This is a genomic window from Mumia quercus (genome assembly GCF_025506335.1).
Classification (GTDB): Bacteria; Actinomycetota; Actinomycetes; order Propionibacteriales; family Nocardioidaceae; genus Mumia; species Mumia quercus.
The window spans coordinates 112,604-218,063 of the sequence record NZ_JANZYO010000001.1 but is presented as its reverse complement, the minus strand read 5'-3'; the positions used below and the strand labels follow the sequence as shown (position 1 = coordinate 218,063).

The following is a 105,460-nucleotide window of genomic DNA, read 5'->3' as shown; positions in this document are numbered from 1 at the left end:
CCAACATCATCAACAGGGGCCGGCCTCCCCCCCCCAAACCCCCCCCCCCCCCCCCCCGGGGGGGGGGGGGGCCCCCCCCGGGACTGTTTGTCGGGTCAGGCGTCAGTTCGTGCCGTTGCCCTTGCCGTGCTTGTACTCAGGCTGCATCTGCGGGTTGAACTCGTCGTACTTGTAGCCCTGAGCTCCGGCCAGACGACGGTCCTTGACCTGCAGGACGTCGAAGCCCTGCTGGATGTCGCTGGAGTAGATGAAGCCGTTGTAGTAGTACGCCGACCACGAGCCACCGAGCACCAGGCGCTCCGCGCTGAGCGGACCGCGGTCGAACCACGCCAGCTCCTTCGGGTTGGCCGAGTCGGTGAAGTCCCACACCGAGATGCCGCCCTGGTACCAGGCCTGGACCATGATGTCCTTGCCCTTGATCGGGATCAGCGACCCGTTGTGCGCGACGCAGTTCTCCGTGTTGGCCTGCGTCCGCGGGATCTTGTAGTAGCTCTTGAAGGTGAGCTTGTTGCCCTTGGTGATGTCGTAGACCGCGTTCGCGCCCTTCTCGTCACCGACGGTCGGGTTGCAGGTCGCGCCGCCGCCGCCGCCGAGCTCGTCGGTGAAGACGACCTTGGTGCCGGCGTTGTTGAACGTCGCAGAGTGCCAGAACGCGAAGTTCTCGGTGTCACGCACCTGCTCGATGACCTTCGGGTTCTCGCGGTCCTTGATGTCGAGCAGGATGCCGTCGCCCATGCAGGCGCCCGCGGCGATGTCCTTCGACGGGTACGCCGTGATGTCGTGGCAGCCCGAGGTCGTCGAGGAGTAGTTGCCGGGCGGGTTGCCGCCTCCGTGCGTCTCGTCGGGGCCGGGGAACAGCACCGGCTCCGCGACGACCGCGGCTGCGGCCGGGTTCTTGACCGGGATCTTCACCACGCTGATCAGGTCGTGCGGTCGCTGGCAGTCAGGGTAGGCCTCGTTCGGCGAGTACGACGAGACGTACGCGTAGAGGTTCTTCTTGTCCTTCGACGGCGCGAGCGTGTGCGTGTGCGAGCCGCACTTGGTCTCCACCGACGCGACGTACTTCGGCTCCGTGGGCTTGCTGATGTCGAAGACCTTCAGGCCCTCCCACGACTCCTTCACCGACGCCGGCTGGCTGACGTTGTCGCAGGAGTCGTTGCTGCGGCTGGAGTCCGTGCTGAGGACCAGCAGGTTGCCGCTGACCGAGATGTCGTTCTGGGAGCCGGGGCACACCACCTGTGCGACCTGCTTGGGGCGGTCGGCCTTCTTGATGTCGTAGACGGTGAAGCCGTTGTAGTTGCCCGCGAAGGCGTAGTCGCCCTGGAACGCCAGGTCGGTCTGGTACGCAGACTCGCTGGCGAAGGCGCCGTTCTTCGGGATGTTGGCGAGGAGCTTCATGTTCGGGCTCGACGCGACCTCGCCGACGCCGAGCTCGGCGTCGCTGTCGTCGAGGGCGGCCAGACGCTGGGCGGCCACCGGCGCCGGCGACTCGCTCCCGTCGTCGGGGACGCCGACGGACGGCGCTGCTCCTGCGAGGGTGCTGACAACGAGCGCACCGGCGCCGGCGGTCACGGCGAGGGCGCGGGGTAGTCGATCACGACGCGTGGGTCTCATGCGAGGACCTTCCTGGTAACGATGTTGCCCCGAAGCATTGCGCCAAATGATGAACTCCGCAACGCTTCTGCACGTCGTAGTTTCTCGTCGAGAGGAATTCCTCCGTGGTTGAACGCGTGCGCCGACCGGTCGTCTGGAGGCTTGCTGCCGTCGCCCTCGGAGCGACGCTCCTCGCCTCGTGCTCCGGCGACGACGAGGGTGGAGCAGACGCGACCGAGCCACCACCGGCGCAGAGCACCGTCCTCCAGCCGGGCAGGCCCGGCGAGTCCAACCAGACGCTCGCGCCGGGCGAGTACCCCGACGACGACTCGTACAACGAGGTCGACGTGGAGTTCGTGAACGGCATGATCGCGCACCACCTGCAGGCGATCGAGATGACGGAGCTGGCCAAGACCCGCGCCGAGAACGCGTCGGTCAAGGGCCTCGCCGGGCGGATCGCGGCGGCCCAGGGTCCCGAGATCCACGCGATGGCGGGGTGGCTGGAGGCGCGCAAGCTGCCCGTGCCGGAGGGCGCATCGGGCCACGGCGGGCATGGCGGGCACGGCGGCGCGACGGCCGAGCACGACGAGATGTACGGGATGCTGACCGAGGAGCAGATGAAGGAGCTGGCGGCGGCCGACGGCGCAGCGTTCGACGACCTCTTCCTCCGCGGGATGATCCAGCACCACCAGGGGGCGCTCGCGATGTCCGAGAAGGCCCAGGCCGAGGGCTCCGACCTGATGGCGAACGAGATGGCGACCGACATCGCCGCCGATCAGGGCGCGGAGATCGCCCGGATGATGACGATCCTCGACCAGCTCACGTGACCGCGAGGGCGGTCAGCGCCCCACCCGCAGCCAGGCCGTGACCTCGCGTCGCCAGACGAGCATGACGCAGGCGGCCTGCGCGAGGAGCCAGATGAGGCCGAGCGGCGCGAGGACCACCGACACGGCCATGCCGATCCCGGCGACGACGGTGAAGACGATCCGCGCGGCGGGCTTGCGGACCAGCAGGCTCAGGGCCGACGCAGCGCCGGCGACCGCGAGGAGGCCGAGCGCGAGCGACAGCAGGAATATGCCGCGCGCGTAGCCCTCCGGGTCGTCCCCGATCAGCTGGCGCACGTCGGCGTCGGAGAACATCGGCGGGTTCGACAGCATCTCGACGTACTGCGACGGCGAGACGAGGTAGATCAGCGCGTTGAGGCCGAAGACGGCGGCGACGATGCCCGACAGCACCGTCGCCGTGACGACGGCGGTGATCAGCGGGCGCGGGCGCGGCGGCTGGCCGGGGCGCGCGTACGGGGCCTGCTGATGCGGCACGGGGCCGGGGAACGGGTGCTGGTACGAGCCCGGGGCGGCTGCGTACGGCCGCGGCGCCGGCGGCGGCTGCGACTCCGAGCCCGGCTGCGGTGGGCGTACGGGAGGGGTGGCCGTCGTGTGGACAGGGCGCGCCGCGGGGACGCTCTGCTGGGGCGGGCGCTGCGCGGGCTGGAGCTCGCGTCCGGCGAACCAGGCCCGTGACTCCGCGCTCCACAGGAAGACGACGACCACCACGCCGAGCATCGCGGGGATGATCCCTGCGGCGCCCGTGGCGGCGAAGGAGACCGTCGACAGGACGGAGACGACCGTGAGGCCGATCCGCGCACCCTTGTGTCGCTTCGCGGTCCAGACAGCGAGCACGAGGGATGCCGTGGCGAGGGCGGCGGCGGCCATGAGGAGCACGCGCAGCCAGCGCAGGGCGGCGTCGACGCTGAGCGTGCTGGTGACCGGCGAGGCGTCGAGGGTGCGCTCGACCTGCTCGCGGACCTCAAGCGACCCCCATCCCGACAAGGTCGTCATGACGCTGATCAGGACCAGCACCGACGCCACGCCCGCCGTGAGGCAGGCCATCGTCACCTTCTGCGGACGGGCGGTCGTCGGTGTCGCCATGGGGTCATCCCATCACGGGAGCGGTCGCGGGCGGTGAGCCTGGTCCCACCTCGCGACGGAACGTGGGACCTGACTCACCGCCCTCCCGGGTCAGGCGGCGCGGACGGTGAGGCCTTCGGCGGCCGGATCAAGATCGACGACGACCTCGTCCCCGTCGCGGACGTCACCGGCGAGCAGCTCGCGCGCCAGCTGGTCGCCGATCGCCTGCTGGATGAGCCGGCGGAGCGGACGGGCACCGTACGTCGGGTCGAACCCGGTCGTGGCGAGCCACGTCTTGGCCTCGTCGGTGACCCGCAGGCGGATCCGGCGCGACTCCAGCCGACGCGACAGCGCGTCGATCTGCAGGTCGACGATCCGCGTCAGGTCCTCGACCGAGAGCGCGTCGAACATGACGACCTCGTCGAGGCGGTTGAGGAACTCCGGCCGGAACGACGCCCGTACGACCTCCATGACCTTCTCGCGCTTCTGTGCCTCCTCGAGCGCGGGGTCAGCCAGGTAGACCGAGCCAAGGTTCGAGGTGAGGATCAGGATCACGTTGCGGAAGTCGACCGTACGGCCCTGCCCGTCCGTCAGGCGCCCGTCGTCGAGCACCTGGAGCAGGATGTCGAAGACCTCCGGGTGAGCCTTCTCGACCTCGTCGAGGAGCACGACGCTGTACGGGCGCCGGCGCACCGCCTCGGTGAGCTGACCGCCCTCGTCGTAGCCGACGTACCCCGGAGGGGCACCGACGAGCCGCGAGACCGAGTGCTTCTCGGAGTACTCGCTCATGTCGATGCGGACCATCGCCCGCTCGTCGTCGAACAGGAACTCCGCGAGCGCCTTGGCCAGCTCGGTCTTGCCGACACCCGTCGGACCGAGGAACAGGAACGAGCCCGTCGGACGGTTGGGGTCGGCGATGCCCGCACGCGAACGACGCACGGCGTCCGACACCGCCTTGACCGCCTCGGACTGGCCGATGAGCCGGTGACCCAGCTCGTCCTCCATCCGCAGGAGCTTGCCCGTCTCGCCCTCGAGCAGACGGCCGGTGGGGATGCCGGTCCAGGCCGCGATCACCTCGGCGATCTCGTCGGGACCGACCTCGTCGTTGACCATCTTCTCTTCGGGCTCGGCCTCTTCGTCGGCCTCCGCCTTCTCGAGCTGCTTCTCCAGCGCGGGGATCTCCGCATAGTTCAGCCGTGCCGCGGTCTCGAGGTCGCCGGCGTTCTGCGCCCGCTCGGCCTCGCGCCGCTTCTCGTCGATCTGCTGCTTGATCTCGCCGACCTCGTTGAGCCCGGTGCGCTCACGCTCCCAGCGTGCCTCGAGCCCACGCAGCTGCTCCTCGGCGTCGGCGAGCTCGGCACGCAGCTTCTCGAGCCGCTCGCGGCTGCCTTCGTCGGTCTCCTTCGCGAGGTGGAGCTCCTCCATCTTCATCCGGTCGACCGAACGCCGAAGCGTGTCGATCTCGACCGGGTTGGAGTCGATCTCCATGCGCAGGCGGCTGCTGGCCTCGTCGACGAGGTCGATGGCCTTGTCGGGCAGCTGGCGGCCGGAGATGTAGCGGTCCGACAGCGCGGCGGCCGCGACGAGCGCGGCATCGGAGATCTCGACCTTGTGGTGCGCCTCGTAGGTCTCCTTGAGGCCACGCAGGATCGCGATCGTGTCCTCGACGCTCGGCTCGTCGACGAGCACCTGCTGGAACCGACGCTCGAGCGCGGGGTCCTTCTCGATGTTCTCGCGGTACTCGTCGAGGGTCGTCGCCCCGACCATCCGCAGCTCGCCGCGCGCCAGCATCGGCTTGAGCATGTTGCCGGCGTCCATCGCGGAGTCACCGGTCGCACCGGCACCGACGACCGTGTGCAGCTCGTCGATGAAGGTGATGATCTGCCCGTCGGAGTCCTTGATCTCCTGCAGGACGGCCTTGAGCCGCTCCTCGAACTCGCCGCGGTACTTCGCACCCGCGACCATCGCGCCGAGGTCGAGCGCGATGAGACGCCGCCCCTGCAGCGACGAGGGCACGTCACCGGCGATGATGCGCTGCGCGAGGCCCTCGACGACGGCGGTCTTGCCGACGCCGGGCTCGCCGATGAGCACCGGGTTGTTCTTGGTGCGCCGCGTCAGCACCTGAACCGTGCGGCGGATCTCGGCATCGCGACCGATCACCGGGTCGAGCTTGCCCTCGCGGGCGGCCGCGGTGAGGTCGATCCCGTACTTCTCCAGCGCCTGGTAGGTGTCCTCCGCGTCCTGGCTCGTGACCTTGGCCGAACCACGCACCGCCTGGAACGCACCGCGGAGCGCCTCGGCGTTCGCGCCGACAGAGTCGAGCACCTCTCGCGCCTTGGACTGCACGGTCGCCAGGCCCACCATGAGGTGCTCGGTCGACACGTACTCGTCACCAAGCTCACTCGCGAGGTCCTGTGCACGCTGGAGCACCTCGAGCGTCGCGCGGGCGTACGAAGGCGTCGCGACGCTCTGGCCGGCCGCGGACGGCAGGCTGGCGAGCGCTTCCTTCGTACGGGTACGCGTGACGGCCGGGTCGGCGCCTGCGGCCTGCAGGAGCGGGACGGCTGTGCCGCCGTCGGCGTCGAGCAGCGCATCGAGAAGATGCAGCGGATCGACTGCCGGGTTGCCAGCGGCGGCGGCGGACTGGATCGCTGCCGCGATCGCCTGCTGGCTACGGGTGGTGAGCTTGGAAGCATCCATCGAGTCTCCCTGGGTGCTGATGTCAGACAGTTACCAGATTCAACACACAAAAACTTGAGTCGATTCCGCTCAACCTTACCTCCGTCGGAAACGGTCGGCTCAGCAGTCCCCCAGCGCGCGGACGAGCACCCGCGCGTACAGACGCGCCCCCTTGGCATTGGGGTGGACGCGGTCCGTCGTGAGCACGTGCTGCGCCCGCGAGGCTGCGCGTCGCCAGTCGGCCAGCGTCGCGTTGTCGTGGTCGGCAGCCACCGCTCGTACGGCCGCGAGCGAGGAGCGCTGCCACCCGCGGCCCGGGACGTACGGCGCCACCAGCACCACCCGCCGGTCGGCGAGCGTACGCCCGACGAGCCGATCGAGGTCGTCGCGGTCGACCGGTCCGTTCGTGCCCGTGCCGAGGACGACGACCTGCCCGAGCCGGTCCCTCGCCGCGGCCCGCCGGACCGCCCGCGCGACGTCGCCGTACTGCCAGCCGACCTCCGCGGTCGCGTCGAGACGCGGCAGAGCCTCCACGAGCGCGGGGCCCGCGGCGATGAGGACGGAGTCGCCGAACGCGCTGACCCGTACGGTCCGGGGGGCCTTGCGACAGGTGGCGCGAGGCTTCGCCGACGGAGCAGGCGCCGGCTGGTGGTCCGCCGCGCGCTCGAGAGCCTCCTCGCCGCGCAGCAGGCTCGTCTCGAGCGAGCTGCGCTCGGGGGCGGTCGCCACCGCCACCCCCGCGCCGACCACGACGGCGCACACCGCACCGGCCACCAGGACCCAGCCGCGCCGCGGCCTGCGCCGCTCGACGACGAGCCGGTCCACCGGCGCGAGCCACCTGCGCAGCGTCAACACGATGCCGTCCTGGCGCATCGGCATCTCGACGTACCGGTACGACAGCTCCGCGACCACCCCGGCGACCACGACCGCGACGACGCCTGCCGCGACCGCGTGCTCGGGGGCGGCGAGCCGCGTGGCGAGGACGATGAGCGGCCAGTGCCAGAGGTACAGCCCGTACGAGCGCGAGCCCATCCACCGCAACGGCGGGACCGCGAGCAGGACGGCCAGCGGGGTCGGGTTCGCCGCCGCCAGCACGAGCGCGAGCGCGGCGACGCTCATCAAGAGCAGCCCGCCCCGGTAGGTCACGCCGCTCGACCACGGCACCACCGCGGCGAACCAGGCGAGCACCACCAGCGCGATCGTCCCGAGCACGGTGATCAACGCCAACGTCGCGAGCCTCGGTGGCGTGCGGTCCGTCCGGAGGAGGTGCGGCGCCCGGCTCAGCGCGAGCGAGGCCCCGAGCAGGAGCCCGAACACGTGGGCGTCGGTGCCCACGTACGCGCGGGTCGGGTCGGCCGGGTCGTACAGCACCACCATCAGCGCGGCGGAGACGAGGGCGAGCGCCGCGGCCGCACCCGCGAGGCGGCGACGGGGGAGCACGAGGACGGCGACCGCGAGCGACAGCGGCCACAGCAGGTAGAACTGCTCCTCGATCGCCAGCGACCACAGGTGCGTGAGGACGGACGGCACGTTCTGCTCGGCGTACGACGACCCGTCGGCGACCTGTACCCAGTTGGCCGTCCAGGTGAGGCCGCCGAAGACCTGGGGACGGAGTCCCGCATTCGTGTCGCGGCCGACCGTGAGCGTGAGCGCGGCGACCACGACGATCATCAGCGTGGCCGCGGGGACCAGGCGGCGCGCACGCCGGACCCAGAAGGCGGGCAGGTCGAAGCGCAGCTCCCGCGTGGCGTCCTCGAGGAGGACCGCCGTGATGAGGAACCCGCTGAGGACGAAGAACATGTCCACACCCAGATAGCCGCCCGGCATCTCCCTCGGCGCCACGTGGTACGCGATCACGAGCAGGACGGCGAGGGCCCGTACGCCGTCGAGACCGGGCGCGGTCACGCGACGCGGCGCCCGACGCGACCTCCGCCGGCGAGAGACCTCCGGGTCGGTCGCGAGAGGGTTTGGCGCGCGGTCGCGCACGAGGGTCGCCGACCCTCCTGCCCCTTCGCGCGGCCGCACCTGGCCTCAGCTCAGCCGCACCAGCTGGACACGGCACGCCGGGGCCGCCCCGGGGTTGGCCGGGAGCTTCTCCACCGTGAACGGCGTGTCCACTCCGGTCGGCACCTTCGGGATGACCAGGCGACGTGCCTTCGCCTGGGTCGCGCCCGGCGAGGCGACGAGCACGGTGACGCGGTAGTCGGACTTGCGCGCACCGTTGTTGATGACGCCCTGCGCGGACCAGGTCTTGCCGTCGGCGCTGCGGCGGCACGCGAACGACAGGAGGTCCTCCGGCGCGGGGGTGGCCGCAGGAGCGGCTGTCGCGGCGGCGGGCGTCGTCGCAACCGACGGGGTCGGGTCGGCGGCAGCCTTGGGGTCGTCCCCTCCCGCACACCCCGCGAGGCCACAGGCGAGTGCAGCGGTGACGGCGATCACGGGGAGGGGCAGGCGGCGCATACGGTCATGAGACCACGGAAGCGTCGCACTTCCGGGGAGGCGACGCCGCAGCGTTGCCGACCACGACCCACGCGGAGGCGAGAATGGCGCGGTGACGCACCACGACCTCGACGAGACGCCCCACCACCTCTGGACCACCACGCACGAGCCACGCCTCGAGATCGCCTCCGGCGACACGGTCTCGTTCGCCGTGGAAGACGCGGTGAACGGCCGGTACGACGACGTCCCGACCGGCGGCGCGATGCCGCTGTCCGACCCGGCGCGCCCGGCGTACCCGCTCGCCGGGCCGATCCTCGTCGCCGGCGCGCAGCCAGGAGACGTCCTCGAGGTGGAGATCCTCGAGGCGGCCGGAACGAAGGGGTTCGGCTGGACCTCCATGGTCCCCGGCGAGGGACTCCTCGGTGATGACTTCGCCGAGCCGTACCTCTACCGCTGGGAGATCGACGGCGACCACACGGACATGGGCGACGTCGCCCGGGTGCCCATACGCCCGTTCTTCGGCGTCGTGGGGGTGTGCCCCGACACGGTCGACCCGTTGCCGGTGATGCCGCCCGGCCACTTCGGCGGCAACCTCGACTGCCGCGACCTCGTGGTCGGCTCGTCGGTGTTCCTCCCCGTCCAGGTCGACGGCGCCCGGCTCGCGCTCGGGGACCCGCACGCCGCGCAGGGCGACGGCGAGGTCTGCGTGAGCGCGATCGAGTGGGCCGCACGAGGGACCGTACGGGTCAGGCTCCACCAGGGCCGCCGCATCCCGGGCCCGCGGTTCCGGACGCCCGGGCCGTTGCGGGCGGGGATCGAGGACGCCGGCTACTACGCGACGACCGGCATCGCTCCGTCGCTCATGGACGCCGCGAAGGACGCGGTCCGCGCGATGATCGACCACCTCGGCCACACGTACGGGCTGGAGCCGCGCGATGCCTACGTGCTGTGCAGCGTCGCGGTCGACCTGAAGATCTCGGAGGTCGTGGACGCGCCGAACTGGGTCGTCAGCGCCTATCTCCCGCTCAGCGTCATGCGCTGAGCGCGCTGCGCTTGACCTCAAGCGCACTTGAGGGCCGAGCATCTCTCGGGTGACCTCCTCCACTCTGCGTACGCCTGCGCCTGAGCGGCTCCGTGACGCCCGGCACCTCCCGTTCGTCGTCGGCGCCCTCGCCCTCGTCACCCTCGGCGCGTTCGAGAACCGCGCGACCACGGCCGTCCTGCCGACCGTCGCCGAGCGCCTCGACGGGCTCGACCTGTTCGGCGCGGCGGCCGCGGCACCGCTGGTGTCCTCGGTGATCGCCATGGTCGTCGCCGGTCGGTGGTGCGACCGGCGCGGACCGGCGCCTGCCCTCCTCACCGGCATGGGCGTCTTCGCTGCCGCCCAGCTGGCGATGGCGGCCGCTCCGTCGATCGGCGTCTTCGTCGCGGGGCGGGTAGCGGCGGGGGTGGCCGAAGCCCTCCTCGACATCGCCCTCACCGTCATGGTCGCCCGGCTGCTCCCGGCCGCGCTGCGCCCCGCGATGTTCGGCGCGCTCGCGACGGCCTGGGTGCTGCCGTCGCTCCTGGGTCCGCCGGTCGCCGGCCTCATCGCCGAGCACCTGGGCTGGCGGACCGTGTTCGCGGCAGCGCTCGTCCTCATGGTCCCCGCCATCGCGTGCCTCGTCCCCTCGCTGCGACGCCTCGGTCCACCCGTACACGACTCTGCCGGCGAGGGTGACGACGCGACCGGCGGGCGGGCAGCGGTGGCGTCCGCCGTCCTGGTCACCGTGGGCCTGGCCGCGCTCGCGCTCGGCGGGCCGGCAGCGACCGGCACCACGGCCAGGTCCGCGGGCGCGCTCGCCGTCGTCGCGGGCGTCGCCCTCATCGCCCTCGGCGCCCGTCGTGTGCTGCCGCGAGGCACGCTCCGTCTGCAGGCTGGTCTGCCGGCGACGGTCGCGCTGCGTGGCGCCCAGGCGGCGGCGTTCGCCGGTGCGGGCGCGTTCATCCCGCTCATGCTGACCCAGATCCACGGCCTCGGGCCGTCCGTCGCCGGCGCCAGCCTCACCATCACCGGCGTGTTCTGGGCGGCGGGCTCACAGCTCAACGGGACACGGCTCGTGCAGGAGCGGACCACGACCGTCGGACGCATGCGGGTGTCGTTCGCGCTGATCGCCGCGGGAATCGTCGGTCCCGTGCTGGTCGCGCTCGACGTCCTTCCGGTATGGCTCGGCCTGACCGTCTGGGCGCTCGCCGGGACGGGCATGGGCATCGGCTCGCCGACGCTGGCCAACCACGTGCTGACGCTCGCCCCGCCGGACGCGCAGGGTCGGCTGTCGGGGGCGGCGATGCTCTCGGCGACCGTCGCGCAGGCGGTCTACGTCGCCCTGGCCGGCGCGGCGCTGGCGGTCGGCACCGCTGCGTCCCTGACCTTGGCAGCGATCCTCGCCGTTCCCGCGGGGATCGCGATGGGTGGAGCAGCGCTCGTCGGCCGGCTCGACCCGGCCGTCAGTCCGGCCGTCAGTCCGGCCGGTCGATGAGGGCGCGGGCGGCCACGTACGCGTACACGCCGTCGTCGGTCTGTGTGCCCGCCTCGCCGATCTCCAGCGGACGGAACGTGTCGACCATGACGGCGGTCTCGTCGAACTCCTGCACCCCGAGCGACGCCTCGACCGCGCCCGGCTGCGGCCCGTGGGCCATGCCGCCGGGATGGAGCGTGATCGAGCCGAGCCCGATGCCCGACCCCTTGCGCGACTCGTAGTCGCCGGCGACGTAGAACATCACCTCGTCGGAGTCGACGTTGGAGTGGTAGTACGGCACAGGGATCGACAGCGGGTGGTAGTCGACCTTGCGCGGCAGGAAGTTGCAGACCACGAAGTTGTAGCCCTCGAAGACCTGGTGCACCGGCGGCGGCTGGTGGACCTTGCCGGTGATGGGCATGTAGTCCTCGATGTTGAACGTGTACGGGTAGAGGCAGCCGTCCCAGCCCACCACGTCGAACGGGTGCGTGGCGTACGTCAGCCGGCTGCCGACGATCCCCGACGGGCCGGGACCGCGGTGCTTCACGAGGACCTCGACGTCGACGCCGTCGACGACGAAGGGCTCGTCGGGCCCGTGGAGGTCACGCTCGCAGTACGGCGCATGCTCGAGCAACTGCCCGAAGCGCGAGAGGTAGCGCTTCGGCGGGGAGATGTGGCTGTTGGCCTCGATCGCGTACAGGCGGCTCAGCTCGGCGGGGACCCATCGGTGGGTGGTGGCGCGCGGGACGATCACGTAGTCGCCCGCACGGTAGGGAACGACTCCGAAGACGGTCTCGACCGTGCCGGTGCCCTCCTCGACGAAGACGCACTCGTCGCCGGTGCTGTTGCGGTAGTACGGCGAGGGTGCGCCCGCCACCACGTACGAGATCCGCACGTCACCGTTGCCCAGGACGAGGCGACGGCTGGTCACGGGGTCAAGGGCCTTGGCCTCGGCGTCGTCGAAGAGCGCGTGCAGGCTCAGGTGCACCGGACGCAGGGGGTGGTTGGCGGTGGTCGCGAGGTCGGGCAGCTCCCACGGCTCGCTGGCCGTGATCGCCGTGGGGACGCCGCGGTGGTAGAGCAGCGAGGAGTCCGAGGAGAACCCCTCCTCGCCCATGAGCTCCTCGTAACGCAGGGCCCCGGCGGAGTCGCGGAGCTGGGTGTGCCGCTGACGCGGGACCTCACCGATCTTGCGGTAGTACGCCATCTCGGGCTCCTCGTTCGATAATCGGTCACAGATGTTCCCTAAAAGAACATCGTGGGTTTAGGGTGCCGCTATGTCAACCGTCCAGCCGACCTGGGTCGACGGAGCCGCCGGCTCCGGATTCGACATCGACCACCTGCCGTACGGCGTGTTCACGCGCGATGACGACCGCCGCCGCGTCGGCGTACGCATCGGCGACCTCGTCCTGGACGTCGCAGCGGCGTCGCCCCCGACGGCGCTCGCCGCGTGCCTCGCGGCGCCGACGCTCGACGCGCTGATGGCACGCGGGCCGAAGACCTGGCAGGCGGTGCGCGCCTGGGCGACCGATCTGCTGACCGACCCGGGCCGGGCCGAGGAGGTGCGCCCGCACCTGCACCCCGTCGACGAGGTCTCGCTCCACCTGCCGTTCACGGTGGCCGACTACGTCGACTTCTACGCCTCGCTCGACCACGCGAGCAACGTCGGCCGCATCTTCCGGCCCGACGCCGAGCCTCTCCTCCCCAACTGGCGCCACCTCCCGGTCGCCTACCACGGGCGCGCCGGCACGGTGGTCGTGTCGGGCACCGACGTCCCCCGGCCGTACGGGCAGCTCAAGTTGGCCCCGGACCAGCCCCCCGTCTTCGGGCCGAGCGCCAGGCTCGACATCGAGGCGGAGGTCGGCTTCGTGGTCGGCGTCGGGTCGCGCCTGGGTGATCCCGTGCCGACGAGCGCGTTCGCCGACCACGTCTTCGGCGTGGTCCTGCTCAACGACTGGTCGGCACGCGACGTGCAGGCCTGGGAGTACGTGCCGCTCGGCCCGTTCCTGGGCAAGTCGTTCGCCACGTCCGTCTCGGCGTGGGTGACGCCGCTCGCCGCGCTCGAGCGCGTACGAGTGCCGCTCCCCACGCAGGACCCGGAGCCCCTGCCGTACCTGCACGTGGACGAGCCCGCCGGCTACGACCTCGCGATGGAGGTCGAGGTGAACGGCGAGGTGGTGACGCGGCCCCCGTACCGGACGCAGTACTGGGGACCCGCGCAGATGCTCGCCCACCTGACGGCCAACGGAGCCTCGCTGCGGACAGGCGACCTGTTCGCGTCCGGCACCGTCTCCGGGCCGGCGCGCGACGAGCGAGGGTCGTTCCTCGAGCTGAGCTGGGGCGGCCGCGAGCCGTGGATCCTCGACGGCGACCAGCGGACGTTCCTGGAGGACGGCGACGAGGTCGTCCTGCGTGCGCGCGCGGGGGACCTCACGTTGGGCGAGGTCCGCGGTCGGGTGACGGCGCGGCGATGAGCGCCCAGACGCTCGAACGCGGGCTGGCGGTGCTCGAGACGATCGGCGCCGCGGAAGGCGGGCTCACGACGTCCGAGATCACGGTGCAGACGGGTCTGCACCGCTCGATCGTCCACCGCCTGCTCGTCAGCCTGGAGCGCACCGGGTACGCGTCGCGCGACGCCGGCGGAAGGTACGCGCTCGGGCCGGCGCTGGTGGCGCTTGCCGCACGGGCGCGACCCGGGCTCCACGACGTGGCAGCGCCCGTCCTCCACGCGCTGGCGGCCGAGCTCGATGCGACCGCGAGCCTCGTCGAGGCGATCGGCGACACCGCCGTGACGGCGTTGGTCGCAGAGCCTCCGACGGACGGCCCGCGGTTCTCCTATCGGCTCGGCAACCGCGACCCCCTCGATCGGGGCGCGGGCGGCCTGGCCGTGCTGGCGTCGGGCCCCGCCGTACCGGGCGAACCCGACCGCGTCGCCTCCGTACGTGCCGACGGCGTCGTCACGACGCACGGCGAGCTCAACCCCGGCGCGTACGGCGTCGCGGCGCCGATCCCGGGGCTGCAGGGCGTACGGGCGGCCGTCACGGTCATCACGAGCCGCGAGGACATCGCCGTCCGCGCCGAGCCCGTCGTCGCCGCCGCTGCCGCGGAGATCGCGCGCGGTCTCGGGTGGTCGCCCGAGGAGGGCTGAGGGGCCCCGCTAGCGACTCGTTTGTGGAGGGGGCGGGCGGGTACCGCGCCTTCATGTCCCTTCCCACGACGGATCCCGAGGACCCTGACACGATCGAGCCGGACGTCGTCCCCAGCCTCGATCCCGAACCCGGCGACGTGCCCACGCACGACGAGCCACCGGAGACCGAGCCCCGCATCCCGGAGTGAGCCACGCCCCGACGCCTCGGCGGTGAGCTTGGTCCCACCCGAAGCGGCTTCGTGGGACCAGGCTCACCGCCGGGGCCGGCGGAGGCGCTAGCTGTACGTGTAGAAGCCGCGACCGGACTTGCGCCCGAGGAGCCCCGCGTCGACCATCCGCGCCAGCAGCGGCGGCGGAGCGTAGAGCGGCTCCTTGAACTCCTCGTACAGCGACTCGGCCACGGCCTTGGTCGTGTCGAGCCCGATGAGGTCGGCCAGCGCCAGCGGACCCTGCGGGTGCGCGGCGCCCCGGACCAGGCCCTCGTCGATGTCCTCGGCCGTCGCGAAGCCCGACTCCAGCATCCGGATCGCCGACAGGACGAACGGGATCAGCAGGGCGTTGACGACGAATCCGGCGCGGTCCTGGCTGAGGATCGCGTGCTTGCCGAGGGCGCCCTCGACGAAGCTGCGCGCCTCGAGCGTCGTCTTCTCGCTGGTCAGCAGGCTCGGCACCAGCTCGACGAGCGACAGCACCGGGACCGGGTTGAAGAAGTGGATGCCGAGCACCTTGTCGGGCCGGCTCGTGACGACGGCGAGCTTCATGATCGGGATCGACGACGTGTTGGAGGCCAAGATGGCGTCTGGCGACTCGACGAGCTCGTCGAGCTGCTTGAACAGCGCGACCTTGGTGGCCTCGTCCTCGACGATGGCCTCGATGACCAGCTGGCGGTCGCGCAGCGCGTTGATGTCGTCGACGACCTCGATGCGCTCGAGCACCGCGGCGGCGCTCTCGATCCGCCCGCGCGACTCGGCACGCTCGAGCGACTTCGTGATCCGGGCGAGCCCGGCCTCGACGCGCTCCGGCGACGACTCCACTGCGATGACGTGCGCCCCGGACCGGGCGCACACCTCAGCGATGCCCGCACCCATCAGGCCGCAACCGACCACACCGATCTTGTCCATGGTTCTCCTCATGCCGAAGGACGCGCACCTCGCGCGCCCCACCGTCGACCGTACGGAGTACCTGCGGGTAACCCCAAGTCCGTTCCGGACAACGGAAGGCCGATCCATCCTGCGACCACGTGCCGTGACACCCCCGGACGTGCCAGGATGTGAAGCGCCATTCACATCGCGCGCGGTCCGGCGGACCACGCCCGCCTCCCGGAGGTCGACCGATGACCGTGACTTCGCCATCCGTACGACAGCGCTGGGACGAGCTGCGTGCCCACGAGGGGCCCGTCGATCCTGTGGCGCTCGACGAGATCTGGACCCAGCTCGAGACCGTCGACGCCGGCGAGATCCTCGGGAGCTGGAAGGGCTTCGCGTTCGCGACAGGCCATCCTCTCCAGCGCAGGCTCGACAAGACCCGCTGGCACGGCAAGCGCTTCTCCTCCGTCCACGCCGCCCAGCCGCTGATCTGCGCCGACGAGCACGGCGAGCTGTTCTCCGACGTGAAGTCCGGGAACGGCGAGGCGAGCCTCTGGAACGTCGAGTTCCGCGGCGAGGTCACCGCGACGATGGTGTACGACGGCATGCCGGTCTTCGACCATTTCAAGCGCCTCGACGCCGACACGTTGATGGGCATCATGAACGGCAAGCCGGAGCTGGTGCTCGCCGACGGCAGGCACTTCTACTTCGGCCTGGAGCGGGAGTGAGGACGACCGTCCTCCTGCACCGCGGCCAGGACGCGCCGTCGCTCGTCGACGCACAGCTCGACGAGCCGCGGCCGGACGAGGTCCTCGTACGGGTCGAGGCGACGGGCCTGTGCCACACCGACCTCGTGACGCTGGCCGGGCTCCGCGGCGCTCCCGCCGTGCTCGGCCACGAGGGGTGCGGGACGGTCGAGCGGGTCGGCGACGCGGTCACCGACCTCGCACCGGGTGACCGCGTCGTCATGTCCTTCCGCTCCTGCGGACAGTGCGACCAGTGCGCCGACGGCCACCCCGCGTACTGCCTGCGGGCGAGCCGTCTCAACAGCTCTGGCCGGCGCCCCGACGGCACGGCGACGCTCACCATCGACGGCGAACCTGTCTTCGCGTCGTTCTTCGGCCAGTCGTCGTTCGCGACCCACGCGCTCGCCGCCGCGTCGGCCTGCGTGCTGATCCCCGCAGACCTGCCTGCCCACGTCGCCGCGCCTCTGGGCTGCGGGTTCCTGACCGGGGCGGGAGCGGTGCTCCACACGCTCGCTCCCGAGCGCGGTGACCGCCTGCTGGTCGTCGGCGCGGGCGGCGTCGGAGCCGCCGCCGCGGTCACCGCGCTGGCGCTCGGCGTCGAGGTCGTCGTGGTGGATCCGTTGGAGCCTCGTCGTACGCTCGCGCACGACCTCGGCGCCACCGCGTTCGCGCACCTCGAGGACCCGCTCCCGCCCGTTACCCACGCCCTCGACACCACGGGGCGGGCCGACGTGATCGCGGCCGCGCTGAAGACGCTCCGCCCGCGCGGGATCTTGGCGCTGGTCGGGCTCGGCAGTGCGCTCGGGGAGATCGACCTGCGCGACGTGATGATGCGCGGCCTCCAGGTGCGAGGCTGCGTCGAGGGTGACGCGTCGCCCCGCGCGCTCATCCCGCAGCTGGTCGCCATGCACCGCGCCGGTCTCCTTCCGTGGGAGCGCCTGGTCACCACGTTCGACCTCGACGCGTTCGATGCCGCGGTCAAGGCGCAGCGCGACGGCGTGGCAGTCAAGGTCGTCCTGGTGCCCTCGGGGGCCCGCAACGACGGTTGAGCGAGTCTCCTCAGCCGATCAGGCGAGAGAGCTGGTGAGCCTCGCTCAGCAGGAGGTGCCCCAGCTCCGACTGGCGGTCCGGACCAAACCGGCTCTCCACACCGGTCAACGTCAGCGCCCAGCGCGGCGAGCCAGCGGCGTCGAAGACCGCGGCCGCCATCCCCCAGCTGCCCTCCACGACAAGACCTGGGTTCACCGCCCATCCCCGCTCGCGCGTGAGACCGATCCGGTCGCGGATCGCGGCGTCGCTGTGAGCGTCGCCCCAGGCAGCGGCGAGGTCGGTCCGTGCGAGGTAGTCGTCGATCTCGCGGTCGTCGAGGTACGCCAGGACCACGATCCCGGCTGAGACGACGCCGAGCGGGAAGCGCGCTCCCTCGTACAGGACGAACGAGCGGATCGGGAACGCCCCGTCCTGCCGCAGGAGGACGACGGTCTCGTCACCACGCCGTACGGAGAAGAACGCACTCTCCCCCGTGGCCTCGGCGAGCCGGCGCACGGCAGCCACCGCCTCGTCGGTCACCGCGAACCGCGAGGCTGCGCGAGCGCCGAGGACGAACAGTTCGGGGCCGAGGAACCATCGTCCGCTGCGCCCGTCGCGGTCGACCATCCCCTCCTGGGCGAGCGACTCGAGAAGCCGGTGGACCGTGGGCCGCGGGAGCCCGGTGGCGCGACCGACCTCCGTCGTGGTCAGGCCGTCGTCGCTCTCGGTCGCGGCAAGGGCACGCAGCAGTGCGCTCACGCGCCCGACCATCTGCGTCGACTCCGCCACCCCGCCATCCTAGCGACGCGTCCACTCAGTGAACACCGGTGTCCGGTCACCGTCCGCCGAGCGGGAGAACATCGCGCGCTGCGCTGCGCTGGTTGACGGCGCGCGTGTGACGCCGTTCACTCGGAGGCGACCAACCAGTGAACACAGGAGTTCCGCAACTCATGCGCAAGCTCAGAAACGACGCGTCCGAAGCGCTCGACGGTGTCCTCGAGGACGGCATGACCATCGCCGTCGGCGGCTTCGGCTTGAGCGGCAATCCGTTCGACCTCATCGAGGCGGTACGAGACTCGGGCGTGACCGGCCTGACCATCGTCTCCAACAACATGGGCGTGGACGGTGCCGGCCTCGGCATCTTGCTCGAGAACAACCAGGTCGCGAAGGTGATCGCCTCCTACGTCGGCGAGAACAAGCTCTTCGCCCAGCAGTTCCTCGACGGTGTCCTCGAGGTCGAGTTCACGCCGCAGGGCACCCTCGCCGAGCGGATGCGGGCCGGAGGCGCCGGGATCGCCGCGTTCTACACCCGTACGGGTGTCGGTACGCAGGTCGCCGAAGGCAAGCCGACCGCCGAGTTCGACGGCGAGACGTACGTGCAGGAGCGGGGCATCGTCGCCGACCTCGCGCTCGTCCACGCCCACACGGCAGACCCGGCGGGCAACCTGCGCTACCGGCTCACGTCGCGCAACTTCAACCCCATCGTCGCGACGTGCGGCAAGGTCACGGTCGCCGAGGCCGAGCACATCGTCGACGGCTACCTCGACCCCGACGAGGTGGCGACCCCCGGGATCTACGTCAACCGGCTCGTGCAGGCGCTCCCCCGGGAGAAGCCCATCGAGCAGCGGACGACCCGACCGAACCCCGCGAAGGAGGCCTGACATGGCGTGGACACGTGACGAGATGGCGGCCCTGGCTGCCCAGGAGCTGCGCGACGGCGACTACGTCAACCTCGGCATCGGCATCCCGACCCTCGTGGCCAACCACATCCCGGACGGGGTCTCGGTGGTGCTGCAGAGCGAGAACGGCATCCTCGGCATGGGCCCGTTCCCGTACGAGGGCGAGGAGGACGCCGACCTCATCAACGCGGGCAAGCAGACCGTGACGACGCTCGACGGCGCGAGCATCTTCGACTCCGCGACGTCGTTCGCGATGATCCGCGGCGGCCACGTCGACATCGCCATCCTCGGCGCCCTGCAGGTCGCGGCCAACGGCGACCTCGCCAACTGGACGATCCCCGGCAAGCTCGTCAAGGGCATGGGCGGCGCGATGGACCTCGTCGCCGGCACACGACGCATCGTCGTGCTCACCGAGCACGTCGCCCGCGACGGCGCCCCGAAGATCGTCGAGTCCTGCGAGCTCCCCCTCACCGGCGTCGGAGTGGTCGACCGGATCGTCACCGACCTCGCCGTGCTCGACGTGACCAAGGACGGGCTCGAGGTCGTGCAGATGGCTCCCGGCGTCACCTTCGAGGAGCTCGAGGAGAAGACCGGCGCACCTCTGCGGCAGGCCAGCGCGGTCTCCTAGCCAGCGCCCGTCCGCGTGGGTGTCTCAGTGGTCACCGCCATGAGCCACGTGACCACTGAGGCACCAACGCACGGCTCCGCGCAGGTCGACGGCCCTCGAATCTCGGCCACCCAGCCTTTTGCCGCGGTCGACAACGTCCTGGCCTGGTTGGAGGCCGAGAATCTGACGCTCACTGCGTCGTTCTCAAGGCAGATTGACGGTGGGCGACCTGATAGCTGCGCAGCGTGTCAGGGCCACTCGAGGAACGCCGCCCTGACGTGGGTCATGCTCGCGTACCGCGTTCCGCGCGAGCCGTCGTCGCCACGCATCGCGATCTGGCGGAGGCTCAAACGTCTCGGCGTCGGTGTGGTCTGCCTGGCCGCTCGAGCGCGCCGCCGAAGCGGGTTTGATCCCGGAGATGCGGAAGGCGCGCGCAGCCGAGTACGCGGAGCGTGGCGACGTCCGAAAGGGGGCACAGCTGGGCCGCGCAGGCGTCGGACCAGGCGAACTGGCGGTGGGGTCATGAGGTGGGCGACCCGAGCGTGCGCCTCGGTGAGTTCGTACTCGAGTGCCCGGCTTCGCTCGTCGCGGAAGCCCTCGGTTACATGCCTTCCTCCATTCGGGCAAGGCGGCAGAACCCTGGGCTCGCTACGCGGACTGCCGGATCAAGCAGCCTATTCAGGTCCCCTACGGCCGTGGCTCGGTGGCGCGGTGGTAACGGCCAGCGAGTGAACGCACGTGTGCAACAAGTTCGGCGGGCTCGGTCACGGTGAAGTCGACACCGAGCAGGCCAAGGTGAACGGCGAGCGCTTCGATGCTGTCCGCGCCGGTGTCCAGCAGACAGCGGGTGTCGTCGACCGCCGTGATGGTCCCGATGGCGGCGTTGATCCGCTCAGCGAGCTGTTCGGCCGGTGCGTGCACGACGACCTGAGCCCGGTAGCGCCAGGCGGCTGACGACGCGCCCCGGCGCACCTGGTCGACGGCTGCCTCCGGGAGATCGCGGGGGGTGAATCTGGGACCTGTTGGGGTGCGCAGGTGGAGCCGGTCCACCCGGAACGTCCGCCAGTCGCTCCGCCCGACGTCGTACGCGACGAGGTACCAGCGGCGTCCCCAGTTGACCAGCCGGTACGGCTCGACGTCGCGCCGGGTCTCGGAGCCGTCGTGCCTGCGGTAGTCGAACCGCAGGCGCTGGCGGTCGCGGCAGGAGTCGGCGATCGTGTTCAGGATGTCGGCGTCCACCCGCGGGCCGGGGTCGTCGCGCGGCACCGTTTCGGCGTACTTCTTGAGCACGTCGACCCGACGGCGGAGTCGGGCCGGTAGCACCTGCTCCAGCTTGGCCAGAGCGCGCAGCGAGGTCTCTTCGACACCGGTGATGGTGCCCCCGGCGGCGGTGCGGAGCCCGATCGCCACTGCGACCGCCTCCTCGTCGTCGAGCAGAAGGGGCGGCAGCGCGGCGCCGGCACCGAGTCGGTAGCCGCCTGCGGAGCCACGGGTGCCGTGCACCGGGTAGCCGAGGTTGCGCAGGCGGTCCACGTCGTTGCGGATGGTCCGGGCGCTGACGTGCAGTCGCTCGGCCAACTCGGCCCCGGTCCACTCGCGGGGTGTCTGGAGCAGCGAGAGCAGGCGCAGCAATCGCGCCGAGGTTTCCAACATTCTTCGACCCTGCCAGACCATCAGGAATGGACTTTGCCTAAACGCTTCCTAGCGTGATGATCATGACGAACAACAGCACGATCGTCCCGTTCCGGATCGAGATCCCCCAGGCCGACCTCGACGATCTCCAGGAGCGGCTGGCGCGCACTCGATGGGCGGAGGAACTGCCCGCGCCCGAGGCCGCGCCGGCCGGCCCTGTGCCGCCCGGCTGGGAGTACGGCGTCCCGGTGGGGTACGTCAAGCAGCTGGTCGAGCGGTGGCGCACCACGTACGACTGGCGGGCCTGGGAGGCGAAGCTGAACGCCTACCCGCAGTTCACCACCAAGATCGACGGCCAGCACGTCCACTTCCTTCACGTACGGTCGCCCGAGCCGGACGCGACGCCGCTGATCCTCACCCACGGCTGGCCGACCACGGTGGTCGAGTGGCTCGACGTGATCGGCCCGCTCACCGACCCGCGGGCCTACGGCGGCAACCCGGCGGACGCGTTCCACCTCGTCATCCCGTCGGTGCCGGGCTTCGGCTTCTCCGGGCCGACCCGCGAACGCGGGTGGGACCGCTACCGGGTGGCCCGGGCCTGGGCCGAGCTGATGCGTCGGCTCGGGTACGACCGGTATGGCGCGGTCGGCAACGACGGTGGGGCGCTGATCTCGCCCGAGGTGGGCCGCGTCGCTCCCGAGCACGTCTGCGGCGTGCACGTGACGCAGGTGTTCTCGTTCCCGTCGGGCGATCCCGCCGAGCTGACCAATCTCTCCGAGGAGGAGCGCGGCAAGCTCGCGTTCGCCGAGTGGTTCACCCAGAACCGGGGCGCCTACGACAAGCTCCAGTCCACCGAGCCGCAGAACCTGGCGCACGCCCTCGCCGACTCTCCGGCCGGTCTGCTGGGCTGGCACTCGCAACTGCTCGGCGGTTCGCTCGACCCGGACTTCGTGCTCACCAACGTGGCGATCTACTGGCTGACCAACACGGCCGCCTCCGCCGCCCGGTTCTACTACGAGGATGCGGCGGCGGCCCCCGTGCAACAGAAGTCGAACGGCCGGGGCACCACCGTGGCCGAGCCGACCACGGTGCCCCTCGCCCTGGCGAACTTCGCCTGGGACTTCCAGTCCATCCGGACGTTCGCCGACCGCGACCACGCCAACATCCGCTCCTGGAACGTCTACGACCGAGGCAGCCACTTCGCCGCCCACGACGCCCCCGACCTGCTCGTCGACGACATCCGGAGGTTCTTCGGCGATGTGCGCTGATCAGTCGCCGGTCGACGGCGGAACCCCGCAGACCCCTAGCAGTCCCACGAAAGGAAATCGGATGTACCTCGTCATCGGTGCCACAGCCCACTTCGGACGTCAGGCAGTAGAGGAGATGGTCGCGGCCGGTGTCTCCGTGCGCGCGCTGACCCGCACCCCGGAGCAGGCCGCACTCCCCCCGGAGGTCGAGGTCGTCCAGGCCGATCTGACCAAGCCCGAGACGCTGCCGGCGGCGTTGGTCGACGTCGAAGGCGTCTTCCTGGTTCTGCAGTACGGCATGGACGTCGCACCGCTGCTGGCGGCCGCGGGCCAGGCAGGCGTACGGCGCCTCGTGTTCCTCTCATCCGGGGCGGTCGTCCCGGGCGCCGAGCAGCAGCCCGACGTGATCGCCCAGTACCACCGCGACGTCGAGTCGGCCGTCGAGGCGTCCGGATTCGAGTGGACGTTCCTTCGACTGCTGTTCCCCGCCATCAACTCGTTGACGTTCGCGATGCAGCTCCAGGGCGGCGACGTCATTCGCGCGCCATACACCGAAGCTGCCTTCAGTGCGGTGCACGAGCGGGACGTCGCCGAGGTGGCCGCGCGCATCCTGACCGGCGGTGGGCACGCGGGGCGGGCCTACGACCTGACCGGTCCCGAGTCGCTGACCCAGGCACAGCAGGTCCGCATCCTCGGCGAGGGGCTGGGGCGCCCGCTCACCGTCGAGGACCTCGCCCCGGAGCCTGTGCTGGAGCAGATGAGCCAGTTCATGGACCACGAGTTCCTGGCCGCGCTGTTCGCTCTCATGGCGCAGGCGGTCGGCAAGCCCGCGCCGGTCAACGACGTCATCGAGCAGATCACCGGGCACCCCGCGCGGACGTACTCCCAGTGGGCGGCGGACCACCGGGCCGACTTCGACGGCTGACCAACGAGGCAGGGGCGGCATCCGCCGCCCCTGCCGTGTGGACGGAGTGGACGCCACGGTGGCATAGATGCTGCGGCGACGGGAGTTGGGGAGAGCCCGGCTGCCCGTCAGTGGCTGCTGGAGCGAGCCGACGCCGAAGAGGCGGTCACTTGGATGGTCGACACCTCGACACTGCGAACGAGATGGGTGGCGCCGCGAGGAACGGCTCGACGACGTCGAACGCTTCGTCGAACTCGTCGCGCGCAACCTGCTGAGCGTCGAGGACCGAGGCGTCCCCCTCTGGAAACGAGCAAAGGCGGTCCGAAGACCGCCTTTGACCTGCGAGAACTGCTGGAGCCGCTTGTCGGAATCGAACCGACGACCTTCTCATTACGAGTGAGACGCTCTGCCGACTGAGCTAAAGCGGCGACGGCCTCGCGAGGATCGCCCGCTGGCCGAAGACGAGTGTAGCCGAGACGGTTCTGGCGGCCCAAGACGGGGCCCGTAGACTCCTGTCGCGTGAGCGAACCCTTCGACCCGACCGCAGAACCGGCCGACCGCCCGGCGCCGGACCCGGCGGCGATCGCCGAGCTGGCGCAGATGCGTTCGAGCATCGACAACATCGACGCGGCACTGGTCCACATCCTCGCGGAGCGGTTCAAGTGCACCAAGCGGGTCGGCCGCCTCAAGGCGGAGCACAACCTTCCGCCGGCTGACCCGGAGCGCGAGGCGCGTCAGATCGCCCGCCTCCGGGCGCTCGCGATCGACGCCGACCTCGACCCCGCCTTCGCGGAGAAGTTCCTCAACTTCATCATCTCCGAGGTCATCCGCCACCACGAAGCGTTCCGCGGCTGATGGCCCGCCTGGCGTACGACGACCCGGCGCTGGTCGCGTTCATGAGCGAGTACCACCTGGCGACGCTCACCACGCTGCGTCCGGACGGCACCCCGCACGTCGTCCCGGTCGGCGTCACCTACGACACCGAGACGCGGACGGCCCGCATCATCACCAACGACGGCTCAAAGAAGGTCCGCAACGTCGAGGCCGCCGGCGAGAGCGGTGCGCGCGTCGCGATGGGCCACATCGACGGGGGCCACTGGGTCACTCTCGAGGGCACAGCGCGCGTCAGTCGCGACCCCGACGAGATCGCGGAGTCCGTACGGCGGTACGCCCTGCGCTACCGGCAGCCGAGCGAGAACCCGACACGGGTCACGATCCTCGTCGACGTCGACCGCATCATGGGTCGCCTGCCCTGACGTAAGGGCCGGGCCGGGTGTGGACGGGGGAATCGCACACCCGACCCGGCGATCGGGGGGACGCCTGCTCAGCAGGTCAGTCCGTCACGTGGTGGGGATCCGGTCACCAGGAAGTCGTCGATGGCGTCGTCCACGCACTCGTTGCCCATCGCGTAGCCGGTGTGGCCGTCACCGTCGCGCGTGACGAGCACCCCGGACGCCAGCTGGTCGGCCATCGCCTCGGACCAACGGTACGGGGTGGCGGGGTCGCGCGTCGTGCCGACGACGACGATCGGCGGTGCACCCTCGGCTCGGATCTCCGGCGCCTCCTGGGCCGGCTTGATCGGCCAGGCCGTGCACGTCACCGGTGACCAAGCGAAGCTCACACCGAACACCGGCGAGACCTCCTCGAAGTCGGGCACCGACTCGCGTGCCTGGTCCAGGGAGATCGTCGACGGGTCGTCGAGACAGTTGACCGCGACGAGCGCGACGACGGAGTTGTCCTTGTAGCCGCGCTCCCCACGAGACAGGTACGTGTCGGCGAGGAACAGCAGCTGGGTGCCGTTGCCCCGCAGACCCTGGCGCAGCGCTCGGGTGAGCAGCTCCCAGTAGTCGGCGTTGTAGAGCGTGACAGCGATGCCGTAGAAGCCCAGCGCCTCCGTCAGCGGGCGCCCCTCGCTCGATGTCGGCAGCGGATCTCGGTCGAGGCCCTCGAGGAAGTCGGACAGGCGCTGCTGCGCCGCGTCGACGTCGGTGCCGAGCGGGCAGTCGTCCTGCTTGACGCACGCCTCGAGATAGGCCTTGAGCGCCGTCTGGAATCCCTCGGCCTGGCCCTGGTTGAGGCCCTCGGAGTCGAGCGACGGGTCGATCGCCCCGTCGAGCACCAGGCGACCGGCACGCTTCGGGAACAGCTGGGCATAGGTCGCGCCGATCATCGTGCCGTACGAGGCACCGAAGTAGCTCAGCGTCGGGTCGCCCACCACCGCGCGCAGGACGTCGAGGTCCTTGGCGACCTCCACCGTCGAGACGTGCCCGGCGAGCTCGCCGGCCTCGGTCTCGCACCGCTCGCCCAGCGTAAGCGCCGCGTCGAAGTAGGCCTGCTCCTCGGTCGCGTCGTCAGGGGTCGGGTCGGTGTTGACGTACTCGTCGAGCTGCGCGGTGGTCGCGCACTCCAACGGCGTGCTCGCACCGACCCCGCGCGGGTCGAAACCGACGGTGTCGTACGCATCGAGGAGATCCTGGCCGGCGACCGCGGTGAACTGCGCGACGTAGTCGACACCGGAGCCGCCCGGACCTCCCGGGTTGATGAACAGCGAGCCCTTGCGTGCCTGCGGGTCACCCGCCGGGAGCCGCCTCAGCTTGAGCGCGAGCCGCTCGCCGTCAGGGTCGGCGTAGTCCACGGGGACCTCGACGCTCGCGCACTCGTAGCGACCGCAGTCGCTCCACTTCACGTCCTGGTCGTAGAACGCGGCGAGGGCAGGGTCGACGTCGTCACCGGTCGCGGACGTGGGTGTCCCGGAAGGTGTCGGCGAGGAGAGCGCCGCGTCGCGCGCCTCCTTGGCGCTGCCGCACGCGGCGACGAGCACCAGGGCGGCGACCACCCCTGCGAGGATCCGGCGACGAGGCACTGCCTGCTCCCTCCGTGGCGTGAACGCGGGCGTGCTTGCCACCGTACGGGAGTTCGCGGCCACGGGTGGGCCGACATCCACAGGGTCAGCGGCGCAGCGTGAGCAGCAGGTGCTCCAGCGCGAGCTGTGGCGCCGCGTTGGCGGCCAGGGCCTCGCGGCACGCGAGGATCGCCTCGATGCGGACGAGGGTCTGCTCCGGAGTGCCGGCTCCGGCGACCTCGGCCACGCTCGCAGCGACATCGGCGTTGACCAGCTCGGCGCCGGGCGCGGTCTGCCGTGCGAGGACATCGCGGTAGAACGACAGCAGATCGATGAGGACACCGTCGATGGAGTCGCGGGCGATCCGGGTACGGCGACGCTTCTGGTCCTTCTCCAGGGCCGCGAGCCGTCCTGCGTACCCAGCGGGACGGCGCCCGCGGTCCTCGACGCCGAACTCCATCTTGAGGGCGTCGCGCTCGGCACCCTCGAGGCGTTCGGCGACCTCGTCGGCCTGCGCCTGCGCCGCCTGCGTGATCGTGGCCGCGGCGTCCAGGCACGCGCCGACCGACGTCAAGGATCCCGGGATGGCGAGGACGGCACGCCGCCGCTCGCGTACGGACTCCCGCGTCGCCAGCGCCCGCGCCCGACCGACGTGGCCCTGCGACGCCTGCGCGGCCTGCCGCGCGAGCTCCGGCGGGACCTGCTCGCGCTCGGCCAGCATCGCGGCGACGGCGGCGACGGGCGGTGTCCTCAGGACCACCTGGCGCGAACGCGACCGGATCGTCACGATGACGTCCTCGGCCGTCGGCGCGCACAGCATCCACACCGTACGAGGCGGCGGCTCCTCGAGGCTCTTGAGCAGCGCGTCGGCGGCTTTCTCGGTGAGCCGGTCGGCGTCCTCGACGACCACGACCTGCCAGCGCCCCTGCGTCGGCCGCATGGCGGCCATGCGCACCTGCTCGCGCACCTCGGCGACGTCGATGCTCAGCCCGTCGGTGCTGACCAGCGCCACGTCGGCGTGCGCGCCGGCCAGCGACGTCCGGCACGCCTGACACTCTCCGCAGCCGCCCGACTCGCACTGCAGCGCCGCCGCGAAGGCGCGGGCGGCGTTGGAGCGTCCGGATCCCGGGGGCCCGGTGAACAGCCACGCGTGCGTCATCGCCGCGCCAGGCCCACCAGCCAGGCGCTCCTGGGCAGAGGCGACCGCCGAGCGGAGCGTCGCGACCACGGAGTCCTGGCCGACGAGGTCGTCCCAGACGCTCACCGCTCCCGGCCCCGTCCGAACGCGCCGTCGTTGTCCGGCTCGTCCGTGTCGACGGCCGCGGGGTCGCCGCCCTCGGCCACCGTGTCGTAGCCGACGAACGCCTCCTCGAACGACTCGAGCCGCTGCTCGAGCGCGCTCGGGTCGAGGTGGGTGGTCTCGTCCTCCGCGCTAACGTCCGCGCCCTCGTGCTCCTCGAACGGCGACCCCGGCGGCGGTGGGCGCAGCGGCGCGATCACCCGCTCCACGTGGCTGAGGAGCGGCTGCACCCGGTCGAGCACGGCGTCGGCGATGTCGACGATGTCGCGGTCGGCGCGCAGCACCATGTAGTGGTCCCGGTCCTGGGCGGCGAGGGCGAGGAAGGTCTCGCGAACGCGCTGGTGGAACTCCGTCGGCTCCGCCTCGAGCCGGTCGGCCTCGTCGAAGCGCGAGCGGCCCAGCGTCGGGTCCACGTCGAGAAGGACGGTCAGGTGGGGCCGCAGCCGCGATGTCGCCCACCGGGCCACTGCCTCGACCTCTTCCAGGTCGAGCTCGCGGCCACCGGCCTGGTAGGCCAGCGCGGAGTCGACGTAGCGGTCGGTGATGACGATCTCGCCTGCCGCGAGGGCTGGGTTGACCTCCTGCTCGAGGTGGTCGGCCTTGTCGGCGGCGTACAGCAGGGCCTCGGCGCGCGGCGAGAGCTCGCCGGTCGCGGGGTCGAGCAGGATCGCGCGGATCTTCTCGCCGGTCGGCGTCGCCCCGGGCTCACGGGTCAGGAGGACGCGGTACCCCTCTGCGCGCAACGCCTCGGCGAGCATCCACGCCTGAGTGGACTTGCCGGCACCCTCGCCGCCCTCGAAGGCGATGAACAGACCGCTCGTCGAGTACGACGGCGCGGTCCGGGGGTCCTGCTTGAGCTCGGAGATCAGCGAGAGTCCGTGCCGGTCGTTCATCTGGCGGAACGAGACGACGCCGAAGGCGGTCGCGATGAGGGCCGCGATGAGGATCTCGATTTGCGTGCCGGTGTAGGTGAAGTTGCCGAGGTCGCGCAGCTCGATCGTGTGGGTGCCGATGAGGCCGGCGATCAGCGGGGCGATCGCGAGCACGGCGGAGAGGACGAGCCGGACGAGCGACTGCACGAACGCGAAGGTGCGCCCGCGCATCTCCTCGTCGACCTCCAGCCCGAGCAGCGTGTAGCCGGTGATCCAGGCGATGCCTGCGCAGAACCCGACGATCGTGACGAAGATCGTCACGAGCGCCATGTTGTGGATCACCGCGACGACGAGGAGGGCGAGGCCGGCTCCGACGAGCGCGACGCCGAACATCCGCGGTCGGCTCACCTGCGGCAAGACCTTCGGCCCACGCCACATCCCCAGGCCGAGGCCCAGGAACACGGCGCCGAACAGCGTGCCGTAGCCCGGGTCGCCCGCGCCGAGGTCGCCGACGAAGACGCGTCCGAGACCGATGACGACGCCGCCGCACCCGAAGGCACCGACGATGCCGAGGACCAGGCCTCGCACTAGCGGCGTCCGGAACACGTACGCCCACCCGTCGGCGATGGTGCGCCAGACCCCGACCTGCTCGTCGGCGGCTGCGCCGGCCGGGATGTCACGGGCGCCGAGGAAGATCAGACCGCCCAGCGCGAACAGGACGGCTACCAGGTACATCGTCGGGTCGACGTCAGGGATCGACAGGCCGAAGAGGCCGTCGACCGCCTTCGTGACCCAGGTCGTGATGATGAACAGCGCCGCCGCGGGCAGCGCCGACCCGTACGTGGTGGCGAGGTTGAGGCGGTTGGCGTCCTCAAGGTTCTCGCGGGCGACGAGCGTCGGGACAGTCGCGTCCTTCGTCGGCATCCAGACTGCGTTGACGGCCTCGATGAGCACGGTCGCGACCACCAGCCACCACAGCGTGCCGACCAGCGGGATGCTCGCGAAGATCACCGCGCGCAACAGGAGACCGGCCGTCAGGGTGATCCGGCGGTCCATGCGGTCGGCGATGTAGCCGCCGAACGGACCGATCACCAGCGCCGGCGCCAACCGGGCGAAGAGGACGGCAGCGATGGCGAAGTTCTTGCCGGCGTAACCCTCGGCGAGCGAGTTGGCGAAGGCGGTGAGCGCCAGCAGGCCGATCCAGTCGGCGAGGGACGCCAGCCCCAGCGCAGCCCAGAACCGGCGGAACACCGGGATGCGCATGACCGTGCGGATCCCGTTCACGTCGGTGTCGGCTTCGGTGCCTCCAGGGTCGTATGCCACCGGTTCAGCCTATCCATCCTGACCGTCAGCGCGGCTCCGGCGCGTCCCTGAGCCGACCCGGAGGTGACGCGGCGTACACCCCGTCCTACCGCACGGGTTCGGTCGTCCGGGCCGGCGGGACGTTGTGGTTGCTCCGGAACAGGTTGTCCGGGTCGTACGCCGCCTTGACCGCCGCCAGCCGCGCGTACGTCTCCGGCGGGTAGACGAGCCGCGCGGCGTCAGGGTCCGCGCCGTCGAGGAAACCGACGTACGCGCCGGTGCCATGGCGCGCGACGGCCTCCCAGTCGTCACCCGACCCGCCGAGCGACGGCGCGGGAGCGCCCGGAGGGGCCATCCGTGCCGCAAGGACCATCGCCTCGGCGTCACGGTGCGCGAACGCCGTCGCGTCGGGCGCCACCCATCTCACGGCACCCCCGAGTCCGCGCAGCGCGATCACGGTCGGTGCCGCGTCACGCAGGGCGAGCGCGGCGTCGATCGCGTCGTCGGTGAGCGCAGGCACGAGGGCGTTGCGCATCGCGACCTGCATGCCCTCCGGCATGTCGTGCTCCTCGAGGACGTCGGGGTACGGGACCACCGCGTACTCGTCGGCCAGGACCGTCCCCAGTGCGCGGAGCCCGGCGGTCGCCCTCGTCGCGCCGGCGTGGTCGGGCTCGGCGAAGCACCACTGGACGACCGCCTGCGCCGGACCCATGGGCGTCTCGGGCGTCAGCGCGAGGACTGAGGTCAGCCGGTCGTCGCTCGTCCGCAGGTGGTCGCGCCACCCGCGGACGAGGGCGCCGACGTCGCGCACCTCGTACGACAGCACGCCGAAGACGACCTCGGAGACCGCTGCCGCCTCCATGTCGAGGGTGGTGACGACGCCGACGTTGCCGCCACCGCCGCGGATCGCCCAGAACAGGTCGGGGTCGTGAGCGGCGTCGACGTGGCGCAGACGTCCGTCGGCTGTGACGACGTGGGCGCCGACGACCGAGTCGACCGCCAGCCCGTACCGACGCACCATCCAGCCGATCCCGCCGCCGAGCGTCAGCCCGCCGACGCCGACGCTCGCGGTGTCACCGGCGGTGATCGCCAGTCCGTACGGGGCCAGTCGTCGCCCGACCGTCCCCCAGGTGGCGCCGGCGCCGATCCGGACCCGCCCGCGTGCGCGGTCGAGGAGCGTGATGCGGTGCAGTCCTCGCAGGTCGAGCAGCACGCCTCCGTCGGCCGTGCTGTGGCCGGCGACGCTGTGCCCTCCGCTCCGGACGGTCAGCGGGACGCCTGCGTCACGGGCGAGGTGGATCGCCCCAGCGACGTCGGCGGTGGTGCGCGCGTGCACCACGGTCTCGGGTGTTCCGTACGTGGTCATGCTGATCTCCTTCGGTAGAGGTGGAGCGTGAGCGGGGCGAAGACGGCCAGGAGTCCTGCCGAGGCCACGAGGACCCACGCGACGTCGACGACGTCCGCCGTTCCGGCGAAGAGGGCGCGCTCGGCGGTGACGAGGAGGCTGACGGGATTGACGTCGACCCACGCCTGGAGCCAGCCGGGCATCGTCTCGGGCTCGACGAACGCGTTGCTGACGAACGTCAACGGGAACTGGATGAGGAAGCTGAGCATCGAGACCGCCTGCGGCGTGCGCGCGAGCAGCCCGAGCGACGCCCACACCCACGAGAGCGCGTACGCGAAGACGACCGCGAGCCCGACACCGGCGACGACGCCGGGCAGACCGCCGTCGGGACGCCACCCGATCGCCAGGCCGAGCAGGACGACGAGCGAGGCCGCGACCAGGTAGCGGCCCACGTCGCCCAGGAGGGTGCCGACGACGTGGGCCGCCTGCCAGATCGGCAGCGACCGGAAGCGGTCGACGACGCCGCGGGACATGTCGGTGTTCAGCGTCAGGCCGCCGTACACGGTCATGAGGAGGATCGCCATGACCAGCGTGCCCGGCAGCAGGTACTGCACGTACGCCCGCGGGGAGCCTGCGAGGGCGCCTCCGAACAGGTACGTGAACAGCACCGTGAAGAGGAACGGGATGAGGATCGCGTCGGCCGCCTGCTCCGGGGTGTGCCGCAGCTTGAGGAGCGTGCGCCGCGCGAAGACGCGCGTGTCCGCGACGGCCGTGGTCATACCAGCGCCTCCTCGTCGGTGAGGGCGAGGAACGCCTCGTCGAGGGTCGCGTGACGCAGGTCCAGGCCGACGATCATGACGCCGGCGTCATCGACGACGTCGAGGATCCGGCGCAGCGGAGCGATGAGCGGTACGGAGAGGAGCGCGGTGCCGTCGTCCTGCACGACCGGGGAGAGCGGCGGCGCGGACGGGTCGGCAAGGCCGGCGAGCGCCCGAGCCGCCGTCACCGCGTCCGCGACGCCTGCCAGCCGGATCTCCGCCACGTCGGCGCCGAGGGAGCGCTTCAGCTCGTCGGGCGTACCGGTCGCGATCACCCGCCCCTTCGCCACCACCCCGACGCGGTCGGCGAGCCGGTCGGCCTCGTCGAGGTACTGGGTGGTGAGCAGGACCGTCGACCCACGCCCCACCAGTTCGCGGACGACGTCCCAGACGTGACGACGGCTGCGCGGATCGAGCCCGGTGGTCGGCTCGTCGAGGAACAGCAGCCGAGGCGTCCGTACGAGGCCGACCGCGAGGTCGAGGCGGCGCTGCATCCCGCCGGAGTAGGTCTGCGCCAGCCGGTCGGCCGCGTCCTCCAGGTCGAACGCGGCGAGCAGCTCCTCCGCCCGCTCGTGGGCCTCGCGCCGCGAGCGCCCGAGCAGCCGGGCCTGCAGCACGAGGTTCTCGCGGCCCGTGAGGTCGGTGTCGACCGACGCGAACTGGCCGGTCAGCGCGATCTCCCGCCGCACCGCGGCCGCGTCGGTGACGACGTCGTGACCCAGGACGCGGGCGGTGCCGCTGTCCGGGCGCACCAGCGTCGCCAGCAGCCGCACCGTCGTCGTCTTGCCTGCACCGTTGGGGCCGAGCAGGCCGTAGACGCCGCTGGCGGGCACGATCAGGTCGAGGCCGTCGAGGGCACGCGTCGCGCCGAACCTCTTGACGAGCCCGGCCGCCTCGACGGCGTTCTCCGGAAGTCGGTCCATGGGTCTCCTCCTGGGTCGTGGGGACGACCACCAGACTCCGACGGCGTGCGGGGTCGCGTCGTCGTCCCGGAGAGGGCACTTGCGCAGACCTCGTACGGGCACGCTCGACCCCGTCCGTACTCCCTGGGGAGGACGCGGCGCATGCTCCCTGCGACGGATGTGAGGAGGCCCGCGGCTCGCCTACAGTGCACAGGTGCGCACTGACCGGGGTTGGAAGCGGTTCTATGCGGCGGGCTGGTTCGTCTCCGGACTCGTCGCGGTGGCCGCCGCGCACCAGTGGCGGGCCCGGATGGCAGCGCTCGAGGACCGGCTCGCCGAGGCCGAACGCGTCCGCGAAGAGGTCCTGCGGCGCCGGGTCGCCGAAGAGCAGCTGCGCATCGCCCGCGAGCTCCACGACTCGCTCACCCACAGCATCTCGGTGGTCACCATGCAGGCCGGCGTGGCCGCCCACCTCGCCCGCAAGCGCGGCGAGGAGGTGCCGGTCGCGCTCTCGGCGATCCAGGAGGCGGCTGGTGACGCGGCGCGCGAGCTGCGCGAGACGCTCAGTGTGCTGCGCCGCGACGACCAGGCGAACGGCTACGGGCTCGACGACCTGCCGCGCCTGCTCGCCCGCAGCAGCCACGCCGGGATCGAGCCGCGGCTCCGCGTCTCGGGCGAGCGGCGACCCGTGCCTCCGGAGGTCGACTCCGCTGCGTACCGCATCGTGCAGGAGGCCCTCACGAACGTCGCGCGGCACGCGGGCGGCGCCGAGGCGCGGGTCGTCGTCGAGTACGCCGTCGACGCGGTGACCGTGCGGGTCGACGACGACGGTCGCGTCCTCCCGTCGGCTGACGGGCGGTCGCGCCCCGGGCTCGGGCTCGTCGGGATGCGCGAGCGGACGACGGCCCTCGGCGGGGAGCTGAGCGCGGGCCACCGCCCTGATGGCGGGTTCTCGGTCGTCGCCCGGCTGCCGCTCGGTGGTCCCGCCGAGGTCTCGGCGTGATCCGCGTCCTGCTCGTCGACGACCAGCCGCTGATCCGTACGGGCCTGCGGGCGCTGCTCGACTCCGAGGACGACCTCGAGGTCGTGGCCGAGGCCGAGGACGGCGCGGGCGCGTACGAGCTCGCCCTGGAGCACCGCCCGGACCTCGTGCTCATGGACGTACAGATGCCGGTCCTCGACGGGATCGCGGCGACCCGGCGCATCGTCGACGACGAGAGGCTCGCGGCGGTCCGGGTCGTCGTGCTCACCAACTACGGCCTGGACGAGTACGTCTTCGACGCCCTGCGGGCGGGCGCGAGCGGCTTCCTCGTGAAGGACACCGCGCCCGACGAGATCGTGCAGGCGCTGCGGGTCGTCGCCGACGGTGACGCGCTCCTGTCCCCGGGGATCACCCGGCGGCTGATCAGCGAGTTCGTCGCCCGGCCCGCGGAGGTCGTCTCTGTCTCGAGCCTTGAGGCGCTGACCGCGCGCGAGCGGGAGGTCGTGGCGCTCGTCGGGTACGGGTTGAGCAACGACGAGATCGCCGAGCGCCTGGTCGTCAGCCCGACCACCGCGAAGACGCACGTGAGTCGTGCGATGACGAAGACGGGCGTACGGGACCGCGCCCAGCTCGTCGTCTTCGCGTACGAGTCGGGGCTCGTGCGCCCGCGCGAGCGCGACGCCTGACCCCGCGGCCGCGGCGCCCGTCAGGGCAGCACGGCGAGCACCTCGGCGGCGGCGCGCTCACCCGACGCGATCGCCCCGTCGACGTAGCCGCACCAGCGCTCGGCGGTCTCCGTACCGGCCCAGTGGATGCGCCCCACCGGCGCGCGCAGGGCCGAGCCGACCTGCGTCCACGCGCCGGGCGGAAGGTGAGCGCCGTAGCAGCCGCGCGTCCACTCCTCCGCCGTCCAGTCGCGCGAGACAAACGCCACGGGGTCCATCGCACGCGGACCGAGGTGCTCGGCGAGCCCTCGGAGCACCTCGGTACGGGCACGCGCCGGGCCGCGTACGCCGAGGCGCAACGCGTCCTCGCCCTCGACGAGGACGGTCAGGACTCCGTACTTGGAGCCGGGCGGCGTGGTGTCGAAGACGACCTTGGACGGCCCTTCGTCGGAGACGATCTCACCCGAGAGTGCGAGGTCGTGCCAGAACGGGCGCGAGTAGACCGCGTGGCACTTTACGACGCTTCCGTGCGGCATCCGCTGGACGAGCTGGGTCCGCTCGTGCGGGAGTCCGGGCAGATACTCGATCGACGAGGCGAGGGCCGGCGGCACCGTGACGACGACACGGTGGGCAGTCGTGGCCCCGGACTCGCTGTGCACCGAGACCCCGTCGGCGTCGTGGACGATCGTCGTCACCGGCTCCTGCAGCCGCACCCACATGCCGAGCCCGTCGGCCAGCCGCTCCGAGACCTGCTGCATGCCGCCGACGACGCGTGCGTCCTGCGCGCCCCCACCGGTCGTGACGAGGTGCAGCAGACCCCCTCCGGAGCGGGCGTAGAACAGCATGTGGAGCAGCGAGACGTTCTGGGGCTCGGTGGCGAGGACCGCCTCGCAGACGAGCCGGAAGTAGTCGCGGCCCTTCGGCGTGACGCACGTGCGCCGGATCCAGCTCTCGAAGGTCTGGGCGTCGTACCGCGCCGCGTGGTGGCCGCGCCACGGGGCGGCGAGATCGACGTGCTCCGCCGCAGCGCCGAAGCGCACCATCGCCTGCGCCACGTCGGCGGTCGTGACCGGGTCGAGCGGGCGGCCGGCTTCGGCGAAGCGGCGGGTCTTGCCCCGCAGCGACGCGAGCGCGTCGCCGGGGCCCGCCTGCGGTGTCGTCTCCAGGCCGAACCGCTCGAGCTCGGCGCACAGGAGGTGGTGGTCGGGAGCCACCCACGCCGCACCGGAGTCGACCACGAGGCCGTCCACCCCGGGCACGGGCTCGGTGAGCGTACGCCCGCCCACCCGGTCACGTGCCTCCAGCACGACGACGCTGCGCCCCGCCGCGCGTACGCGGTCCGCAGTCACGAGACCAGCGACACCCGCTCCGACCACGATCACATCGACGTTCGCCACGCGTCGATCCTAAGCGCGCTCAGCCTCGCGAGAGCGCCATCAAGCGCTGCGCCACCATCCCGAACTGTTCTTCGTCGGGAAGGCTCGCCACGTCCTTCCACACCGCGTCCCGGGCGGACGGGTCGGCGTGCACGAGCGCGCCGCTCTCGGTCTCCACGGTCACCCCCTGCGGTGTGGCCCAGAGCAGCGTCGCCCCATCCTCCACCCCCGCCTCGGGGTCGGACACCTCGTACTGGTCGGCGTCGAACATCGCGAGGCCGGTGTCGGCGCCCCCGATGAAGGCGACGTTCGACCCGACCGGTGCCAGCGCGCTCAGGTTCGCGACCTCGTCGGCGACCGGGACGTAGATCCGCGACCCGGTGACCAGGCCCTTGTCATCCTTGATGACCTGGTCGGCCGCGATCACGAGCACCGAGAAGCCGAGCCGCTCTGGCCCCCCGCGCGTCGAGCCGTCGTCGAGGACGACCTGCGGCCCCTTCTCCCACGCCTCGACCGCACCGATCACGACGACCGGCGACTCGGCGGCGACCGACTCCGGCGACTCGTAGCCCGCGGGGTCGATCTGCCCTCCGGACAGCGGCGGCGTCGGAGCCGACGTGGGCGTCGTCTCCTGCGCCGAGGCCTCCTTCGCGGGCCCATCGTCGGAGCCGCAGCCCGCGGCGAGCACCCCGAGCGCCACCAGCGCCACAGCCGTCCTGCGCACCGTCAGGCCTTCTTGGTGGTGCTCTTCTTGGCGGCCGCCTTCTTGGCCGGTGCCTTCTTGGCAGCCGCCTTCTTCGCCGGTGCCTTCTTCGCCGGTGCCTTCTTGCGCGTGGTCTTCTTCGCCGGCCCCTTCGCGCGCTTCTCCGCCAACAGCTCGGCGGCACGCGCCAGCGTGAGGGTGTCGACCTCGTCGCCCTTGCGCAGGGTCGCGTTGACCTCGCCGTCGGTGACGTACGGCCCGAACCGGCCGTCCTTCACCACCACGGGCTTCTTCGACTCCGGGTCCTCGCCGAGCTCCTTGAGCGGGGCCGCGGCCGCACGACGTCCGCGCTGCTTCGGCTGCGCGTAGATCGCCAACGCCTCCGGCAGCGTGATCGAGAAGATCTGGTCCTCGGTCTCCAACGAGCGCGAGTCGGTGCCCTTCTTGAGGTACGGCCCGTAGCGGCCGTTCTGCGCGGTGATCTCGTCACCGCTCTCAGGGTCGGCGCCGACCACCCGCGGCAGGGACAGCAGCTTGACGGCGTCCTCGAGGGTCACCGTGTCGAGGTCCATCGACTTGAAGAGCGAGCCCGTCCGCGGCTTCTCCTTCTTCGGCGCATCCTCCGGGAGCACCTCGGTGACGTACGGCCCGAACCGACCGTTCTTGGCGACGATCACGCGACCCGTCTCCGGGTGTGTGCCGAGCTCGCGGTCCTGGCCGGCAGGGTTCGCGAGAAGCTCCTTGGCCTTGTCGAGGGTCAGCTCGTCGGGCGGAAGGTCGTCGGGGACGTTCGCGCGCTGGAGCACGCCGTCGGCGTCGGGCCCCTCGAGGTACGGGCCGTAGCGGCCGACGCGCAGGGCGATGCCGTCGCCGATCTCGAACGTCGACAGCTCCCGCGCGTCGATCTCGCCCAGACCGTCGACGAGACGCTTGAGGCCGGTGTCGCCCTCGGTGTCGCCGTAGTAGAAGCCGTGCAGCACAGCGGGGCGGCGCTCGCGACCGGCGGCGACCTCGTCGAGCACGTCCTCCATCGTCGCGGTGAACGCGTAGTCCACGAGCCGGCCGAAGTGGCGCTCCATGAGGCGCGTGGCCGAGAACGCGACCCACGACGGCACCAGCGCGGTGCCCTTCTTGTAGACGTAGCCGCGGTTGAGGATCGTCTGGATGATCGACGCGTACGTCGACGGGCGCCCGATCTCGCGCTTCTCCAGCTCGCCGATCAGCGTCTGCTCGGTGTAGCGGGCGGGCGGCTTCGTGGCGTGCCCGGCAGCCTCGAGGCTGTCGACGGTGACGGTGTCGCCCTCCGCGACGTCGGGGAGGCGGGTCTGCTTGTCGTCGGACTCCGCCTCGGGGTCGTCCGCGCCCTCCACGTACGCCTTGAGGAAGCCGTAGAACGTGATCGTGCGTCCGGACGAGGTGAAGACGCACTCCTCGCCAGAGGCCGCGGTCGCCCCGATCCGTACGGTCACGGTGTTGCCCTTGGCGTCCTTCATCTGCGACGCCATCGTCCGCATCCAGATCAGCTCGTACAGGCGGAACTCGTCGCCGCTCAGCCCCGTCTCGGCAGGGGTCCGGAAGGTCTCGCCGGCCGGGCGGATGGCCTCGTGGGCCTCCTGGGCGTTCTTGACCTTCGAGGTGTAGGTACGGGGCGCCTCAGGGAGGTAGTCCGGGCCGTACAGGTCACGCACCTGGGCACGCGCCGCGTTGAGCGCGGTCTGCGACAGCGTCGTGGAGTCCGTACGCATGTAGGTGATGTAGCCGCCCTCGTACAGCCGTTGCGCCACCTGCATCGCGCGCTGCGCGCCCCAGCCGAGCTTGCGGCCGGCCTCCTGCTGCAGCGTGACCGTACGGAACGGGGCGTACGGGCGCCGGGTGTACGGTTTCGACTCGACCGAGAGCACGGTGAAGGTCTGCTCGCGCAGCCCGTCGGCGAGCGCGGCGGCGCGCGCCTCGTCGAGGTGGACGACCTCGCTGCTGGTGAGCTGTCCTTCGGAGTCGAAGTCACGGCCCTGCGCGACCCGCGCGCCGCCGACCGACAGCAGACGGGCGGGGAAGACCCGCGGGTCCCTGCCCTCGCCGGCGTCCAGCCGGGCGTCGAGGTCCCAGTACGAGGCGGAGCGGAACGCGCGGCGCTCCCTCTCACGCTCCACGACCATCCGGGTCGCGACCGACTGCACCCGCCCCGCGGACAGGCCGGACATGACCTTCTTCCACAGCACAGGGCTGACCTCGTAGCCGTAGAGGCGGTCGAGGATGCGGCGGGTCTCCTGCGCGTCGACGAGGTCCTCGTTGATGTCGCGCGTGTTCTCGATCGCCGCCTGGATGGCTTGCGGGGTGATCTCGTTGAAGGTCATCCGCTTGACCGGGACCTTCGGCTTGAGCTCCTCGACCAGGTGCCAGGCGATCGCCTCGCCCTCGCGGTCCTCATCGGTCGCCAGGATGAGCTCGTCGGCATCCTTGAGGAGCTTCTTGAGCTTGGTGATCTGCGCCTTCTTGTCCGCCGGGACCACGTACACCGGGTCGAACTCGCCGTCGACGTCCACGCCCAACCGCGCCCAGGGCTGTCCCTTGTACTTGGCGGGCACCTCAGCAGCACCGTTGGGCAGGTCGCGGACGTGGCCGAAGGAGGCCTCGACGACATAGCCCTTACCGAGGTAGCCGGCGATCTGCGCGATCTTCTTCGGCGACTCGACGATGACGAGAGAGGTCACGGTGGTGGGTGCTCCTGGTCCTGTGCAGTCACTGCGTCGCCCGGCATGCGGGGTCGCAGTGCGTCGCAAAGGCGCGACGCCGCCAAGGTAGCGCGTGATCGCAAGAGTTCGTGTGCGGGTGTCACATCCTCGTGTCGCGGGTCACGCGCCGGACCCGAGGGTCAGCGCAGGTACCCGTCGGCCACCAGCTCCCGGACCACAGGCAGCGTGGCGCTTCGCAGGGCAGCCGCGTCCTGGCCCAGGATCTGGGCGAGGGCATCGAGGATCTGGCCCACCGAGAGATCCCCGTCACAGGCCCCCACGAGACCCGCCTGGACGGTGTCGAGCTGCTTGGCCCGACGGACGCCACGCTGGAGCCGGACCATGATCACCTCAGGGTCGGCAGCGCCCGCCGGACCCAGCGTCTCCTGGACCAGGTCGTCGGCCTGCACCAGGTGAGCGGCGAGCAGGTCGGCGTCGGTGGCGCGGGCGTACGCGTCCGTACGCGCGCCCCAGGCGGCGATGTGCGGGCCGATCGGCTGCTCGATCTCGTACGGCCACTCCTCGAGCCGCAGCACCGGGGCGTCGCGCCCGGCGTTGCGCAGGCTGAGCCAGCCGAACCCGATCGCCTCGATGCCCTGCTCCTCGAACCACCCGAGCCAGGTGTCGTACCGCTGCACGTAGTCGGGAGCCCCCTGCAGGCCGGCGTCGGCGAGCCACATCTCGACGTACGTCGGCAGGTCGGCGACCTCCCGCTGCAGCACCCACGCGTCACAGCCGGTGCCGCTCAGCCACTCGGTGAGCCGCTCGGTCCAGGGCTGGCCGTCGACGTGGACCCAGTTGGCCAGGATCTGGCACCAGCCGCCGGGGTTGAGGTGGGACGGCGCCTCGGTCACGATCCGGCGGACCACCTCGTCGCCGGGCAGCCCGGAGTCGCGGTAGACCAGGCGTTCGCCGGTCGCTGGAGAGACCACGAACGGCGGGTTGGTCGCGATGAGGTCGTACGTCTCGCCCCGGACGGGCGCGAGCAGGCTGCCGTCGCGGACCTCGAACAGCGGCGACGCGGGGTCGTCGGCGTTCAGCGCCGCCGTCAGCCGCGCCATCGCCAGCGCGCGCGGGTTCACGTCCGTGCCGACGACCCGGCCGGCGTGGGTGGCCAGGTGGAGCGACTGGACGCCGCAGCCCGTACCGAGGTCCAGTGCGCTGCCCACCTGCTCCCGGACGGTGAGCTGGGCCAGGGACGACGACGCCTCGCTGATGCCGAGGACGTGCTCGGGCCCGACCGTTCGCGGGGATCCGTCGAGCCCGGGCGTCAGGTCGCAGACGACCCACCAGTCGTGGGTGTCGTCTCCGTACGCCCGCAGGTCCACGCGCGCGGCGACTTCGGAGACGGAGCGCTCGAGGATCCCGGCGACCGACAGCGCGTCGACGAGCCCGGGGAGCGCACGCTCAGCGTCCTCGACCGCGACCGGCACCTGGAGGGCGAACAGTCGCGTCAAGGTCGAGAGCGGCGACCCGTCGCGCGTCGCCCGCCTGCCCGGGGTCGTCTCGTTGCGCATGAGCGCACGGTGCGCGTCGGCGCCGAGGAGCTCGGCCACCGCCTCGACCGTGTAGTCCGCGGTACGGAGGGCATCACGCAAGGCGGCGGTGTCGGAGTCCCGGAGCATGCGGTCCAGCGTAGGTGGGACCGCGACCTCCCCGAGGCGATGGGCTGCGGGCGGTACGACGAGGCACCGCTCGGCCCTTCACCTCGGGGAGGTGAGCGGGTCAGATCGGGCGCGGGTCCTGCCAGCCCGACTCGTCGTACTCCGGCGCGCCCGGCACGGGACCACGGAGCGGCTCGCGGTCCTCGTCGCTCGTCGGCTCGTAGTCGACACCTGGCCTCTCCAGCGAGTCCGGGTCGCTCCCGTGGCCGCCGCCCTCGCCGCCACCGGTGCTGCCCGGGTCGTCGGTGATGGCCGACGAACGCATCTTGGAGACGACGATCGCGGCCACGATGATCACGACCGCGATGGCGGCGATCAGGTAGCGCAGCACGTCGTTGTCGTCCTCACCGTACGAGAGCGTCACCACCGCGGGTGCGATGAGGAGCGCCACGAGGTTCATCACCTTGAGGAGCGGGTTGAGGGACGGGCCGGCGGTGTCCTTGAACGGGTCGCCGACGGTGTCTCCGATGATCGTCGCCTCGTGGGCCTCCGATCCCTTGCCGCCGTGGTGCCCGTCCTCGACCAGCTTCTTGGCGTTGTCCCAGGAGCCGCCGGAGTTGGCGAGCATGACGGCCATCAGGGCGCCGGCGCCGATCGCTCCGGCAAGGTAGGAGCCGAGTGCGGTGACGCCGAGGCCGAAGCCGACCGCGATCGGGGCGAAGATCGCGAGCACGCCGGGAGTGGCGAGCTCCCGCAGGGAGTCGCGGGTGCAGATGTCGACCACGCGACCGTACTCGGGACGACCGGTGCCCTCCATGATCCCGGGGATCTCACGGAACTGACGGCGGACCTCGAACACGACCGCACCGGCGGCACGACCGACGGCGGCGATCGCCAGACCCGAGAAGAGGAACACCACCGACGCGCCGATGATCAGACCAACGAGGTTGTTGGGCTCGGCGATGTTGAGCACGCCCAGCAGACCGAGCAGCTCTCCGACCGGGATGTCGCTGGCGTCGCTGATGTTCTCGGCCTCGCGTGTGATCGTGTCCGTGAAGGCACCGAACAACGCGGTCGCCGCGAGCACCGCGGTCGCGATGGCGATGCCCTTGGTGATCGCCTTGGTGGTGTTGCCGACAGCGTCGAGCTCGGTGAGGATGGCGGCGCCCTTCTCGTCGACATCCCCTGACATCTCGGCGATGCCCTGGGCGTTGTCGCTGACGGGGCCGAACGTGTCCATCGCGACGATGACGCCGACGGTGGTGAGCAGGCCGCAGCCTGCGAGCGCGACGGCGAACAGCGACACCAGCAGCGCGCCTCCGCCGAGGAGGAACGCCCCGTACACGGCGGCGCCGATCACGAGGGCCGTGTAGACCGCGGACTCCAGGCCCAGGGAGAAGCCGGAGAGGATCACGGTGGCCGGACCGGTGAGCGCCGTCTTGGCGACGTCCTTGACCGGGTCGTGCTCGGTGCCCGTGAAGTAGCCGGTCAGCGCCAGGATCACCGAGGCGAGGACGATGCCGATGAGCACTGCGACGATGGCGACGACCTGCGGGTTGAAGTCACCGGCCTGCGAGCCGAGCCCGAGCTGTCCGAAGAGCCCTTCGATCGCGGTCACGCCTCCGGCGTCCACGAGGTCGTCGGAGCTCGACGGCAGGTAGACGAACGCGGCAATGGTGCACCCGATCGCTGAGATGACGGCCGACAGGTAGAAGGCCCGGTTGATCGTCGTCAGACCGCCCTCGCCGGCGCGCGGGCGTGTCAGGTAGACACCGAGGATGGCGGTGAGGGCGCCGATCGCCGGGACGATCAGCGGGAACACGAGCCCGTGCTCGCCGAAGGTCACCGAACCCAGAATGAGGGCGGCCACGAGCGTCACCGCGTACGACTCGAAGAGGTCGGCCGCCATGCCGGCGCAGTCGCCGACGTTGTCGCCCACGTTGTCGGCGATGGTCGCCGCGTTGCGCGGGTCGTCCTCGGGGATGCCCTGCTCGACCTTGCCGACGAGGTCGGCACCGACGTCAGCGGCCTTGGTGAAGATGCCTCCGCCGACTCGCATGAACATCGCGAGCAGGGCTGCACCGAAGCCGAAGCCCTCGAGCACCGACGGTGCCTCGCCCTTGTAGATCAGGACGACGATCGCGGCCCCGAGGAGGCCCAGACCGACCGTTGACATGCCGACGACCCCGCCGGTCCTGAAGGCGATCCTCATCGCCGGGTCGCGCCCTTCGTTCTGGGCGGCGGCGGCGACACGGACGTTCGCGCGGACGGCGAGCCACATGCCGAGGTAACCGATCGATGCGGAGAACAGGGCCCCGACGAGGAAGAAGATCGAGCGTCCGATCCGGATGTTCGCGTCGCCCGGAAGGATGAAGAGGAGGAGGAAGGCAAGGACGACGAACACGCCGAGCGTCTTGAACTGTCGGGTGAGGTAGGCGGCGGCGCCCTCCTGCACCGCTCGGCCGATCTCCTGCATCCGTTCGGTGCCCTCGGCGGCTTCGAGGACTTGTTTGCGGAACACCGCGGCCATCACCAGTGAGATGACGCCGATGACGGCGACTCCTATGACCAGGCCCAGGTTCGTACCCGTGAGCGAGAGGTCTTCGGATGCTGCCAGGGGAACGTAGGACATGCGGATCCTTCCTCGGCATGGCGCAGCGAGGCGCTGACTCAGGCGTGCGTGCTCGAACAGACAACCAGCAACGTGACGTACGACACAACCGTTTCCGCGACAGACACGCGGATTTGTGTCAGGGGGTGTTCAGCGCGGGCGCTTCAGGCCACGTGGGCGGCGACGGCGTCGTCGACCGTCCCGAAGATGCCGAACACCTTGGTGAGTCCGGTGATCTCGAAGATCTTGAGGAGGCGCGCGCGGGTGCACACGACGTCGAGACTGCCGTCGTAGGCCCGCACCCGCTTGAGACCGCCGACCAGGACTCCGAGCCCGGTGGAGTCCAGGAAGTCGACCTTCTCCACGTCGACGATGACGTGGTGGTGCCCGCTCTCGATGAGGTCGGCGAGTGCCTCGCGGAGGCGTGGCGCGGTGTACACGTCGATCTCGCCGGCGACCTCGACGACGCGGAAGCCGTCGAGCACACGCGTCTCGAGTGTGAGGTCCACCGCGGCGGCTCCTGCTCTACGACAGCGGTACAGGGCCCCATTGAATCACGCGGACGAGGCTCGTCGGTGGATCGTGCCAGGCTGCCCGTGGTGCGGTTTGTCGGGGTTGGGAGACTCGTAAGGTGGCCGATCCGATCGAGACGTTGCTGCGGCTGCCGGGGGCCTCCGACGGCCGGCTCGTGCACCTCGCTCGCGAGGAGGCCCGGACCGCCGTGCACGCCCCGTGGCCCGGCTGGGTCGACGACGACCTGCGGGCGCGGATGCGCGCGGCAGGCATCGACACCTTGTGGGCCCACCAGGTCGAGGCGGCCGACCTCGCGTACGCCGGTCGTCACGTGGTGGTGGCGACGGGGACGGCCTCGGGCAAGTCGGCGGCCTACCAGCTGCCTGCGCTCACCGCTCTCGCCGCGGGACGCGCGGCCGACACCCGGCGCGGCCGCGGGCCGACGGTGCTCTACCTCGCACCCACCAAAGCACTCGCACACGACCAACTGCAGGGCCTGGACGCGCTGACCGCCGGCTGGGAGCCGGTCCGTGCGGCCGCGGTCGACGGCGACAACACCCGCGAGGAGCGCCAGTGGGCGCGCGAGCACGCCAACTACATCGTGACGAACCCCGACCTCCTCCACAGGACCGTGCTCCCCTCTCACAGTCGCTGGGCACGGTTCCTGTCGGGACTGCGCTACGTCGTCGTGGACGAGTGCCACCACTACCGTGGCGTCTTCGGGTCGCACGTCTCGCACGTCCTGCGCCGCCTTCGCCGGGTCGCTGCGCACTACGGGGCGGACCCGACGTTCGTGCTCGCCTCGGCGACGGTCGCCGACCCGGCCGTCTCCGCGGCACGCCTGACTGGGCTCGACGTCCGCGCGGTCACCGACGACGCGGCCCCGAAGGGCGAGGTCGCGCTCGCCCTCTGGGAGCCGCCGCTGGTCGACGCCGGCGCGGGGGAGAACGGTGCCCCCGTCCGCCGGCCGGCGTCGGTCGAAGCCGCCGGGCTGCTCACGGATCTCGTCTCCTCGGGCGTTCGGACGTTGACGTTCGTCCGGTCCCGTCGTGGGGCCGAGACGGTCGCGATGTCGGCGCGCCGGATGCTGGCCGAGCTCGACACGTCCCTGCCCGACCGGGTGACGACGTATCGCGGCGGCTACCTGCCGGAGGAGCGCCGCGCCATCGAGCGCGACCTGAGGACCGGGGCGCTGCTCGGCCTGGCGAGCACGAACGCGCTCGAGCTCGGCATCGACGTCGCAGGGTTGGACGCGGTCGTCTCCACCGGCTTCCCCGGGACGCGGGCCGCACTCCGCCAGCAGTTCGGACGGGCCGGGCGTGACGGGTCTCGTGCCGTCGGGATCTTCGTCGCCCGTGACGACCCTCTCGACACCTACCTCGTCCACCATCCGGAGGCCCTTCTCGGCGCGCCGGTCGAAGGCACGGTCTTCGACCCCTCGAACCCCCACGTGATCGGACCCCACCTCGCAGCGGCTGCCCAAGAGCTCCCGCTCACCGAAGACGACTTCGTGCTGTTCGGTGACGGCGCCTCCGAGGGAGTCGCGGCACTGACGGCAGCAGGCTGGTTGCGCCGACGACCCCAGGGATGGTTCTGGACGAAGCGTGAGCGCGCCGCCGACCTCGTCGACATCCGGTCGGTGGGGGGACCAGCCGTGCAGATCGTCGACGACGACACCGGGCGTCTGCTGGGGACCGTCGACGGCGGGCGCGCCGACGCGACCGTGCACACCGGTGCCGTCTACGTGCACCGTGGCGACACGTACGTGGTCGAGCACTACGACACGGTCGACGGCGTGGCGCTCGTACGTCCCGACCGCCCTGACTACACGACCACCGCCCGCTCGGTGACCGACATCGCCATCGTCGAGCAGCGGGAGGCCGTGCCGTGGGGGCGTGCCACCGTCGCCTTCGGCGAGGTCGACGTCACGAGCCGTGTCGTCTCGTACGTGAAGCGCCGCTCGGGCAGCGCCCAGGTCCTCGGGGAGGTCCCGCTCGACCTCCCCGAGCACACCCTCCGTACGACCGCGGTGTGGTGGACATTGCCTGGCCGGATCGTGGAGTCGCTGGACCTCGACCCCGCAGAGGTGCCCGGAGCCGCTCACGCCGCCGAGCACGCCTCGATCGGGCTCCTCCCCCTCCTCGCGACCTGCGACCGCTGGGACATCGGCGGGGTGTCGACCGCGCAACATCCCGATACCGGGATGCTGACCGTCTTCGTGCACGACGGCCTGCCCGGCGGGGCGGGATTCGCGCGGCGCGGCTACGACGTCGCTCGCCGCTGGCTGTCGATGACCCGCGACGCGATCGTCGCCTGCGGGTGCGAGGCGGGGTGCCCCTCCTGCGTGCAGTCGCCGAAGTGCGGCAACGGCAACAACCCCCTGTCGAAGCGTGGCGCCGTGGTCCTGCTCGACGCACTCCTGGCGGACGCCCCGGAGCCCGCCGCGCACCCGGTGGAAGAGGCCGGATCTCGTTAGGGTGATCCCACCATCACGAGGGGGACGTGGATGATCGCTCTGGGTGTGCTGCTGCTGGCCCTCGCCGTGCTCGTGGGTGTCGTCGTGTCGCTCGAGGCGACCGAGTCGGTGTCGATCGACTTCCTCGGCTGGAACCTCGTGACGGACGGGGTGGGCGCGTTCTGGATCGGCGCGGGGAGCATGCTCGTCGCCGTCGTCGCTCTCGCTCTCATCGCCCGGGGGACGCGCCGGGGCTACCAGGTGCGCAAGGAGAACCGGCAGCTGCGCAAGGAGCACCGCCGGATGGAGAAGCAGCGCGCTCAGGACGTGCCACCGGCCGCGCCTGCCGAGCCGCCCGCGAACGAAGACCCTCACCGTCCACCACCGCCGGCGGGGACGTAGTCTCGCGGCGCCGCCCTCGCCGTGCGGTGGACGGTGATCTTGGTGCCCCACACGCGCACGCTCCGTTCGACGACGACGGTCGCGACGGAGGCGACGAGCTCGCAGGAGCGCAGCTCGGCCTCGTTCGCTCGCGCGAGTCGCTCTGCCTGCGCACACCCGTCGCCACCGGCCTCCACCGACGCGCTCGCCGCGAGCGCGACCAGGTCTGCGGCAGCGGTCACCTGGTGCTGGACCCGTGCCAACGCGGCGACCTGGAGCGCGACGACGAAGGCGGTCGACAGGACCACCACCGCCACGACGCCGTAGACCGCACCGGCTCCCCGCTCGGACCTCGCGAAGGGTCGCCGCGCGCTCACGATGACGCCACCGCCTCGTTCGCGCTGACCGCCGTGGCGTCCAGATCGACGGCGAGCCGCCTGACCAACGGCAGGTCGACGCGGGCCCGGAGGCGCACCGTGACGCGGGTCGTCCCGTCGTCCTGGCCGTCGGCCACCTCCACCGTCGCCTCGTCCGGGACCATCGTCTCGACAGCCTCGACGACCTCGGACGGCGCGTCGCCGCGCGCGCTCATCCGGGCGCCCTCACGTGCCGCGTCCACCAGTCGCACGTGCGCCACGCCGACGCTCACCACCCACACGAGCGCGAGCGCCACGGCGACGAGCAGGGGCAGCACCATCGCCGTCTCTGCCGTCACCATCCCTCGCTCTCGTACCGGACCTGCACCCACCACGCCTCCTCTCCCGTGCCTCTCCCGTACGACCCGGCCCGGCGGTCCCCCCGACCGCCGGGCCCGGCAGCCCGCTCACATGAACGGGAGCAGCTCGATCCCCTTCTCGAAGACGCCCTTGATGAAGTTGTTGAACCAGTCCGACGTCGCGATCGTGTAGATCGCCCCGCCGACGGTGCAGGCGCCGACCGTCCCGACGGCGTACTCGGACGTCGTCATCCCCTGCTCGTGGGCTCGTGCCCGCAGCTGCTTCAGGTGTCGCATGTCGCTCTCTCCTCGATCGGTGTCATCGCGCCCGCGGATCGGACGCACTCTCAAGGTGGGTCCGTCTGCGGAGGTCGGTGACGCCCTGACGCTCGGCTGGGGACACGGCCCGCCTGTGGAAGGGCTGGTCGGCGTCACGAGTCGCACGATCAGAGCTCGAGGGAGACGAACGTCGCGACCACGGTGGGGACGACACCGATCAGCAGGAACGCGGGCAGAAAGCACGCACCCAGCGGCGCTGCCGTCCGGACACCGACCGCCCGTGCGCGCTCCAGCGCCGCAGAACGCTGGGCAGCGCGGACGTCCTCCGCAGCCCGTTCGAGCACCCGTCGGACGGCGGTCCCGCTGCGTGACGCGCGGGCGAAAGCCCGCGCGAGGGGCGCGAGGACGGTGTCGTCGTGAAGCTCGTGCCAGACCTCGGTCGGGTCGGCGCCGAGGCTCAGGCGCGCGACCACCGCGTGCAGGCGAGCACCGAGCGGCCCACCGACGGCGTCCGCGACCACCTCGAGGACCTGCGTGGTCGGGCGTCCGGCGGCCATGCCCGCCACCACGAGGTCGAGCACGAGGGGAAGGTCACGGATCTCCTCCTCACGCCGGCGCCGGTGCGCGCCTGGCTCGAGGCGTCCTACCCACCACAGGACGCCCCCTCCGACGGGGATCCCCAGCAGCAGACCGGTCAGGCCACCCACCACCTGCCAGACGGTGACGGTCGCGAGCAACCCGGCGAACCACGGAGAGGTCACCCACTCCGGACGAGGAGGTCTCTGCGGTCGTGCGCCCGGCGCTCCCGCGACCTCCCGGAGGCGCGCTCGACCAGGCACGTCCGTGACGAGCGCGACGGCCAGGAGCGCCAAAAGTGCGGCAAGCAGACTCACCGCGCCGCCGACTCCGTAAGGCGCTCCACCCACAGCACGCCCGCGACAGCGAGCCCCGCTCCCACCGCCAGGCACCACGATCCCAGCCCTCCGCCGAGCAGGAAGCCGAGCGGGTCGCCTCCGAGCGCGACCCCGAGTCCCAGTCCGAGAAGGGGAAGCACCGCGAGGAGCCGCGCCGTGGCGCGGGGCGATCCGAGTGCCGCGTCCACCTCTCGGAGCAGGTCGTCTCGGGCGCGCAAGGACTCGGCGACGCGGTCGAGGACCACCACCTGGCTCGCGCCGCTGCGCGTGCTCACGCTCCAGGCCGCAGCAAGGTCGCGGAGCCCCTCGGCACCGGGGTGCGTCGCGGCGGCGTTCAGGGCGGTGACGACGTCGCCACCGAGCCGTGCGTGCGAGGCGACGGGAGCCAGGACCGCGTACTCGACGGCGACCCTCTCGATCGCGAGCGACGCCGCCGTGCCCGTGGTCAGCTCCGACGCGAGCGCCTCGCAGGCACCCGCGACCTCGCTGTGCCGTCGTCGGGCCTGTGCGCGGCGTCGTGCCCGGCCGCGCAGGCGCACCACGACGCCGACCACACCGGCCGCGACGAGCATCGCGACGAGCGAGACCCCCGACCACGCCAGGGTGACGATCACCATCGCGGCGAGCGAGCCCGTCAAGGCCGTGCGGGTCTGGGCCCTGCCCCCGGGCGTCCCCGCCGGACCGGTCACTGGCGCCACCACGCGCGCCGCCTGCGGTGGACCGACCGCCAGCCACGCCGAGAGCGCGGCCAGCGCCAGGGCCACCCCCTCGAGTCCCTCGGCCCTCATGTCGGGTCCCCGCCAGCAGCGCGCTGCAGCACCGTGTCGAGCCGATCCGCGCCCGGCCCGCGTACGACCCGCCCCTGCGAGCTCACCGCCAGAGCGGTCTCGCACCCCACGATCCCGTCCCCGCCATCACCGACCATCGCGACCTCCGCGACGCGCCGACGCCCCGACGGGTCGCGCGCCACGTGGACCACGACGTCGAGTGCGGCGCCGAGCTGGCTGTGCACGGCGGCCCGAGGCATGCCCGCCGCCATCGCGAGCGCCTCGATCCTGGCGGGCACGTCACGCGGGCTGTTGGCGTGGAGCGTGCCGCATCCGCCCTCGTGCCCGGTGTTGAGCGCACCGAGGAGGTCGACGACCTCGGGCCCGCGCACCTCACCGACCACGAGACGGTCAGGGCGCATACGAAGCGCCTGCCGGACCAGGTCGCGCAGGACCACGGCGCCGGCTCCCTCCACGTTGGCCGGCCGCGCCTCGAGCGCCACCAGGTGCGGATGGGCGGGACGCAGCTCGCTCGCGTCCTCCACGACCACGACCCGCTCGTCGCCGGGGACCTCGCCGAGCATCGCCGCGAGAAGCGTCGTCTTGCCCGTGCCGGTGCCTCCGGTGACGAGGAACGCGACCCGCGACCGTACGACGGCGGTGAGCACGCCGCGCACCTCCGCGCCGAACGCGCCACGCTCGGCGAGCTCGTCGAGCGAGTACGCGCGGCGCGCGGGGACTCGCAGCGACAACGCGGTGCCGGGTCGGGCGAGCGGCGAGAGCACGGCGTGCAGCCTGGTGCCGTCGGGGAGTCGCACGTCGACGAAAGGCGATGCGTCGTCGAGCCGCCGGCCGGCGGCCGCGGCGAGCCGCTGGGCGAGCCTGCGGACCGCGTCGTCGTCGGCGAACACCACGTCGGTGCGTTCGAGCCCCGCCCCGCGGTCCACGTACACCTCGGCGGGCCCGTTGACCAGGACGTCGGTCACGCCCTCGGTGCGCAGCAGACGCTCCAGCGGTCCCGCGCCCACCGTCTCCCGGTGCAGGGCGTCGACGACGGCGAGCACCGTGCGGTCGCCGTGGACGTGACCGCCGGCGCGCAGAGCAGCCGCGACCCGGTCGGCGGTGGGACGCTCGCCCGCGGTCGCGAGCCGCCCGCGGATCTCCTCGACAAGTCGAAGGTCGGGCAGCGCCTCGGGGACGCGCTGCCTCATCGGAGCTCCAGCCCGAGGGCGTCGAGCACCTCACGAGCCGTCCGCCCCACGGCGGTGCGCCGCGCCAGCGGGCCGAGGCCCTCCTCGACCGAGCGCCTGAACCTCACGTCGTCGTCCACGGTCGCGACGAGCGGCAGCGCCAAGGTCTCGGCGATCAGGTCGGGCGGAAGCCCTCGCCGTCGCCGGCGTACGACGAGCCCGGCGCCGCCGGCCCACCCGGCGAGGCCCTCGGCGACGCCGCACGCCGCGCCTACCGCGTGGACGTCGTCGGGCACGACCAGCAGGACGGAGGCGGCTCGCGCGAGGATCTCCTCGGCCGCGGCGTCGAGATGGCGCGGGAGATCGGCGACGACGAGGTCGTGGCCGCGCCGCCCCGCTGACAGCACCGCGCGAACGGTCTCGGCGGGAGCCGGCACCGCCGCACCGCGGTCCCACGCGAGGACCGCCAGCCCCTCGACGCGCGGCAGCGAGCGGCTCAGCGCGGCGCCGCTCACCCTCCCGTGCGTGGACGCGAGGTCGCTCCAGCGAAGCCCGGGCACCGACTCCACGCCGAGCAGGACGTCGAGCCCGCCGCCCCAGGGATCGGCGTCGATGAGCAGCACGCGCGGATCGCCCCCACCGACGGCCGCGCGTCGACGGCCGGCCGTCAGCGCGAGCGCGGCGGCGAGCGAGGACGCCCCGGCGCCCCCGCAGCCACCCACGACCGCCAGGACCGGCGCGTCCGGTCCCTCGCCCTCGGCCCCGTCCGCGAGCGCGTCGCAGAGCGTGTCGTCGTCGCGTGGAAGGGCCAGCACGCGGTCGGCGCCGACCGCCAGCGCTGCTCCCCACACCTTCGGATCGGGTGACTCGTCGGCGACCACCACGACGTCGGACCGCCGCTCGAGCGCCGCGGCCGCCACCGCGTCGAGCAGCTCGTCACCGAGCACGACGAGCCCGGCGCGCGGCCAGAGCTGACGCGCCGCACCCACGTCGGTGCACACGTGCGGCTCGACACCTGCTGCCGCGCAGAGCCGGAGCACGGACTCGAGGCGTTCTTCGGAGGCGGTGACGAGCAGGGGTCGTGGTGAGCGTGGGCTTCCTGCGAAGGCAACCATGCGGAGAGCGTGTGTCCGGCGCGCCACGAGCACGCCGACCTTTCGCCCGCCTGGGGACAGCACACTCCTGTGGACCGACCACGAGCAATATGCGACGCCTTCGACGGTCTCGGCTGTCTATGCTTGAACGCGTGACCACGTCCGACGCGACGCCCGTCCCGCCCGCGAGCACGCGCTCCGCGGCATTCTTCGACCTCGACAAGACGATCATCGCCCGCTCCAGCACGCTGGCGTTCTCGCGGCAGTTCTACGACTCGGGGCTCATCACGCGCCGTTCGGTGCTGCGCAGCGCGTACGCGCAGTTCGTGTTCGCCCTGCAGGGTGCCGACGAGGCGCAGATGGAGAAGATGCGCGCGTACCTCACCCAGCTCGTGGAGGGCTGGAACGTCGAGACCGTCCGACAGGTCGTCGCCGAGACGTTGCACACCGTCGTCGACCCGCTCGTCTACGTCGAGGCCGTCGAGCTGATCGCCGCCCACCACGACGCGGGCCGCGACGTCGTCATCGTCTCCGCGTCAGGCTCGGAGGTCGTCGACCCGATCGGCGCGATGCTCGGAGCCGACCACGTGATCGCGACGCAGCTCGTCGAGGAGGACGGCCGCTACACCGGCGAGATCGCCCTCTACGCCTACGGCGAGAACAAGGCGACCGCGATCCGCGAGCTCGCCGAGGAGCAGGGGTACGACCTCACGGATTCGTACGCGTACTCCGACTCCGAGACCGACGTGCCGATGCTCGCCGAGGTCGGCCACCCGTACGTGGTCAACCCCGACAAGGCGTTGCGCCGTCTCGCGGCCGAGGAGGGCTGGCCGATCCTCGAGTTCGCCGAGCCGATGGCGCTCAAGAGCCGCGTGTCGTTCGAGTCGACCGGCAGCAAGGTCGCCGTCGCCGGGATCGCCGCCGCGGCGGTCTCCGCAGCCGCCGGCGTCGCGCTGCACCAGATCAAGCGGCGTCGCTCGGAGTAGTCGCCGATCGTCCGCAGCGTTGGTGCCTCAGAGGTCACCGGCGCGACTCGCGTGACGACTCACGCACCAACGCGTGCGTGCGGGGTTGGCGATCTCCCGCCAAGGGGTAGCCGTAACCGCCCTGAGCGGGTACAAAGGAGACAAGTAAGACGGCAGATCGAAGGCCCGGTACCCACGCGACGACCCTTCCCGTCCTACAGGGATACCACCCACGGGAGAACCCATCGAGGCCCCGGGTTGGTGCTACGGAGTACAGGACGCCTGGTAGCCGAGAAGACGGTCAGCCAAGGGCGCGCCATCTCGAGCAGGTGGCGCGCCTGCCCCTGCGGCGCGGGTCTCAGGACCGGCGCCGCGGACCCTTCGGAGGCTCGACCGGAGCCGCCTCGGCGCCGTCGGCGTAGGCCTGCGCGGCGTACAGGAGCCACTTGTGGACCCCGGACGTCCCCGCCGACTCGTACTCGCTCAGCAGCGTCGGGTACGCCGCGCCCGCAGCCCGGTGGCCGGCCTCCGGGACCGTGAGGCTCGCGGGATCGACCCCCTTCGCGACGATGACCAGCCGCTCGGTCGCCCGGGCCACGATCCCGTTGTCGGACGCGAACGCCTGCGCCGTCGCGATCTCGGCGTGCACGACCGCGGCGACCAGCAGCCCCGGCGCCTCGGTCGGGGCGACCACCGCCCGCGCGAGGGTCCCGAGCCGCTCGGCGCCCTCGGTCGAGACCGGACGGCCGAGCACGTCGTCGTCGACCCGCCCGCGCGCTACCAGGGCGTGGATGCGTGCGATCGCCTGGAGCGGCGCCTTGTGCCAGGTGGGGACCAGCGAGAGGAGCTCGGTGCTCATCCGCGCGACCGCGAGGGCCAGGGGGTCGGCCTCGCCACGGCGGAGGCCCTCCGGGTCGTACGGCACCCCCTCGATCGCCGCGCTCGCGGCCGCACCGAGCAGCAGCGAGTCGACCGTCATCTCGGGGGTGCTGCGGCGCAGCCCTCGGTCGCGCAGGAGCGAGTCGAGACCGTCGCGCGTCGCGGCGAACGCCGACGGGACGCCGTCGAGGGTCATCAAGGCGGAAAACGGGTCAGGCACGCCCTGCAGGATACGGGGCGGGGCGTAGCCCGTTGATAGCCTCGGGCCTGTGGACAGGTCCCCGGAGCGCGCACGGACCTTCGACGCGTGCGCCGACGAGTACGCGGCGTCGCGGCCGTCGTACCCCGACCGCGCAGTGCGCTGGCTGGTCGGCGAGACCCCCGTCCGCGTCCTCGAGCTCGGCGCTGGTCCCGGCCAGATGACGGCCGTGCTGACCTCGCTCGGGCACGATGTCGTGGCCCTCGACAGCTCCGCCCCGATGCTCAGCCGGCTCGCCACCCGCCTCGAGGTGCCCGTCGTACGCGCGCTGGCGGAGCGGCTGCCCTTCCCGGCGGGCTCCTTCGACGTCGTCGTCGCCGCGCAGTCGTACCACTGGTTCGACTCCGAGCGCACCCTCCCCGAGATCGCGCGCGTGCTGCGGACGGGTGGCCGCTTCGGTCTCGTCTGGAACACCCGCGACGAGTCCGTCCCCTGGGTCCGCCGGCTCACCGCGATCATCGACGCCGAGCCGGACGACCTCGCCGCGCTCACCGACACCCTCCCGATGTCCGGGCTGTTCGACCTGCCCGAGTCCGCCGACTTCGGGTTCTGGCAGCAGCTCGACCTCGACGCGCTGCTCGCGCTGGTCTCGTCGCGCTCCTCGATCGCCACCCGCGCCTTCCGCGAGCGCGAGCAGATCCTCGACCAGGTCCGGGCCCTGTACGAGAGCCACGCAAGCGGGCACAACGGTCTGCGGATGCGTTATGCCACCCGCTGCTACCGCGCTGTCGTGCACAAGGACGCCCTCAACCCCTCCTCGGTCCCCGGTGACGAGCTGCGCATCGGACTGCGCTGAGCGTCTGCTGAGAGCGAACGCGGCCCGAATGCGATGGCGCGAAGTTGGGTACCCCGCCTAGCGTGAAAGGGTGACCACGATGCTCGCACCCGTCCCACCCGCACCGGAGCCCGCGCCGCTGCTGCGGGAGGCATTGGGCGAAGCGCTCCGCAGCGAGCGCCGTGCACGCGGCAGAACGCTGCGTGACGTCGCGAAGGCGTCCCAGGTCTCGCTGGCCTACCTCTCCGAGATCGAGCGCGGCCAGAAGGAAGCCTCGTCGGAGATCATCGCGTCGGTCTGCTCCGCACTCGGCATCACGATGCTGGATCTGGTCGCGTCGGTCGCCCGTGGGTACGCGGTCCACGAAGGCCTCGCTCCCGTCCGCGAGGCCGGCACGCCTCCCTGCTCCGTCGCGATGGCGGCCTGAGCGCCGCACCCGGCATGGTCTCCGTCCCCGAGCCCGCCCCGGGGAGTGCCGTACGTCAGGTCACGACGAAGTACGGCGGCCACCCGCACTGGGAGTTCGACACGCTCGTCCACACGCGTGACGAGGTCGGCACCTGGTTGTTCATGCCCACGGGATCCCGCATGGTCCGGCCCGGCCGCGACATCGCGACCCTCGTCGACAGCATCACGCTCATCCCGCACACCGACCCGTACGTCGCGACGTTCCACGCGATCGAGGACGACCCGACCGGACGGCTCCACTGGCGTCTCTATGTCGACATGACGACCCCCGCCTGCTGGGAGACGCCCGCCCTCGTCACGATGCTCGACCTGGACCTCGACGTCGTCCAGGTCGCGGACGGCCGGGTGGAGGTCCTCGACGCCGACGAGCTGGCGGAGCACCGGCTGCTGTACGGCTACCCCGACGACCTCGTCGCGCTGGCCGAGCGCTCGGCGCGCGACGTCGCGGACGCGGTCTCGCACCGGCGCGAGCCGTTCGGCGATCTCGGGTGGGCGCGGCTGCGCGAGGCACAGGCGGCCTTCGCCCACTGACCGGGCTCGAGGGGGTCCGCACGTCGCTCCCGGTCAGTACGCTGGAACGGTGCGCTTCCTCAACGACCTGCAGCCGTCCCAGGACCTGACCTACAGCGACGTCTTCATGGTGCCGTCGCGTTCCGACGTCACCTCGCGCTTCGACGTCGACCTCACGACGCCGGACGGCGTCGGCACGACGATCCCGATCGTCGCGGCCAACATGACGGCGGTCTCCGGCCGCCGGATGGCGGAGACGCTCGCCCGTCGCGGCGGGCTCGCGGTGATCCCGCAGGACATCCCGCTCGACGTGGTCGCCCGGTCCGTGGCCCAGGTGAAGGCTGCGCACCCCGTGTACGACACCCCGGTCTCCGTCGCCCCGCACACGACCGTCGGGGAGGCGCTGAGCCTCCTCCCCAAGCGGGCCCACGGCGCGGTCCTCGTGGTCGAGGACGGCAAGCCCCTCGGCGTCGTGACCGAGCACGACGGCGCCGAGATCGACCGGTTCGCCCAGGTGCACGAGGTGATGAGCTCCGACGTGCTCGCGCTCGACGCCCACGACGACGCCCGGACGGTCTTCGACGCGCTCAGCGAGCGCCACCTCTCGTACGCGCCGGTGCTGCAGGACGGCGACCTCGTCGGCGTCGCCACCAAGAAGGGGGCGCTGCGCTCGACGCTCTACACGCCCGCGCTCGATCCCGACGGGCGCCTCGAGGTGGGTGCCGCGATCGGCATCAACGGCGACGTCCGCGGCAAGGCCGAGGCGCTGCTGGCAATGGGGATCGACGTCCTCGTCGTGGACACTGCGCACGGACACCAGGACAAGATGCTCCAGGCGCTCCCGCTGGTCGTGGCGGCGCGCGACGCGCACGAGGCGTCCACCGGTCGCCGCGTCCCGGTCGTCGCCGGCAACGTCGTCTCGGCCGACGGCACGCGCGACCTCGTCGCCGCCGGGGCGGACATCGTCAAGGTCGGCGTCGGCCCCGGGGCGATGTGCACGACGCGCATGATGACCGGCGTCGGTCGCCCGCAGTTCTCGGCGGTGCTGGAGTGCGCCACGGCAGCCGCCGACCTCGGCACGCACGTGTGGGCCGACGGTGGCGTCCGCTACCCGCGCGACGTCGCGCTGGCGCTGGCCGCCGGCGGCGCGAGCGTGATGATCGGCTCGTGGCTCGCCGGCACGTACGAGAGCCCGGGCGACCTCCGGACCGGCGCCGACGGCCGCCCGTACAAGGAGTCGTTCGGCATGGCCTCGGCCCGCGCCGTCTCGAACCGTACGCGCGACGCCGCCGGCTTCGAGCGCGCCCGCATGGGGCTGTTCGAGGAGGGCATCAGCACCTCGCGGATGTACCTCGACCCCGAGCGCCCGGGCGTCGAGGACCTGGTCGACCAGATCATCGCTGGCGTGCGCTCGGCGGCCACGTACGCCGGCGCGCGCAGCATCCCCGAGTTCGCCGAGCGCGCCGTCGTCGGCCTGCAGAGCACCGCAGGGTACGAGGAGGGCCGCCCGCTGCACGCCAGCTGGTGACGCCCGGCTCGCGCGCCTGCGTCAGTCGTCGCCGACCCCGCGGGCCGCGAGCGCGTCCCCGGTCTCCTGGGCGCGCGCGACCACGCGGATGACGAACGGCGACAGGTACGCCCGCGGGCGCCGCTCGAGCCCGCGGGCCCGTGCCGCGTCACGGGTCTCGGCCGCGATCGCGAACGTGCCCGGGATCGCCTGCATCGCGAGCGAGATCGTGAGCGCGACGCGGTCGGGGTCTACGCCGAGGCGGCGCAACGGCGTGATCCAGCGGACGAACGCGTCGAGCATCGCGTTGACCGGCGTCGTCGCCGTCAGGACGACCGCCATCAACGAGAGGGTCACGAGGTCGAGCAGGGTCTCGATCGCTCGGTCACGACCGTGGAACCACCACTGGAACGCGGCGATCACGACGGCCACCACCAGCACCGCCCGTGCGGCGCGCGCCAGCAGCCGCAACGGCACGCGCGCGACCGCCGCCACGACGAGCGCGACCGCGAGGTACGCCCAGGCGGCGGGCATGCTGCGCACCGCGACGACGGCGACGCTGAGGACGGCCAGCCCGGCGACCTTCACCCCCACCGGCAGGCGGTGGAGGGGCGAGTCGCCCGGCTGGTAGGTGCCGATGAGGTACGGCGAGCTCACGGGGCGACCACCGGCGTGTGCTCGACCGAGGCGACGTAGTCCGCCACCGCCTCGTGCGCCGCTCCGTCGAAGCGGATCCGCCCGTCCTCGACCACCAGGACGCGGTCGCACCCACGTACGAGGTCGAGGTCGTGGGTCACCAGCACGAGCTGCTGGTCCAGTCCGTGGAGCACCTCGCCGATGCGACGCGTGTTGGCGAGGTCGAGGAGCGTCGTCGGCTCGTCGGCGACCACGACCGCGGGCTCCGTCGCCAGGACGCCGGCGAGCGCGAGCAGCTGACGCTGCCCTCCCGACAGGGAGTGGACGCTCGTGTCCGCCAGGTCGCGCAGGCCGTACCGGTCGAGCACCTCGAGCGCCTGCGCACGGCGTTCGACCGCCCGCTCCACATGACGCCGCAGGGAGAGCTCCACGTCCTCGACGCAGGTCGGCATCACCACCTGCGCGGCGGGGTCGGTGAACACGAAGCCGACCCGGCGTCGTACGCGGGCGGCGTGCGCGGCCACGTCCACACCGTCGACCAGGACGCGGCCCGTCGTGGCCGTCACCAGCCCGTTCACCATCCGCGCGAGCGTGGACTTGCCCGATCCGTTGGCACCGATCACGCCGATGCGGCGCTCGGTCAGCTCGAGAGTCGTCGGCTCGAGGATCACCTTGTCCCCCGCAGGGGTGGGGACGGTGACTCCTGCGCCGTCGAACGTCAGCGTCGGCACGTCAGGGGTGCAGCAGCCGCGGGAAGGCGCGGTGCACCTCGGCCGCGATGATCGCGACGAGGGTCGTCTTGAGCAGGTCACCGATCCAGAAGGGCGCGTCCCAGGTCATCGCCGTCCACAGCGAGACGTCCTGATGCAGCATCATCCCGACGATGCCGAACGGGTGGATCACGAGGATGCTCGCGGAGATCGAGCACAGGAAGACCCACGCGGCACGCGTCTTGCGCTGCGGCCCCGCCACGTACTTCACGAGGAACCCGCCGAGCAGCGCCGCGAACGGGAAGCTGATCAGGTAGCCCGCGCTGATGCTCGCGAACGTCCCGATGCCAGACGAGTGCTCGGCGAAGACGGGCAGGCCGATCGCGCCGAGGACGAGGTAGAGCGTGACGGCGGTGAACCCCCGCCAGGGCCCGAGGAGACAGCCGGTGAGCATGACCGCGAACGTCTGCAGGGTGATCGGGACCCCGGCGGCACCGACCGGGATCGCAGGCAGGTAGGCGCACGCGGAGATCAGCGCCGCGAACGCCGCGATGAGCGCGAGATCGGTGGTCGAGAACGCACGCCTGGTCGCGGCGGGCGCCGTCGTGGCCGGCTCGGCCGGGGTGTCGAGGGTCATGAGCGTCTCCTGAACGGTGTTCACCTGAACGGCGTTCAGGCTAACCGATAGAGTGCCGCCATGGCGAACACCCTCCAGGACGTCGTGCACGGCGCACTCCGGGTGCTTGACACCCACGGCCTGGAGTTCCTGTCGATGAGACGGGTCGCCGCCGAGCTCGACGTGCAGCCGAGCGCCCTCTACCACCACGTCCCCAACAAGCAGACGCTGCTGGCCCTGATGGCCGACGAGATCCTCGCGCGCGGCCGCCGCCCGGACGCGACGGGACCGTGGGACGCGCAGGTGAGCGCGCTCTGCCACGAGACGCGCGACGCGATGCTGGCGGTACGTGACGGGGCGGAGGTCGTCGCGACGGCCTCCGCGTTCGGACTCGGCGCGCGGGAGCCCGAGCAGCGCCTCGTACGGATGCTCGACGTCTTCGCGGACGACGTCGCGGTGTCAGGCGCGCGGACGATCATGCTCTTCGTGTTCGGCCACGCCTCGGCGCGGCAGATGCACGAGCAGGCGAGCGCGACCGGGGCGATCGCCTACGACCCCTCGATCGGGTCGCCGGAGTCGTTCGACCTCGGGCTCGGCCTCGTGCTCTCGGGGTTGCGCGCGGCGCTCCCCGTACGGGTGTGACGACTCAGCGCATCATGTCGCTGAACGCCGACGTCTGCGCCGGCGTCGACTGCGGGCCGACCACGATCTGGCTCGCGAGGCGGAAGACCTCGATCAGCAATCGGTCGAGCGTGTCGACGAGCGCCGCCTCGTTCGGAGTCGAGCTCCGGAAGAGCTGTGTGTCGACGCTGCGGTGGGCCTCGACCCAGCCGATCGTCGACCACGCCTCTGCCACCGTCGTCGCCACGTCACCGCGGTAGTCGCTCGTGAGTCGCAGACGCGACCCGCTGCGATGGCTGAAGATGACGACGCGACGCATCGACGAAGGGCCCTTGGTCGTGGCCTCATGAATGATCTGCCAACCGGGATACGCGGTCACGATGCTCTCTTCTGTCTTGCTTGCGGTCGTCGAACGATGCAGTCCTGTGCCGCCCCCGTGCGCGTCATCCTAGCCCCTTCCGCGCCGCCACCACACCCACATCCCTCCCCGTGACGTCTCACACAGAAGAATGCCCGATTTGCCGTCATTTCAGGCCTGCTGTCTCGTGCCGATCAGGCCGTTCCCGTGAACCGCCTCACAGTCCCGCCCGTACGTCGCACCGGCCCCGCCGCCCGGCGCGCGGGGGCCACCGCCGGCCGATCCGAGGCTGCCCGGGCCCCGCGACCGCTGTGACGCGGGGCACAATGGGCGGCGGAACGTGCCGACGAGAGACCAGAGGAACCGCCGTGGGAGAGTCACTGTCCAACCTGCTGCAGGAGAACCGTCGTTTCGAGCCGCCGGCGTCGTTGGCCGAGCACGCGAACGCGACGGCAGCGACGTACGCCGAGGCCGACGCGGACCGCCTCGCCTTCTGGGCCGACGCCGCGCGACGGCTCGACTGGGCCGAGCCGTTCACCGAGGTGCTCGACTGGTCGAACCCGCCGTTCGCCAAGTGGTTCGCCGACGGCACGCTCAACGCCTCGTACAACTGCGTCGACCGCCACGTCGAGGCGGGGCGCGGCGACAAGGTCGCGTTCCACTGGGTGGGCGAGCCTGCCGACGACACCCGCACCCTCACGTACGCACAGCTGAAGGACGAGGTCTGCAGGGCCGCCAACGCGTTCGAAGAGCTGGGCGTGGAGGCCGGCGACCGCGTCGCCATCTACATGCCGATGATCCCCGAGGCCGTCGTCGCGATGCTGGCCTGCGCGCGGATCGGCGCCATCCACACCGTCGTGTTCGGCGGCTTCTCGGCCGACGCCCTGGCGAGTCGCGTCGTCGACTGCGGCGCGAAGCTGATCGTGACCGCGGACGGCGGCTACCGCCGCGGTGCGCCGTCGGCCCTCAAGCCCGCCGTCGACGAGGCCGTCGCCAAGGTGGAGGCTGAGCAGTCCGGACTCGTCGAGAACGTCCTTGTCGTCCGTCGTACGGGCCAGGACGTCGCCTGGAACTCCGACGTCGACGTCTGGTGGCACGAGGTCGTGGACGAGGCCTCGGAGGATCACACGGCCCAGGCGTTCCCGGCCGAGCACCCGCTGTACGTCATGTACACCTCGGGCACCACCGGCAAGCCCAAGGGCATCCTCCACACCACCGGCGGCTACCTCACGCAGGCCGCGTGGACGCACTGGGCCGTCTTCGACCTCAAGCCCGAGACGGACGTCTACTGGTGCACCGCCGACATCGGCTGGGTCACCGGGCACTCCTACATCGTGTACGGGCCGCTGGCCAACGGCGCGACGCAGGTCCTGTACGAAGGCACCCCCGACAGCCCGCACAAGGGCCGGTGGTGGGAGATCATCCAGGAGTACGGCGTCACGATCTTCTACACCGCACCGACCGCGATCCGTACGTTCATGAAGTGGGGAGCCGAGATCCCCGCGACGTTCGATCTCTCCTCGATCCGCGTGCTCGGCTCGGTGGGCGAGCCCATCAACCCCGAGGCGTACGTCTGGTACCGCGAGACCATCGGCGCGAGCACCGCTCCCGTCGTGGACACGTGGTGGCAGACCGAGACCGGGGCGATCATGATCTCGCCGCTCCCGGGCGTGACGGCGGCGAAGCCGGGGTCGGCGATGACACCGCTGCCCGGCATCAGCGCCGACGTCGTCAACGATGACGCCGAGTCGGTGCCGAACGGGTCGGGCGGCTACCTCGTCCTCACCGAGCCGTGGCCTTCGATGCTGCGGACCCTGTGGGGCGACGACCAGCGCTTCATCGACACGTACTGGTCGCGCTTCGAGGGCGTGTACTTCGCCGGTGACGGCGCCAAGAAGGACGACGACGGCGACATCTGGCTGCTCGGGCGCGTCGACGACGTGATGAACGTGTCGGGCCACCGCCTGTCGACCACCGAGATCGAGTCGGCTCTCGTGTCGCACGAGAAGGTCGCCGAGGCCGCGGTCGTCGGCGCCACGGACGCCACGACGGGCCAGTCGGTCGTCGCGTTCGTGATCCTGCGCGAGTCCGCGGGCGACGGCGGCGAGGAGATCGTCGCCGACCTGCGTGCGCACGTCGCGAAGGAGATCGGCGCGATCGCCAAGCCCAAGTCGATCATGGTCGTCGCCGAGCTCCCCAAGACCCGCTCCGGCAAGATCATGCGCCGCCTGCTGCGCGACGTCGCCGAGAACCGTCAGGTCGGTGACGTCACCACGCTGGCCGACTCCGGCGTGATGGACCAGATCAAGTCCGGGATGGCGTCCTCCAGCGAGGACTGAACCCGGGCCCGCGTCGTACGGGTCGAGGCCGCGCACCCTCGATCCGTACGACGACTCCGGGCCGGTCCCGCGGGGCACTCACGCGACGCGGTCCACATCCCCTAGGCTCGTTGCGACTGCACCCTGGCGCCGAGGAGTCGTGATGTCCCACCCCGCTGCACCCGGACCTGAAAGCGACAGCGAGCCGACCATCGGGAGACTCGTCTCCGACATCAGTCGTGACCTCTCGACGCTCGTGCGCGGCGAGATCGCTCTCGCGAAGTCCGAGCTGCGGGTCAGCGTGAAGTCCGGCGCGGTCGGGTCGGGCCTGCTCGTCGCGGTCGCGGTGCTCCTGCTCTTCGTGGTCACCATGCTGTCGATGGCGGGCGCGTTCTTCTTCGCGTGGGTGTTCGACCGCGAGGTGCCGATCGCCCTCACCTGGGGCTTCCTCGTGATGGCCGGTGTCTGGCTGCTGATCATCGTGCTCTTCGCGCTCGTGGGCGTGCGCTTCCTCAAGAAGGTGAAGGCGCCCGAGAAGACGATCGCGACCGTCCAGGAGATCCCGAGCGCCCTCAAGGGCAAGACCGACCCGCGGGTGACGATCGACCTGCCGGAGGCGGCGGCGACGCCGGCAGCACCGCAGGCGGGCAAGCACCTCAGGTCCTGACGCGGACCACCGCGCCGACGGCGACGGACACCACGCCCAGACCGCCGAGGACGAGCATCCAACGCCCGAACGAGGCGACGACGGCGTCCTGCAGCTGCTCCAGGAGCGCGCGTCCGAAGCCGGCGTTCTGCGCGACGTGGTCGACGACGAGCCCACCACCCGTGGAAACCGCCACCTGCAGCAGCACCGCAAGGATGACGAGGCCCGCGCCCAGCGCCATGAGTGCGACCCCACGTCGGCGAGCCGTCGCGACCGCACCGATCGCGAGCACGACGGCGCCCCCCAGCGCGACCCACGACCACTGCGCGGCGTCGCGGACCCGCTCGAGCTCCGTACGCTGCTGAGGCGTGCCGACGGCGACCACGAGATCACCGGGCGCCCGCAGGTCCGTCCCGAGGCGCTGGTTGGCCGCGTCGGCCACCAGCGTGACGAGCGGAGTCAGGTCGACACCGAGGCGCCCGTCGAGCTCGGCAGGCGGGATGTCGGTGATGTTGATCTTGTGCGACTCGCGGTTGACCTCGCTCCACGCGGTGTCGAAGCCAGGGAGCTCCGTCATCCCCTCGGCCACGCGACGGACCACAGGCTCGGCCAGCTGCCGCCCGACTCCTTCGACGCCGGCACCGCGCAGCACCCCTTCGGAGACGGTCGACGCCAGCTCACGGCGAAAGTCCGGGGCGTCTGCCAGGTCCTCCGCGAGGGCGACGTAGCCGGACTCGTCGATGACGTTGCGATCGACCCAGAGGCCGGGGACGGCGACCGCCGTGGCGACGAGGGCGAGCAACCCGAGCAGGAACGACACGAACGCGCGCATGAAGCGCAGCCTAGGGGGTCATGGTGGCCCCGGGGGTAGCCGTGGGACTACGGACTGCTGACCCGGTCGACGACCCACGCCGTGCCTTCGGTCTCACGGCTCATGGTCACGCGGTACTCGCCTGCGGTCGTCGGCACGGCGACCACCACGCGGGCGGGGGACCCGGCCATCACGCGTGACTCGCCCTCGACCTCAGCGGGCTTCAACGAGGAGGGGTCGACGAAGGACAGGACCGAGAGCGCGACCGGCGAGAGCTGGGGACGCAGCTCCGCGACCCACTGGTTGAGCGGCAGGTCGGGGCGTGCCCAGAGCAGGACGACACGCTCGGCGGTCTCCTTCGCGAGCGTGTCCGCCTCCTCGGAGCCCAGCGTCCCCGTCTCGGCCGCAGCAGCCGGCTTCGATCCCGCCCCTCCAGCGCCGTCCGGCGAGTCGTCTGCCCCGCAGGCGGGGAGCACCAGGATGGTCAGGATGGCGGCTGCAGCCAGCAGACGGCTTCTCACAAGACTCCTTCGGGTCGGTCGACGCCGGTCATTCTTCCCCCTGCGGGGTCTATTGCGAAATGCGGCGCGCGCCACGTCGTGTCGGCCGTAAAAGTCAGGCACAACCGCCGGTGTCGACCGGGCGCAGCGCCCGCACGCCGGCACGCGCGGCGTCGCCGACCTGCCCTGCCGTCAGCGCGTACCCGGTCGACGAGTCCGACAGCGAGGCCGCGAAGACGACACCGATCACTCTGCCCTGCTCCGAGATCACCGGACCGCCGGAGTTGCCCGAACGCACGAGCGCCCGCAGCGCGTACACCTCACGGACGACCTGCGTGGTCCCGTAGATGTCGGGGCTGCGCAGGCGCTGCTCGGAACGGATGCGCGCCGCCCGCGCGTCGAACGGACCGTTCTCCGGGAAGCCGAGGACGGCGGCCGACTGCCCTTGGGCGGCGTCGGGCTCGAACGCCAGTGCGCGCGCCGTCAGCCCCGGCACGCGCAGCACCGCGACGTCCATCGATGGGTCGTAGTAGACGACGGTCGCGTCGTACGTCTCGCCACGGATCGTCACCGACGGCTGCGCGACACCGGCGACCACGTGGGCGTTGGTCATCACGCGCTCTGCCGCGTACACGAACCCCGAGCCTTCGAGGCCCCGGTTGCAGACGGCCTGACCCGTGATGCGGGCGACGCTGCGCCGGGCCGACTGGACCTCCGGACGCTGGAGGACCGCAGGGTCCGGCGCTGCCGCCGGCTCGATCGTCTCGGGAGCGAACGGCTCGAGGTAGCGCGGGAACAACGTGGCGTCGACGACCGTGTCGAACGAGTGCAGCGCGCTGCGGACCCCTTGCGGCACTGCCGCGTCGACCGTCGCGAGGACCTTCGAGCCCCGTACGGCCGTCGACGCGCCCGGGATCTGCGAGCCCGACACCGCGTAGCCGAGCGCCCAGCACACGACCAGCGACGCCAGCGCGCTGAGCGCCACACCACCGACCGCGTCGACCGAGCGCGCGGGCGCACGGGTCACGCGCTCGCGCAGCCGGCCACCGACGTACGAACCGGTCGCCTGGCCCGCCGAGGCGAGCACCAGCACGATGACGACCGCCAAGAGGGAACGGCTGGTGCCGTGGGCGAGGTTGCTGAGCAGCAGCGGCGCCACCACCATCCCGACGACACCACCGATCAGGAGGCCTGCCATCGCGAAGGCGCCCGCGACGAAGCCACGGAGATAGCCGAGCACGGCGTACGCGACGACGATGACGACGATGACGAGGTCGATGGGGTTCATCCGCGGTGCTCGTGTCCGGAGGACCGCGACGCGTCCGTCTCGATCTCCTCGACCAGCGGGTCGCGAGCGGCGCCCGGGTACGGGACGACGCGCGTGCGGTCCCACGGTCGCTCCCAGCCCACCGCGCTGAAGAGCCGTGCCACGATGCCCGCCGTGAAGCCCCACAGCGTGAGCCCCTCGTGGACCGTGAAGCCCGGGCCGCGCCAGCCGGACGGGTGCGACACCATGAACCGGTTGGCGGGGTCGGTCAGCTCGGAGACCGGGCTGCGGAAGACGCTCGCGACCTCGACGGGGTCGACCACGCGCACCGGGCTGGGCTCACGCCACCACCCGAGCACAGGCGTCACCGCGAAGTTGCTCGGCGGCAGCCACAGCCGGGGCAGCGTCGCGAAGACGTCGACGCCCTCGGGGACGACCCCGACCTCCTCCTCGGCCTCGCGCAGCGCGGTCGCGACCGGGCCGTCGTCGCCGGGGTCGGTGGCGCCGCCGGGGAAGGCGATCTGGCCTGCGTGGGAGCGCAACGAGTGCGCCCGCTCGGTCAGGAGCAGGTCGGGCCCGGCGTCGCTCTCACCGAAGAGGACGAGGACGGCCGCAGGTCGCGCGTCGTCCGGCGCCTCGGCCATCGAAGGGGACAGGAACCGCGGGCTGTCGATGCGGCGACCCGCCTCGGCGAGCGGCTGCAGCCACTCGGGCAGCGCCTCGTCGCCCACCAGGTCGGACCGTGCCGCACTCACAGCGTCACCCCGAGGTGCTCCTCGACGAGCGAGCGGAGCTGGTCGTACGAGGTGACCGGCGCGCGGTGGGTCGCCACCACGGTGCCGTCCGCGGCGACGAACACCGTCTGCGGAAGGCCGACGACGCCGAGTGCCTTGCCGACGGTCTGGTCCGGGTCGGCGAGGAGCGGGAACGTGACGCCGGCGTCCTTCGCGAGGCGCAGCGCCGCCGCAGGATCGGGATCCTTGTAGTCGATCCCGAGCACGGCGACCTCGTCACCGGCCTCGTCGTGCAAACGGGCGAGGTGCGGCAGCTCCTCGCGGCACGGGCCGCACCAGCTCGCCCACATGTTGACCACCGTCGGCTTGGCCGGCAGGCCGGGGAGGCTCACCGGGGCGCCGCCACCGAGGCAGTCCAGGTAGAGACCGGGCAGGCCCCCCTCGACGGCTCCCCGCCGGCTGGTGCGCGGACAGTCCTCGATGCCGGCTGCGGCCTTCAGGTCCTGGAGCTCGGCCGTCGCGACGTCGGTGCTGCCCGCGGCCGGCGGCGACGCCGCGCTGCCGCTCGGCCGAAGGTCGTCGTCGCCGCACCCGGAGAGCAGGAGGACCGCGCCGAGGAGCCCGGCTGCGACGCGCACGAAACGGCCTCCGCCTGCGCCCGGTCGCGGGCGCGTCATGCCCGCCCCTCCGTACGCAGCAGCTTGGCGGCAACCTCCGGATCGGTCGGGCCCTCACCGAACGACGGGCACCACTGTGCGATCGAGCAGGCCCCGCACGCAGGCTTGGTGGCGTGGCAGCAGCGGCGCCCGTGCCAGATCAGCCGCTGGCTCGCCATCGTCCAGTCGCGCTTGGGGAGGAGCTTGTCCAGGACCATCTCCGTACGGACCGGGTCCTTGACCGTCTGGGCGTCGACGTACTCCAGGCGGCGGCTCAGGCGCTGCACGTGGGTGTCGACGGGGAACCCGGGGATGCCGAAGCCGTTGCCGAGGACCACGTTGGCGGTCTTGCGGCCGACGCCGGGCAACGTCGTCAGGTCCTCCATGCGCGGCGGGACCTCGCCGTCGTACCGGTCGACCAGCGCCGTCGCCAACGCGATGATGCGCTCGGTCTTGGCCCGGAAGAAGCCGGTGGGCTTGAGGATCTCCTCCACCTCGGCCCGGTCGGCCTCGGCCATGGCACGGGCGTCGGGATAGCGGCTGAAGAGCAGCGGACGCACCGCGTTGACGCGGCGGTCGGTGGTCTGTGCCGACAGGACGGTGACGACCAGGAGCTGGAACGGGTCGTCGAAGTCGAGCTCGATGTCGGCATCGGGGTAAGTTTGAGCCAGCACACGGTCGATCTTGCGGGCACGACGCACCAGCGCTGTCGGAGGCGTGGGCACCTCGGGAAGCTTCGGCTTCGGGGCGCGCCGGGCAGGTGTGGTCTTGGGCACGAGCCCAGGGTACGGGGCCGAGGCGACAGGCATCCCTGCCACGACGCGCGGGGGCCGCCGGTGGCGCCGAGTTGCCAGGATGAGAGACACTGACAAGTGCGTGACACAACATTTCGGTCAAGGAGAACCCGTGGACAACGACGTACTTCGACAGGCACCGCTCTTCTCCGGTCTGGACGACGAGGCCGCTGAGTCGCTCGGTTCGCAGATGTCGGCGACGCGTCTGCGCCGCGGAGAAGTGCTCTTTCACGAGGGCGACGAAGGCGACCGGCTGTACATCGTCACCGACGGCAAGATCAAGCTCGGCCGCAGCTCGGCCGACGGCCGCGAGAACCTCCTCGCGATCCTCGGCCCCGGCCAGATGTTCGGCGAGCTGAGCCTCTTCGACCCGGGCCCGCGCTCGGCGACCGCGACCGCCGTGACCGACTCCGAGCTCAACAGCCTGGGCCACGACGAGCTCACGAAGTGGCTCAACGACCACCCGAACGTGTCCCGCGCGCTCCTCAACCAGCTCGCGTCGCGGCTGCGCCGTACGAACGACGTCGTCGCCGACCTCGTCTTCTCCGACGTGCCGGGCCGTGTCGCCAAGGCGCTCATCGACCTCTCGCAGCGCTTCGGCCGCAAGGCCGACGACGGCATCCACGTGCACCACGACCTCACGCAGGAGGAGCTCGCCCAGCTGGTCGGCGCCTCGCGCGAGACCGTCAACAAGGCGCTCGCCGACTTCGCGATGCGCGGCTGGCTGCGGCTCGAGCCGCGCTCGGTCGTCATCATCGAGCCCGACCGGCTCGCCAAGCGCGCCCGCTGACCCTCGCGAGTCACCGCGCGCACCCTCGCGGTCGGCGTCACCGGCGCGCACGCCTTGCGGCGAGCAGTCGCCGAGAAGCGCGTGCGGCCGGTCTTCAAATCCGTCTACGTCGACGCGGGGGTTCCCGACACGAGGAACCTCCGCGTTCGCGCCGTACGCCTGGTCACGCCCGCGCACGCCATCGTCAGCGACTGCTTCGCCTCGTGGCTGTGGGGCGTCGACACCTTCCGCCCCAGCGACCGCCATCTGCTGACGCCGAGCCTCGTCGTGCCGCACGGCGCCAGCCGCGTACGGGCACCGGGGGTCTCCTGCCGGCAAGCGTTGCTGCCGGATGCCGACGTCGCCGAGATCGACGGCATCCGCGTCACGACACCGATCCGTACGGCGTCGGACCTGCTTCGGAAGATGTGGCGACCGTACGCTCTCGCGGCCGCGGCCTGCTCCGCGCGGAGCTGTTCGCTCTCCACGACCTCGAGGACTACGTCCGTCGGTTGAAGGGGTTTCGAGGGGCACCTCAGGCACGCGAGCTCGTCGGCCTCGTCGATCCAGGCGCTGAGTCACCTGGCGAGTCGTGGCAGCGGCTACGGATCATCGACGCCGGTCTGCCCCGCCCGGCGACACAGCTGCACGTCGTGGACGAGTGGGGTCGCGACAGATGGTTCGACCTCGGATACCGGCACCTGCTGGTGGCCAGCGAGTACGACGGGCGCGAGTTCCACACGACCGACGACGACGTTGCCCACAACGCGACGCGCCAAGGCTATGTCGAGCGGAGGTACGGATGGCGGTTCGTGATCGGGACACGCGAACGGATCATCGGCGATGACGACTCGTTCGAGCAGGAGTTGGGAGCGCTGCTCGGGCTGATCCCGCGTCCCCGCTCTTGGTGACTCGCGGGCGTGCGCGCGGTGACTCGCGGGCTAGTGGTCGCGGAGGTAGGCGAGCTGGGCCTCGACCGACAGCGTGGCGGCGGGCCACAGCGCCTTGTCGACGTCGGCGTACACCGTCCGTACGACCTCGTCGGCCGTCACCGCGCCCCCGTCGACCGCGGCGCGCACCTGCGCCAGACGCTCCTCGCGGTGCGCGGCGTACGCGGCGAGGACGGCGCCGGCGTCGGGGAGGACGGGACCGTGCCCCGGGTACAGACGGACGGGCCCGCCCACCGAGTCCACCGCAGCACGCAGGGCGGCGAGCGAGTCGAGGTACGGCCCGAGGGCGCCGTCCGGATAGGCGACGACCGTTGTGCCGCGGCCGAGGACCGTGTCGCCCGACAGCAGCGCGGAGTCCTCGCGCAGCAGGAAGGATGCCGAGTCCGTGGTGTGGCCCGGCGTCGCGAGCACGTCGAGCCGTACGCCGTCGACCTCGACGACCTCGCCGTCGCGCAGCGGGTCGGCCTCGAGGCACAGCGCCGGGTCGACGGCACGTACGGGGGCCGCCGCCAGCTCGGCGAACCGCGGAGCACCGTCGGCGTGGTCGTGGTGGCGGTGCGTCAGCAGGACGACTCCGACGGGCGCGGCGGCCTCGAGGACGCGACGCAGGTGCGGCTCGTCGAGCTCGCCGGGGTCGATGACGACCGAGCGCGCGCCCGGCCCGGCGTCGGGTGACCGCAGGACCCAGGTGTTGGTGCCGTCCAGGGTCATGTGGCCGGGGTTGTCCTCACGCACGCACGTCGCCCAGGCGCTGACGACGCCTCCGTCGAACCGCTCGGTCATGGCTGCTCCGACTCCAGGTAGAAGGTTCCGTCGATCTCGACCAGCCGCGGCTCGATCGGCACGATCGTCCGCGCGGGAGCCGACGCGAGCGCGGCGTCAGCGGACTCCATCGCGGCGATCTCCTTGCAGGTCACGGCGGTCGGCGGCAGCATCGCCATCTCGCCCGACTCGACCGAGGCGAGCGCCGCGCGCAGCGGCATCCACGAGGCGTGGTCGGCCTCGCCGGTCAGGGTGCCGACCCGCTGACCGTGCGGCATCACCGCGACGAAGAAGCGCGTGTCGTACCGCTTCGGCTCGAAGGCAGGGGTGATCCAGTGCGTCCACGCCGCGAGGAGGTCGGTACGCAGGACCAGCCCCCGCCGCGCGAGGAAGTCCGAGAACGCGAGCGTGTGCGACTCCAGCGCGAGCCGGTCGGACTCCCAGTCGGTGCCGCTGGTGTCCGAGACGAGCGAGCCGGCGTCCGGGCCGGCGAGCAGCACACCCGCTTCCTCGAACGTCTCGCGGACCGCGGCGCACACCAGAGCCCGGGCCGTCGCTGTCTCGCAGCCGAGCCGCTCGGCCCACTGCTCCGGGCTCGGCCCCGCCCACGGGACGTCGCCGTCGGAGTCTCGCGGGTCCACGCCACCGCCGGGGAAGACGTACATGCCGGCCGCGAACGCCATGGAGCGGTGGCGGCGCATCAGGTACGCCTCGACGCCGTCCGCGCCGTCACGCAGCAGCACCACCGTCGCCGCATCCTTGGGCGCGGCGGGGGCCGTACGGGCGGTGGCGGCGTGCTCGGCGAGCGAAGGCGGGACGGGGACCCGCCGGATCATGCGGTCAGCTCGACGACGAGCTCGACCTCCACGGGCGCGTCGAGCGGCAGGACGCTCACGCCGACCGCGCTGCGGGCGTGCGCGCCGGCGTCGCCGAAGACGCCCGCGAGCAGCTCGCTCGCGCCGTTGGCGACCAGGGGCTGCCCCGTGAAGTCGGGCGTGCTCGCGACGAAGACGACGGCCTTCACCACACGAGCGACACGCGACAGGTCACCGCCGGCCTGCGACGCGACGGCCGCGAGCGCATTGAGGGCGCACAGGCGCGCGCACTCGTACGCCTCCTCGCCGGTGACGTCGGCGCCGACCTTGCCGGTCTTGATGAGGGCGCCGTCACGCATCGGGAGCTGACCCGACGTGTAGACGTACGACCCGGTCCGCACGGCGGGCACGTACGCGGCGACCGGCGCGACGACCTCGGGCAGGGCGAGGCCGAGCTCGGCGAGGTTCTCCTCCGGCGTCGGCATCATGCCCCCTGCACCGGGCGCTTGAAGTACGCCACGAGGTTCTCCGGGTTCATCCCCGGGACGATCTGCACGAGCTCCCAGCCGTCGCGGCCGAAGTTGTCGAGGATGGCCTTCGTCGAGTGCACGAGGACGGGCGCTGTCAGGTACTCCCACTGCGTCATGGTCCGACTGTATCCCTCGTGCTCCTTCGGGCCTCGGGGATGGCGGTTACGCTCGACGACGTGGCTGGGGAGAAGCGACTGCACGTCGTGACGGGCAAGGGCGGGACGGGCAAGAGCACCGTGGCCGCCGCTCTCGCGCTGGGCCTGGCCCGCGAGGGCAGGCGGGTGCTGCTGTGCGAGGTGGAGGGACGCCAGGGTATCGCCCAGCTGTTCGACGTGCCCCCGCTCCCGTACGAGGAGCGCCAGGTCGCGGCCTCCGACGAGGGCGCGGTCTACGCGCTGGCGATCGACGCCGAGGAGGCGCTGCTCGAGTACCTCGCGATGTTCTACCGCCTCGGGCGCGCCGGCAGGGCGCTCGACCGGTTCGGCGTGATCGACTTCGCGACGACGATCGCGCCAGGCGTCCGCGACGTCCTCCTCACCGGCAAGGTGTACGAGGCGGTGCGGCGCCGCGAGAGCGACGGCTCCTACACGTACGACGCCGTCGTCCTCGACGCGCCGCCGACCGGGCGGATCACGCGGTTCCTCAACGTGAACAGCGAGGTCGCCGGTCTTGCGAAGGTCGGCCCGGTGAAGCGCCAGGCCGACTCGATCATGACGATGATGCGCTCGCGGCGGACGGCGGTCCACCTCGTGACGCTGCTCGAGGAGATGCCGGTGCAGGAGACGATGGACGCGATCAACGAGCTGACCGACGTCGGCCTCGGGATCGGGCACGTGGTCGTCAACCAGGTCCTCCCCTCGCCCTTGAGCGAGGAGGCCGCCGAGCGGGTCGCGAACGGCGACCTGACCGCGGCCGCCGTCACCCGCAGCCTGCGGCGCGCGGACCTGGAGGTCGACGCCGGTGCCGGGGCGGCGCTCCTCGAGGAGGGACGGCAGCACGTCGGGCGACAGCGGCTCCAGACCCACCAGCGGGCGGTGCTCACCGAGGCCGGCGCGCCGGTGGTGGAGCTGCCGCACCTCGAGGACGGGGTCGACCTCGCGGGGCTCTTCGCGCTGGGGGCCCGCCTCGTCGACGGAGGCGTACGGTGAGCCCCGCGGCGTCGGGCCGTGCGTCGCGCACCGCGCCGAAGCCTCGTACGCCGTCGCGCAGGCGCACCCTCGAGTCCCCTGCGGACGAGCCGGCGCCCGCGCTCGACGTCGACGCGCTCATCGACGACCCGACCACCGAGATCATCGTCTGCTGCGGTTCCGGCGGCGTCGGCAAGACCACCACCTCGGCGGCCCTCGCCCTGCGCGCCGCCGAGCGCGGACGTCGGGTGTGCGTCCTCACGATCGACCCCGCACGCCGGCTCGCGCAGTCGCTGGGCCTCACCGAGCTCGACAACGTGCCGCGGCCCGTGAAGGACGCCGGCGCAGGCGGTGGCTCGCTCGACGCGATGATGCTCGACATGAAGCGGACCTTCGACGAGGTCGTGGAGGCCCACGCCTCGCCGGAGAAGGCCGCGCAGATCCTCTCCAACCCGTTCTACGAGGCGCTGTCGAGCTCGTTCGCCGGGACGCAGGAGTACATGGCGATGGAGAAGCTCGGCCAGCTCCACGCGGAGGCGGTCGCGGGCGGCCCGGGACAGACGCGCCGGTGGGACCTCATCGTCGTCGACACCCCGCCGTCGCGGTCTGCGCTCGACTTCCTCGACGCCCCCGAGCGGTTGTCGTCGCTGCTCGACGGCCGGCTGATCCGCCTCCTGCTCGCGCCGGCGAAGGGTCCGGCGAGGTTGTTCTCCGCCGGCTTCGGCATGGTCACGTCCGCGCTCAACAAGGTGCTCGGCGCGCAGGTCCTCAGCGACGTGCAGACGTTCGTGGCGGCCTTCGACACGCTCTTCGGGGGTTTCCGTCAGCGCGCCGAGGCCACGTACGCGCTCCTGCAGAACTCCGGTACGGCCTTCCTCGTCGTCGCGTCCCCGGAGCCGGACGCGATGCGGGAGGCGTCGTACTTCGTCGAGCGCCTCGGCCAGGAGGCGATGCCGCTCGCGGGACTGGTCGTCAACCGCATGACGGAGCCTGCTCTGCTCCTCGACGGCGACGAGGCACACGCGGCTGCTCGCCGGCTGCGCAGCAAGGCCCGGACGACGGCCGACGACGAGGCCGTGGCCGCGCTGCTCGAGGTGCACGCTCGCGGGGAACGGGTCGCCGAGCGCGAGCGTCGCGTCGTCATGGGCTTCACGGCCGCGCACCCGCGCGTACGGCGGGTCGAGGTGCCCGGGCTCGCGACCGACGTGCACGACCTCGACGGCCTCACGGCGATCGGCGACCTGCTGGGCAGCCCGTCAACGGGCGGCTAGGAAGCCGCTGTCGTCTCAGACGAGGGCGGGCGCCTTCGCGGGCTGGCTCGTACGGGCGGCCTCGAGGAGGGTCCGCCAAGAGGTGACGTTCGGGCGACGGCGCAGCAGGGCGCGGCGCTCGCGCTCGGTCATGCCGCCCCAGATGCCCCACTCGATGTCGTTGTCGAGCGCCTCCGCGAGGCACTCCAGCTTGACCGGGCACGCCCGGCACAGCTGCTTGGCGCGGTTCTGCTCTGCGCCCTTGACGAAGAGTGCGTCCTGCGACTCCTTGCAGACGGCCACGGTGGCCCAAGCTTCGTTCCAGGTCATGATCCGGACACCTTCCCCGAGATGGCATCGACTCTGCTCGTGTGTCCCTAGCCTGACGGTGTCGAAGAACACGTAACAGAGCACCCCGGATGGTTCCGACTAGTCCTTTCGGACTACGGCTTGGTGCGTTTCCGCTGCTCCCGTAACCTGGGGCCCATGAAACTGGGGACCGGTCGGGACGACGAAGGCATGGGTACGGCGCGGGCGATCGGCTCCATGGCGCTGCTCAGCCTCTTTGCCGGCGTTCTCGTCGCCGGACTCGCGATCCCGGTGGCCGCGTTCGTCGGCGTGACGTCCAACAGCGTCGCCCGAGGCTTCGACGAGCTCCCCCTGGAGCTGCGCGAGACCCCGATCCCTCAGCGGTCGAAGGTGCTGGCGGCCGACGGCTCGCTGATCACCTACTTCTACTCCCAGAACCGCCAGGACGTCCCGCTCGAGAAGATCTCGCCGGTGATGCAGCAGGCGGTGGTCTCGATCGAGGACGCGCGATTCTTCGAGCACGGCGCCCTCGACATCAAGGGCACGGTCCGCGCCCTCGTCAACAACGCGACCGACGGCCGCACCCAGGGCGGCTCGTCGCTGACCCAGCAGCTCGTCAAGAACATCCTGATCCAGCAGGCCTCGACTCCCGAGGAGCGCAAGGCCGCGACCGAGGTGACCCCGGCCCGCAAGATCCGCGAGCTCAAGTACGCGATGAGCTACGAGGAGAAGCACAGCAAGCACCAGATCCTCGAGAACTACCTCAACATCTCGTACTTCGGTGATGGCGCGTACGGCATCGGCGCCGCCGCCCGTCACTACTTCTCCGTGAGCGCGGCCGACCTCAACCTGACGCAGGCGGCGACGCTCGCGGGCCTGGTCAAGAACCCGGTCGAGTACGACCCGGTGACGTACCCGGAGAACGCGCTGCGTCGTCGCAACATCGTGCTGTCGGCGATGCAGGCCCAGGGTCTCATCACCCCCGAGGTCGCCAAAACGGCGATGGGTCAGCCGCTCGGCCTCAAGATCACGACCTTCTCCAACGGCTGCGTCAGCACCAAGGCGCCGTTCTTCTGCGACTACGTCCGCCGCTACCTGCTGCAGGACAAGTCGCTGGGCAAGAACGAGGACGAGCGCCTCCACCGGATCGAGACCGGCGGCCTGACGATCAAGACGACGCTGGAGCCGAAGTTCCAGCGCGCCGCCGACAAGGCCGTCACCGGCCGCGTGGCGCCGACCGACAACGCGATCGGCGCGCAGGCACTCGTCGTCCCCGGCACCGGCGCTGTCCGTGCGCTGGCGCAGTCGCGTCCGATGGGCAACAACAAGAAGGCCGGACAGACCTACATCAACTACACCGTGCCCAAGTCGCTCGGCGGCGCCAACGGCTTCCAGGCCGGCTCGACGTTCAAGGTCTTCACGGCCGCGGCGGCGCTCGAGAAGGGCTACCCGACCTCGACGTACTTCAACTCACCGCAGTCGATGAACATCAGCGGGTTCTCGCAGTGCGACGACGACGGTGCGGGCTCGTGGCAGGTCAGCAACTCGACCGGCTCCGGCGGCTTCGACATGACCCGTGGCCTGCGCCAGTCGGTCAACACCTACTTCGCCCAGCTCGAGCGTCTCGTCGGGCTGTGCGCGACCACCAAGATGGCGGCCAAGATGGGCATGCCCGTTCCCGACATCGACGACACCTACCCGTCGTTCACGCTGGGCACGCTCGACGTGAGCCCGCTCGACATGGCGGCCGCGTACGCGACGTTCCCGGCGCGTGGCGAGTACTGCAAGCCGATGCCGATCACCTCGATCACCGGCCCCGACGGCAAGGTCGTCAAGGACTACAAGCCCGCGTGCGACAAGGTCCTCTCGCAGGCGGCCGCCGACTCGGTGAACCAGATCCTGCGCGGGGTCCAGTCGTCAGGCGGGTTCGGTGCCGCGCTGCAGCTCAACAAGCCGTCGGCAGCCAAGACCGGCACCACCCAGAAGAGCCGCGCCGTCTGGTACATGGGCTACACCCCGAAGCTCGTGACGTCGTCGATGATCGCCGGCGCCAACCGCGAGGGGCACTGGAAGTCGCTCATCGGCACCGAGCTCAACGGCACGACGATGTCGTTCAACTCCGTCGGTGGCGCCGCCCTGGCGGGCCCGATGTGGGCCGACACGATGCGTGCGATCCAGGACGACCTGCCGTACGCCACCTTCAACACCCCCGGCAGCCTCGGTGCCGCGCCGTCGGACACGCCTCGTGCCCCGGTCAAGAAGCCGAAGGACGACAAGAAGGGTGACGGCGGCGGTGGCCGCGGCGACAACGACAACGACCGTCCCGGCCGCGGCGGCGGTGGTGGCGGCGGCGGTGGCGGTGGCCGCGGCGACAACGGCGACGACGGCTAGTCCCGTCCGCTGACACGACGACGAGGGGTTGCGCCCAGGCTGGGCGCAACCCCTCGTGTGTCTCGGGAGGACCGTCAGCCGAGCTGCGTACGGACCTCGGCGGCGAGCGCGGCCCCGTCGACGCGGCCCTCCGTACGGGGCTTGAGCAGGCCCATCACCTTGCCCATGCCGCGCATGCCCTCGCCCGCGACGCCGGCCTCGGCGATCGCCTCGGAGACCAGCGCGGACACCTCCTCGGCGCTGAGCTGCTCAGGGAGGTACTCGGCGAGGATCTCGGCCTCCTCGCGCTCCTTCTGCGCCAGCTCCGGACGGTTGCCCGACTCGTACGCCTCGGCGGCCTCGCGGCGCTTCTTCGACTCCGAGGTGATCACCCGCTGCACCTCCTCGTCGGAGAGCTCCTTGGCCTCGGTGCCGGCGGTCTCGGCCCGGCTCACCGCGGTGAGCACCATGCGCAGCGTCGACGCCCGCAGGCTGTCGCGCCCCTTGATGGACGTGGTGAGATCCTGACGCAGACGATCCTTGAGCTCGCTCATCTCCCCATCATCCCCCGGCCGGGCACGCGTCAGCACACCGATTCCCGACCAGCCGTGTGGCACCCTTTCCCCGTGCACACCCTGACGAAGGCCTTCCTCGCGACCACGGCGGTCGGTGCGGGCACCGTGGCGTACGCGTCGCTGTACGAGCGGAACGCGTTCGTCGTCCGCGAGCACGACCTGCCGGTGCTGCCGGCGGGCGCGCCCTCGCTCACGGTCCTCCAGATCTCCGACGTCCACATGACGCCGGGCCAGACGCGCAAGCAACGGTGGCTGCGCAGCCTCGCGGAGTACGAGCCCGACCTGGTGGTGAACACCGGCGACAACCTTGCACACCTCGACACGCTCCCGGCCCTCCTCGACGCCTACCACGACCTCCTCGACGTGCCGGGGGTCTTCGTCTTCGGGTCGAACGACTACTACTCGCCCACGATGAAGAACCCGGCGCGCTACCTGCTCGGCCCCTCGGGTCAGCGTCGCCGCTCGCCGGACCTGCCGTACGAGAGGATGCGTGCGGCGTTCGCCGAGGCGGGCTGGAGCGACCTCAACAACGCGACTGCTCGACTCGACGTCCGCGGCGTGTCGCTGGCCTTCGCCGGGCTCGACGACCCGCACGTCAACCGGGACGACCTGGAGGCGCTGCCGTCGAAGGCCGACCAGTCCGCCGACCTGGCCGTCGCGGTCGTCCACGCCCCGTACCTTCGCGCGATCGACGCCTTCAACGTCGCGGGCTACCCGGTGATCCTCGCCGGCCACACCCACGGCGGACAGCTGCGCGTCCCCGGCATCGGCGCGCTGGTCACCAACTGCGACCTCGACAGACGCCGGGCTCGAGGCCTCCACCAGCACCGTACGGCCGGGCACGAAGCCTCCTGGCTGCACGTCTCGGCGGGGTGCGGGACGTCTCCGTACGCCCCGGTCCGCTTCGCATGCCGACCCGAGGCGACGGTGCTCAAACTGCGTCCGGTAGACTCTCCGAGGAACTGAGCGCGGGACTCTCGCGGAGAGGTTCTGCTCGTACGTCGTACGAGGGCCACGGGGTGTGGCGCAGCTTGGTAGCGCGCGTCGTTCGGGACGACGAGGCCGCAGGTTCAAATCCTGTCACCCCGACAGTGTGCGAAGGCCCCAGGACCATCTCGGTCCTGGGGCTTTCGCCGTCTCGGGTCAGTCGGGGAGCGTGGGCATCGCGAACCCTTCGCCGCGCTTGACCAGCGACGCACGCAGCACGGCCGACGAGCCGTAGCGCTCCCGCACGTCGTCGAGAGCGAGGTCGAGCGACGTCGTGTCGGGCTCCCCGAACGGCAGCTCCAGCTGGACGCCGGTGTCGGCGTCGAACCCGCTCACGGCCACACCCACCAGCGTGCACCCGCGCTCGGCGATCATCGGCGCGGCGACGTCGAGCAGCGAGCGTGCGACGACGAGGAGCCGGTCGGTACGGGCGGTGGGCCGCGGCAGGGTGTGCGAACGGGTGGCGCGCGTGAAGTCGTCGAAGCGCAGCCGCAGCGTGACGGTACGGCCCTCGCGCTCGGCCTTGCGCATCCGGCGGGCGACGCGGTCGACGAGCCCGGCGAGCGCGGCGTCGATGTCGGCCATCTCCTTCGGCCGCCTGCCGAGTGCCCGTTGCGCGCCCACCGAGCGGCGCCGCCGACCGGTCTCGACACGACGCGGGTCCTGCCCGTTGGCGAGCCCGTGGAGGTGGTACGCCGCGGCGCGCCCGACGTACGCGGCGAGGGCGTGCGGGGGCACCGCGGCGAGGTCGCCGATCCTCTCGATGCCCCTCGCCCGCAGCTTCGCGCCCGTCTTCGCTCCGACTCCCCACATCCGCTCGACCGGCAGCGGGTGCAAGAAGGCGCGCTCGCCGTCGACCGGAACAACGAGCAGCCCGTCCGGCTTGGCGTAGGCGCTGGCGACCTTCGCGAGTAACTTCGTCCGCGCGACCCCCACAGTGATCGGCAGCCCGACCTCGTCGCGCACCCGCTCCCGCAGGCGCGCGGCGATCGCCTCCGGGGACCCGACGAGGCGCGCGAGCCCGCCGACCTCCAGGAACGCCTCGTCGATCGAGACCGGGTCGACCAGCGGCGTCGTGTTGCGGAAGATCTCGAAGACGGCCTTGCTCGCCGCGGAGTACGCTTCGAAGCGCGGCGACGCCACTACCGCTCCCGGGCACAGCGACTTCGCCTCGACGATCCCCATCGGGGTCCGGACCCCGTACGCCTTCGCCTCGTAGCTCGCCGCGACCACCACCCCGCCCCCGACCAAAACGGGCCGGCCACGCAGGGACGGGTCGTCACGCTGCTCGACCGACGCGAAGAACGAGTCGAGGTCAGCGTGAAGGATCGTCGCTGCACCGTTCATCGAACATATGTTCGCATATGTCGCTCTCCGAGGCGGCGTGAGAGTCTCAGCGAGCATTCATCCGCCGTACACCCGCCTCTCGCCCGCGCTCCACCGCCCGTGGCGAGGCTCGCCATATGAACGAGCAGATCACCACGATGCGCCGCCCGCGCGTGATCGCACACCGGGGCGCCAGCGCCGTCGCGCCTGAGAACACGCTCGCCGCCATCGCCGCAGCTGTCAGGAAGGGTGCGGACGCCGTCGAGGTCGACGTGCAGGTCACCAGCGACGGCGTGCCCGTCCTCCTGCACGACGACTCCCTCGCCCGGACCACCGACGTCACCCTCCACCACCCGTACCGCGCCACCGCCCCCGTCTCCTTGCTGCGCTACGAGGAGGTCCGCCGCCTCGATGCGGGGTCGTGGTTCGGCCCGGACCACGCCGGCGAGCCGGTTCCGACGCTGGAGCAGGTGCTCGACGCGCTCCGGCCGACCGGGGTCGGACTCCTGCTCGAGATCAAGAACCCGTCGTCGCAGCGTCACCTCGTCCCCCGGGTCGCGGAGGTGCTGCGCGCCTTCTCGCCTGGCGTCGCGGTGGCCGTGCAGAGCTTCGACGCGCACGCGCTGCGCGCGTTCGGGCGCCTCATGCCGGACGTGCCCCGCGGGCTGCTCGTCCGCAGCGCGCCCCGCAACCCGGCGCTCGAGGCGTGGGTCTCGGCGGTGAACCCGTGGCACGGCGCGGTCAGCTCCGCGTACGTCCGCCGCGCCCAGCTCGCCGGGCTCGAGACGTACGTGTGGACGGCGAACTCGCGTGCAGCGATCCGTCGCGCGGCCGACGCGGGCGTCGAGGGGATCATCACCGACCGGCCCGGCAGGGCGCTGTCGGTCCTGCGACGTGACGAGAACGTCGGCGCTGCCCGCTGACGGTGCAGCGGGCGGGCGTCAGGAGCCCGTGCCGAGCCCCGCGTCGCGTGCCGCCGCCACGGCGCCTGCCCGGTCTCGCACCTCCAGCTTGGTCAGCAGGTTCGAGACGTGGTTGCGCACCGTCTTCTCGCTGAGCGTCAACGCGCGGGCGATCGCCGCGTTGCCCATCCCGCGGGCGACGAGGTCGAGCACCTCGAGCTCGCGGTCGGTGAGCTCGGGGAACGGCCGCGGACCGCGCCCCGACCCGGTCGGCGCGGACGCCACGTACGACAGCGCCCGCTCGGCGACGCCCTGCCCCATGATGAGGTCGCCGAGCGCGACCGAGCGTACGGCGCGTTCGAGCTGCTCGGGCGCGGCCGACTTCAGCAGGTAGCCACGCGCGCCTGCGCGCATCGCCGCCAGCACCGAGACGTCGTCCTCGTGCATGGTGACGACGAGGATCTTGAGGTCCGGGTACGCCGCCACGAGCTCGCGGGTCAGGAGGACGCCGGACTCGCCGGCGAGGTCGAGATCCATCAGGACCACGTCGACGTCGGCGTCGACCACCTCGCGTGCCTGCGCGGGGCCGTCGGCCTGTCCGACGAGGTCGAGCCCGTCCAGCGAGTGGAAGAGGCCTGCGATCCCCATCCGGAACACCGGGTGGTCGTCGACGACCACGACGCGGATCGTGTCGCTCACGCCTTGCCTCCTGCGATGACGGTCTCCACCGACGGCTCGAGCGGGACCCGTGCCGTCACCCGCGTGCCGCGTCGTCCGTTCGGGCCGACGACGACCTCGCCACCGAGCTCGCTCGCGCGCTCGGACATCGCGCGCAGGCCGACACCCTCACGCACGTCCGGGTCGAGACCCGCCCCGTCGTCGGTGCAGACGACGCGCAGCGTGCGCTCGTCGACGTCGACCGTCACGGTGCAGGTGTCTGCCCCGCTGTGCTTGGCCGCGTTGGTGACCGACTCGCTCGCGATCGCGTACGCGGCCGCCGCCACCGGCGCCGCGAGCGCGGGCAGCGGCGCGCACCGCAGCCGTACGTGCATGCCGGTCTGCTCCCACCGCGCCGCCAGCTCCTGCAGCGCCGCCGCGAGACCGAGCTGCTCGATGGCCGGCGGGAGGAGGTTGTGCGAGAGCGACCGCACGTCGGCGATGCGCTGGTCGAGCTCGGCGCTGAGGCTGTCGAGCAGCGACTCCGCAAGGTCAGGGTTGGGCCGTACGGCGTTGCGGACGCCCTGCATGCCCAGACGGAGCCCCGCTAGCCAGGGGCCGAGCCCGTCGTGGAGCTCGCGACGGATGACCTTGCGCTCCTGGAGGCGCGCGGAGGTGAGTCGCTCGCGCGCCGCGTCGGCCTCGTGCAGCGCGAGCGTCAGGGCGAGACCGGCGGCGACGAGGTCGCTGAGGTCCTGCACGGCCTTGACGGTACGGGCGCCGAGCCACTCGCCCGGTGGTGCGGTGACGACTAGGACACCGATCTCCTGGCCACGGTGGACGACCGGCAGCTCGAGGACGTTGTCCGACGGCACCCCGTACGAGGCGACGGTCGCGCCACCGCTGGTCACCGCCACGGACTGCAGCCGCATCGACGCGGCGAGCTGCGCCACCAGGACGTCCAGCAGCGCCCGCTCGTCGTCGCTGGCGAAGCCCGCACCCATCGCCCGCACCGCGCGGTGCGGCTCGAGCGCCTCGCCGTACACCAGCGCCCCGACGCGGCGACCCGCCCACTGCCGGAGGAAAGGTGCGGCGAGCACCACCACGACGGCAGCGGCGACCTGGCTCGTCCGGGTGTCCCCGACGGCGCCCTGCACCCCCAGCACCGCGATGACGTACGCGCCGACGAGCAGCACCGTGAGGATGCCGGCGACCAGGGCGCGGCTCACCGCGAGGTCGATGCCCCACAGCTGCTGGCGGAGCACGACGACGAGGATCGCACCCGAGAACAGCAGCTGGCACACGAGGTGGAGGACAGCCATCGTCCACGGCGGGATGGCGTACCAGAGGAGCGGGAGGAACGACAGCGCCATCGCCGTGACGCCGACCGTGAGCCAGCCGAGCGCGACGTGGTCACGCTCAGCCGGCTCGTGCCTCGCGCGCCAGGCGACAGCCGCGGCCGTCACCAGCCCGAGCACGACGACGGCGCCCAGCAGCGGGCGCGGGTCGGACATGGGGAAGACCGCCCGCTGCACGGTGAGTGCGCCGGTGGTGACGATCCCCAGTGCCAGCCCGACACGAGACCACGGCCCGAGAGCGCGGTCGCGCATCAGCCACGGCACGACGATGATCAGCGAGACTGTGCCGGGCACCCACGTCCACCCGAACCACATCTCGACGTGCGGCAGAGACGGCCAGCCCCAGGTGACGGTCGTCCCGCGGTAGGCGCCCCCGAAGGCCGCCATGCCTCCCCCGATCGACGCGAGCGCCAGCAGCCACGACACCGCGTGCCACCGGCGCGCGAGCAGCACCCCTGCCACCGCGCCGTAGACCAGCGCGACGCTCGCGTCGACGAAGACGAACAGCGCGTCCTGCCCGACCCGCGACGTCGTGAGGAGGTAGAGGACGACAGCGCTCACGCCTAGCGTCCACGCCACCGCCACCACCGCACGCGCTGCCCACGCCGCGCCTTCGCGGGGTGTCGGACCGGAGTCCGGCAGGGCAGCGGCAGGCGCCGCGAGATCGCTCATGATCTCCCGACGATAGGGGAGCGAGCCCACCCCCGTTGGTTCTTTACGCGAGCTCGTCCCCGCCTGCCGCGCCGTGCCCCAGGTCATGCCGCGGCGTTCCGGTACGCCTTGTCGCCGAGGGTGAACCCGAGTGCGGTGACGAGCAGCCAGACCGGGCCCAGGAAGCCCGCCATGTACTGCAGCGGAGAGATCCCGAAGAGCAGCGTGAGTCCACCGAGCACGAGTCCGACGAGACCGATCCAGCGCGGGACGGCCTTGTGCTTCAGCGCAGCAACCGCGAGGACGACACCGGCGAGGCCGGCACCGACCCACAGCCACGGGATCGTGGCGATCCAGTGGTCGTAGAACGCGACGGTCTCGGGCACGCCGTCCTCGGCCGCGTCGACGGCGAACAGGAACTGGGTGTCGAGACCGGAGCCGAGCAGGCTCGCGACGGCGACCAGACCGAGCCCGCCGGCAGCGACGGCGCCGTGGAGGCTCCCGGCCGGGAGCGCGTCGTTGAGCCGTCGCGCCAGGCCGCACGCGAAGACGACCAGGGCCACGATCCCGCTCACCATCGCCACGTGCATGACGATCAGCCGGGACTGGAGGTCGCCCAGGCGGTGCGCGATCGCCATCGGGTCGGAGTAGTCGAGGTCGGGGTCCCAGAATCCCAGGGAGACGATGATCGTCACCAGGCCGAGCGCGGCGGCGACGATCCCGCTCACCGCCCAGGCGCGCGTACGGCGGGTCGGTCCCGCAGCGGCTGCGGCGCCGGCCGGCGGGTCGGCGAGGAAGACCTCGCCCATGGATGTCGGGTCTTTCATGTCAGAACCTCTCTGGTCGTTGATGACCAGAGCACTGTCGCGGTCCCGGTGTCCCGGGCCCCAGAGGCGGGAGTCCCGACCTCTCGGGAAGCTCAGGAGGCGCCGTCAGGAGCCGGGGAGCTCCTTGCGGTCCTGGTCGCGCAGCTCTCGACGCGCCTTGCGCTCGAGCTTCGCACGCTCCTTGCCGAGGTACTTCTCGCGGCTGAACGTCTTGTCGATCGCGTCCGCGAACGTCACCACGGCGACGATGAGAGGCCAGGGGAAGTGCGGGTTCCATCCGCCGGCAAGGCTGATCGCCGTCCAGATGCCGACGCAGATGAGCGTGATCGTCGTGGCCTCGACCCACGCGTCACGGCGCTTGCGCTCGTACGCGGCGACCGCACGCTGCTCGAGGTCCGCCGACGGCGCGCTGCGTACGGGGGCCGCAGCCGGCCCGCTGGTCGGCACGAGGTCCTGGAGCAGCGGGACGAACTCCCCGTACGTCCGGGCCCGTACGGCAACGTCGCTGCGCTCGTCGTACTCCGCGCGGTCGAGCCGGCCGTCCGAGAACGCCTCGCCGAGCACGTCGGCGAGCACCGCACGGTCGGCGTCTCCGGCGCGCAGGGCGGCCGCGACCGGGTCACGAGGGTCGCGGGAGAACCGGGTCCATACCTGAGACGGATCGAGCGCGCTCACCCTCCGATCGTTCCACACCCCTGGTCCGGTGCGGACGTCACGGGCGGGCGGACGAACCGGTACGCCTCGTACGCCGGGCCGTCCGCTCCGAACCAGCGCGCCTCGTACGAGCCGAGCGGCGTCCAGCCGCGGCGTTCGTACAGCCGACGGGCCGCCGCGTTGTGCGCGACGACCTCGAGCGCCAGCCCGAGACCGCGCGCGGCGGCGTACCCCTCGACAGCGTCGAGCAGTGCCGCACCCGATCCCGTGCCCCGCGCGCGTGGTGCGACGAAGAACCGCGACAGCGTGGCAGCCTCGACCGACGCGCCGCCCAGCGCCGCCAGCGAGACGGCGTCCGCACCGGTCGCGAGCGCCGCCTGGCCCACGACCTCGCCGTCGACCTCGGCGACCCACGCGGGCCCGTCCGGCTCGGTCAGCCAGCCTGGCTCCACGTGGGTCCCGACGATCGGGTAGCGGTCGCGCACGTGCACCTCACGGAGCACGTCGACGAGCGACGTGACGTCGCTCGGCCGCCGCTCGCGGACGATCACGCCCACGTCAGCGTGCAGCGGCGATGAGCTCGGCGATCTGGATGGTGTTGAGCGCGGCGCCCTTACGAAGGTTGTCGTTGCTCACGAAGAGCACGAGGCCTCGGTTGCCGTCGACGCCGGAGTCCTGGCGGATGCGGCCGACCAGGCTGGGGTCGGCACCGGCGGCCTGCAGCGGGGTCGGCACGTCGACGAGCTGGACGCCCGGCGCGTCGGCCAGCAGCTCGCGCGCCCGCTCAGGCGTGAGAGCCTCGGCGAACTCGACGTTGAGCGAGAGCGAGTGGCCGGTGAAGACCGGGACACGCACGCAGGTGCCGGAGACGCGCAGCTCGGGGATACCGAGGATCTTGCGCGACTCGTTGCGGAGCTTCTGCTCCTCGTCGGTCTCGTACGACCCGTCGTCCACGACCGAGCCCGCCATCGGGAGGACGTTGAACGCGATCGGCGCGACGTACTTCTGCGGCTCGGGGAAGTCGACCGCGCTGCCGTCGTGGGTCAGCGCACGCGCGCCCGCGACGACCTTCTCGGCCTGCGTCGCCAGCTCTTCCACGCCGTCGACGCCCGACCCGGAGACCGCCTGGTAGGTGCTGGCGACGATGCGGACCAGCCCGGCCTCGTCGTGCAGCGGCTTGAGCACCGGCATCGCGGCCATCGTCGTGCAGTTGGGGTTGGCGATGATGCCCTTGACGGCCTTCGCGATGTCGCCGGGGTTGACCTCGGAGACGACGAGCGGCACCTCGGGATCCTTGCGCCAAGCCGACGAGTTGTCGATGACGGTGACACCCGCCGCCGCGAAGCGCGGCGCCTGGACGCGCGACATCGTGGCACCGGCGGAGAAGACGGCGATGTCGAGACCCGCCGGATCCGCGGTCGCTGCGTCCTCGACGACGACGTCACGTCCGGCGAAGCGCAGCGTCTTGCCGGCCGAGCGTGGGGACGCGAAGAACCGGATCTCCTCGATCGGGAACGCGCGCTCTTCCAAGAGCGTGCGCATGACGGCGCCGACCTGTCCGGTCGCGCCGACGACGCCGATCTTCAGCCCGTTGGCCATGGGTGGTGCTCCTCGTGTCTCGTCAGCTCGGTGTCAGCGGCCCGTGCCGCCGTAGATGACCGCCTCGACCTCGTCGGAGTCGAGGTCGAACGCGTGGTGGGCCGCGCTCACCGCATCATCGATCTGCTGCTCGTTGACGACAACCGAGATTCTGATCTCGGACGTCGAGATCATCTCGATGTTGACCCCGGCGTCGGCGATGGCCTTGAAGAACTTCGCCGAGATGCCGGGGTTGGTGCGCATGCCGGCGCCGACGAGCGAGACCTTGCCGACGCCGTCGTCGTACTGCAGCTGGGCGTAGCCGACCTCGTCGCGCAGCCGCGCGAGGGCCGTCATCGCGGTCTGCCCGTCCGCGCGCGGGAGCGTGAACGAGATGTCGGTCAGACCGGTCGACGCCGCCGACACGTTCTGGACGATCATGTCGAGGTTGATCTGGGCGTCGGCCAGCGTCTCGAAGATGCGGGCGGCCTCGCCGACCTTGTCGGGGACCCCGACCACGGTGATCTTGGCCTCGCTGCGGTCGTGCGCGACGCCGGAGATGATCGCTTGCTCCATCACGGGGGCCTCCCCCTCACCTTCGTTCAGCAGTTCGTGGATCCGCTCCGCGCTGACCACCCAGGTGCCCTCCTTGGTGGAGAACGACGAGCGGACGTGGATCGGCATGTTGTTGCGGCGCGCGTACTCGACGCAGCGCAGGTGCAGGATCTTCGCACCGTTGGCGGCCATCTCGAGCGTCTCCTCGTACGAGATGACGGGGATGCGCCGGGCGGTCGGCACGATCCGCGGGTCGGCGGTGAAGATGCCGTCGACGTCGGTGTAGATCTCGCAGACCTCCGCCTCGAGCGCGGCGGCGAGCGCGACGGCGGTCGTGTCGGAGCCGCCGCGGCCGAGCGTGGTGATGTCCTTGCTCTCGTGCGAGACGCCCTGGAAGCCCGCCACGATCGCGACGGCGTCCTCCTCGATGGCCTTGCGGATGCGGCCCGGCGTGACGTCGATGATCTTGGCCTTGCCGTGGCTGGAGTCGGTGATCACGCCGGCCTGCGAGCCGGTGAACGACTGGGCCTGCTGGCCGAGGTTGCCGATCGCCATCGCGAGCAGCGCCATCGAGATGCGCTCGCCGGCGGTGAGGAGCATGTCGAGCTCGCGGCCGTCGGGCAGCGGGGACACCTCGTGGGCGAGGTCGAGCAGCTCGTCCGTGGTGTCACCCATCGCGGAGACGACCACGACGACGTCGTGACCGGCCTTCTTGGTGGCGACGATGCGTTGCGCGACGCGTTTGATGCTGGCGGCGTCAGAGACCGACGAGCCGCCGTACTTCTGGACGACAATGCCCACGGAAGTTCCTCGTCATGGTTCGGTTGCGAGTGGCAGGACGCCACGCTGCGCCCAGATCAGTCTAACGAGGCGCTCCACGGCGCCCTTGCACGTCTCGGGAATCGGGCACAACCGGCTGGACTCGCGCCTCCGCGCGGGCGATGGCGGCGGCGACACCGTCGAGCAGGAGCTCCAGCCCGAAGCTCTGGCTGGCGTCCAGCGTCTCGGCGTAGCCGGGCTCCCCGACCACGGGCGCGGGCGGCGAGGACGCGGCGAGTCGCGCGAGGTTGGGGTAGTCCGCCGGGTCGGCGAGGAGGCGGAGCACGTTCTCGAACGCCACCACCGGCTTGCCTTCCTTGCGCCGGCGGGCGGCGGCAGCGGCCTCGTCGAAGGCCATCCGCGCCTCGGCCAGGGCGTACGCACTGATCGCGCCGAGGACCTCCAGCTTCTCGTCGTCGCGCAGCGGCGTGTCGGCGAGAGCGGCGAGGCCGCGCTCGATCCAGGCGAAGGCGCTCGGCCCCATGGGCGGGTTGGTCACCGGCATCTGGGCCAGCCAGGGGTGCGCGGCGAGCATGCCCTGCTGCAGCGCCGCCCACGAGCGCAGGCGCTCGCGCCACGTGCTCCCGGTGATCTCGATCTGGTGGGCGGTCGACGCGCTCTCGTTCCACATCAGCGCGAGCAGCTGCTCCTTGCTGTCCACGTGGCGGTAGAGCGCCATCGTCGAGAACCCGAGCGCCTTCGCGACGCGCGCCATCGAGACCGCGTCGAGGCCGTCGGCGTCGGCGATCGCGATGGCCGCCGCCACGATCGCGTTGACGTCCAGCTCGGGACGCGGCCCTCGACGCCCTCCGGAGCGTCGCCCCCAGAGCAGCGCGAGCTCGTCGGGGAGCTCCCCCTCGACCTCGGCCATCGCACCTCCTCGTCCGCCTCTGCCCGTGCAGCCACGATAGGGCCTTGCGCCTTTCTGCGTACGCCATATACGGTCTGTGTATGGCATACACAGTCGAGGTCGAAGGCCTCACCAAGAGCTACGGGTCCACCGAGGTGCTCCGCGGAGTCGACCTCGTGATCCAGAGCGGCACGGTGCACGGCCTGCTCGGGGCCAACGGCGCGGGCAAGACGACCCTGGTGCGCATCCTGGCGACGCTGCTGGGCCACGACGGTGGCACGGCACGCGTCGACGGGCACGACGTCGCTGCCGAGCCCGCCCTCGTCCGGCGCGCGATCAGCCTCACGGGCCAGTACGCCGCCGTCGACGAGGTCCTCACCGCCAGGGAGAACCTCCTCATGGTCGCGCGGCTGCGCCGCCTCGGCCGTACGCACGCCGCCGCGCGCACGCGCGAGCTCGTCGACCGCTTCGGGCTCGCCGCGATCGCCGACCGCCGCGCCTCGACGTACTCCGGCGGCCAGCGCCGTCGGCTCGACCTCGCGATGAGCATGGTGGTCCCGCCGACGCTGCTCTTCCTCGACGAGCCGACCACCGGGCTCGACCCGCGCAGCCGCGACCAGGTGTGGGCGACCGTGCGCGAGCTCGCCGACACCGGCGTGACCGTCCTGCTGACGACGCAGTACCTCGAGGAGGCCGACCAGCTCGCCGACCGGGTCTCCGTGCTCGACGGCGGGCGAGTCGTCGCCGAAGGCACGCCCGAGGAGCTCAAGACGCAGGTCGCCGGCGACGTCGTGCGGCTGACCTACGGCGACGCCACCGCATACGAGGCCGCGCTGGTCGCGGTCGGCGCCGGCGTCCCCGAGGCCACTGGCGACCCCGTCCTCCTCACCCTCGACGTCCCGAGCGACGGCAGCCCCGAGTCGCTGCGCCACCTCCTCGACGTCCTCGGGGCGGTGGACGCGCTGCCGCGACGGGTCGGCATGCACTCACCGAGCCTCGACGACGTCTTCCTCAGCCTCACCGCACCGAGCCAGGAGTCCTTCCGATGAGCACGATCACCGCACCCCTCTCCGCACTCGTCCACGACTCGCGCGTCATGGTCCGCCGCGGGCTCCAGACCTCGATGCGCAACCCCGAGGCGTTCTTCATCGCCTTGGCGCTCCCGGTCGCGCTCATGCTCCTCTTCGTCTACGTGTTCGGAGGCGCGATGTCGACCGGTGGGGCGTACGTCGACTACGTCGTCCCGGGGATCATCTTGCTGTGCGCAGGCTTCGGCGCGGGCACCACCGCTGCTTCGGTCTCGCACGACATGACGCACGGCGTCGTCGACCGCTTCCGCTCGATGCCGATCGCCGCCGGGTCGGTCATCGTCGGGCACGTCGTCGCGAGCGTGGTGCGGAACGCTCTGGCCACCACCCTCGTCATCGCCGTCGCGCTGCTCATCGGATGGCAGCCCACCGCCGGTCCGGGCGAGTGGGTCGCCGCGATCGGCATGCTGACGCTCTTCATCCTGGCGCTGTCGTGGGCTGCCGCCGCCGTCGGTCTCGTCGCCCGTACGCCGGAGTCGGCCAACATGGTCACGATGGTCCTCGCGTTCCTCCCGTACGTCAGCACGGCCTTCGTCCCTGCCGACACGCTGCCGTCGGCGCTGCGCGGCTTCGCGGAGCATCAGCCGATGACGCCGATCATCGAGACGCTCCGCGGGCTGTGGATGGGCACCCCGATCGGCGACCAGGCATGGTGGGCGCTCGGATGGTGCGGGGCGATCCTCGCGGTCTCTGCCGTGGCCTCGGCGCGACTCTTCCGCCGCCGCACCTCCTGACCCTCCGCCCGCGAGTCACCCCTCGTGCACCCGCGAGTCTCTCGCCGTACGGCCGGGGGTCTCTCGCGAGCGGAGGGTCAGGAGGACGGAACCGGGCGGTCCTCGGAGAGCAGCTGCTCGGTGAGCTGGTCGACCAGCTCGTCCATCTCCGGCTCGTGGTCCCAGTCGTCGAGGTAGCGCTTCAACCGCGCCCGCTCCTTCACTCGGATCTGCTCGGCGGCCTCGTCGCCTCGCGAGGTCGCCGTGACGGTGTCGCCGTCGACGGAGACGAACCCCCGAGACGCCAGGGACTCGGCGACGGCCCGTACCCGCTCGGGCGTGCTCTTCGCGCGCTCGGCCATGGGCGCGATCGAGCGCGGCCCCTTCAGCGACGCACGCGTCACCATCCAGCACTCCTCGGGCGACAACCCCAGGTCGACCGCGCGCGCCAGCGCCTCGTACATGCGCAGCGGGTCCTGCCGGCCGACGCGGCGCCACAGCTGGAGACGCAGCTCCTCCAGCGACGTACGACTCGACTGCAGGGCGAACGAGTGTCCCGCCGCGTCTCCGTTGTCCGTACGACCCGTGACCTTGCGCAGCTTCACCTCCGGGATGAGCCAGGTGATCACGAACGCGACGAGTGCCACGGGGACGGCGGTGAGGAACACGGTGTGGATCGCGTCGGCGTACCCATCGAGGAACCACGCGCGCACAGCCGGCTCGCAGCGTTCGATGCCGAGCGCGGATCCCTCGAGCGCCCCGGCGCTGCACTCCCCGGTCGCGCCGGCGGGAACGTCGCGCGACAGTGTCTCGCGCAGCGAGTGGTTGAGGACCGCGCCGAACGCCGCGACGCCGACCGAGCTGCCGATCGTACGGAAGAAGGTCGCCCCCGAGGTGGCGGTGCCGAGGTCGCGGTAGGCGACGGCGTTCTGCACCGCGAGCACGAGGACCTGCATGACCATGCCGAGGCCGAGTCCGAGCACGAACATGCTGACCGAGGACTGCAGCGTCGAGGTGTCCCGGCCCATCAGCGACAGCAGGAAGAGCCCGAGCGCGGTCACCGCGGTGCCGGCGATGGGGAAGACCTTGTACCGACCGGTGCGGGAGATGATCTGCCCGCTGCCCACCGAGGTGATGAGGAGGCCCACCATCATGGGGAGCATCTCCAGGCCCGACTGGGTCGGGGTCGACCCCTTGATCTGCTGGAGGTAGAGCGGCAGGTACGTGATCGCACCGAACATCGCGAAGCCGATGACGAACCCCACGGCCGCCGTCGTGGTGAAGACACGGTTGGCGAAGAGCCTCAGCGGGAGGACCGGCTCCGGCGCACGCCGCTCCACCTGCACGAAGGCGATGAGGGCGACTACGCCGATCACCGCGCAGCTCCACACCTGGACCGAGTTCCATCCCCAGGTCGTGCCGCCAAGGCTGGTGATGAGCACGATCGTGGTCGCGACCGTCCCGATCAGGAGGATGCCCGCGTAGTCGACGTGCGGGTCGCGGTCAGGCTTGATGCGCGGCAGGACGGCGATCACGACGACGAGCGCGACGGCGCCGAGCGGCAGGTTGATGTAGAAGACCCACCGCCAGGAGAGGTTGTCGACGAAGAACCCGCCGAGCAGCGGGCCGGCCACGCTGGCGACGCCGAACACGGCGCCGAAGGCTCCCTGGTAGCGGCCGCGGTCGCGCGGGGACACGACGTCGCCGATGATCGCCTGCGACAGCACCATCAGTCCACCGCCGCCGGCGCCTTGCACGGCCCGCCAGGCGACGAGCTGGCCCATCGTCTCCGACGTCCCGGCGAGCGCCGAGCCGGCCAGGAACACCACGATGCAGATGAGGAACAGGGTCTTACGGCCGAACAGGTCGCCGAGCTTGCCCCACAGCATCGTGGTGACGGTCGACGCGAGCATGTACGCGGTGACGACCCAGGACAGGTGCTCACCGCCCCCGAGGTCCTGCACGATCGTCGGCAGCGCGGTCGAGACGATGGTCTGGTCCAGCGCCGCCAGCAGCATGGCGAGCATCAGCCCGCCGAAGATCGTCCAGACCTTGGCCGACGAGAGGTTGTCGCTCTCTGCCGCCGTGTCCGGCTGCTGCTGCGCCATCGCACCCCCCGGTCCGCCCTCCCGGCGATTGTCAGTCAGGAGGGCGGCTGGCGCGCGGCGGAGCGTACGAGCTCGGCGCGGTACCAGGCGATCTTCTCCGCAAGCTGGCGTTCCCTCTGGCGCAGCTCGTCGATCTCCTGCCTGACCGCCGTCGCGTGGTCTTCGAGCAGGGCCACGCGCTCGGCAAGGGTGGAGTCGTCGACCGACAGCTCCCCGTACCGTCTCAAGAGCGCGATCGGCATGCCGGTGTCGCGCAGGCAGCGCAAGAACCCCAACCGCGCGAGATCCACGTCGGTGTAGGTCCGCTGCCCGCCCGCCGAGCGCGCGACAGGCGGGAGGATGCCCTCACGCTCGTAGTAGCGCAGGGTGTCGAGCGAGAAGCCGGAACGTTCCGCCGCCTCCGCCGGGGTGTAGGTCGTGGACATGACCGCACCCTAGGGCTTGACCTGGAGCGAACTCCAGGTTGCACGGTGGTCGCATGACCCACGACACCACCACCTCACCCCTCGTTCTCGGCACGATGATGTTCGGGACCCGGATCGACGAGGACACCTCGTACGCCCTGCTCGACCGATTCGTCGAGCGCGGCGGCGTCTGGCTCGACACCGCCGACTGCTACGCGTACTGGGCGAGCCGCTCAGGGCACGGCGGCGACAGCGAGTCGGTCCTCGGGAGATGGCTCGCCGCCAGACCCGGTGTCCGGGACCGGGTCAAGATCGCGACCAAGGTCGGCGCGGAGCCACGCTGGCCCGACGCGCCCCCGTCGCAGCACGAAGGACTGTCGCGGCGGGCGGTCCGCGAGGCGTTCGAAGGGAGCCTGCGACGCCTCGGCGTCGACCGTGTCGACATGCTCTGGCTGCACAAGGAGGACCGCACGGTCCCCATCGAGGAGACGGTCGACGCCCTCGCCGAGCTCACCGCCGACGGCTCGGTCGCACGGGTCGGAGCGTCCAACCACCCCGCGTGGCGCGTCGAGCGTGCACGAGCGCACGCGCGGAGCACCGGCGCCCTGCCCCTCGACGCACTCCAGCAGAGCGCCACCTTCCTCCGTCCCCGCCCAGGGACGCGCCCCAACGGGATGCACGCGTTCGGCGTCCTCGACGACGAGCTGTCCGACTACGCCACCACCCACGGCCTGGAGGTGTGGGCCTACACGCCGCTGCTCGAGGGGGCGTACGACAACCCGGACAAGACCATCCCCGAGATCTTCGAGCACCCCGGCAGCTCGGCGCGCCTCGACGTCCTCACGAAGGTCGCCGGCGAGCTCGGTGTGCAGAAGGGGCAGGTCGTGCTGGCCTGGCTGGTGGCCCACGGCATCCGTCCGATGCTCGGTGGCAGCAAGCGGGACCAGCTCGACTCCGCGTTGGACGGCGTACGGCTGAGGCTCAGCCCCGACCACCTCGCACGTCTCGACGCGCCGCTCTGACGCAGCGGGCGGCTAGGCGAGGCGGCTCCAGAGGAACCGGTACGCGAGCGCCGACATGTGGGCCGCCTGGGCGTTGTTGGCGGCGCCGCCGTGGCCACCCTCGATGTTCTCGTAGTACGTGACGTCCTTGCCCGCGTCGAGCATCTTCGCGGCCATCTTGCGGGCGTGGCCGGGATGCACCCGGTCGTCGCGCGTCGAGGTCGTGAAGAGCACCGGCGGGTACGCACGGTCGGCGTCGAACAGGTGGTACGGCGAGAACGTCGCCAGGAACTCCCAGTCGCCGGAGTCCGGGTCCCCGTACTCGGCGATCCACGAAGCTCCGGCGAGCAGCAGGTGGTAGCGCTGCATGTCGAGCAGCGGAACCTGGATGACGATCGCGCCGAAGAGCTCGGGGTACTGCGTGAGCATGTTGCCCGTGAGCAGCCCGCCGTTGGAGCCGCCCATCGCCCCGAGGTGCTCCGGCGAGGTGATCTTGCGATCGACGAGGTCGCGCGCCACCGCGGCGAAGTCCTCGTACGCCCGGTGCCGCCGGTCGCGCAGCGCCGCCTGGTGCCACGTGGGGCCGTACTCGCCGCCGCCGCGGATGTTCGCCACGACGTACACGCCGCCGTGCGCGAGCCAGGCCCGGCCGAGGCCGCCCGAGTACGCGGGGGTCAGGGAGATCTCGAATCCTCCGTACCCGTAGAGCAGCGTCGGTGCCGTGCCGTCAAACGCGAGGTCCTCGGGGCGTACGACGAAGTACGGCACGCGGGTGCCGTCGGACGACGTCGCGAAGTGCTGCTCGACGACGAGGCCCTCGGGGTCGAAGAACGACGGCATCGACTTGAGCGGGACCGGCTTTGCGTTGACGCCACGCGGGCCGAGGTCGAGCAGCGACAACGTGGTCGGGGTGAGGTAGTCGGTCGTGTAGAGCCAGACCGCGTCGTCCTCGTCGGCGTCGACGGGCGCCACCTGGAGCGTGCCGAGCTCGGGCACGTGGCGGGCGGCGACCCGGTCCCACTCCCCGCCAGGCTCGGCCGGGGGTGTGAGGATCTCGAGCCGGCTGCGGACGTCGGTCATCACCTCGAGCACGAGGCGGTTGGCGGTGAACGTGTACCCGGCGAGCGCGCTCGTCGGCGTCGGCTCGTACAGCACCGTGAAGTCGCGGGCGCCGTCGAGGAACGCCGCGAAACCGATCGCGAGCAGCGACCCCGCCGCGTACGACGCGCCGCCCACCTCCCAGTCCTCGCGCAGCTCGACCAGCATCTGGTCGCGCTTGACGCTGGTCTCGGAGGAGTCGGGGACGTCGAGCTTGGTGAGGGTGACGCCGTCGGTGTCGCCGTCGCCCTCGGTGAGCAGGTAGCGCTCGGAGGTGTAGAACGAGGTCGCGCGGACAACCCAGTCGCGCTCGTACCCGGGGGTCCGGTCGTGGAAGGCGCCGATCGACAGATCCTCGTGGGCGCCCTCGAAGACGATCTCCGACTCGGCGAGCGGCTCGCCGCGCCGCCACCGTCGGGCGATGCGCGGGTAGCCGGACTCGGTCATCGACCCAGGGCCCGTGTCGGTCTCGACGAACACCGTGTCCTCGTCGATCCAGCTCACGTCACCCTTGGCCTCGGGCCGTACGAACCCGTCGGCGACCCACTCGCGCCTCTCGAGGTCGAACTCGCGCGTCACGTCGGCGTCCGATCCGCCGCGCGAGAGCGAGACCAGCGCACGGGTGAACGCGAGCGGGCCGGTGCGCAGGACGGCGGCGCCGTGCCAGACCCAGTTCTCGTCCTCGGCGTCGGCCAGTGCGTCGAGGTCGAGGAGGACGTCCCACTCCGGTGCGTCGGTGCGGTAGGACGCGAGGGTGGTGCGGCGCCAGACGCCTCGTACGTGCTGGGCGTCGCGCCAGAAGTTGTAGTACCAGTCGCCCGCCTTGGCGATCGGCGGGATCTTGGCGTCGGAGTCGAGCACCTCGAGGATCTGCTTCTCGGTCGCGCGGAACTCCTCGCTCTCCTCCAGCGCGCTCGCGGTCTCAGCGTTGCGGGCGCGGACCCAGTCGAGCGCCTGGTCGCCGTCGATGTCCTCGAGCCACACGTACGGGTCGGTCTGCGTCATGCGACGAGCCTAGGCGCCCGCCGGTTGGGGTACCCGAGCGAACCGACACCGCCCCGAGCGTGCACGGTGGGGCCGGTGCACGTTCGCTCGGGTACCCCAGCGACCGGACGGGGTCAGAGAGGGTCGAGGGGTGGGTCCTCGGGCGACATCGCAGGGGTGGCGCCGACGATGCGGTCGCGGGAGATCACCGACTGCAGGGCGCGCAGGGCGGAAGTCGTCTCGCCGCCCCACGAGGACAAGAACGAGAACTGCCACCACCACAGGGCCTCGATCGGGCGACCGGCGCGGGCGTGCTGCATGCCGTGGGCCAGCGCGGCCGCGAGCGAGATGACGTCGTCGGAGATCCGGTACGCCGCAGGTGAGGCCGGGTCGTCGTACGGATCGAAGACCTCGACGTAGGTGTCGAAGCCGTCGAGCACAGACGCGAGCCGGACGCGTACGTCGTCGAGATCGATGTCGGGACCGGTGTCGGGCTCGTAGCGGTCGGGCGGGACCAGGCGCGGCATCGCCGCCATCCGGGCACCCACGGTGAGGGCGCGGCTCAGCTCGACCAGCAGCCCGGCGACGACCTCCTCCGGATCGGTGATCCCGTCGAGCGAGCGCAACCCGTCGAGCACAGCCTCGACGTCCTCGGCGAAGGCGTTGCCCACCGCCGCCAGCTCGTCATCCGTCGTCTCGCTCACCCTGCCCCCGTCGTCAGTCGACCGAGCGACGCCCCTCGAAGGCGCGCCCGAGCGTGACCTCGTCGGCGTACTCGAGGTCACCGCCTACGGGTAGTCCACTGGCCAGGCGCGTCACGCGCAACCCCAGCGGCTTGAGCAGGCGCGTCAGGTAGGTCGCGGTCGCCTCGCCCTCGAGGTTGGGGTCGGTGGCGAGGATGATCTCCGTGATCGCACCGTCCGAGAGGCGCTGCATGAGCTCCTTGATGCGCAGGTCGTCCGGACCACGGCCGTCGATCGGCGAGATCGCCCCGCCGAGGACGTGGTAGCGCCCGCGGAACTCACGCGTCCGCTCGATCGCGACGACGTCCTTGGACTCCTCGACGACGCACAGGACCGACGGGTCACGGCGCGGGTCTGCGCAGATGCGGCACGTCTCCGACTCGGCGACGTTGCCGCAGGTCGCGCAGAAGCGCACCTTGTCCTTGACCTCGGTCAGCACCTCCGCGAACCGGCGTACGTCGACCGGGTCGGCGTCGAGCAGGTAGAACGCGATGCGCTGGGCGCTCTTCGGACCGATGCCCGGCAGGCGGCCGAGCTCGTCGATCAGGTCTTGGACGACCCCTTCGTACATGCCGTCAGAACCCGAGCGCGCCGGCCGCGCCGCCACCGCCGAGGGCGTCACCGCCACCGAACCCGCCCGCGAACGGGCCCATCTTCTCGGCGGCGAGCTGCTCGGCCTGGTCGGTGGCGTCGCGGACCGCCGCGACGACCATGTCACCGAGGAGCTCGGCGTCGTCCGGATCGACGGCTTCGGGCTTGATCTCGACCGAGACCAGCTCACCGGTGCCGGTCACCGTGGCCTGCACCAGACCGCTCGCCGCCTGGCCGGTGACGCGGGCGCGGCTCAGCTCCTCCTTGGCGGCGAGCAGCTGCTCCTGCATCTTCTGGGCCTGCTCGAGCAGCTGGGACATGTCGGGCATGCCGCCGCCTGGCTGACCGAGCCCACCGAAATCATCACCGAACACCGGGACGTCCTCACGTGTCGTACGACCGACGGCACCGCCGCCGGATGTGCCCCTTCAGCCTACCGGCGGGCACCGTCGGACCCGCCGACGCGACGGAGGAGGGTCGCCACCAGCCCGGCGACGAGCCCCACCAGAGCGCCGGTGAAGACGCTGCTCGCGAACGTCACCACGCGCATCACCGTCTCCTCGGCCCCCGGCGAGAGGTCGCCTTCGAACGACCCACCGAGGCGCGGGCTCTCCTCGAACACCTCGTCCCACAGGAGGTTGTGCTCGACACCGAGACCGATCCCGTACAGCGCGCCGACCACGACGAGCGTCGTGACCGGCGACGGGACGCGCGCCCGGAGCGCGACGAGCACCCACACCGCCGGCGGGGCGAGCGCGAGCACCGCGTTGACCACCGGACCGACGTCGACGCCGAGGTCGTGCACCACGGCACGGGGCAGCGCCAGCGCGGCCAGGAGGAGCAGCCCCCACACCGGCAAGCCGAGCAGCGGACGCCGGACGTCCTGCGAGGGCGCGGTCATCGCCCGACTCCCCGGGGGCCGCGCGACGACTCGATCGTCAGGTGCGGGAGCGCCCGGTCCAGCCACCGCGGCAGCCACCAGTTGCGCTCGCCGAGCAGCTCCATCACCGCGGGGACGAGGACGAGGCGCACCAGCGTCGCGTCGATGAAGATCGCGAACGCCAGACCGAACCCGAACAGCTGAAGCTCACGGCTCGCCCCGAGCACGAAGCTGCCGAAGACGCACACCATGATCGCGGCCGCCGCCGAGATGACCCGGGCCGTACGAGCGAGCCCTTCGGCGACGGCGGTCGCGTTGTCGCCCGTACGGTCGTACTCCTCGCGCACCCGCGACAGCAGGAACACCTCGTAGTCCATCGAGAGCCCGAACACGATCGCGATCAGCATCATCGGCACCCACGCCTCGATCGGCGCGCTCCCCCCGAGGTCGAGGAGGTCGACGCCCCATCCCCACTGGAACACCGCGACCACCGCACCGAACGCGGCGCCGAGCGAGAGGAGGTTGACGAGCACCGCCTTCACCGCGACCGCCACTCCCCGGAAGACCACCACGAGCAGCACGAGGGCAGCACCGAGGACGACGGTGAGGAAGACCGGGAGCCGCTCTGCGGTGTAGTCGGCGAAGTCGACCGCGGCCGCCGTGGCACCGCCGATCGCGACCTCGACCCCGTCTCCGGCCGCCGACGGCACGACGTCGTCGCGCAGCGTGTGCACGAGGTCGGTGGTCGCCTCGTCGCGCGGACCGGTCGTCGGGATCACCTGGAGCACCGCGACGTCGCCGGAGTCGGAGAACGCCGGCGGGGTCGTCGCCGCGACACCGGGCGCCGCCGCCAGCGCCTCGGCCAGCTTCTCGACGTCCTCCGGACCGGCGCCGTCGCCGAGGGAGGTCGCGACGACGAGCGGACCGTTCACGCCCGGACCGAAGCCCTCGGCGACGAGGTCGTACGCCCGCCGGCCGGTGTCGCTCGTCGGGCGGGTGCCGGCGTCGGAGAACCCGAGCCGCATGTCCAGGACCGGCAGCGTGAGGAGAAGGAGGACCCCGATGGCGGCCAGCGCGGCGGGCCACGGCCGCCGCTGCACCACGCCGCTCCACCGGCGGGCGAGGTTCCCACCGTCGGAGGTGGTCCGGCGCCGGTGGACGGACAGACGGTCGATCCGTCGCCCTGTGATCGTCAGCATCGCCGGCAGCAGGGTGACGGCGGCGAGCATGGTGACGAGCACGGAGCCCGCGATGCCGAGCGCCACACCCGTGATGACCTTGAGGTCCATCAGGACGAGCCCGAGGGACGCGATGACCACCGTCACGCCGGCGAACAGCACCGACCGACCGGCCGTCGTCTGGGCGAGCGTCACCGCCTGACGCGGCGGTGCGCCGTCGGCGAGCGCCTCGCGGTAGCGGGTGACGACGAGCAGCGCGTAGTCGATGCCGACCCCGATCGCGATCATCGCCGCGACCGGTGCCGCGAAGCTGGGCATGTCCACGACGCGCGCGCCGAGGGCCACCAGGGCGACCCCGCTGGCCGCGCCGACGACCCCGACGATGATCGGCAGGACCATCGCGAACACCGATCCGAAGGCGAACAGCAGGATCACCATCGCCGCCAGCAGGCCGATCATCTCGGCCGGCGCGCCGCCCTCGGCCTCCTCCTCGGCCGACAGGCCGCCGACCTCCACGGTCAGGTCGTCGGAGGCGTACGAGGCCTGCAGCTCCTCCAGGTCCTCGCGCAGCTGCGCCGTCTCCTCGACGTCCTGGGTCGCGAGGCCGACTGCCACGAACCCGATCGTCCTGTCCGCGGAGACCTGCGCGGCTCCCTCCTCGGAGAACGGGCTGACCACCTTCGCGTCCGGGACGAGCTGCTCGACGTCGTCGACCATCGACGCCACCTGCGTACGCACGGCGGGGTCGTCGAGGCCCGCGTCGCGCTGCAGCACGAGCTGCGCCTGCGTCCCGGCGTCGGACGAGAACCCGCCGGCGCTCAGGATCTGCACGGCGCGGTCGCTCGGCGACCCGGGGAGCTCGTAGTCGTCGCTCGTCTCTCCGCCGGACGTCCCGGACAGCCCCGACAGCGCCACCACGACGAGCACCCATCCGGCCACCACGAACCACCGCGCCCTCTGGCAGACGCGTGCCATCCACTCCATGAGTCCACTTCCTCTGCTCCGTACGACAGGTCGTCGCCAGACCACGCTAGGAACGGCGAAGGAGCGGGACAGTCCCTCAGGAGCGGCAGCCGCGTCGCCTCTGGGCGTACGGGGCTGGGGGTCGTGCCGGGGTCAGTCCACCAGACCGGCCCGGTGGGCGAGGACGACCAGGTGCGCGCGGTCGCGAGCCTCGAGCTTGGTGAGGAGCCGGCTGACGTACGTGCGTGCGGTCTCCGGGCTGAGGAACAGCGCCTTGCCGATCTCCTCGTTCGTCAGCCCGAGCCCGACCTGGGTGAGGACCTCGACCTCGCGCTCGGTGAGTCCGGCGAGCTTCTCCTCGCGGGTGCGCCGGGTCGGGAGCCGCGCGACCCGGTCCATCAGCTGGCGCAGCACGCCCGGGGCGATCTGCGCGCGCCCGGCCGCGGCGTTGCGGACCGCCCGCCGGAGCTCGTCGGCGTCGATGTCCTTGAGCAGGTAGCCGTTGGCGCCGGCGGCGAGGGCCTCGACGACGTCGTCCTCGTCGTCGAACGTCGTGAGGACCAGCACGGGCGTCTGGGCCAGGAGCGGGTCGGCACGCATCGCCCGGATCGCCTCGGCGCCCGTCATCACCGGCATCTGGAGGTCCATGAGGACGACGTCCGGACGCAGCTCGCGCGCGACCCGCACGGCCTCGCGGCCGTCGCTCGCCTCGCCGGCGACGGTGATGTCGTCGGTGTTCTGCATGATCGCGCGCAGCCCGTGCCGCAGGAGGACCTGGTCGTCCACGAGCACCAGCCGGATCACGTGGCGCTCCCGGTCGTCGTCGTGCGCCCGCTCGCCGCGGGCGCGCTCGGGATCGCCGCCTCCACGACCCAGCCGCCGGGTCCCGCGTCGACCTCGAGGGTCCCGCCGAGGTCGGTGACACGCTCGCGCATCCCGCTCAGGCCGTGGCCAGCACGGATCTGCGGCGGCACCGCCGTCGTCCCGTCGTCGGCGACGCGGACGCGCAGCTCACCCGCCGCGCCGGGCCCGATGCGGACGGTGATCCTGCGTCCGTCCGAGTGCCGCAAGGTGTTCGTGATCGCCTCCTGCACCAGCCGGAACGCGGCGGCACCGACCTCCGGCGCGACGTCGACCGGGCTGACCTGCACGTCGACGTCGTACCCGGCCGCCGTCGGCGCCACCCCGAGGCGGTCCACCTGCTCGAGGCCGGCGTCGCTGTCGAAGCTCCCGCTTCCACGCAGCACCGCGACCGTACGCCGCAGGCTGGCGGAGGCGTCGGTGATGGACGACCGTACGAGGTCGAGGGCGTCGTCGCGCTGCTCGCCGCTGGGTGCCTCGCGCGCGACGTCGGAGTAGAGGGAGGCGACCGACAGCGAGTGCCCGATGGAGTCGTGCAGCTCGCGGGCGAGCCGCATCCGTTCCTCACGCAGCTCGGCCAGCTGGTCCTGCTCGCCCTGGCGGGCGAGGAGCCGCGAGACCTGCTCGGTCCGTCGCCGCAGGCGCCGCCCGACGCGGACGCTGTGGCCCAGGGCGATCGCCGCCGCGATCAGGGCCGCGTGCGTCACCAGCTCGTACCCGACGACGAGCGAGACGCTCTGCCCGACCGCCACCCGGTACGCGGTGGACAGGCCCAGCGTGAGGCTGCCTGTGACGATCGCGGCACGCAGGTGGCCCATCTCCGCGGCCGAGTAGAGTGCGGCGGCGATGGGCACCGCGACCCCGATCGCCGGGAAGCCCGCCATGTAGTAGCTGAAGAAGCCGAGCGTCGTCAGCACGAGCACGAGGACCGGGTGGCTGCGCCGGATCAGCATGAGCAGGCCGAGCCCGACGGCCCACAGGTACGCCAGCGGGTTGACGTGTCCGGCGTGGCCTTCCTGCGAGGTCACGACGACGGCGAGCACGAACGTCACACCGACGCACAGCAGCACGTCGGTCTGGCGCGGGCTCACCTTCGTCTTCCCCACACGACGATGCTAGGGCGCCGCGAGAGACCCTGGTGTCGCCCGCGAGAGACTTCCCAGTCGCTCCCGAGAGACCTCCGCCCTCGCTCAGGTACGTGACCGTTGACATGTGACATTGCCGATGTCACACTCCGACGCATGGCCGCCCACCCTTCGTACGCCCTCCCGCTCGCCGTCGAGGAGCGGCCGGCCGGTGGCGCCGCGCTCGACCAGGTCGTCGGCATGTCGGTCGCGTCCGCAGTCGTCTTCGCCGCACTCCTGTGGGTCGCCTGGGCGCACCGCACCGGACGCATCGCATGGCTTCAGCGCCTCAGCGACCACGCCGAGCAGCGCCTCGGACGCCCCGGATGGGTGGCGGTCCCCGGCGGGATGCTCGCGGTCGCGCTGCTCACCGCGTTCCTCGGGTTCATCTGGGACGTCAGCCTGCACGCCGGCGTCGGGCGGGACGAGGGGCCGCTCGCCAACCCCGCGCACTACTTCATCCTGGTCGGTCTCTTCCTCACCTTCATCGCCGGCGCGACGGCGATGGTGCTGCCCCGCGGGGAGGTCCCCGGTCCGGCGGCGGTGAAGATCACCCGCACCTGGCACGCGCCGGTCGGCGGCCTGCTGGTCGCCGGCTCCGGCCTGTACGCGCTCATCGGCTTCCCGCTCGACGACGTCTGGCACCGCATCTTCGGCCAGGACGTCACGCTGTGGGGGCCCACCCACCTCATGCTCATCGGCGGCGCGGGGCTGTCGCTCGTCGGCATCCTCACGCTCCTGCGCGAGGGCGACCTCGCCCAGGGCAAGACGAGGGCGCCGCTGCGCGAGCTGCGGGTACGGATCTCCTACACCGCCGCGTTCGGCGGTCTCCTCGTCGGGCTGTCGGTCTTCCAGGTCGAGTACGACTTCGGCATCCAGCAGTTCCGGCAGCCCTTGCACCCGATGATGATCGCGGCCGCAGCCGGCCTCGCCCTGGTCGCCGCACGGCGCGTGCTCGGGGCATGGGGAGCGGTCCTCGCCGTGCTGTTCTACCTCGCCGTACGGATCGGCACCGCGGTCATCGTCGGCCCGGTCCTGGGCGAGGCGTACAACGTCTTCCCGATCTACCTCGGCACCGCGGTCGTCGTCGAGCTGCTGGCGCTGGTCCGACCGCTCGCCCGACGTCCTCTCCTGTACGGGGCCGTGGCGGGCCTCGGGCTCTCGACCGTCGGGCTCGCCCTCGAGGGCCTCTGGGTGCAGGCGGCGTTCGTCCTCCCCTGGACGCCCGACATGTGGGGCGAGGGTCTCCTGATGTCGGTGCCCGTCGGCGTCCTCGCCGGCATGGCCGGCGCGCTGTTCGGGACGGCGCTCACGACCGGCGAGATCCCCGGCAAGGCGGTGTGCCGCACGGTCGTCGTGGCGGGCGTCGTCGCCGTCTCCGTGTCGCTCGGCAACGGCCTGTACGCGACCGTCCCCGACGCCAGCGCCACGGTCGTCCTCACCGACGTCGACGCCGACCCCGCCACCCGTACGGTCGAGGCTCGCGTCACCTTCGACCCTGCCGACCTGCCCAGCGACGACCCGACCTGGGTCCAGATCACCGCGTGGCAGGGCGGAGGCGAGGGAGTGGTCGTCGACCGGCTGCGCGAGACGTCACCAGGGGTCTGGGAGACGACGCGACCGATCCCGGTCCACGGCAGCTGGAAGACGTTGATCCGGGTCGCGGACGACCGGATCCTCGCGGCCGTCCCGATCTGGATGCCTGCCGACCCGGCGATCGGCGCCGACGAGCTGGCCGCGCCGGCGACGTTCACCCGCGACTTCGTGCCGGAGACCTCGATCCTCCAGCGCGAGAAGAACGCCGACCATCCCACGTGGCTGTGGAACGCCGGCTGCACCGTCGTGGCGATCTGCTCGCTGCTGCTGATCTGGGCGCTGGCGTGGGGCGTGGCCCGCGTCGCCCGCGCCACGCCGCGCAGCACACCGGCAGACCGGCGCGCCGGTGACCGGCCGCCGGCCCTCGTGTGACGATGTCTCCTGACCTGGTGCTCCTCGCGCACCACCCGTTGCTGCTCACGATCCCGGCGTTCGTCCCGGCGATCGCGATCACGGTGGTGGTCCTCGTGATCGCCAAGCGCGACAGGATGGCCGAGGCACGCGAGCTCGCCGAGCAGACCGCCGACGAGAGCGGGGTCCGCGACGCCACCACCGATCCGACCGTCCAGGAGGACGACCGATGACCCCGCCCCGTACGCTCGCCGCCCTCGCCATCATCGGGTTGCTCGCGCTCACCGGCTGTGCGCAGGACCCGGCCACCGACGTCACGAACGCTGCCGAGGTGGAGCCTTCCACCCCTGCGCCGTCGACGACCGCCGACACCCCGCCGCCCTCCGCCACGCCCACGATCGACGCCGAAGGGCTCGTCATCGTCGTCAGCATCGCCAAGGGCCAGGTGCGCCCGCTCGGCGAGGCGCACGAGGCGAAGGTCGGCGAGACGATCACGGTGGACGTCACCTCCGACACCGAGGACGAGCTCCACCTGCACGCCGAGCCCGAGGAGACCTTCGAGGTCGAGGCGGGCACGCAGTCGTTCACGTTCGAGGTCGACGTCCCGGGGAGCGTCTCGCTGGAGTCGCACGAGGTCGGGGGGACGATCGCCACGATCGACGTCCGGCCATGACCCTGCGCGACGACGTCGTCCTCGCCCACGGCGTCGGCGGCTCCACCGACCTCCCCGTACCCCTGGAGTACGCGATGGTCGGCGCGGCATGGGCGCTCTCGGTCTCGTTCGCCGTGCTGGCGCTCGCGTGGCGGCGCCCCCGGCTCGACCCGAGCACACCGGGAGTCGCACTCCCGGCGTGGGTCGCCCGCACGATCGACAGCGGCGCGGCTCATGCGGTCCTCGGCGTGGTCGGCGTCGGGTTCACGGCGTGGGTCGCGCTCGCGGCGTTCGGCGGTGAGCCCGGTCCCACGAACGGGGCCCCCGGCGCGTTCTACGTCCTGCTGTGGGTCGGCATCGTCCCGCTGTCGCTGCTGTGCGGCCACGTCTGGGCGTCCCTCTCGCCCGCCCGCGCGTTGCACCGCGCCGCGTGCGCGGTCCTCCGCCGCGACCCCGCTGTCGGGGTGTGGACCTACCCCGCGCGCCTCGGCTACTGGCCGGCCGCGCTGGGGCTGCTCGCGTTCGTCTGGACCGAGCTCGCCTCGCCAGACCCGGGTGCGCTGCCGACGGTCCGGGTGTGGCTCGTCGGCTACCTCGCGTACGGGGTGGTCGGTGCCCTGCTCTTCGGCCGCCGGTGGTTCGAGCGGGCGGACCCGTTCGACGTGTACGCGGCGTTCGTGGCCGCGCTCTCGCCGTTCGGGCGGCGCTCACCCGAGGACCGCCGGGTCGTGCTGCGCAACCCGCTCTCGAACCTCGCCGGCCTCCCCGTCGACGCCGGGATCGTGGCCGTCGTCGCGGTTCTCCTGGGCTCGACTGCGTTCGACTCCACCACCGGCACCTCGTGGTGGCTGACGGAGGTCCAGTCCTGGTACGCCGGTACGCCCGCGCTCGGCGTCGCGTACCGGACGCTCGGGCTGCT

General features: G+C 71.8%; 105 protein-coding genes and 2 tRNA genes (1 of these 107 only partly in view). 42 read left to right on the top strand and 65 right to left on the bottom strand.

Features of this window, described 5'->3' with window-relative positions; all coding sequences use genetic code 11:
• Positions 1 to 102: 102 nt before the first annotated feature.
• On the bottom strand, positions 103 to 1,614 hold the full coding sequence (locus tag NYZ95_RS01050; RefSeq protein WP_262847831.1) for an LVIVD repeat-containing protein: 1,512 nt from the start codon (positions 1,612 to 1,614) through the stop codon (positions 103 to 105).
• A gap of 104 nt (positions 1,615 to 1,718) precedes the next feature.
• Here NYZ95_RS01050 and NYZ95_RS01045 point away from each other — a divergent pair, with 104 nt between their 5' ends.
• The gene (locus tag NYZ95_RS01045; protein ID WP_262847829.1) at positions 1,719 to 2,420 is read left to right on the top strand and encodes a DUF305 domain-containing protein; all 702 of its coding nucleotides are present in this window, start codon (positions 1,719 to 1,721) and stop codon (positions 2,418 to 2,420) included.
• A gap of 12 nt (positions 2,421 to 2,432) precedes the next feature.
• Here NYZ95_RS01045 and NYZ95_RS01040 read toward each other — a convergent pair whose 3' ends face one another.
• The 4 genes from NYZ95_RS01040 to NYZ95_RS01025 form a co-directional block, all read right to left on the bottom strand.
• The gene (locus tag NYZ95_RS01040) at positions 2,433 to 3,521 is read right to left on the bottom strand and encodes a proline-rich domain-containing protein (protein WP_262847827.1); all 1,089 of its coding nucleotides are present in this window, start codon (positions 3,519 to 3,521) and stop codon (positions 2,433 to 2,435) included.
• A 90-nt stretch (positions 3,522 to 3,611) separates the two neighbouring features.
• Positions 3,612 to 6,200, bottom strand: a complete 2,589-nt coding sequence (gene clpB / locus NYZ95_RS01035) for an ATP-dependent chaperone ClpB (protein WP_262847824.1) — start codon at positions 6,198 to 6,200, stop codon at positions 3,612 to 3,614.
• A gap of 99 nt (positions 6,201 to 6,299) precedes the next feature.
• Positions 6,300 to 8,084 (bottom strand): acyltransferase family protein, encoded by a 1,785-nt coding sequence (locus NYZ95_RS01030; protein ID WP_262847822.1) that lies wholly within the window; start codon positions 8,082 to 8,084, stop codon positions 6,300 to 6,302.
• A gap of 126 nt (positions 8,085 to 8,210) precedes the next feature.
• A complete protein-coding gene (locus tag NYZ95_RS01025) occupies positions 8,211 to 8,639 on the bottom strand; it encodes a hypothetical protein (protein ID WP_262847820.1) in 429 nt (142 codons plus the stop codon).
• A 91-nt stretch (positions 8,640 to 8,730) separates the two neighbouring features.
• Here NYZ95_RS01025 and NYZ95_RS01020 point away from each other — a divergent pair, with 91 nt between their 5' ends.
• On the top strand, positions 8,731 to 9,660 hold the full coding sequence (locus tag NYZ95_RS01020; protein ID WP_262847818.1) for an acetamidase/formamidase family protein: 930 nt from the start codon (positions 8,731 to 8,733) through the stop codon (positions 9,658 to 9,660).
• A 49-nt stretch (positions 9,661 to 9,709) separates the two neighbouring features.
• Positions 9,710 to 11,137, top strand: a complete 1,428-nt coding sequence (locus NYZ95_RS01015) for an MFS transporter (RefSeq protein WP_262847816.1) — start codon at positions 9,710 to 9,712, stop codon at positions 11,135 to 11,137.
• Here NYZ95_RS01015 and NYZ95_RS01010 read toward each other — a convergent pair.
• A complete protein-coding gene (locus NYZ95_RS01010; protein ID WP_262847814.1) occupies positions 11,118 to 12,323 on the bottom strand; it encodes a homogentisate 1,2-dioxygenase in 1,206 nt (401 codons plus the stop codon). The genes NYZ95_RS01015 and NYZ95_RS01010 overlap by 20 nt on opposite strands.
• Positions 12,324 to 12,393: 70 nt before the next feature.
• Between NYZ95_RS01010 and fahA the strand changes: the two genes are divergently transcribed.
• From fahA to NYZ95_RS00995, 3 genes are read left to right on the top strand one after another with little or no spacing between them, the layout of a single operon-like run.
• Positions 12,394 to 13,590, top strand: coding sequence for a fumarylacetoacetase (fahA, locus tag NYZ95_RS01005; protein ID WP_262847812.1), 1,197 nt, complete (start codon positions 12,394 to 12,396; stop codon positions 13,588 to 13,590).
• A complete protein-coding gene (locus NYZ95_RS01000) occupies positions 13,587 to 14,264 on the top strand; it encodes an IclR family transcriptional regulator (RefSeq protein ID WP_262847810.1) in 678 nt (225 codons plus the stop codon). Before fahA ends, NYZ95_RS01000 begins: the two co-directional genes overlap by 4 nt.
• A gap of 53 nt (positions 14,265 to 14,317) precedes the next feature.
• Positions 14,318 to 14,452 (top strand): hypothetical protein, encoded by a 135-nt coding sequence (locus tag NYZ95_RS00995; protein WP_262847808.1) that lies wholly within the window; start codon positions 14,318 to 14,320, stop codon positions 14,450 to 14,452.
• Positions 14,453 to 14,539: 87 nt separating this feature from the next.
• Here the strand turns inward: NYZ95_RS00995 and NYZ95_RS00990 are convergent, their stop codons facing one another.
• Positions 14,540 to 15,385 carry a 3-hydroxybutyryl-CoA dehydrogenase gene (locus NYZ95_RS00990; protein ID WP_279307189.1) on the bottom strand — a complete coding sequence of 282 codons (846 nt, stop codon included), beginning with the start codon at positions 15,383 to 15,385 and terminating at the stop codon, positions 14,540 to 14,542.
• Between the two features lie 212 nt (positions 15,386 to 15,597).
• Between NYZ95_RS00990 and NYZ95_RS00985 the strand changes: the two genes are divergently transcribed.
• Together NYZ95_RS00985 and NYZ95_RS00980 are read left to right on the top strand one after the other, a co-directional pair.
• Positions 15,598 to 16,077, top strand: coding sequence for a DUF4334 domain-containing protein (locus NYZ95_RS00985; RefSeq protein ID WP_262847805.1), 480 nt, complete (start codon positions 15,598 to 15,600; stop codon positions 16,075 to 16,077).
• Positions 16,074 to 17,144, top strand: a complete 1,071-nt coding sequence (locus tag NYZ95_RS00980; RefSeq protein ID WP_262847803.1) for an alcohol dehydrogenase catalytic domain-containing protein — start codon at positions 16,074 to 16,076, stop codon at positions 17,142 to 17,144. The genes NYZ95_RS00985 and NYZ95_RS00980 overlap by 4 nt, the downstream gene beginning before the upstream one ends.
• 10 nt (positions 17,145 to 17,154) lie before the next feature.
• Here the strand turns inward: NYZ95_RS00980 and NYZ95_RS00975 are convergent, their stop codons facing one another.
• The gene (locus tag NYZ95_RS00975) at positions 17,155 to 17,913 is read right to left on the bottom strand and encodes an IclR family transcriptional regulator (RefSeq protein WP_262847802.1); all 759 of its coding nucleotides are present in this window, start codon (positions 17,911 to 17,913) and stop codon (positions 17,155 to 17,157) included.
• A 161-nt stretch (positions 17,914 to 18,074) separates the two neighbouring features.
• Between NYZ95_RS00975 and NYZ95_RS00970 the strand changes: the two genes are divergently transcribed.
• Together NYZ95_RS00970 and NYZ95_RS00965 are read left to right on the top strand one after the other, a co-directional pair.
• Positions 18,075 to 18,785: a CoA transferase subunit A gene (locus NYZ95_RS00970; RefSeq protein ID WP_262847800.1), complete on the top strand. Its 711-nt coding sequence runs from the start codon at positions 18,075 to 18,077 to the stop codon at positions 18,783 to 18,785.
• A gap of 1 nt (position 18,786) precedes the next feature.
• A complete protein-coding gene (locus tag NYZ95_RS00965) occupies positions 18,787 to 19,431 on the top strand; it encodes a CoA transferase subunit B (RefSeq protein WP_262847798.1) in 645 nt (214 codons plus the stop codon).
• 666 nt (positions 19,432 to 20,097) lie between these two features.
• Here the strand turns inward: NYZ95_RS00965 and NYZ95_RS00960 are convergent.
• A complete protein-coding gene (locus NYZ95_RS00960) occupies positions 20,098 to 21,063 on the bottom strand; it encodes a helix-turn-helix transcriptional regulator (RefSeq protein WP_262847797.1) in 966 nt (321 codons plus the stop codon).
• A gap of 62 nt (positions 21,064 to 21,125) precedes the next feature.
• On the opposite strand from NYZ95_RS00960, the gene NYZ95_RS00955 reads away from it, so the two are divergent.
• Both NYZ95_RS00955 and NYZ95_RS00950 read left to right on the top strand, forming a co-directional pair.
• Positions 21,126 to 22,310, top strand: a complete 1,185-nt coding sequence (locus NYZ95_RS00955; protein ID WP_262847795.1) for an epoxide hydrolase family protein — start codon at positions 21,126 to 21,128, stop codon at positions 22,308 to 22,310.
• A gap of 61 nt (positions 22,311 to 22,371) precedes the next feature.
• Positions 22,372 to 23,214 carry an NAD(P)H-binding protein gene (locus NYZ95_RS00950; protein ID WP_262847794.1) on the top strand — a complete coding sequence of 281 codons (843 nt, stop codon included), beginning with the start codon at positions 22,372 to 22,374 and terminating at the stop codon, positions 23,212 to 23,214.
• A gap of 331 nt (positions 23,215 to 23,545) precedes the next feature.
• Here NYZ95_RS00950 and NYZ95_RS00945 read toward each other — a convergent pair.
• Positions 23,546 to 23,621: transfer RNA gene (locus NYZ95_RS00945), tRNA-Thr, on the bottom strand.
• A 154-nt stretch (positions 23,622 to 23,775) separates the two neighbouring features.
• Here NYZ95_RS00945 and NYZ95_RS00940 point away from each other — a divergent pair.
• Entirely contained in the window at positions 23,776 to 24,048 is a 273-nt protein-coding gene (locus NYZ95_RS00940; RefSeq protein ID WP_262848671.1) for a chorismate mutase, read from the top strand.
• On the top strand, positions 24,048 to 24,449 hold the full coding sequence (locus NYZ95_RS00935) for a pyridoxamine 5'-phosphate oxidase family protein (RefSeq protein WP_262847792.1): 402 nt from the start codon (positions 24,048 to 24,050) through the stop codon (positions 24,447 to 24,449). The genes NYZ95_RS00940 and NYZ95_RS00935 overlap by 1 nt, the downstream gene beginning before the upstream one ends.
• 68 nt (positions 24,450 to 24,517) lie before the next feature.
• Here NYZ95_RS00935 and NYZ95_RS00930 read toward each other — a convergent pair whose 3' ends face one another.
• The 6 genes from NYZ95_RS00930 to NYZ95_RS00905 form a co-directional block, all read right to left on the bottom strand.
• Positions 24,518 to 26,056 (bottom strand): alpha/beta hydrolase, encoded by a 1,539-nt coding sequence (locus tag NYZ95_RS00930; RefSeq protein ID WP_262847790.1) that lies wholly within the window; start codon positions 26,054 to 26,056, stop codon positions 24,518 to 24,520.
• An 85-nt stretch (positions 26,057 to 26,141) separates the two neighbouring features.
• Entirely contained in the window at positions 26,142 to 27,299 is a 1,158-nt protein-coding gene (locus NYZ95_RS00925) for a DNA polymerase III subunit delta' (RefSeq protein WP_262847788.1), read from the bottom strand.
• On the bottom strand, positions 27,296 to 29,530 hold the full coding sequence (gene tmk / locus NYZ95_RS00920) for a dTMP kinase (protein WP_262847786.1): 2,235 nt from the start codon (positions 29,528 to 29,530) through the stop codon (positions 27,296 to 27,298). Before tmk ends, NYZ95_RS00925 begins: the two co-directional genes overlap by 4 nt.
• 85 nt (positions 29,531 to 29,615) lie before the next feature.
• Positions 29,616 to 30,875, bottom strand: coding sequence for an FAD-binding oxidoreductase (locus NYZ95_RS00915; RefSeq protein WP_262847784.1), 1,260 nt, complete (start codon positions 30,873 to 30,875; stop codon positions 29,616 to 29,618).
• Positions 30,872 to 31,633, bottom strand: a complete 762-nt coding sequence (locus NYZ95_RS00910; RefSeq protein WP_262847782.1) for an ABC transporter permease — start codon at positions 31,631 to 31,633, stop codon at positions 30,872 to 30,874. Before NYZ95_RS00910 ends, NYZ95_RS00915 begins: the two co-directional genes overlap by 4 nt.
• Entirely contained in the window at positions 31,630 to 32,595 is a 966-nt protein-coding gene (locus NYZ95_RS00905) for an ATP-binding cassette domain-containing protein (protein WP_262847780.1), read from the bottom strand. The genes NYZ95_RS00910 and NYZ95_RS00905 overlap by 4 nt, the downstream gene beginning before the upstream one ends.
• Before the next feature lie 193 nt (positions 32,596 to 32,788).
• On the opposite strand from NYZ95_RS00905, the gene NYZ95_RS00900 reads away from it, so the two are divergent.
• The gene (locus NYZ95_RS00900) at positions 32,789 to 33,577 is read left to right on the top strand and encodes a sensor histidine kinase (RefSeq protein ID WP_262847778.1); all 789 of its coding nucleotides are present in this window, start codon (positions 32,789 to 32,791) and stop codon (positions 33,575 to 33,577) included.
• Positions 33,574 to 34,242, top strand: coding sequence for a response regulator (locus tag NYZ95_RS00895; RefSeq protein WP_262847777.1), 669 nt, complete (start codon positions 33,574 to 33,576; stop codon positions 34,240 to 34,242). The genes NYZ95_RS00900 and NYZ95_RS00895 overlap by 4 nt, the downstream gene beginning before the upstream one ends.
• Before the next feature lie 20 nt (positions 34,243 to 34,262).
• On the opposite strand, the gene NYZ95_RS00890 is transcribed toward NYZ95_RS00895, so the two are convergent.
• The 6 genes from NYZ95_RS00890 to NYZ95_RS00865 all read right to left on the bottom strand — a co-directional run bounded on the left by NYZ95_RS00890 (position 34,263) and on the right by NYZ95_RS00865 (position 43,756).
• Positions 34,263 to 35,618 carry a flavin monoamine oxidase family protein gene (locus NYZ95_RS00890; protein ID WP_262847776.1) on the bottom strand — a complete coding sequence of 452 codons (1,356 nt, stop codon included), beginning with the start codon at positions 35,616 to 35,618 and terminating at the stop codon, positions 34,263 to 34,265.
• A 19-nt stretch (positions 35,619 to 35,637) separates the two neighbouring features.
• Complete coding sequence (locus NYZ95_RS00885; RefSeq protein ID WP_262847774.1) at positions 35,638 to 36,321, bottom strand: hypothetical protein; 684 nt, start codon at positions 36,319 to 36,321, stop codon at positions 35,638 to 35,640.
• Positions 36,322 to 36,323: 2 nt separating this feature from the next.
• On the bottom strand, positions 36,324 to 39,011 hold the full coding sequence (gene topA / locus NYZ95_RS00880) for a type I DNA topoisomerase (protein ID WP_262847772.1): 2,688 nt from the start codon (positions 39,009 to 39,011) through the stop codon (positions 36,324 to 36,326).
• 161 nt (positions 39,012 to 39,172) lie between these two features.
• The gene (locus NYZ95_RS00875; protein WP_262847770.1) at positions 39,173 to 40,657 is read right to left on the bottom strand and encodes a DUF7059 domain-containing protein; all 1,485 of its coding nucleotides are present in this window, start codon (positions 40,655 to 40,657) and stop codon (positions 39,173 to 39,175) included.
• A gap of 100 nt (positions 40,658 to 40,757) precedes the next feature.
• Positions 40,758 to 43,268, bottom strand: coding sequence for a sodium-translocating pyrophosphatase (locus NYZ95_RS00870; RefSeq protein WP_262847767.1), 2,511 nt, complete (start codon positions 43,266 to 43,268; stop codon positions 40,758 to 40,760).
• A 143-nt stretch (positions 43,269 to 43,411) separates the two neighbouring features.
• Entirely contained in the window at positions 43,412 to 43,756 is a 345-nt protein-coding gene (locus NYZ95_RS00865; RefSeq protein ID WP_262847765.1) for an STAS domain-containing protein, read from the bottom strand.
• Positions 43,757 to 43,878: 122 nt separating this feature from the next.
• Here NYZ95_RS00865 and sftH point away from each other — a divergent pair, with 122 nt between their 5' ends.
• Together sftH and NYZ95_RS00855 are read left to right on the top strand one after the other, a co-directional pair.
• Positions 43,879 to 46,236, top strand: a complete 2,358-nt coding sequence (gene sftH / locus NYZ95_RS00860; protein ID WP_262847763.1) for a DEAD/DEAH box helicase — start codon at positions 43,879 to 43,881, stop codon at positions 46,234 to 46,236.
• Positions 46,237 to 46,266: 30 nt separating this feature from the next.
• Positions 46,267 to 46,617 carry a LapA family protein gene (locus NYZ95_RS00855; RefSeq protein WP_262847761.1) on the top strand — a complete coding sequence of 117 codons (351 nt, stop codon included), beginning with the start codon at positions 46,267 to 46,269 and terminating at the stop codon, positions 46,615 to 46,617.
• Here NYZ95_RS00855 and NYZ95_RS00850 read toward each other — a convergent pair.
• The 7 genes from NYZ95_RS00850 to ssd form a co-directional block, all read right to left on the bottom strand.
• A complete protein-coding gene (locus NYZ95_RS00850) occupies positions 46,587 to 46,973 on the bottom strand; it encodes an Rv3654c family TadE-like protein (protein WP_262847759.1) in 387 nt (128 codons plus the stop codon). The two genes, NYZ95_RS00855 and NYZ95_RS00850, sit on opposite strands and share 31 nt — an antisense overlap.
• Complete coding sequence (locus NYZ95_RS00845) at positions 46,970 to 47,311, bottom strand: TadE family type IV pilus minor pilin (protein ID WP_372500442.1); 342 nt, start codon at positions 47,309 to 47,311, stop codon at positions 46,970 to 46,972. The genes NYZ95_RS00850 and NYZ95_RS00845 overlap by 4 nt, the downstream gene beginning before the upstream one ends.
• Before the next feature lie 108 nt (positions 47,312 to 47,419).
• On the bottom strand, positions 47,420 to 47,608 hold the full coding sequence (locus tag NYZ95_RS00840) for a DUF4244 domain-containing protein (RefSeq protein WP_262847757.1): 189 nt from the start codon (positions 47,606 to 47,608) through the stop codon (positions 47,420 to 47,422).
• A 149-nt stretch (positions 47,609 to 47,757) separates the two neighbouring features.
• On the bottom strand, positions 47,758 to 48,351 hold the full coding sequence (locus NYZ95_RS00835; RefSeq protein WP_262847756.1) for a type II secretion system F family protein: 594 nt from the start codon (positions 48,349 to 48,351) through the stop codon (positions 47,758 to 47,760).
• Between the two features lie 128 nt (positions 48,352 to 48,479).
• Entirely contained in the window at positions 48,480 to 49,292 is an 813-nt protein-coding gene (locus tag NYZ95_RS00830; protein ID WP_262847754.1) for a type II secretion system F family protein, read from the bottom strand.
• Positions 49,289 to 50,482 carry a TadA family conjugal transfer-associated ATPase gene (locus tag NYZ95_RS00825; protein ID WP_262847752.1) on the bottom strand — a complete coding sequence of 398 codons (1,194 nt, stop codon included), beginning with the start codon at positions 50,480 to 50,482 and terminating at the stop codon, positions 49,289 to 49,291. Before NYZ95_RS00825 ends, NYZ95_RS00830 begins: the two co-directional genes overlap by 4 nt.
• A complete protein-coding gene (gene ssd / locus NYZ95_RS00820; RefSeq protein WP_262847750.1) occupies positions 50,479 to 51,576 on the bottom strand; it encodes a septum site-determining protein Ssd in 1,098 nt (365 codons plus the stop codon). The genes NYZ95_RS00825 and ssd overlap by 4 nt, the downstream gene beginning before the upstream one ends.
• 131 nt (positions 51,577 to 51,707) lie before the next feature.
• Between ssd and NYZ95_RS00815 the strand changes: the two genes are divergently transcribed.
• Positions 51,708 to 52,541, top strand: coding sequence for an HAD family hydrolase (locus tag NYZ95_RS00815; RefSeq protein ID WP_262847749.1), 834 nt, complete (start codon positions 51,708 to 51,710; stop codon positions 52,539 to 52,541).
• A gap of 337 nt (positions 52,542 to 52,878) precedes the next feature.
• On the opposite strand, the gene NYZ95_RS00810 is transcribed toward NYZ95_RS00815, so the two are convergent.
• Positions 52,879 to 53,619, bottom strand: coding sequence for a Fic family protein (locus NYZ95_RS00810; RefSeq protein WP_262847747.1), 741 nt, complete (start codon positions 53,617 to 53,619; stop codon positions 52,879 to 52,881).
• A 49-nt stretch (positions 53,620 to 53,668) separates the two neighbouring features.
• On the opposite strand from NYZ95_RS00810, the gene NYZ95_RS00805 reads away from it, so the two are divergent.
• From NYZ95_RS00805 to NYZ95_RS00790, 4 genes are all read left to right on the top strand, one after another.
• Positions 53,669 to 54,454, top strand: a complete 786-nt coding sequence (locus NYZ95_RS00805) for a class I SAM-dependent methyltransferase (protein ID WP_262847746.1) — start codon at positions 53,669 to 53,671, stop codon at positions 54,452 to 54,454.
• A gap of 79 nt (positions 54,455 to 54,533) precedes the next feature.
• Positions 54,534 to 54,860, top strand: a complete 327-nt coding sequence (locus NYZ95_RS00800) for a helix-turn-helix domain-containing protein (protein WP_262848667.1) — start codon at positions 54,534 to 54,536, stop codon at positions 54,858 to 54,860.
• 14 nt (positions 54,861 to 54,874) lie between these two features.
• Positions 54,875 to 55,432 (top strand): DUF402 domain-containing protein, encoded by a 558-nt coding sequence (locus NYZ95_RS00795; RefSeq protein WP_262847745.1) that lies wholly within the window; start codon positions 54,875 to 54,877, stop codon positions 55,430 to 55,432.
• A gap of 49 nt (positions 55,433 to 55,481) precedes the next feature.
• Positions 55,482 to 56,939 carry a GuaB1 family IMP dehydrogenase-related protein gene (locus NYZ95_RS00790; RefSeq protein WP_262847744.1) on the top strand — a complete coding sequence of 486 codons (1,458 nt, stop codon included), beginning with the start codon at positions 55,482 to 55,484 and terminating at the stop codon, positions 56,937 to 56,939.
• A 21-nt stretch (positions 56,940 to 56,960) separates the two neighbouring features.
• On the opposite strand, the gene NYZ95_RS00785 is transcribed toward NYZ95_RS00790, so the two are convergent.
• From NYZ95_RS00785 to NYZ95_RS00775, 3 genes are read right to left on the bottom strand one after another with little or no spacing between them, the layout of a single operon-like run.
• Complete coding sequence (locus NYZ95_RS00785) at positions 56,961 to 57,575, bottom strand: CbiQ family ECF transporter T component (protein WP_262847742.1); 615 nt, start codon at positions 57,573 to 57,575, stop codon at positions 56,961 to 56,963.
• Entirely contained in the window at positions 57,572 to 58,285 is a 714-nt protein-coding gene (locus NYZ95_RS00780; RefSeq protein WP_262847741.1) for an energy-coupling factor ABC transporter ATP-binding protein, read from the bottom strand. Before NYZ95_RS00780 ends, NYZ95_RS00785 begins: the two co-directional genes overlap by 4 nt.
• Before the next feature lies 1 nt (position 58,286).
• Positions 58,287 to 58,901 (bottom strand): biotin transporter BioY, encoded by a 615-nt coding sequence (locus NYZ95_RS00775; protein WP_262847740.1) that lies wholly within the window; start codon positions 58,899 to 58,901, stop codon positions 58,287 to 58,289.
• A 60-nt stretch (positions 58,902 to 58,961) separates the two neighbouring features.
• On the opposite strand from NYZ95_RS00775, the gene NYZ95_RS00770 reads away from it, so the two are divergent.
• Complete coding sequence (locus NYZ95_RS00770; protein ID WP_262847739.1) at positions 58,962 to 59,522, top strand: TetR/AcrR family transcriptional regulator C-terminal domain-containing protein; 561 nt, start codon at positions 58,962 to 58,964, stop codon at positions 59,520 to 59,522.
• A gap of 4 nt (positions 59,523 to 59,526) precedes the next feature.
• Here the strand turns inward: NYZ95_RS00770 and NYZ95_RS00765 are convergent, their stop codons facing one another.
• Positions 59,527 to 59,880, bottom strand: a complete 354-nt coding sequence (locus NYZ95_RS00765) for a hypothetical protein (protein ID WP_262847738.1) — start codon at positions 59,878 to 59,880, stop codon at positions 59,527 to 59,529.
• Between the two features lie 305 nt (positions 59,881 to 60,185).
• Here NYZ95_RS00765 and acs point away from each other — a divergent pair, with 305 nt between their 5' ends.
• Together acs and NYZ95_RS00755 are read left to right on the top strand one after the other, a co-directional pair.
• A complete protein-coding gene (gene acs / locus NYZ95_RS00760) occupies positions 60,186 to 62,198 on the top strand; it encodes an acetate--CoA ligase (protein ID WP_372500441.1) in 2,013 nt (670 codons plus the stop codon).
• 142 nt (positions 62,199 to 62,340) lie between these two features.
• Positions 62,341 to 62,844 carry a phage holin family protein gene (locus NYZ95_RS00755; RefSeq protein ID WP_262847735.1) on the top strand — a complete coding sequence of 168 codons (504 nt, stop codon included), beginning with the start codon at positions 62,341 to 62,343 and terminating at the stop codon, positions 62,842 to 62,844.
• On the opposite strand, the gene NYZ95_RS00750 is transcribed toward NYZ95_RS00755, so the two are convergent.
• From NYZ95_RS00750 to nth, 6 genes are all read right to left on the bottom strand, one after another.
• On the bottom strand, positions 62,834 to 63,655 hold the full coding sequence (locus NYZ95_RS00750) for a hypothetical protein (protein WP_262847734.1): 822 nt from the start codon (positions 63,653 to 63,655) through the stop codon (positions 62,834 to 62,836). The two genes, NYZ95_RS00755 and NYZ95_RS00750, sit on opposite strands and share 11 nt — an antisense overlap.
• A 47-nt stretch (positions 63,656 to 63,702) precedes the next feature.
• Positions 63,703 to 64,155: an ABC transporter substrate-binding protein gene (locus NYZ95_RS00745; protein WP_262847733.1), complete on the bottom strand. Its 453-nt coding sequence runs from the start codon at positions 64,153 to 64,155 to the stop codon at positions 63,703 to 63,705.
• A 94-nt stretch (positions 64,156 to 64,249) separates the two neighbouring features.
• A complete protein-coding gene (locus NYZ95_RS00740) occupies positions 64,250 to 65,422 on the bottom strand; it encodes a MarP family serine protease (protein ID WP_262847731.1) in 1,173 nt (390 codons plus the stop codon).
• Complete coding sequence (locus NYZ95_RS00735) at positions 65,419 to 66,156, bottom strand: NUDIX hydrolase (protein ID WP_262847729.1); 738 nt, start codon at positions 66,154 to 66,156, stop codon at positions 65,419 to 65,421. The genes NYZ95_RS00740 and NYZ95_RS00735 overlap by 4 nt, the downstream gene beginning before the upstream one ends.
• Positions 66,153 to 66,812, bottom strand: coding sequence for a TlpA family protein disulfide reductase (locus NYZ95_RS00730; RefSeq protein WP_262847727.1), 660 nt, complete (start codon positions 66,810 to 66,812; stop codon positions 66,153 to 66,155). Before NYZ95_RS00730 ends, NYZ95_RS00735 begins: the two co-directional genes overlap by 4 nt.
• Positions 66,809 to 67,567: an endonuclease III gene (gene nth / locus NYZ95_RS00725; RefSeq protein ID WP_262847725.1), complete on the bottom strand. Its 759-nt coding sequence runs from the start codon at positions 67,565 to 67,567 to the stop codon at positions 66,809 to 66,811. The genes NYZ95_RS00730 and nth overlap by 4 nt, the downstream gene beginning before the upstream one ends.
• A 130-nt stretch (positions 67,568 to 67,697) precedes the next feature.
• Between nth and NYZ95_RS00720 the strand changes: the two genes are divergently transcribed.
• From NYZ95_RS00720 to NYZ95_RS00710, 3 genes are read left to right on the top strand one after another with little or no spacing between them, the layout of a single operon-like run.
• Positions 67,698 to 68,375, top strand: a complete 678-nt coding sequence (locus NYZ95_RS00720; RefSeq protein WP_262847724.1) for a Crp/Fnr family transcriptional regulator — start codon at positions 67,698 to 67,700, stop codon at positions 68,373 to 68,375.
• Between the two features lie 54 nt (positions 68,376 to 68,429).
• Positions 68,430 to 68,870, top strand: a complete 441-nt coding sequence (locus NYZ95_RS00715) for a type IV toxin-antitoxin system AbiEi family antitoxin (RefSeq protein ID WP_262847722.1) — start codon at positions 68,430 to 68,432, stop codon at positions 68,868 to 68,870.
• A complete protein-coding gene (locus NYZ95_RS00710; protein ID WP_262847720.1) occupies positions 68,867 to 69,265 on the top strand; it encodes a hypothetical protein in 399 nt (132 codons plus the stop codon). Before NYZ95_RS00715 ends, NYZ95_RS00710 begins: the two co-directional genes overlap by 4 nt.
• Before the next feature lie 30 nt (positions 69,266 to 69,295).
• Here NYZ95_RS00710 and NYZ95_RS00705 read toward each other — a convergent pair whose 3' ends face one another.
• Genes NYZ95_RS00705 through sp36 form a run of 4 tightly spaced genes read right to left on the bottom strand, consistent with a single transcriptional unit; the run spans position 69,296 to position 71,527 of the window.
• Positions 69,296 to 70,087, bottom strand: a complete 792-nt coding sequence (locus tag NYZ95_RS00705) for an MBL fold metallo-hydrolase (protein WP_262847718.1) — start codon at positions 70,085 to 70,087, stop codon at positions 69,296 to 69,298.
• Entirely contained in the window at positions 70,084 to 70,902 is an 819-nt protein-coding gene (locus NYZ95_RS00700; RefSeq protein WP_262847716.1) for an NUDIX hydrolase, read from the bottom strand. The genes NYZ95_RS00705 and NYZ95_RS00700 overlap by 4 nt, the downstream gene beginning before the upstream one ends.
• On the bottom strand, positions 70,899 to 71,366 hold the full coding sequence (locus NYZ95_RS00695) for a RidA family protein (protein WP_262848665.1): 468 nt from the start codon (positions 71,364 to 71,366) through the stop codon (positions 70,899 to 70,901). Before NYZ95_RS00695 ends, NYZ95_RS00700 begins: the two co-directional genes overlap by 4 nt.
• Entirely contained in the window at positions 71,366 to 71,527 is a 162-nt protein-coding gene (sp36, locus tag NYZ95_RS00690) for a Sp36 family protein (RefSeq protein ID WP_262847714.1), read from the bottom strand. The genes NYZ95_RS00695 and sp36 overlap by 1 nt, the downstream gene beginning before the upstream one ends.
• A gap of 60 nt (positions 71,528 to 71,587) precedes the next feature.
• Here sp36 and bagA point away from each other — a divergent pair, with 60 nt between their 5' ends.
• The gene (bagA, locus tag NYZ95_RS00685; RefSeq protein ID WP_262847712.1) at positions 71,588 to 72,559 is read left to right on the top strand and encodes an ATPase BagA; all 972 of its coding nucleotides are present in this window, start codon (positions 71,588 to 71,590) and stop codon (positions 72,557 to 72,559) included.
• Positions 72,556 to 73,809, top strand: coding sequence for an ATPase BagB (gene bagB / locus NYZ95_RS00680; protein WP_504923545.1), 1,254 nt, complete (start codon positions 72,556 to 72,558; stop codon positions 73,807 to 73,809). Before bagA ends, bagB begins: the two co-directional genes overlap by 4 nt.
• Before the next feature lie 15 nt (positions 73,810 to 73,824).
• On the opposite strand, the gene NYZ95_RS00675 is transcribed toward bagB, so the two are convergent.
• Entirely contained in the window at positions 73,825 to 74,118 is a 294-nt protein-coding gene (locus NYZ95_RS00675) for a WhiB family transcriptional regulator (protein ID WP_262847710.1), read from the bottom strand.
• A gap of 156 nt (positions 74,119 to 74,274) precedes the next feature.
• On the opposite strand from NYZ95_RS00675, the gene NYZ95_RS00670 reads away from it, so the two are divergent.
• Positions 74,275 to 76,488 (top strand): transglycosylase domain-containing protein, encoded by a 2,214-nt coding sequence (locus tag NYZ95_RS00670; RefSeq protein ID WP_262847708.1) that lies wholly within the window; start codon positions 74,275 to 74,277, stop codon positions 76,486 to 76,488.
• A gap of 74 nt (positions 76,489 to 76,562) precedes the next feature.
• Here the strand turns inward: NYZ95_RS00670 and NYZ95_RS00665 are convergent, their stop codons facing one another.
• Entirely contained in the window at positions 76,563 to 77,021 is a 459-nt protein-coding gene (locus NYZ95_RS00665) for a GatB/YqeY domain-containing protein (RefSeq protein ID WP_262847706.1), read from the bottom strand.
• 72 nt (positions 77,022 to 77,093) lie between these two features.
• Between NYZ95_RS00665 and NYZ95_RS00660 the strand changes: the two genes are divergently transcribed.
• Both NYZ95_RS00660 and NYZ95_RS00655 read left to right on the top strand, forming a co-directional pair.
• Positions 77,094 to 78,008 carry a metallophosphoesterase gene (locus NYZ95_RS00660; RefSeq protein ID WP_262847704.1) on the top strand — a complete coding sequence of 305 codons (915 nt, stop codon included), beginning with the start codon at positions 77,094 to 77,096 and terminating at the stop codon, positions 78,006 to 78,008.
• A 49-nt stretch (positions 78,009 to 78,057) separates the two neighbouring features.
• A tRNA-Pro gene (locus NYZ95_RS00655) sits at positions 78,058 to 78,131 on the top strand.
• A gap of 54 nt (positions 78,132 to 78,185) precedes the next feature.
• Here NYZ95_RS00655 and dinB read toward each other — a convergent pair.
• A complete protein-coding gene (gene dinB / locus NYZ95_RS00650; RefSeq protein WP_262847702.1) occupies positions 78,186 to 79,376 on the bottom strand; it encodes a DNA polymerase IV in 1,191 nt (396 codons plus the stop codon).
• A 116-nt stretch (positions 79,377 to 79,492) separates the two neighbouring features.
• Between dinB and NYZ95_RS00645 the strand changes: the two genes are divergently transcribed.
• Complete coding sequence (locus NYZ95_RS00645) at positions 79,493 to 80,278, top strand: glycerophosphodiester phosphodiesterase (protein WP_262847700.1); 786 nt, start codon at positions 79,493 to 79,495, stop codon at positions 80,276 to 80,278.
• Positions 80,279 to 80,296: 18 nt separating this feature from the next.
• Here the strand turns inward: NYZ95_RS00645 and NYZ95_RS20250 are convergent, their stop codons facing one another.
• The 8 genes from NYZ95_RS20250 to NYZ95_RS00605 form a co-directional block, all read right to left on the bottom strand.
• On the bottom strand, positions 80,297 to 80,956 hold the full coding sequence (locus tag NYZ95_RS20250) for a response regulator (RefSeq protein ID WP_262847698.1): 660 nt from the start codon (positions 80,954 to 80,956) through the stop codon (positions 80,297 to 80,299).
• The gene (locus tag NYZ95_RS00635) at positions 80,953 to 82,944 is read right to left on the bottom strand and encodes a sensor histidine kinase (RefSeq protein ID WP_262847696.1); all 1,992 of its coding nucleotides are present in this window, start codon (positions 82,942 to 82,944) and stop codon (positions 80,953 to 80,955) included. Before NYZ95_RS00635 ends, NYZ95_RS20250 begins: the two co-directional genes overlap by 4 nt.
• 83 nt (positions 82,945 to 83,027) lie before the next feature.
• Entirely contained in the window at positions 83,028 to 83,750 is a 723-nt protein-coding gene (locus NYZ95_RS00630; RefSeq protein WP_262847694.1) for a hypothetical protein, read from the bottom strand.
• Between the two features lie 105 nt (positions 83,751 to 83,855).
• Entirely contained in the window at positions 83,856 to 84,425 is a 570-nt protein-coding gene (locus NYZ95_RS00625) for a DUF1707 SHOCT-like domain-containing protein (protein ID WP_262847692.1), read from the bottom strand.
• Positions 84,422 to 84,961: a GNAT family N-acetyltransferase gene (locus NYZ95_RS00620; RefSeq protein ID WP_262847691.1), complete on the bottom strand. Its 540-nt coding sequence runs from the start codon at positions 84,959 to 84,961 to the stop codon at positions 84,422 to 84,424. Before NYZ95_RS00620 ends, NYZ95_RS00625 begins: the two co-directional genes overlap by 4 nt.
• Before the next feature lies 1 nt (position 84,962).
• On the bottom strand, positions 84,963 to 86,003 hold the full coding sequence (locus NYZ95_RS00615; protein WP_262847689.1) for an aspartate-semialdehyde dehydrogenase: 1,041 nt from the start codon (positions 86,001 to 86,003) through the stop codon (positions 84,963 to 84,965).
• Between the two features lie 33 nt (positions 86,004 to 86,036).
• On the bottom strand, positions 86,037 to 87,338 hold the full coding sequence (locus NYZ95_RS00610) for an aspartate kinase (protein ID WP_262847687.1): 1,302 nt from the start codon (positions 87,336 to 87,338) through the stop codon (positions 86,037 to 86,039).
• A gap of 61 nt (positions 87,339 to 87,399) precedes the next feature.
• Entirely contained in the window at positions 87,400 to 88,227 is an 828-nt protein-coding gene (locus tag NYZ95_RS00605) for a TetR/AcrR family transcriptional regulator (RefSeq protein ID WP_262847685.1), read from the bottom strand.
• 80 nt (positions 88,228 to 88,307) lie between these two features.
• Between NYZ95_RS00605 and NYZ95_RS00600 the strand changes: the two genes are divergently transcribed.
• Both NYZ95_RS00600 and NYZ95_RS00595 read left to right on the top strand, forming a co-directional pair.
• A complete protein-coding gene (locus tag NYZ95_RS00600) occupies positions 88,308 to 89,255 on the top strand; it encodes an ATP-binding cassette domain-containing protein (RefSeq protein ID WP_262847683.1) in 948 nt (315 codons plus the stop codon).
• The gene (locus NYZ95_RS00595) at positions 89,252 to 90,028 is read left to right on the top strand and encodes an ABC transporter permease (protein ID WP_262847681.1); all 777 of its coding nucleotides are present in this window, start codon (positions 89,252 to 89,254) and stop codon (positions 90,026 to 90,028) included. Before NYZ95_RS00600 ends, NYZ95_RS00595 begins: the two co-directional genes overlap by 4 nt.
• Before the next feature lie 77 nt (positions 90,029 to 90,105).
• Here the strand turns inward: NYZ95_RS00595 and NYZ95_RS00590 are convergent, their stop codons facing one another.
• Positions 90,106 to 92,115, bottom strand: coding sequence for an MDR family MFS transporter (locus NYZ95_RS00590; RefSeq protein WP_262847679.1), 2,010 nt, complete (start codon positions 92,113 to 92,115; stop codon positions 90,106 to 90,108).
• A 35-nt stretch (positions 92,116 to 92,150) separates the two neighbouring features.
• Positions 92,151 to 92,540, bottom strand: a complete 390-nt coding sequence (locus NYZ95_RS00585; protein WP_262847677.1) for a MerR family transcriptional regulator — start codon at positions 92,538 to 92,540, stop codon at positions 92,151 to 92,153.
• Positions 92,541 to 92,593: 53 nt separating this feature from the next.
• On the opposite strand from NYZ95_RS00585, the gene NYZ95_RS00580 reads away from it, so the two are divergent.
• Positions 92,594 to 93,541, top strand: coding sequence for an aldo/keto reductase (locus NYZ95_RS00580; RefSeq protein ID WP_262847675.1), 948 nt, complete (start codon positions 92,594 to 92,596; stop codon positions 93,539 to 93,541).
• A 12-nt stretch (positions 93,542 to 93,553) separates the two neighbouring features.
• Here NYZ95_RS00580 and NYZ95_RS00575 read toward each other — a convergent pair whose 3' ends face one another.
• The 8 genes from NYZ95_RS00575 to NYZ95_RS20245 all read right to left on the bottom strand — a co-directional run bounded on the left by NYZ95_RS00575 (position 93,554) and on the right by NYZ95_RS20245 (position 101,924).
• A complete protein-coding gene (locus tag NYZ95_RS00575) occupies positions 93,554 to 95,623 on the bottom strand; it encodes a prolyl oligopeptidase family serine peptidase (RefSeq protein ID WP_262847673.1) in 2,070 nt (689 codons plus the stop codon).
• Positions 95,624 to 95,736: 113 nt separating this feature from the next.
• Positions 95,737 to 96,306: a DUF5063 domain-containing protein gene (locus NYZ95_RS00570; protein WP_262847671.1), complete on the bottom strand. Its 570-nt coding sequence runs from the start codon at positions 96,304 to 96,306 to the stop codon at positions 95,737 to 95,739.
• 13 nt (positions 96,307 to 96,319) lie between these two features.
• Complete coding sequence (gene recR, locus NYZ95_RS00565) at positions 96,320 to 96,916, bottom strand: recombination mediator RecR (protein ID WP_262848661.1); 597 nt, start codon at positions 96,914 to 96,916, stop codon at positions 96,320 to 96,322.
• 4 nt (positions 96,917 to 96,920) lie between these two features.
• Positions 96,921 to 97,310 carry a YbaB/EbfC family nucleoid-associated protein gene (locus NYZ95_RS00560; protein ID WP_262847669.1) on the bottom strand — a complete coding sequence of 130 codons (390 nt, stop codon included), beginning with the start codon at positions 97,308 to 97,310 and terminating at the stop codon, positions 96,921 to 96,923.
• A 59-nt stretch (positions 97,311 to 97,369) separates the two neighbouring features.
• Positions 97,370 to 97,837 (bottom strand): hypothetical protein, encoded by a 468-nt coding sequence (locus NYZ95_RS00555; protein WP_262847667.1) that lies wholly within the window; start codon positions 97,835 to 97,837, stop codon positions 97,370 to 97,372.
• Positions 97,834 to 99,978, bottom strand: coding sequence for an MMPL family transporter (locus NYZ95_RS00550; protein WP_262847665.1), 2,145 nt, complete (start codon positions 99,976 to 99,978; stop codon positions 97,834 to 97,836). The genes NYZ95_RS00555 and NYZ95_RS00550 overlap by 4 nt, the downstream gene beginning before the upstream one ends.
• Before the next feature lie 132 nt (positions 99,979 to 100,110).
• Complete coding sequence (locus NYZ95_RS00545) at positions 100,111 to 100,761, bottom strand: response regulator (protein WP_262847663.1); 651 nt, start codon at positions 100,759 to 100,761, stop codon at positions 100,111 to 100,113.
• Complete coding sequence (locus tag NYZ95_RS20245; protein ID WP_262847661.1) at positions 100,758 to 101,924, bottom strand: sensor histidine kinase; 1,167 nt, start codon at positions 101,922 to 101,924, stop codon at positions 100,758 to 100,760. Before NYZ95_RS20245 ends, NYZ95_RS00545 begins: the two co-directional genes overlap by 4 nt.
• Before the next feature lie 135 nt (positions 101,925 to 102,059).
• Between NYZ95_RS20245 and NYZ95_RS00535 the strand changes: the two genes are divergently transcribed.
• The 4 genes in view from NYZ95_RS00535 to NYZ95_RS00520 are tightly spaced (at most 2 nt apart) and all read left to right on the top strand, a layout consistent with a single transcriptional unit that may run on beyond the window.
• Positions 102,060 to 103,910, top strand: coding sequence for a hypothetical protein (locus tag NYZ95_RS00535; RefSeq protein WP_262847659.1), 1,851 nt, complete (start codon positions 102,060 to 102,062; stop codon positions 103,908 to 103,910).
• A gap of 2 nt (positions 103,911 to 103,912) precedes the next feature.
• Positions 103,913 to 104,122 (top strand): hypothetical protein, encoded by a 210-nt coding sequence (locus NYZ95_RS00530; RefSeq protein WP_262847657.1) that lies wholly within the window; start codon positions 103,913 to 103,915, stop codon positions 104,120 to 104,122.
• Positions 104,119 to 104,562 (top strand): hypothetical protein, encoded by a 444-nt coding sequence (locus NYZ95_RS00525; RefSeq protein WP_262847655.1) that lies wholly within the window; start codon positions 104,119 to 104,121, stop codon positions 104,560 to 104,562. The genes NYZ95_RS00530 and NYZ95_RS00525 overlap by 4 nt, the downstream gene beginning before the upstream one ends.
• A protein-coding gene (locus tag NYZ95_RS00520; protein ID WP_262847654.1) for a hypothetical protein crosses the window boundary here: on the top strand, positions 104,559 to 105,460 show its 5' portion. Its footprint extends 451 nt past the window's final position; only the first 902 of its 1,353 coding nucleotides appear in the window; its start codon is at positions 104,559 to 104,561; the stop codon falls past the right edge of the window. Before NYZ95_RS00525 ends, NYZ95_RS00520 begins: the two co-directional genes overlap by 4 nt.

Bases quoted from the DNA above. Each gene is read 5' to 3' on its own strand.
- NYZ95_RS01050 (WP_262847831.1), bottom strand. From the start codon at position 1,614: ATGAGACCCACGCGTCGTGATCGACTACCCCGCGCCCTCGCCGTGACC.
- NYZ95_RS01040 (WP_262847827.1), bottom strand. From the start codon at position 3,521: ATGGCGACACCGACGACCGCCCGTCCGCAGAAGGTGACGATGGCCTGC.
- clpB (WP_262847824.1), bottom strand. From the start codon at position 6,200: ATGGATGCTTCCAAGCTCACCACCCGTAGCCAGCAGGCGATCGCGGCA.
- NYZ95_RS01025 (WP_262847820.1), bottom strand. From the start codon at position 8,639: ATGCGCCGCCTGCCCCTCCCCGTGATCGCCGTCACCGCTGCACTCGCC.
- NYZ95_RS01010 (WP_262847814.1), bottom strand. From the start codon at position 12,323: ATGGCGTACTACCGCAAGATCGGTGAGGTCCCGCGTCAGCGGCACACC.
- fahA (WP_262847812.1), top strand. From the start codon at position 12,394: ATGTCAACCGTCCAGCCGACCTGGGTCGACGGAGCCGCCGGCTCCGGA.
- NYZ95_RS01000 (WP_262847810.1), top strand. From the start codon at position 13,587: ATGAGCGCCCAGACGCTCGAACGCGGGCTGGCGGTGCTCGAGACGATC.
- NYZ95_RS00995 (WP_262847808.1), top strand. From the start codon at position 14,318: ATGTCCCTTCCCACGACGGATCCCGAGGACCCTGACACGATCGAGCCG.
- NYZ95_RS00990 (WP_279307189.1), bottom strand. From the start codon at position 15,385: ATGGACAAGATCGGTGTGGTCGGTTGCGGCCTGATGGGTGCGGGCATC.
- NYZ95_RS00985 (WP_262847805.1), top strand. From the start codon at position 15,598: ATGACCGTGACTTCGCCATCCGTACGACAGCGCTGGGACGAGCTGCGT.
- NYZ95_RS00970 (WP_262847800.1), top strand. From the start codon at position 18,075: ATGCGCAAGCTCAGAAACGACGCGTCCGAAGCGCTCGACGGTGTCCTC.
- NYZ95_RS00965 (WP_262847798.1), top strand. From the start codon at position 18,787: ATGGCGTGGACACGTGACGAGATGGCGGCCCTGGCTGCCCAGGAGCTG.
- NYZ95_RS00960 (WP_262847797.1), bottom strand. From the start codon at position 21,063: ATGTTGGAAACCTCGGCGCGATTGCTGCGCCTGCTCTCGCTGCTCCAG.
- NYZ95_RS00955 (WP_262847795.1), top strand. From the start codon at position 21,126: ATGACGAACAACAGCACGATCGTCCCGTTCCGGATCGAGATCCCCCAG.
- NYZ95_RS00950 (WP_262847794.1), top strand. From the start codon at position 22,372: ATGTACCTCGTCATCGGTGCCACAGCCCACTTCGGACGTCAGGCAGTA.
- NYZ95_RS00935 (WP_262847792.1), top strand. From the start codon at position 24,048: ATGGCCCGCCTGGCGTACGACGACCCGGCGCTGGTCGCGTTCATGAGC.
- NYZ95_RS00915 (WP_262847784.1), bottom strand. From the start codon at position 30,875: ATGACCACGTACGGAACACCCGAGACCGTGGTGCACGCGCGCACCACC.
- NYZ95_RS00910 (WP_262847782.1), bottom strand. From the start codon at position 31,633: ATGACCACGGCCGTCGCGGACACGCGCGTCTTCGCGCGGCGCACGCTC.
- NYZ95_RS00905 (WP_262847780.1), bottom strand. From the start codon at position 32,595: ATGGACCGACTTCCGGAGAACGCCGTCGAGGCGGCCGGGCTCGTCAAG.
- NYZ95_RS00875 (WP_262847770.1), bottom strand. From the start codon at position 40,657: ATGCTCCGGGACTCCGACACCGCCGCCTTGCGTGATGCCCTCCGTACC.
- NYZ95_RS00870 (WP_262847767.1), bottom strand. From the start codon at position 43,268: ATGTCCTACGTTCCCCTGGCAGCATCCGAAGACCTCTCGCTCACGGGT.
- NYZ95_RS00855 (WP_262847761.1), top strand. From the start codon at position 46,267: ATGATCGCTCTGGGTGTGCTGCTGCTGGCCCTCGCCGTGCTCGTGGGT.
- NYZ95_RS00840 (WP_262847757.1), bottom strand. From the start codon at position 47,608: ATGCGACACCTGAAGCAGCTGCGGGCACGAGCCCACGAGCAGGGGATG.
- NYZ95_RS00830 (WP_262847754.1), bottom strand. From the start codon at position 49,292: ATGAGGGCCGAGGGACTCGAGGGGGTGGCCCTGGCGCTGGCCGCGCTC.
- NYZ95_RS00825 (WP_262847752.1), bottom strand. From the start codon at position 50,482: ATGAGGCAGCGCGTCCCCGAGGCGCTGCCCGACCTTCGACTTGTCGAG.
- ssd (WP_262847750.1), bottom strand. From the start codon at position 51,576: ATGGTTGCCTTCGCAGGAAGCCCACGCTCACCACGACCCCTGCTCGTC.
- NYZ95_RS00800 (WP_262848667.1), top strand. From the start codon at position 54,534: ATGCTCGCACCCGTCCCACCCGCACCGGAGCCCGCGCCGCTGCTGCGG.
- NYZ95_RS00795 (WP_262847745.1), top strand. From the start codon at position 54,875: ATGGTCTCCGTCCCCGAGCCCGCCCCGGGGAGTGCCGTACGTCAGGTC.
- NYZ95_RS00775 (WP_262847740.1), bottom strand. From the start codon at position 58,901: ATGACCCTCGACACCCCGGCCGAGCCGGCCACGACGGCGCCCGCCGCG.
- NYZ95_RS00770 (WP_262847739.1), top strand. From the start codon at position 58,962: ATGGCGAACACCCTCCAGGACGTCGTGCACGGCGCACTCCGGGTGCTT.
- acs (WP_372500441.1), top strand. From the start codon at position 60,186: ATGGGCGGCGGAACGTGCCGACGAGAGACCAGAGGAACCGCCGTGGGA.
- NYZ95_RS00755 (WP_262847735.1), top strand. From the start codon at position 62,341: ATGTCCCACCCCGCTGCACCCGGACCTGAAAGCGACAGCGAGCCGACC.
- NYZ95_RS00750 (WP_262847734.1), bottom strand. From the start codon at position 63,655: ATGCGCGCGTTCGTGTCGTTCCTGCTCGGGTTGCTCGCCCTCGTCGCC.
- NYZ95_RS00740 (WP_262847731.1), bottom strand. From the start codon at position 65,422: ATGAACCCCATCGACCTCGTCATCGTCGTCATCGTCGTCGCGTACGCC.
- NYZ95_RS00730 (WP_262847727.1), bottom strand. From the start codon at position 66,812: ATGACGCGCCCGCGACCGGGCGCAGGCGGAGGCCGTTTCGTGCGCGTC.
- NYZ95_RS00705 (WP_262847718.1), bottom strand. From the start codon at position 70,087: ATGACCGAGCGGTTCGACGGAGGCGTCGTCAGCGCCTGGGCGACGTGC.
- NYZ95_RS00700 (WP_262847716.1), bottom strand. From the start codon at position 70,902: ATGATCCGGCGGGTCCCCGTCCCGCCTTCGCTCGCCGAGCACGCCGCC.
- NYZ95_RS00695 (WP_262848665.1), bottom strand. From the start codon at position 71,366: ATGCCGACGCCGGAGGAGAACCTCGCCGAGCTCGGCCTCGCCCTGCCC.
- sp36 (WP_262847714.1), bottom strand. From the start codon at position 71,527: ATGACGCAGTGGGAGTACCTGACAGCGCCCGTCCTCGTGCACTCGACG.
- NYZ95_RS00675 (WP_262847710.1), bottom strand. From the start codon at position 74,118: ATGACCTGGAACGAAGCTTGGGCCACCGTGGCCGTCTGCAAGGAGTCG.
- NYZ95_RS00670 (WP_262847708.1), top strand. From the start codon at position 74,275: ATGAAACTGGGGACCGGTCGGGACGACGAAGGCATGGGTACGGCGCGG.
- NYZ95_RS00665 (WP_262847706.1), bottom strand. From the start codon at position 77,021: ATGAGCGAGCTCAAGGATCGTCTGCGTCAGGATCTCACCACGTCCATC.
- dinB (WP_262847702.1), bottom strand. From the start codon at position 79,376: ATGAACGGTGCAGCGACGATCCTTCACGCTGACCTCGACTCGTTCTTC.
- NYZ95_RS00645 (WP_262847700.1), top strand. From the start codon at position 79,493: ATGAACGAGCAGATCACCACGATGCGCCGCCCGCGCGTGATCGCACAC.
- NYZ95_RS00635 (WP_262847696.1), bottom strand. From the start codon at position 82,944: ATGAGCGATCTCGCGGCGCCTGCCGCTGCCCTGCCGGACTCCGGTCCG.
- NYZ95_RS00630 (WP_262847694.1), bottom strand. From the start codon at position 83,750: ATGAAAGACCCGACATCCATGGGCGAGGTCTTCCTCGCCGACCCGCCG.
- NYZ95_RS00615 (WP_262847689.1), bottom strand. From the start codon at position 86,003: ATGGCCAACGGGCTGAAGATCGGCGTCGTCGGCGCGACCGGACAGGTC.
- NYZ95_RS00605 (WP_262847685.1), bottom strand. From the start codon at position 88,227: ATGGCCGAGGTCGAGGGGGAGCTCCCCGACGAGCTCGCGCTGCTCTGG.
- NYZ95_RS00600 (WP_262847683.1), top strand. From the start codon at position 88,308: ATGGCATACACAGTCGAGGTCGAAGGCCTCACCAAGAGCTACGGGTCC.
- NYZ95_RS00595 (WP_262847681.1), top strand. From the start codon at position 89,252: ATGAGCACGATCACCGCACCCCTCTCCGCACTCGTCCACGACTCGCGC.
- NYZ95_RS00590 (WP_262847679.1), bottom strand. From the start codon at position 92,115: ATGGCGCAGCAGCAGCCGGACACGGCGGCAGAGAGCGACAACCTCTCG.
- NYZ95_RS00585 (WP_262847677.1), bottom strand. From the start codon at position 92,540: ATGTCCACGACCTACACCCCGGCGGAGGCGGCGGAACGTTCCGGCTTC.
- NYZ95_RS00580 (WP_262847675.1), top strand. From the start codon at position 92,594: ATGACCCACGACACCACCACCTCACCCCTCGTTCTCGGCACGATGATG.
- NYZ95_RS00575 (WP_262847673.1), bottom strand. From the start codon at position 95,623: ATGACGCAGACCGACCCGTACGTGTGGCTCGAGGACATCGACGGCGAC.
- recR (WP_262848661.1), bottom strand. From the start codon at position 96,916: ATGTACGAAGGGGTCGTCCAAGACCTGATCGACGAGCTCGGCCGCCTG.
- NYZ95_RS00555 (WP_262847667.1), bottom strand. From the start codon at position 97,837: ATGACCGCGCCCTCGCAGGACGTCCGGCGTCCGCTGCTCGGCTTGCCG.
- NYZ95_RS00550 (WP_262847665.1), bottom strand. From the start codon at position 99,978: ATGGAGTGGATGGCACGCGTCTGCCAGAGGGCGCGGTGGTTCGTGGTG.
- NYZ95_RS00535 (WP_262847659.1), top strand. From the start codon at position 102,060: ATGGCCGCCCACCCTTCGTACGCCCTCCCGCTCGCCGTCGAGGAGCGG.
- NYZ95_RS00530 (WP_262847657.1), top strand. From the start codon at position 103,913: ATGTCTCCTGACCTGGTGCTCCTCGCGCACCACCCGTTGCTGCTCACG.
- NYZ95_RS00525 (WP_262847655.1), top strand. From the start codon at position 104,119: ATGACCCCGCCCCGTACGCTCGCCGCCCTCGCCATCATCGGGTTGCTC.